Annotated in this window: 92 protein-coding genes, 5 pseudogenes and 2 riboswitches (1 of these 99 running past the window's edge); of the genes and pseudogenes, 49 read left to right on the forward strand and 48 right to left on the reverse strand. The window is 64.7% G+C overall.

Features of this window, described 5'->3' with window-relative positions:
* The 8 genes from GD429_RS16125 to GD429_RS41840 form a co-directional block, all read right to left on the reverse strand.
* Positions 1–454 (reverse strand): alcohol dehydrogenase catalytic domain-containing protein (locus GD429_RS16125; RefSeq protein ID WP_152857814.1); only part of this gene is annotated, 454 nt, incomplete at its 3' end.
* Positions 455–728: 274 nt separating this feature from the next.
* The gene (locus GD429_RS16130; protein WP_152857816.1) at positions 729–1,898 is read right to left on the reverse strand and encodes a porin; all 1,170 of its coding nucleotides are present in this window, start codon (positions 1,896–1,898) and stop codon (positions 729–731) included.
* Positions 1,899–2,023: 125 nt separating this feature from the next.
* The gene (locus GD429_RS16135; RefSeq protein WP_152857818.1) at positions 2,024–2,839 is read right to left on the reverse strand and encodes an ABC transporter ATP-binding protein; all 816 of its coding nucleotides are present in this window, start codon (positions 2,837–2,839) and stop codon (positions 2,024–2,026) included.
* Between the two features lie 22 nt (positions 2,840–2,861).
* Positions 2,862–3,638 carry an ABC transporter permease gene (locus GD429_RS16140; RefSeq protein ID WP_152857820.1) on the reverse strand — a complete coding sequence of 259 codons (777 nt, stop codon included), beginning with the start codon at positions 3,636–3,638 and terminating at the stop codon, positions 2,862–2,864.
* A gap of 17 nt (positions 3,639–3,655) precedes the next feature.
* Positions 3,656–4,378: an ABC transporter permease gene (locus tag GD429_RS16145; RefSeq protein WP_152858044.1), complete on the reverse strand. Its 723-nt coding sequence runs from the start codon at positions 4,376–4,378 to the stop codon at positions 3,656–3,658.
* 671 nt (positions 4,379–5,049) lie between these two features.
* Positions 5,050–6,747 (reverse strand): HAL/PAL/TAL family ammonia-lyase, encoded by a 1,698-nt coding sequence (locus tag GD429_RS16150; protein WP_152857822.1) that lies wholly within the window; start codon positions 6,745–6,747, stop codon positions 5,050–5,052.
* Positions 6,748–6,848: 101 nt separating this feature from the next.
* Complete coding sequence (locus GD429_RS16155; RefSeq protein WP_152857824.1) at positions 6,849–7,709, reverse strand: transporter substrate-binding domain-containing protein; 861 nt, start codon at positions 7,707–7,709, stop codon at positions 6,849–6,851.
* A 323-nt stretch (positions 7,710–8,032) separates the two neighbouring features.
* Positions 8,033–8,821 (reverse strand): 2OG-Fe(II) oxygenase, encoded by a 789-nt coding sequence (locus GD429_RS41840; protein WP_321574648.1) that lies wholly within the window; start codon positions 8,819–8,821, stop codon positions 8,033–8,035.
* A 106-nt stretch (positions 8,822–8,927) separates the two neighbouring features.
* On the opposite strand from GD429_RS41840, the gene GD429_RS16165 reads away from it, so the two are divergent.
* Both GD429_RS16165 and GD429_RS16170 read left to right on the forward strand, forming a co-directional pair.
* A complete protein-coding gene (locus tag GD429_RS16165) occupies positions 8,928–9,893 on the forward strand; it encodes a LysR substrate-binding domain-containing protein (protein ID WP_152857826.1) in 966 nt (321 codons plus the stop codon).
* Between the two features lie 189 nt (positions 9,894–10,082).
* Positions 10,083–10,353: pseudogene (locus GD429_RS16170) on the forward strand (transposase); the annotation flags it as partial.
* 803 nt (positions 10,354–11,156) lie between these two features.
* Here GD429_RS16170 and GD429_RS16180 read toward each other — a convergent pair.
* Positions 11,157–11,882 (reverse strand): TetR/AcrR family transcriptional regulator, encoded by a 726-nt coding sequence (locus GD429_RS16180; RefSeq protein WP_152858048.1) that lies wholly within the window; start codon positions 11,880–11,882, stop codon positions 11,157–11,159.
* A gap of 497 nt (positions 11,883–12,379) precedes the next feature.
* Here GD429_RS16180 and GD429_RS16185 point away from each other — a divergent pair, with 497 nt between their 5' ends.
* The 7 genes from GD429_RS16185 (at position 12,380) to GD429_RS16215 (ending at position 22,711) form a co-directional block, all read left to right on the forward strand.
* A complete protein-coding gene (locus GD429_RS16185) occupies positions 12,380–13,546 on the forward strand; it encodes an efflux RND transporter periplasmic adaptor subunit (protein WP_415748938.1) in 1,167 nt (388 codons plus the stop codon).
* The gene (locus tag GD429_RS16190; RefSeq protein ID WP_152857830.1) at positions 13,543–16,713 is read left to right on the forward strand and encodes an efflux RND transporter permease subunit; all 3,171 of its coding nucleotides are present in this window, start codon (positions 13,543–13,545) and stop codon (positions 16,711–16,713) included. Before GD429_RS16185 ends, GD429_RS16190 begins: the two co-directional genes overlap by 4 nt.
* Positions 16,713–18,179 (forward strand): efflux transporter outer membrane subunit, encoded by a 1,467-nt coding sequence (locus GD429_RS16195; RefSeq protein ID WP_152857832.1) that lies wholly within the window; start codon positions 16,713–16,715, stop codon positions 18,177–18,179. The genes GD429_RS16190 and GD429_RS16195 overlap by 1 nt, the downstream gene beginning before the upstream one ends.
* 128 nt (positions 18,180–18,307) lie before the next feature.
* A complete protein-coding gene (locus GD429_RS16200) occupies positions 18,308–19,642 on the forward strand; it encodes a paraquat-inducible protein A (RefSeq protein ID WP_152857834.1) in 1,335 nt (444 codons plus the stop codon).
* Between the two features lie 36 nt (positions 19,643–19,678).
* Entirely contained in the window at positions 19,679–21,274 is a 1,596-nt protein-coding gene (locus GD429_RS16205; protein ID WP_152857836.1) for an intermembrane transport protein PqiB, read from the forward strand.
* Entirely contained in the window at positions 21,271–21,906 is a 636-nt protein-coding gene (locus tag GD429_RS16210) for a membrane integrity-associated transporter subunit PqiC (protein ID WP_227791662.1), read from the forward strand. The genes GD429_RS16205 and GD429_RS16210 overlap by 4 nt, the downstream gene beginning before the upstream one ends.
* A gap of 286 nt (positions 21,907–22,192) precedes the next feature.
* Entirely contained in the window at positions 22,193–22,711 is a 519-nt protein-coding gene (locus GD429_RS16215) for a TetR/AcrR family transcriptional regulator (protein WP_152857838.1), read from the forward strand.
* A gap of 144 nt (positions 22,712–22,855) precedes the next feature.
* Here GD429_RS16215 and GD429_RS16220 read toward each other — a convergent pair whose 3' ends face one another.
* Complete coding sequence (locus tag GD429_RS16220) at positions 22,856–23,605, reverse strand: TetR/AcrR family transcriptional regulator (RefSeq protein WP_152857840.1); 750 nt, start codon at positions 23,603–23,605, stop codon at positions 22,856–22,858.
* 136 nt (positions 23,606–23,741) lie between these two features.
* Here GD429_RS16220 and GD429_RS16225 point away from each other — a divergent pair, with 136 nt between their 5' ends.
* The 7 genes from GD429_RS16225 to GD429_RS16255 all read left to right on the forward strand — a co-directional run bounded on the left by GD429_RS16225 (position 23,742) and on the right by GD429_RS16255 (position 32,984).
* Positions 23,742–24,152, forward strand: coding sequence for a hypothetical protein (locus tag GD429_RS16225; protein ID WP_321574649.1), 411 nt, complete (start codon positions 23,742–23,744; stop codon positions 24,150–24,152).
* A 12-nt stretch (positions 24,153–24,164) separates the two neighbouring features.
* A complete protein-coding gene (locus tag GD429_RS16230) occupies positions 24,165–25,235 on the forward strand; it encodes a VOC family protein (RefSeq protein ID WP_152857842.1) in 1,071 nt (356 codons plus the stop codon).
* Positions 25,236–25,271: 36 nt separating this feature from the next.
* A complete protein-coding gene (locus tag GD429_RS16235) occupies positions 25,272–26,228 on the forward strand; it encodes a fumarylacetoacetate hydrolase family protein (protein ID WP_152857844.1) in 957 nt (318 codons plus the stop codon).
* Entirely contained in the window at positions 26,225–28,219 is a 1,995-nt protein-coding gene (locus GD429_RS16240; RefSeq protein ID WP_152857846.1) for an acyl-CoA synthetase, read from the forward strand. Before GD429_RS16235 ends, GD429_RS16240 begins: the two co-directional genes overlap by 4 nt.
* A gap of 114 nt (positions 28,220–28,333) precedes the next feature.
* Positions 28,334–29,071, forward strand: a complete 738-nt coding sequence (locus tag GD429_RS16245) for an OmpW/AlkL family protein (protein ID WP_152857848.1) — start codon at positions 28,334–28,336, stop codon at positions 29,069–29,071.
* A 54-nt stretch (positions 29,072–29,125) separates the two neighbouring features.
* Entirely contained in the window at positions 29,126–32,104 is a 2,979-nt protein-coding gene (locus GD429_RS16250) for a molybdopterin-dependent oxidoreductase (protein ID WP_152857850.1), read from the forward strand.
* A 10-nt stretch (positions 32,105–32,114) separates the two neighbouring features.
* Positions 32,115–32,984, forward strand: a complete 870-nt coding sequence (locus GD429_RS16255) for a 4Fe-4S dicluster domain-containing protein (protein WP_152857852.1) — start codon at positions 32,115–32,117, stop codon at positions 32,982–32,984.
* A 12-nt stretch (positions 32,985–32,996) separates the two neighbouring features.
* On the opposite strand, the pseudogene GD429_RS42050 reads toward GD429_RS16255, so the two are convergent.
* A pseudogene (locus GD429_RS42050) lies at positions 32,997–33,089 on the reverse strand (nuclear transport factor 2 family protein); the annotation flags it as partial.
* Positions 33,090–33,529: 440 nt separating this feature from the next.
* On the opposite strand from GD429_RS42050, the gene GD429_RS16265 reads away from it, so the two are divergent.
* The 3 genes from GD429_RS16265 to GD429_RS16285 all read left to right on the forward strand — a co-directional run bounded on the left by GD429_RS16265 (position 33,530) and on the right by GD429_RS16285 (position 36,420).
* The gene (locus tag GD429_RS16265; protein ID WP_152857854.1) at positions 33,530–33,844 is read left to right on the forward strand and encodes a helicase; all 315 of its coding nucleotides are present in this window, start codon (positions 33,530–33,532) and stop codon (positions 33,842–33,844) included.
* Between the two features lie 651 nt (positions 33,845–34,495).
* Complete coding sequence (locus tag GD429_RS16280; protein WP_152857858.1) at positions 34,496–34,957, forward strand: hypothetical protein; 462 nt, start codon at positions 34,496–34,498, stop codon at positions 34,955–34,957.
* Between the two features lie 20 nt (positions 34,958–34,977).
* Positions 34,978–36,420, forward strand: coding sequence for a sensor histidine kinase (locus tag GD429_RS16285; RefSeq protein ID WP_152857860.1), 1,443 nt, complete (start codon positions 34,978–34,980; stop codon positions 36,418–36,420).
* A gap of 13 nt (positions 36,421–36,433) precedes the next feature.
* Here the strand turns inward: GD429_RS16285 and GD429_RS16290 are convergent, their stop codons facing one another.
* Positions 36,434–36,907: an acyl-CoA thioesterase gene (locus tag GD429_RS16290; RefSeq protein WP_152857862.1), complete on the reverse strand. Its 474-nt coding sequence runs from the start codon at positions 36,905–36,907 to the stop codon at positions 36,434–36,436.
* A gap of 244 nt (positions 36,908–37,151) precedes the next feature.
* Here GD429_RS16290 and GD429_RS16295 point away from each other — a divergent pair, with 244 nt between their 5' ends.
* The 3 genes from GD429_RS16295 (at position 37,152) to GD429_RS16305 (ending at position 41,640) form a co-directional block, all read left to right on the forward strand.
* Complete coding sequence (locus GD429_RS16295; RefSeq protein ID WP_152857864.1) at positions 37,152–38,090, forward strand: response regulator; 939 nt, start codon at positions 37,152–37,154, stop codon at positions 38,088–38,090.
* 1,256 nt (positions 38,091–39,346) lie between these two features.
* A complete protein-coding gene (locus tag GD429_RS16300; RefSeq protein WP_152857866.1) occupies positions 39,347–40,477 on the forward strand; it encodes a pentapeptide repeat-containing protein in 1,131 nt (376 codons plus the stop codon).
* Between the two features lie 155 nt (positions 40,478–40,632).
* Entirely contained in the window at positions 40,633–41,640 is a 1,008-nt protein-coding gene (locus GD429_RS16305) for a lipase family protein (protein WP_152857868.1), read from the forward strand.
* A gap of 89 nt (positions 41,641–41,729) precedes the next feature.
* Here GD429_RS16305 and GD429_RS16310 read toward each other — a convergent pair whose 3' ends face one another.
* Positions 41,730–41,948 (reverse strand): hypothetical protein, encoded by a 219-nt coding sequence (locus tag GD429_RS16310; RefSeq protein WP_152857871.1) that lies wholly within the window; start codon positions 41,946–41,948, stop codon positions 41,730–41,732.
* Between the two features lie 51 nt (positions 41,949–41,999).
* Positions 42,000–42,140 (reverse strand): annotated as a pseudogene (locus GD429_RS16315) (IS3 family transposase); the annotation flags it as partial.
* Between the two features lie 422 nt (positions 42,141–42,562).
* Between GD429_RS16315 and GD429_RS16320 the strand changes: the two are divergent.
* From GD429_RS16320 to GD429_RS16335, 4 genes are all read left to right on the forward strand, one after another.
* Entirely contained in the window at positions 42,563–44,260 is a 1,698-nt protein-coding gene (locus tag GD429_RS16320) for a M4 family metallopeptidase (protein ID WP_152857872.1), read from the forward strand.
* A 511-nt stretch (positions 44,261–44,771) separates the two neighbouring features.
* Positions 44,772–46,262: an L-asparagine permease gene (ansP, locus tag GD429_RS16325; protein ID WP_152857874.1), complete on the forward strand. Its 1,491-nt coding sequence runs from the start codon at positions 44,772–44,774 to the stop codon at positions 46,260–46,262.
* 112 nt (positions 46,263–46,374) lie between these two features.
* Positions 46,375–47,730, forward strand: coding sequence for a nitrate regulatory protein (locus GD429_RS16330; RefSeq protein ID WP_152857876.1), 1,356 nt, complete (start codon positions 46,375–46,377; stop codon positions 47,728–47,730).
* Between the two features lie 336 nt (positions 47,731–48,066).
* Positions 48,067–48,909 (forward strand): formate/nitrite transporter family protein, encoded by an 843-nt coding sequence (locus GD429_RS16335; RefSeq protein ID WP_152857878.1) that lies wholly within the window; start codon positions 48,067–48,069, stop codon positions 48,907–48,909.
* Between the two features lie 72 nt (positions 48,910–48,981).
* Here the strand turns inward: GD429_RS16335 and GD429_RS16340 are convergent, their stop codons facing one another.
* The 6 genes from GD429_RS16340 to GD429_RS16365 form a co-directional block, all read right to left on the reverse strand.
* Positions 48,982–49,896: an ABC transporter ATP-binding protein gene (locus GD429_RS16340; protein WP_152858056.1), complete on the reverse strand. Its 915-nt coding sequence runs from the start codon at positions 49,894–49,896 to the stop codon at positions 48,982–48,984.
* Between the two features lie 45 nt (positions 49,897–49,941).
* Positions 49,942–50,916, reverse strand: coding sequence for an ABC transporter permease (locus tag GD429_RS16345; RefSeq protein ID WP_152857880.1), 975 nt, complete (start codon positions 50,914–50,916; stop codon positions 49,942–49,944).
* A gap of 48 nt (positions 50,917–50,964) precedes the next feature.
* Complete coding sequence (atzF, locus tag GD429_RS16350; RefSeq protein ID WP_152857882.1) at positions 50,965–52,926, reverse strand: allophanate hydrolase; 1,962 nt, start codon at positions 52,924–52,926, stop codon at positions 50,965–50,967.
* Positions 52,923–56,537 carry an urea carboxylase gene (uca, locus tag GD429_RS16355; RefSeq protein ID WP_152857885.1) on the reverse strand — a complete coding sequence of 1,205 codons (3,615 nt, stop codon included), beginning with the start codon at positions 56,535–56,537 and terminating at the stop codon, positions 52,923–52,925. Before uca ends, atzF begins: the two co-directional genes overlap by 4 nt.
* Positions 56,538–56,736: 199 nt before the next feature.
* A complete protein-coding gene (locus GD429_RS16360; RefSeq protein WP_111020604.1) occupies positions 56,737–57,393 on the reverse strand; it encodes an urea amidolyase associated protein UAAP2 in 657 nt (218 codons plus the stop codon).
* An 11-nt stretch (positions 57,394–57,404) separates the two neighbouring features.
* Positions 57,405–58,169 carry an urea amidolyase associated protein UAAP1 gene (locus GD429_RS16365; RefSeq protein ID WP_152857887.1) on the reverse strand — a complete coding sequence of 255 codons (765 nt, stop codon included), beginning with the start codon at positions 58,167–58,169 and terminating at the stop codon, positions 57,405–57,407.
* A 58-nt stretch (positions 58,170–58,227) separates the two neighbouring features.
* Positions 58,228–58,363, reverse strand: a riboswitch (guanidine-I (ykkC/yxkD leader).
* Between the two features lie 468 nt (positions 58,364–58,831).
* Positions 58,832–58,954: riboswitch (guanidine-I (ykkC/yxkD leader) on the forward strand.
* A 136-nt stretch (positions 58,955–59,090) separates the two neighbouring features.
* On the opposite strand from GD429_RS16365, the gene GD429_RS16370 reads away from it, so the two are divergent.
* Entirely contained in the window at positions 59,091–60,122 is a 1,032-nt protein-coding gene (locus GD429_RS16370) for an ABC transporter substrate-binding protein (protein WP_152857889.1), read from the forward strand.
* 580 nt (positions 60,123–60,702) lie between these two features.
* Positions 60,703–61,422, forward strand: a complete 720-nt coding sequence (locus GD429_RS16375; protein ID WP_152857891.1) for a Crp/Fnr family transcriptional regulator — start codon at positions 60,703–60,705, stop codon at positions 61,420–61,422.
* A 120-nt stretch (positions 61,423–61,542) separates the two neighbouring features.
* Here GD429_RS16375 and GD429_RS16380 read toward each other — a convergent pair whose 3' ends face one another.
* Positions 61,543–61,710 carry a hypothetical protein gene (locus tag GD429_RS16380; RefSeq protein WP_227791663.1) on the reverse strand — a complete coding sequence of 56 codons (168 nt, stop codon included), beginning with the start codon at positions 61,708–61,710 and terminating at the stop codon, positions 61,543–61,545.
* Between the two features lie 89 nt (positions 61,711–61,799).
* On the opposite strand from GD429_RS16380, the gene GD429_RS16385 reads away from it, so the two are divergent.
* On the forward strand, positions 61,800–62,852 hold the full coding sequence (locus GD429_RS16385) for an RNA-guided endonuclease InsQ/TnpB family protein (protein ID WP_152858058.1): 1,053 nt from the start codon (positions 61,800–61,802) through the stop codon (positions 62,850–62,852).
* Here GD429_RS16385 and GD429_RS16390 read toward each other — a convergent pair.
* Positions 62,849–63,124: a PRC-barrel domain-containing protein gene (locus tag GD429_RS16390; RefSeq protein WP_152857893.1), complete on the reverse strand. Its 276-nt coding sequence runs from the start codon at positions 63,122–63,124 to the stop codon at positions 62,849–62,851. The genes GD429_RS16385 and GD429_RS16390 overlap by 4 nt on opposite strands.
* Positions 63,125–64,167: 1,043 nt before the next feature.
* Between GD429_RS16390 and GD429_RS16400 the strand changes: the two genes are divergently transcribed.
* Positions 64,168–64,953, forward strand: coding sequence for a PRC-barrel domain-containing protein (locus GD429_RS16400; protein ID WP_152857895.1), 786 nt, complete (start codon positions 64,168–64,170; stop codon positions 64,951–64,953).
* A gap of 227 nt (positions 64,954–65,180) precedes the next feature.
* A complete protein-coding gene (locus tag GD429_RS16405; RefSeq protein WP_321574650.1) occupies positions 65,181–66,470 on the forward strand; it encodes a cation:proton antiporter in 1,290 nt (429 codons plus the stop codon).
* A gap of 192 nt (positions 66,471–66,662) precedes the next feature.
* Here GD429_RS16405 and GD429_RS16410 read toward each other — a convergent pair whose 3' ends face one another.
* A complete protein-coding gene (locus GD429_RS16410) occupies positions 66,663–66,809 on the reverse strand; it encodes a DUF3096 domain-containing protein (protein WP_152857899.1) in 147 nt (48 codons plus the stop codon).
* Positions 66,810–67,401: 592 nt separating this feature from the next.
* On the opposite strand from GD429_RS16410, the gene GD429_RS16415 reads away from it, so the two are divergent.
* The gene (locus GD429_RS16415) at positions 67,402–67,578 is read left to right on the forward strand and encodes a CsbD family protein (protein ID WP_152857901.1); all 177 of its coding nucleotides are present in this window, start codon (positions 67,402–67,404) and stop codon (positions 67,576–67,578) included.
* A gap of 117 nt (positions 67,579–67,695) precedes the next feature.
* Here GD429_RS16415 and GD429_RS16420 read toward each other — a convergent pair whose 3' ends face one another.
* The 4 genes and pseudogenes from GD429_RS16420 to GD429_RS16440 all read right to left on the reverse strand — a co-directional run bounded on the left by GD429_RS16420 (position 67,696) and on the right by GD429_RS16440 (position 69,208).
* Positions 67,696–68,031 carry a hypothetical protein gene (locus GD429_RS16420; protein WP_152858062.1) on the reverse strand — a complete coding sequence of 112 codons (336 nt, stop codon included), beginning with the start codon at positions 68,029–68,031 and terminating at the stop codon, positions 67,696–67,698.
* A 68-nt stretch (positions 68,032–68,099) separates the two neighbouring features.
* Positions 68,100–68,294, reverse strand: a complete 195-nt coding sequence (locus GD429_RS16425; RefSeq protein ID WP_152857903.1) for a hypothetical protein — start codon at positions 68,292–68,294, stop codon at positions 68,100–68,102.
* A 452-nt stretch (positions 68,295–68,746) separates the two neighbouring features.
* Positions 68,747–68,897 (reverse strand): annotated as a pseudogene (locus tag GD429_RS41090) (acyl-CoA desaturase); the annotation flags it as partial.
* A 92-nt stretch (positions 68,898–68,989) separates the two neighbouring features.
* Positions 68,990–69,208, reverse strand: a complete 219-nt coding sequence (locus GD429_RS16440) for a glycine zipper 2TM domain-containing protein (RefSeq protein WP_152857905.1) — start codon at positions 69,206–69,208, stop codon at positions 68,990–68,992.
* Between the two features lie 457 nt (positions 69,209–69,665).
* On the opposite strand from GD429_RS16440, the gene GD429_RS16445 reads away from it, so the two are divergent.
* Positions 69,666–71,036 carry an MFS transporter gene (locus tag GD429_RS16445; protein WP_152858064.1) on the forward strand — a complete coding sequence of 457 codons (1,371 nt, stop codon included), beginning with the start codon at positions 69,666–69,668 and terminating at the stop codon, positions 71,034–71,036.
* Between the two features lie 18 nt (positions 71,037–71,054).
* Here GD429_RS16445 and GD429_RS16450 read toward each other — a convergent pair whose 3' ends face one another.
* On the reverse strand, positions 71,055–73,814 hold the full coding sequence (locus GD429_RS16450) for a UPF0182 family protein (protein WP_152857907.1): 2,760 nt from the start codon (positions 73,812–73,814) through the stop codon (positions 71,055–71,057).
* 333 nt (positions 73,815–74,147) lie between these two features.
* On the opposite strand from GD429_RS16450, the gene GD429_RS16455 reads away from it, so the two are divergent.
* A complete protein-coding gene (locus GD429_RS16455) occupies positions 74,148–74,567 on the forward strand; it encodes a DUF1810 domain-containing protein (RefSeq protein ID WP_152857909.1) in 420 nt (139 codons plus the stop codon).
* A gap of 196 nt (positions 74,568–74,763) precedes the next feature.
* On the opposite strand, the pseudogene GD429_RS16460 reads toward GD429_RS16455, so the two are convergent.
* Positions 74,764–75,077 (reverse strand): annotated as a pseudogene (locus GD429_RS16460) (transposase); the annotation flags it as partial.
* Between the two features lie 357 nt (positions 75,078–75,434).
* Between GD429_RS16460 and GD429_RS16465 the strand changes: the two are divergent.
* The 5 genes from GD429_RS16465 to GD429_RS16490 all read left to right on the forward strand — a co-directional run bounded on the left by GD429_RS16465 (position 75,435) and on the right by GD429_RS16490 (position 82,415).
* Positions 75,435–76,034 (forward strand): LysE family translocator, encoded by a 600-nt coding sequence (locus tag GD429_RS16465; protein ID WP_152857911.1) that lies wholly within the window; start codon positions 75,435–75,437, stop codon positions 76,032–76,034.
* A gap of 783 nt (positions 76,035–76,817) precedes the next feature.
* Entirely contained in the window at positions 76,818–78,434 is a 1,617-nt protein-coding gene (locus GD429_RS16475; RefSeq protein WP_152857913.1) for a tryptophan halogenase family protein, read from the forward strand.
* Positions 78,434–79,519, forward strand: a complete 1,086-nt coding sequence (locus GD429_RS16480; protein WP_321574652.1) for a monodechloroaminopyrrolnitrin synthase PrnB family protein — start codon at positions 78,434–78,436, stop codon at positions 79,517–79,519. The genes GD429_RS16475 and GD429_RS16480 overlap by 1 nt, the downstream gene beginning before the upstream one ends.
* Before the next feature lie 58 nt (positions 79,520–79,577).
* On the forward strand, positions 79,578–81,278 hold the full coding sequence (locus tag GD429_RS16485) for an NAD(P)/FAD-dependent oxidoreductase (RefSeq protein ID WP_152857915.1): 1,701 nt from the start codon (positions 79,578–79,580) through the stop codon (positions 81,276–81,278).
* A gap of 24 nt (positions 81,279–81,302) precedes the next feature.
* A complete protein-coding gene (locus tag GD429_RS16490; RefSeq protein WP_152857917.1) occupies positions 81,303–82,415 on the forward strand; it encodes a Rieske 2Fe-2S domain-containing protein in 1,113 nt (370 codons plus the stop codon).
* 276 nt (positions 82,416–82,691) lie between these two features.
* Here GD429_RS16490 and GD429_RS16495 read toward each other — a convergent pair whose 3' ends face one another.
* A complete protein-coding gene (locus tag GD429_RS16495) occupies positions 82,692–86,243 on the reverse strand; it encodes a YadA family autotransporter adhesin (protein WP_152857919.1) in 3,552 nt (1,183 codons plus the stop codon).
* 912 nt (positions 86,244–87,155) lie between these two features.
* Positions 87,156–87,362, reverse strand: coding sequence for a hypothetical protein (locus tag GD429_RS16500; protein ID WP_152857921.1), 207 nt, complete (start codon positions 87,360–87,362; stop codon positions 87,156–87,158).
* 24 nt (positions 87,363–87,386) lie between these two features.
* Here GD429_RS16500 and GD429_RS16505 point away from each other — a divergent pair, with 24 nt between their 5' ends.
* Entirely contained in the window at positions 87,387–88,193 is an 807-nt protein-coding gene (locus GD429_RS16505; RefSeq protein ID WP_152857923.1) for a response regulator, read from the forward strand.
* 22 nt (positions 88,194–88,215) lie between these two features.
* Here the strand turns inward: GD429_RS16505 and GD429_RS16510 are convergent, their stop codons facing one another.
* Together GD429_RS16510 and GD429_RS16515 are read right to left on the reverse strand one after the other, a co-directional pair.
* The gene (locus tag GD429_RS16510) at positions 88,216–90,411 is read right to left on the reverse strand and encodes a TonB-dependent siderophore receptor (RefSeq protein ID WP_152857925.1); all 2,196 of its coding nucleotides are present in this window, start codon (positions 90,409–90,411) and stop codon (positions 88,216–88,218) included.
* A gap of 497 nt (positions 90,412–90,908) precedes the next feature.
* A complete protein-coding gene (locus tag GD429_RS16515) occupies positions 90,909–91,934 on the reverse strand; it encodes an AraC family transcriptional regulator (RefSeq protein ID WP_227791664.1) in 1,026 nt (341 codons plus the stop codon).
* A 353-nt stretch (positions 91,935–92,287) separates the two neighbouring features.
* On the opposite strand from GD429_RS16515, the gene GD429_RS16520 reads away from it, so the two are divergent.
* From GD429_RS16520 to GD429_RS16540, 5 genes are all read left to right on the forward strand, one after another.
* Positions 92,288–93,535: a dienelactone hydrolase family protein gene (locus GD429_RS16520; protein WP_152857929.1), complete on the forward strand. Its 1,248-nt coding sequence runs from the start codon at positions 92,288–92,290 to the stop codon at positions 93,533–93,535.
* A gap of 40 nt (positions 93,536–93,575) precedes the next feature.
* Positions 93,576–94,364 carry an SDR family oxidoreductase gene (locus tag GD429_RS16525; protein ID WP_152857931.1) on the forward strand — a complete coding sequence of 263 codons (789 nt, stop codon included), beginning with the start codon at positions 93,576–93,578 and terminating at the stop codon, positions 94,362–94,364.
* Positions 94,365–94,425: 61 nt separating this feature from the next.
* Complete coding sequence (locus tag GD429_RS16530) at positions 94,426–95,664, forward strand: styrene monooxygenase/indole monooxygenase family protein (RefSeq protein ID WP_152857933.1); 1,239 nt, start codon at positions 94,426–94,428, stop codon at positions 95,662–95,664.
* A 5-nt stretch (positions 95,665–95,669) separates the two neighbouring features.
* Positions 95,670–96,197 carry a flavin reductase family protein gene (locus GD429_RS16535; RefSeq protein ID WP_152857935.1) on the forward strand — a complete coding sequence of 176 codons (528 nt, stop codon included), beginning with the start codon at positions 95,670–95,672 and terminating at the stop codon, positions 96,195–96,197.
* A 36-nt stretch (positions 96,198–96,233) separates the two neighbouring features.
* Entirely contained in the window at positions 96,234–97,190 is a 957-nt protein-coding gene (locus GD429_RS16540) for a transporter (protein WP_152857937.1), read from the forward strand.
* 332 nt (positions 97,191–97,522) lie between these two features.
* On the opposite strand, the gene GD429_RS16545 is transcribed toward GD429_RS16540, so the two are convergent.
* The 15 genes from GD429_RS16545 to GD429_RS16615 form a co-directional block, all read right to left on the reverse strand.
* Positions 97,523–98,491, reverse strand: a complete 969-nt coding sequence (locus tag GD429_RS16545; RefSeq protein WP_152857939.1) for a type II secretion system F family protein — start codon at positions 98,489–98,491, stop codon at positions 97,523–97,525.
* 36 nt (positions 98,492–98,527) lie between these two features.
* Entirely contained in the window at positions 98,528–99,505 is a 978-nt protein-coding gene (locus GD429_RS16550; RefSeq protein WP_152857941.1) for a type II secretion system F family protein, read from the reverse strand.
* A 33-nt stretch (positions 99,506–99,538) separates the two neighbouring features.
* Positions 99,539–100,906, reverse strand: a complete 1,368-nt coding sequence (locus GD429_RS16555) for a CpaF family protein (RefSeq protein ID WP_152857943.1) — start codon at positions 100,904–100,906, stop codon at positions 99,539–99,541.
* Between the two features lie 19 nt (positions 100,907–100,925).
* Entirely contained in the window at positions 100,926–102,134 is a 1,209-nt protein-coding gene (locus GD429_RS16560; protein ID WP_152857945.1) for an AAA family ATPase, read from the reverse strand.
* A 22-nt stretch (positions 102,135–102,156) separates the two neighbouring features.
* A complete protein-coding gene (locus GD429_RS16565) occupies positions 102,157–102,600 on the reverse strand; it encodes a TadE/TadG family type IV pilus assembly protein (RefSeq protein ID WP_152857947.1) in 444 nt (147 codons plus the stop codon).
* On the reverse strand, positions 102,597–103,130 hold the full coding sequence (locus GD429_RS16570) for a TadE/TadG family type IV pilus assembly protein (protein ID WP_152857949.1): 534 nt from the start codon (positions 103,128–103,130) through the stop codon (positions 102,597–102,599). The genes GD429_RS16565 and GD429_RS16570 overlap by 4 nt, the downstream gene beginning before the upstream one ends.
* A gap of 12 nt (positions 103,131–103,142) precedes the next feature.
* On the reverse strand, positions 103,143–104,408 hold the full coding sequence (locus GD429_RS16575; protein ID WP_152857951.1) for a pilus assembly protein TadG-related protein: 1,266 nt from the start codon (positions 104,406–104,408) through the stop codon (positions 103,143–103,145).
* 25 nt (positions 104,409–104,433) lie between these two features.
* Positions 104,434–104,736, reverse strand: a complete 303-nt coding sequence (locus tag GD429_RS16580; protein WP_152857952.1) for a hypothetical protein — start codon at positions 104,734–104,736, stop codon at positions 104,434–104,436.
* A 21-nt stretch (positions 104,737–104,757) separates the two neighbouring features.
* A complete protein-coding gene (locus GD429_RS16585) occupies positions 104,758–106,695 on the reverse strand; it encodes a type II and III secretion system protein family protein (protein WP_152857954.1) in 1,938 nt (645 codons plus the stop codon).
* Positions 106,696–106,799: 104 nt separating this feature from the next.
* Positions 106,800–107,639, reverse strand: coding sequence for a Flp pilus assembly protein CpaB (gene cpaB / locus GD429_RS16590; protein ID WP_152857956.1), 840 nt, complete (start codon positions 107,637–107,639; stop codon positions 106,800–106,802).
* Between the two features lie 36 nt (positions 107,640–107,675).
* A complete protein-coding gene (locus tag GD429_RS16595; protein WP_152857958.1) occupies positions 107,676–109,076 on the reverse strand; it encodes an ATP-binding protein in 1,401 nt (466 codons plus the stop codon).
* A gap of 32 nt (positions 109,077–109,108) precedes the next feature.
* Complete coding sequence (locus GD429_RS16600) at positions 109,109–109,648, reverse strand: prepilin peptidase (protein ID WP_152857960.1); 540 nt, start codon at positions 109,646–109,648, stop codon at positions 109,109–109,111.
* Between the two features lie 28 nt (positions 109,649–109,676).
* Positions 109,677–109,886: a Flp family type IVb pilin gene (locus GD429_RS16605; RefSeq protein WP_152857962.1), complete on the reverse strand. Its 210-nt coding sequence runs from the start codon at positions 109,884–109,886 to the stop codon at positions 109,677–109,679.
* 91 nt (positions 109,887–109,977) lie between these two features.
* Entirely contained in the window at positions 109,978–110,160 is a 183-nt protein-coding gene (locus tag GD429_RS16610; protein WP_152857964.1) for a Flp family type IVb pilin, read from the reverse strand.
* A 140-nt stretch (positions 110,161–110,300) separates the two neighbouring features.
* Positions 110,301–110,492: a Flp family type IVb pilin gene (locus GD429_RS16615; protein ID WP_152857966.1), complete on the reverse strand. Its 192-nt coding sequence runs from the start codon at positions 110,490–110,492 to the stop codon at positions 110,301–110,303.
* Positions 110,493–111,541: 1,049 nt separating this feature from the next.
* Between GD429_RS16615 and GD429_RS16620 the strand changes: the two genes are divergently transcribed.
* The 4 genes in view from GD429_RS16620 to GD429_RS16635 are tightly spaced (at most 24 nt apart) and all read left to right on the forward strand, a layout consistent with a single transcriptional unit that may run on beyond the window.
* Positions 111,542–112,780, forward strand: a complete 1,239-nt coding sequence (locus GD429_RS16620) for a glycosyltransferase family 87 protein (protein ID WP_152857968.1) — start codon at positions 111,542–111,544, stop codon at positions 112,778–112,780.
* Positions 112,777–114,126 (forward strand): glycosyltransferase family 87 protein, encoded by a 1,350-nt coding sequence (locus GD429_RS16625; RefSeq protein ID WP_152857970.1) that lies wholly within the window; start codon positions 112,777–112,779, stop codon positions 114,124–114,126. The genes GD429_RS16620 and GD429_RS16625 overlap by 4 nt, the downstream gene beginning before the upstream one ends.
* A gap of 24 nt (positions 114,127–114,150) precedes the next feature.
* Positions 114,151–115,194 (forward strand): glycosyltransferase family 2 protein, encoded by a 1,044-nt coding sequence (locus tag GD429_RS16630; RefSeq protein ID WP_152857972.1) that lies wholly within the window; start codon positions 114,151–114,153, stop codon positions 115,192–115,194.
* 16 nt (positions 115,195–115,210) lie between these two features.
* On the forward strand, positions 115,211–115,343 hold the 5' end (the start) of the coding sequence (locus GD429_RS16635) for a GtrA family protein (RefSeq protein WP_152857974.1). The gene runs 251 nt beyond the window's last position; 133 of the gene's 384 nt are visible here — the first part of the coding sequence; its start codon is at positions 115,211–115,213; its stop codon lies off the right edge, out of view.

Genomic DNA, 115,343 nt, shown 5'->3' on the forward strand with positions numbered 1-115,343 from the left:
CCGCGATCTCGGGCACGACGATGTAGTTCGAGAACGTCGACGTGCCCATGTAGTGGAACAGCGGCTTGCCGTCGAGCGAGAAGCGCGACGTCGCGTCGGGCATCAGGCCCTTGCCCTGCGTCGCGCGAATCTTCTGGCACAGGTTGGTCTTGCGCGACAGGCAGAACTTGCACTCGCGGCACTCGGGCGTGTAGAGCGGAATCACGTGGTCGCCCTTCCTCACGGTGCCAACGCCGGGGCCGACGTCGACCACCACGCCCGCGCCTTCATGGCCGAGGATCGCCGGGAAGATCCCTTCCGGATCGGCGCCCGACAGCGTGTAGTAGTCGGTGTGGCAGATGCCCGTCGCCTTCACTTCGATCAGCACTTCGCCTGCGCGCGGCCCCTCGAGATCGACTTCCTCGATCGTCAGCGGCGTACCCGCCTTCCATGCAATTGCTGCTTTCGTTTTCATTGAACGATTTCCTGTATTTCTGAACTGTTTCGCATACGTTATGCGCTATCCGGGGAAATGAAACCGGAACGCATGAGACGGGTAAAATGCAAGGTGTGCCAGCACGAAAGGAAGCCACGGCGGCGTCGGGATTGCACGCGTGCCTGACCTCGAAGACGTAGAGCCACCTCGCTGTCGAAAGCGCTCATGAACCGAGCGATCGATTTGTCCGATACATGCGCTTTCCCGAGCAATGTCCCGGCCGGATAGCTGCGCGCCGAAGCGCGAGTCGTTGTCAGAACTGGTGGCGGATGGCGACACGCGCCATGAGCTGCTTGTCGGTTGACGAGGGCGCCGCGGCGTCCGGGTTCGAGGCGAACTCGAGCCCGGTTCCGGCTACGCCCGAAGCGCTCGACACCTTGACGTAGGCCCCCTGAACATACACGTCGGTTCGCTTTGTCAGGTTGTAGTCGGCCATCACGCCGAACTGGTGGTACTTCGACTTGGCGCTGCCGCCCGACGCACCATCGTAGATGGCTTGCGTATACGTGTACATGCCGCCCACGTAGAGCGCCGGTGTGAACTGGTACTTGGCATTCACCTCGAAGTTATCGAACTTGAGCGACGATGCCGCGCCGAGTGCCGGGCTCGGCGACAGGTTGGCATATACCGTTCCCGTCGGCTGAGACAGATTCGTGTGCGTGTACACGAAGCCCAGGGTAGCGGCTGCGATCGTGTAGTTGATGCCCGCGCCGAATACGCGTTGACGAGCGGCAAACCAGCTACCGTCCGCCCCGCTCGATCCAAGGTCGACCACCGCGCCGGCACTGTCGTGGTTAGGGTTATCGACGTTCAGGTATGCGGCGGCAACGGTCAACGGGCCGTGGGTGTACTGCACCCCGACGCTTTCCGCGCGATTGAGCGCGAAGCGGGTTGAGTTGCTGAAAGCGTATGCGCCGCCAAACGTGAAGCCACCGTAGTCGACGCTGGTGTACTTGACCGCATTGTTAATGCGGAAACTGTTGTCGGTATTGTCGTTGTCGTACGGGTGCGAGAACATCGCACCACCCCAGTTACCGTTGACGGTGAGCGGCGCCAGATAGTCGACGAGAGAGTCATACTGACGGCCGAAAGCAAGCGTACCGAGCGTTGTGCTGGCCACCCCGACATAGGCCTGCCGACCGAACGCCTGGCCTTCTTGTCCCAGCTTGCCGTTGTTGACGTTGAGACCGCTCTCGAGCTGGAAGAGCGCCGACAGACCGCCGCCCAGATCTTCCGTTCCCTTCAGACCCCAACGGGAACCCTGCGCATCGCCGCTCGACATTGCGTAGAGGCTATGGCCTCCAGCGTTATTCGTATAGTTCAGACCTTCATCGATAAGGCCATACAAGGTGACGCTGCTTTGGGCATGCGCTCCGCCGGCACATGCACTCATCACACCCAACGCGAGAAGCAATCTTTTCATACTTGTCTCCTTGGAATTAAACCGTCTCGATACGCCGTATGCGGACGGATATTTTTGAAACGCTTGTGAAAACAACTTACATGGGAACCAAACGACGAAACACGTGAATACTCATGCACCGGAGGTCAACTCGCCGCTCGATGGTGATGACTCGATACAAATTGCTTGAAGCGGGTCGAACATGAATCGCCGAAGAGCTCATCGGGCGTGCCTTCCACATCGACCTTTCCTTGATGCAGGAACATCACGCGGTTGGATACGTGACGTGCAAATCCCATCTCGTGCGTAACGACAAGCATGGTTCGCCCCTCCTCCGCCAGCGAGCGCATGACGCGCAGCACTTCACCGACGAGTTCGGGATCAAGCGCGGATGTCGGTTCGTCGAAGAGCATCACTTTGGGGTGCATTGCCAGAGCGCGCGCGATTGCGACGCGTTGCTGCTGCCCGCCCGACAGATGCGCAGGATAGGCGTCGCGCTTTTCGTACAAGCCGACCTTCTTCAGTAGTTGCTCGGCTTCCTCGATGCACTCCGCGCGCAAGCGCCTTTGCACGCGTATCGGGCCTTCGATGACGTTTTGCAGAACGGTCATGTGCGACCACAGGTTGAAGTTCTGGAACACCATCCCCAGTTGGGACCGAATGCGATCGACCTGCGTGCGATTGCTGGGCAGGAGCCGTCCGTCGCGATGGCGCTTCATTTCCACCGATTCGCCCGCGACGATCAATTCGCCGTCATCCGGCGTCTCAAGCATGTTGATGCAGCGCAGGAACGTGCTCTTTCCCGATCCGCTCGCGCCGAGAATGGAAATGACATCGCCTTCGTGCGCGTCGAGCGAAATGCCTTTGAGCACGTGCACGTCGCCAAACGATTTGTGAACGTTCGCCACCGACAAGGCGACTGGCGCATTGGCGGATGACGGGCTGGATGCGTGAATACTCATGTTGATCTCCGGATGCTTGTGTTCAGGACTCGACACGTCGGGCTTCCGACGGCCCCGACAACGTGTTGCCGGACGTGCGTGATGCCTTCTTCGTTTTCACCTGGTCGCGTCGTTCTCGGAGATGAGGCGACAGCTTCGCTTCAAGGATCGCGAGCGCACGGACGATGATGAAATTCAGAACGAGATAGATCGCGGCCGCGCAGATGAATACCTCCATCGTCCGGTACGTCCGCTGGATGATCTGCTGTGCGACTCCCGTGACTTCCCATACCGTTACGAGGCTCGCAAGCGCGGTCGACTTGACGAGCAGCACGGCTTCGGTCGAATACGCCGGCAATACGTGACGCAAGGTAATCGGCGCGATGATCCGGCGCAGCAACGTGAAGCGCGGCATTCCAATCGCCTGTGCCGCTTCGATCTGACCCACCGGCACCGACAGCAGCCCCCCGCGAATGATCTCCGCTGTATAGCCGGCGGTGCACAACGCGAGCGACACGATCGCGCATGAATACGGTGCGCGCAGCACCGGCCAGATGAAACTGGCTCGAATCACGTCGAACTGCCCGAGGCCGTAATAGATGAGAAACATCTGGATCAGAAGCGGTGAACCTCTGAACACGAGGATGTACAGGCGCGCGATGCGATTCGGCAGCCAGAAGGGGCTCACTCGCATCGCCACGATCACGATCGACAGAAGCCCGCCCGCGATCAGCGATGCGAAGAACAGACCGAGCGTACTCGGCACCGCGGCGAGCAGCTTTGACAGCGTGTCGCCAAGAAAATCAATATCGATATGCATAATGGTCGGCCGGCAGGTTAATGACGCACGAAGCTGTGGCGGAACGAGCGCCCGATATGTGCTTCAGCACGATCGAAGACTCGATTCGAGACGATGGTCAGGATCAGATAAAGGACGCCGCCGGCGATATAGAACAGAAAGTACTGGTGGGTCGAACCCGCACCGACCTGGCTCGTCCGCATCAACTCGGCAAGTCCCGTCACGGAAATCAGCGCGGAATCCTTCAGGCTCGCCTGCCACACGTTGCCGATGCCCGGCAAGGCAAAACGCACGACCTGCGGGATCAGCACGCGGCGCCACAGCATCGGGGTTGGCATGCCGATCGAGCGGGCCGCTTCGATTTCGCCGGGCGACACGGCGAGTACCGCGGCGCGATAAACCTCGGCTTGGTACGAACCCGAGATCATTCCAGTCGCGAAAGCGCCGACCAAGAACGGCGGTACACCGATGAAGCCTTGGGCGCCGAACATCTGCCCTACTGCGGTGATGAGCGTCGACCCGCCGAAATAGAACAGATAGATGATGAGCAGCTCGGGGATGCCGCGAAAAACCGTCGTGTAAAAGTCACCCGTCACGCGCAACGCGCGGCTGCGCGACAGCTTGGCCGCCGCGACCAGTGCACCGAACACGGCACCGACCGTAAGCGCGGCGAGCGTCAATCCGACAGTCAGCAACGCAGCGGCCAGGAGCACGCTTCCCCAGCCATCCGGTCCAAACCCAAGCATCTCGTATAACGTCATGTTCATCACCTGCTCGTTGGGTAATTCATTTGAAAGTTCAATCGTCGTCTCACGCGCTCATGCAACGATCGTGATGCTGTGGCGCCCGTGGACGCCGCCGTCCGTTCCTTCGCCTGAACCCGCATCGGGATGCATGTTCACTCTCCGGAGCAGCGCATAAGTCAGCTTTTATACAAACATCAAGTTTTCTGCCGTATCCGCCCCCTCTCTCGCATTTCGAAAAATTCTCGAGCGAAATATTTACTGATAATTCGCCGCGATCGTGTATATGCAAGATTGCGCGAGAAAAAGTAGACGGCAACAACTTTGTCGAAAAACACGTCAAAACACGGGAAACCACTAACCGGCCTACTGTTTCTTCATATGCAATCGCACATTTAATAAATATCGTTTAGCTACACTTATCAATATATAAATAGATATGCGAATGATCTGATCGTATAGCCATACCGCGTGCAACGGCATTCCCCCGTATTCCATCGATGCCTGCATCGGACCGTCAGAAGTGGCGCATCGGTCGCTCGGAATGAACACCGAGCCACGCCAATAGGTATGTGTGTTCGCGGATATCCAACACTCCTGGCGAGCGTCCAATATCGATCGTGTTGTTGCCGTGCGTAGCAACGATCCTTATCCGGATCCCCTGTAAGTGGTTGGAGTGAGCGATAGTTTTAGGCGAATGAGGACGCCGCCGGCAACAATTGGCCGTGTGACAGAAGGTCGGCTTCGCCACGCTCCGCCGGCCCATCGGCACACCGGGCGTCCGGTCGTGCGACCTGTATATCTGCAGGCGAGCGCGTCTCACCTGCGACCAACCGGATCAACGGCGGGGCTTCATCAAGCAATCGGCATGCGACTGCGATGTCGCCCGCAAGCGGTCGATCATCGCGATATCGCGACACAAGCTGGCGCACGCGCTGCCACACCGAGTGGGTCAACGGTGCCGGTGACGCATGACTCGCCTGCAAGTCGAACGCCTGTGCCGAGGCGAGCATCTCTATCGCGAAGATCTGCTTGCCGTTTTCAATGATGTCTAGCGTCTTGAGCGCGGCGGGAGTCGCGTGACACAGGTGGTCTTCCTGCAGCCCGGAGGTTATGCCGCCATCGAGACTCGCCGGCATCGCGAGACGCCGGTTCTGCGAGGCAAGCGACACCGCCGTGTATTGCGCAATCATGAAACCGGAGCATGTCCCGCTCGTATCCGCCAGAAAGGCCGGCAGACCGTTCACCAGCGGGTTGACCAGGCGGTCGATTCGGCGCTCAGCCATCGCCCCGACTTCGGCCATTGCGGTGGCAAGGTTGTCCATCCCGAGCGCAATCGCCGCGCCGACCGCATGGGCCTGCGAATAGACTCGAGGGGCATCGGGCGTGCCGGCAACGACAGGATTGTCGGTCACCGAAGCCAACTCCCGGTTCACCACTTCCGCAGTCATGGCGAATACGTCGCGCACAGCGCCATGCACGTGCGGAATCGTGCGCAGACTCAGCGGATCCTGCGTGCGCGCGCCGCGCGAATCCGCGAGAATGCCACTGTTGGCGAGGAGCGTACGCAGGCGTGCACCGACCACCGACAAACCTGGCGAGACGCGTAACGCAAGCGCATCGGCATCAAAGGCGGCGAGTTGTCCGTGCAGATTTTCGAAGGTCATCGCGGCGATCACATCGGCCCAATCAAGCAGACGTTCCGCGTTCGCCAGTGCGAGCGCCGCCAAACCGGTCACGCACGGCGTGCCGTTGACGAGGCTCAATCCTTCTTTCGCTTCGAGCACGAGCGGCTCGAAGCCGAGACGTCGCAGCGCTTCGGCGCCGCTGATCCGTTCACCCGCCGCCCGCCCGCCCGCGGAACTGCCGAAGTCGCGGGCGAAGCCTTCTCCGATGCACACCAGCGCGACGTGCGCCATATGGCTGAGATACCCTACCGAACCAAACGCGGGCACCTCAGGCAAGCAATTCGAATTGAGCATCGCGACCAAACGCTCGACCACCTCCAGTCTGATACCGGAGTGCCCATGTGCGAAATTGCTGACGGCCACTGCAATGATCGCTCGCGTTTCCTTTGTGCCAAGCGGTGCGCCAACGCCCACCGAGTGACTCATCAGGATATTGCGCGACAACTGTCGCTGATTGGCCGGCGATACGATCACGTTGCATAGCGCACCGACGCCGGTATTCACGCCGTAAGCGCGAATGCCGCGCTCGACGATCTCCTCGACCAACCTGCGCGCCGTCGAGATTCGCTCCCGCGCGCCTTCCGACAGGACAAGTTCGGCACCCGCCGCAATCGCGGCGACTTCGTGCCAGTCCAACGGTTGGTCGAGAAGGATCGCGCGGCGATCCGTAGTCCTGTTGACACTCAATTCCTGTTCCATTCCTGGTGGCTCGAAGAAAACCGCGTGTTGCACTCCGACGCATGCCGACCGGGCGGCACATGCCGCACCGGACCTCGATGTTGTCAAATCCGCTCAGCCGCTCACGGCGTAACGTCGACCTTGAACCACTTTTCGGACAGCCGCTTTACCGTACCATCGGCGATGGCTGCTGCAATCGCTCCGTCGAATTTCGTCCTCAGATCGGAATCGCCCTGACGGAACGCGAGTGCTTCGCCCGGCCCCCACACGGGGCCTGCGATCTTCGGTCCGGTCAATGCCAGGGACTTGTTGCCCGGTTTCGCGAGCGCGGCGGCGTAGTAAGTCGCGTCGTCGAACGCGACATCGATGCGACCTGCCACGAGGTCGAGATCGTGCTCGGCCGCCGTCTTGTATTCGCGAATGGTGGAGCTATCCTTGAAATTGGCATCGATAAAGGTGGTGTAGGCCGTGCCGGTCTGAATGCCGATCGTCTTGCCTTTCAGTGCCTGGCGAAGCGAATCGATAGCGGGCCTGTCGGTGCTCGGGGCGCCCGTCAGCTTGACGGTTTCACCTGCCCCGGTCACCTTCGATAGCAGTTTCGGATCAGTCGACACGAAAACGGCTGGCGTATTGCCGTAAGGCCGCGAAAACGAAATGACTTTCTGACGCTCGGGCGTGATCATGATCGCGTCCATCAAGACGTCGAATTTTCCTGCCTGGAGACCCGCGATCATGCCGTCCCAGTCTTGCGTGACAAGCTTGCATTCGAGTTTGATGCGCGAACACAGGTTTTGCATCAGTTCCGGCTCAAAACCACCAATCTTGCCGCCCGGCAACGTCATGTTCCACGGCTCGTAGGCCCCTTCAGTCGCGATCGTCACCGACGTCCAGTCTTTCGCCTGCGCCGAAGCGGTGAACATGGCGACCGCGCCAAGCACGGCACAGGTGATCAGCGTACCTACCGCTTTGCCTTTTCCTTTCATGTCAATCTCCTCTTTTTTGGTAGAAAAATCGGTTTGCCGTGATTGTCACCGGCAACTTCGATCCATTCAGTCCGGCGCCGCGGCTGTTTTGAATTTTCGGTACGGTTTAAATATGTGGCGCCAACTTCCTCACGGCCCGCCTTCCTTTGCTTGCGCAAGCGCAGCGCGAATGCCGACAGCGAGAGAGCTCAAGCAGGCACCTGAAAATGATGCAATTTCGTTCGCACTCCATCACATGCTACGCGTCAACAGCGCCTCGAACAGAGTCAGGCCATCCATAGGTGGGTCTACCGCGCTATCCAAGGCGGGGCCAGTGAAGCACGCTATGCCGCGCGGCCGTAGAAACCGATCTTCTCCTCCTCGCTGAACATCACACCGGGCTTTTCGTAGTACGAAAATACAGCAATCATGCGATCCTGGCTCCCTTGGACGGGAGTGACTCGGTGCGCGGTGTTCTTGCCCCGGAATACATTCAGGGTGCCGGCCGTCAGGCGAAGGCGCTTGACTTGCGGGTCGCGCCCTTCGAGCAGATCCGCGACGCCATCGAAATTCGGATCGGTGTCCGACCGGAGATCGGACCGATACTCGAATTCCCCTCCCATCTCCGGAGCCTGAAGCAGCAGCGTGGTCGTGAATTCGGAACGGTCGAAATGCCAGTTCAAGGCTTCGCCTGCACGATAGGACATCACGTTGGCGCGCGCCAGCGGATCCTGCATGACATAAAGCGACGCCTTGTGCATTGCTGCGGCGAGGAAGTGCACCAGCGGTGCGTACCCGTAGACGGCAAGGATGATACTGCCGGGAATCTGATCGGCGCACACCGTGTGATTGATCGTCTCGACCTTGCGCAGCGCCGGATGACCCGACTCAAGCTCCGGAATCTCGGGCTTGAAGTAGATGTTGTGCATCCGCTTGTGCGTGTGAGACCGAGTGTCCATCACCGGTCGGATTTCCGCGACGGCTCGTTCGGCCACACCCGGTCGCAACAGGCCCTCGAGATTGAACATGCCGGTGGCATCCAGCTCGGCAATGGACTTCTCGAGAAGCGCCGTCCACTCGACGCTGCCCACCCGGTCCAGCGGGTACCGCTCAAGATCAATAATGTTCTGCACTGTCGTCTCCTCATAGGATGAGGAGAAAAAATATGGCGACAAAATCTCTGCATCAACGGCAAAAATTGTTATGCTCACCCCAGAAAAACTTTCTGAAGAGACCTAAATGCCAAGACTCCCACCACTGAACGCCGTGAAAGCCTTTGAAGTCGCGGCCAGGACGAGCAGTTTTGCTCTGGCGGCAGTGGAATTGGGGGTCTCATCGACCGCGGTCAGTCTGCAGGTTCGCAATCTCGAAGCGTTTCTGGGCAAACAGCTGTTCACGCGAAACGGCAACCGCATTGCGCTGACGGATGCAGGTCTGGCGATCTACCCCCAGACCTCAAGGGCGCTCAGTGACATAGCAGCCATGACCTCGCGCATTCTTGAAGGGGAACTTCGGACGCGGCTCGTTGTGAGCGTGCCTTTTTCGTTAGCGGAAATGTGGCTGGCACCCAAACTGGCGGAGCTGATCGAGGTATTCCCGCAAATGGCGATCGACATCCGCGTGGAAGACGACCCGGTTGATCTGGCCCGGCAGAACATCGATCTCCGGATCAGCTACGGCGACTATCATTACCCTGCGCTCGAGGTGATTCCACTCGTCCATGACGAGGTTGTGCCAGTGTGCGCGCCCGAGTTCTGGTACAAATACGGGAACAATGAGTTCAGCTTGAGCGAACTCCATGAGAGCATGTTCATCCATACCAACTGGGGCCCCAACTACGCATCGCACCCAACATGGGGAGACTGGTTTTCCAAGACCGGAAGTGACCGCCATCCGGATTCATCGCGGGGACGTCGAGTCGGGCTTTCCAGCCTCGCGATCTCGTCGGCGCGCATGGGGTTGGGCGTGGCACTTGGGCAGCAGGTCATGGCTCGGACCGACCTGGAGGCCGGTCGGCTGATCGCATTGTCCCCCGTGTCGATTCGACTCGGCCATCCGTACTGCGCATTCATTCCCGATTCGAAGGCAGATCGAACCGATATACAAAGGCTGCTGGCACTCCTTGGCAACAGTACCTCGCCGGCAGACGGGACGAAATCGAACCGGACGCGTGCAGCCTTCCATCCGGACCCGGGCAGTAAATAATCCGGGATGAACGCGCGAGATCGCTTGGTGCATCACACGCTACCGAATTCACGGCCTTCGACGGCACTGTCATGGGTGAGTAACCCACGGGAGTGACCAGAGACGTTTCTTGTAGCCATTTTGACCTGCCCCCGGCAAACAGGGCCATCCGGAGTCTAGTAAAGTTCGTTTTCTGAGAAGAAGACGAACATGAAGAAGCGCTTTTCGGAACAGCAAATCATCAGGTTTCTGAAGAAAGCCGAGGCCGGTATGCCGGTCAAGGAACTGTGCAGGAAGCACGGGTTCAGTGATGCTTCGTTTTTACACCTGGCGCGCGAAGTTCGCCGGCATGGAAGTCTCGGACGCACGCCGGCTGAAGGACCTGGAGGCTGAGAACGCGCGGCTGAAGAAGTTGCTGGCCGAGGCAATGCTCGACATGGAAGCATTAAAGGTTGTCGTCACGGGAAAACTACTACAGGCAACTCAGAACTCCAGTTGAGCCGCCAGTGACTCCGCCCGTGGTGACTCCGCCGCCGGTGACTCCGCCCGTGGTGACTCCACCGGCAGTGACCCTGCCGCCGGTTGTTCCCCCCGTTGTGATTCCCCCGGTAAAGCCGGTCAGTCCGGTGTCGCCTCCCGCGTTCGTGATTACGTTGCCAGCGTGGATGAAACCGTATGTAAAAAACCCTGGGAAATGGATCGCCTTCAGATAAAACATTGACGGCTTGTTGATCATCAACCCCCAGGCAGTTGATCGAAGAGAGGCTGAACCGGCGTCGATTCGGCCTCTCACTTCTAGAGGTAATCGCCATTTCGTACAGAATCTGGCAGTTCGCTTGAATGCCTCGTGTAACAAGAGCCGCGGCCGATTCCGATGATCTTTGGCAGAGTCGACCTGGATCTGAGGCAAGTTGCCGTTTCCCACTTTTCAATCGACACGCACACTAGGACCTAGACGGAGCGCCGATTGAAAAGCAGCGTCGCTGCTCGAGCGTTGCAAGCCTTTCCAGACAGCGTGGCGCCCGTCGCAGGCGGGTACGGGAAACGCAGGGCTTGGCACCCAGACAGCAACCATTTGATTTGAAACCAATTTTTATTGGGGGCAGTCTGGAACGCCACATGCAGCCTAGATCGCTCTAACCGGAAAATTGCACGGATATCAAGACCACCCCGGTTGCCGCCTCCACAATCGGATCTCGCTCGCGACGTGCTTAAGGATCCGTAAATCTTCGACTTCCTCGGCCTGACCGGAGCGGCCCGACCTGCGTCGGCGGCTACCGCCGCTCAACCGCCTCCCGTCGTGGCGAAATCGCCCGGCGGTAGCGGTCGATTCGCCACGTCTTGCGCCTCGGCACGCGTCAGGCCGAGCGTCTGCAATACCACCGCCGCGGCCCGCTCCGGGAAACCGTCCTCGTCGCCCACCCGCTTCCCGCTTCCGTCCGTGGCCGTGTCGGTCGCGTGAAATTCCACCGCGATCGCCGCGAGAATCGTTCCCGTCATAGCGAGCACGCTCATGAACGGATCGCCGACGACAAACCGGCGTGCCGCAATCCCGCGCTCGCTGTCCCGCCGCAAACGCTGACCCAGCCCGTGATCGAGAGCGCGCGCCGAGAAACCCTCCCGCATCAGGAACCGGCCCCATAGGCGTTCGCGGCGCGCTCGCATCAGCGTGTGGCGCACGCATGCGGATACGACCTCGGCGGGATCCGACAAGTCGGCCGCGAGTCGCTCGAGCCTGTCCGCGAAATCGTCGAACACCCACTCCGTCAGCGCGGCGAAGATGCCTTCCTTCGATTCGAAGTGGTAGTAAAACGAACCGAACCCGACATCCGCGGCCTCGGTGATCTCGCTGATCGCCACGTTATCCCTCCCCCTTTCCGCCATCAGCGTGAACGCTGCCTGCAGCAAACGCATGCGCGTCGCCTGCTTGCGGCGAACTCCGCGCGGTTGGCGATGCTCCGCTTCCCCGATGGAGGCGTCTGGGCGACGGGGCCCGACCGTTCGGTCCATGAGCGCGTCTCCGTTATCCGAAAGAATTTTCTGCATGCCGAAATTCTAGATGACTCACTCATACTTGACAATATTATCAGTTATGAGTCTAATCTCGGAAATCGCGGTGCCGGGTTCCAGTGGCAACACAGTGTCCGACGCGCGGTAGCGGGAAACGCCAGCGCGTCCATGGCCGGTGCAGGCCGTTGCAGTCGGTTCGTTATCCAGTCGTGCGCCCCGCGCGGACACCCGGCGACGGCGATGTACGGCATCGCCAGGTTCTGTCGGCCGGCCGCGCCGCCGAAGCGATCGATCCGTCGGCAGGTCGGCGGCCATCGCAGTGCATGGGTATGGGCATGTCGGCAACCTCGGCGATTTGCATCACAAACATCGGAGTACTTATTTATACGCAGGATCGCAGCCGGCGACGAAGCCGGAACGCGCTTGCGCTAACCGGGCGCCCCGCCGTGGTCGCCGAATCATTTTCAGTTGGCCCCCTTACTAGTCTTGGAAACATCGTGAAATCACCCGGTCCTAACGCGCGGACTTCAACGCGCCGGTTTCTGACACGCATCGCGCCGCCGGTTCGGCGGGCGCCGATCGTTTTCGCCTGCAGTGCGATTCTTCTGACGGCTTGCCACTCGCACCAGGCCCCCGCGCCTGAATTGCAACCGGTGGTCGCGCTGGCGGTTCATGCGGACAACGGCGCGGCGCAGCGCGTGCTGCCCGCGCAGGTTCAGGCACGATATTCGACGCCGCTGTCGTTCCGGGTCGGCGGCAAGATCGCCGAGCGGCGCGTGCGAATCGGCGACACGGTCAAGGCAGGCCAGGCGCTCGCGATGCTCGATCCGGCCGATCTGCACAACACGCTGCTGAATGCACGCGCACAGCTCGATGGCGCTGAGCATCGCGTCGGCTACGCGAAACAGCAACTGGATCGCGACCGCGCGCAGGCCCAGGCCAACCTGATCGCACCCGCACAGCTCGAGGCAACGCAGGACGCTTATGCGTCGGCGGTCGCGCAACGCGATTCCGCGCTCGCGCAAATGGCGCTCGCCGGCGATCACCTGCGCTATGCCACGCTGGTCGCGGACCACGACGGAGTCATCACGTCGGAAGACGCCGATACCGGGCAGAACGTCGAGCCCGGCCAGGCGGTGTTTCATCTCGACTGGAGCGGCGATCTCGACATCGTGTGCGACGTCTCGGAACGCGATCTGCGCGATCTCGCGATCGGCCGCGTCGCGCACGTCAGTCTGACGGCACTGCCGGGCAAGGTCCTCGACGCCCGCGTGCGCGAAATCGCGGCAGCCGCCGATCCGCAGAGCCGCACGTGGCGCGTGAAGCTGACGCTGATTGCGCCGGGGCCGGACGTCCGTTCCGGCATGACCGCGAGCATCGCGTTCGACGGCACCGTCGACGCCGCCGCGGACCACGCGATCACGCTGCCGGCCACCGCGCTCTTTCATCGCGCCGAAGCACCGGCCGTCTGGGTCGTCCGCAAAGGCAGCGACACGCTGGAACTGCGTCCGGTGTCGGTCGGCCGCTACGACGAGCGAACGATCTCCGTCACGTCGGGCCTGGCGGACGACGAGCGCGTCGTGATGCAGGGCGTCCATACGATCAGCGCCGGCCAGCATGTGCGCGTCGTGCCGCCGCTGCATGCGGAGGACTTCCCGTCATGAACGCCCCAGAACATCGGCACGCGCCGGACGGCGCGCACGACGCGCGAACCGGCGCCGCCTCGAGCGACGACGGCGGCTTCAATCTCTCCGCATGGGCGCTGAAGCACCAGCAGCTGGTGATCTTCCTGATCGGTCTCGCGACGATCTTCGGGGTGATCGGCTATACGCGTCTCGCGCAGTCGGAGGATCCGCCGTTCACGTTCCGCACCATGGTGATCCAGACGTACTGGCCGGGCGCCACTGCGCGCGAAGTGCAGGAACAGGTCACGGACCGGATCGGCCGTCAGCTTCAGGCCGCGCCTTACGTCGACAACATCAAGAGTTATTCGCGCCCCGGCGAGTCGATGATCTTCTTCGCGATGAAGGATTCGGCGCCGGTCGACCAGGTGCCGGAAACCTGGTATCAGGTGCGCAAGAAGGTCGGCGACATCCGCGCGACGCTGCCGAAGGGAACGGTCGGCCCGTTCTTCAACGACGAATTCGGTGACGTCTACACCAACATCTATTCGCTCGAAGGCGACGGCTACTCGCCCGCGCAACTGCACGACTACGCGGACAAGCTGCGCACCGTGCTGCTGCGCGTGCCGGGCGTCGCGAAGGTCGACTACTTCGGCGATCCCGCCCAGCACGTGTTCGTCGAGATCTCGAATGCGCAGCTGACGCGCCTCGCAATCACACCGCAGCAGCTCGCGCAGGCCATCGACTCGCAAAACGCCGTCGCCCCGGTAGGCACGGTCGCGACGGCCGACGATCGCGTGTTCGTACGACCGAGCGGTGCATTCAAGGACACACAGGCGCTCGCCGACATGCTGATCACCGTAAACGGCCGGACGTTCCGGCTCGGCGACGTCGCGAAGGTGACGCGCGGCTACGACGATCCGCCGGTCACGCAGATGCGTGCGAACGGCCACGCCGTGCTCGGTATCGGCGTCACGATGCAAAAAGGCGGTGACGTGATCGACCTCGGCAAGGCGCTCGATGCGAAGGCAAGCGAGTTGCAGGCCGCCTTGCCGGCCGGTCTGAAGCTGGCCGCGGTGTCCAGCATGCCGCATGCCGTCAAGCACTCGGTGGACGACTTCGTCGAAGCGGTCGGCGAAGCCGTCGCGATCGTGCTCGTGGTCAGCCTCGTCTCGCTCGGCCTGCGTACGGGCATGGTCGTCGTCATCACGATCCCGATCGTGCTCGCCGTGACGGCGCTGTGCATGCACGCGTTCGGCATCGGCCTCGACAAGGTGTCGCTCGGCACGCTGGTGCTCGCGCTCGGGCTGCTGGTGGACGATGCGATCATCGCCGTCGAAATGATGGCGGTGAAGCTCGAGCAGGGCTGGAGCCGTGCCCGCGCGGCGGCATTCGCGTACACGAGCACGGCGTTCCCGATGTTGACCGGAACGCTCGTCACGGTATCGGGCTTCCTGCCGATCGCGCTCGCGAAATCGAGCACCGGCGAATACACGCGTTCGATTTTCGAGGTGTCGGCCATCTCGCTGATCGTGTCGTGGTTCGCGGCCGTCGTGCTGGTGCCGCTGCTCGGCTATCACATGCTGCCCGAGCACGCGCATCGCGACGGTCACGCGCATGGCGACGACGTGTACGACACGGGCTTCTACCGCCGGCTGTCCGGCTGGATCTCGGTCTGCATCGAGCGCCGCTGGGTGGTGCTCGGCGTCACCGCCGTGCTGTTCGCGATCGCGATGGCCGCGTTCACGCGCGTGCCGCAGCAGTTCTTCCCGAATTCCGAGCGGCCCGAACTGCTCGTCGACATGCGCTTGCCGGAAGGCGCGTCGTTCGATGCGACGCTACGTGAAGCAAAGCGGCTCGAAAAGGTGCTCGACGGCCGGCCTGAAATCGATCACGTCGTCGACTTCGTCGGCACCGGTGCGCCGCGCTTCTATCTGCCGCTCGATCAACAGCTCCAGCAGCCGAACTTCGCGCAGTTCGTGATTACGGCCAAGGATGTCGAGGCGCGCGACCGGCTGTCGCACTGGCTCGAAACGACGCTCGCAAGCCGCTTCCCGACCGTGCGCACGCGCGTCGCGCGGCTCGAGAACGGGCCGCCCGTCGGCTTCCCGATCAAGTTCCGGGTGAGCGGCGACGATATCGCCACCGTCCGCGGCATCGCCGAAAAAGTGGCGGACAAGGTCCGCGCCGACGCGCGTACGCGCAACGTGCAATTCGACTGGGACGAACCGGCCGAGCGGTCGGTCTCGTTCGAGATCGACCAACTCAAGGCACGCCAGCTCGGCGTGACGTCGGAAGACGTATCGGGTTTCCTTGCGATGACGCTGTCCGGCTACACCGTCACGCAATATCGCGAGCGCGACAAGCTGATCGACGTCGACCTGCGTGCCCCAAGAAGCGAACGCATCGATCCGTCGAGGCTCGCCGGCCTGGCGATCCCGACGCCGCACGGCTCGGTGCCGCTCGGCACGATCGGCCATGTGCGCGACACGCTCGAATATGGCGTGATCTGGGAACGCGACCGCCAGCCGACGGTCACCGTGCAAGCTGACGTGCGCGGCGAAGCGCCGAGCATCGGCGTGACGCGCGACCTCGACGCCGCACTGGCGACGCTGCGCGCCACGCTGCCGTCCGGTTACCGGATCGAGGTCGGCGGCGCGGCCGAGGAAAGCATGAAGGGCCAGACGTCGATCAATGCGCAGATGCCGCTCATGATCATCGCGGTGCTGACGCTGCTGATGATCCAGCTCAAGCGTTTCTCTCGCACCTTCATCGTCGTGCTGACGGCGCCGCTCGGCCTGATCGGCGTGGTCGCCGCACTGCTGCTGTTCGGCAAGCCGTTCGGCTTCGTCGCGCTGCTCGGCGTGATCGCGATGTTCGGGATCATCATGCGCAATTCCGTGATCCTGGTCGATCAGATCGACCAGGACATCGCGGCCGGCCAGCCACGCTTCGCTGCGATCGTAGGCGCAACCGTGCGCCGCTTCCGGCCGATCATGCTGACTGCTGCCGCCGCCGTGCTCGCGCTGATTCCGTTGTTGCGTTCCGGCTTCTTCGGCCCGATGGCCACCGCGCTGATGGGCGGCATCACGATCGCGACGGTGCTGACCATCTTCTTCCTGCCGGCGCTCTACGCGACCTGCTTCAAGGTGCGCGCCGACGAACGCGAGTCGCGCGCACTGGACGTCGCGTCCTCGGAGACATGCTGATGAAACCCTCTCGTATCACATCGATGCTGGCCGCCAGCGCGGCGCTTGGCCTGGGCGGCTGTGCGATGGCCCCGAGCAGTACGCCGCCCGCGATGCCGTCGCCGGCGCACTACGACGCGACGCCTCAGGCGTCGCGCACCGCCGAGGCGGCGGGCGTCGCGCAGCAATTCGACGTCGGCTCCGCGCCCGTCCCGCAATGGTGGCGCCTGTATCGCTCCAGCGCGCTCGACGCGCTGGTCGACGAAGGGCTGCGCGCGAACCCGACGCTGGCCGCGACGGAAAAGACGCTCGCCGCCGCCCAGGAGGAACTGCGCGCGCAGATCGGCGCGTCGACGCTGCCGTCGATCGACGCAAACGCGCAGGTGGCCCGCACGCGCACACCGGACATCTCCGGCGCGGGCGCGCAAAGCCTGCGCTACAACGTCTTCGTCGGACAACTGCAGGCGCATTACACCTTCGACCTGTTCGGCGCGACGCGATATGCGAACGAGGCGAGCGCCGCGCGCGTCGACGTGCGCGGTTGCGAGCTCGAAGCGGCAAGGCGTGCGCTGGCGGCCAACATCGTCGGCACCGCCATCCGCGCCGCGACGCTCGACCGCCAGATCCTGCTGACGGAGCGCCTGGTCGCCGTCGCCGAGGCATCCGCACTCGAAGACCGGCAGCGTTACACGCTCGGTGCGGTATCCCATGTGCAAGCGCTGGCGTCGACGCAGGGCTCGGCGTCGCTTGCCGCGACGCTGCCGCCGCTGCGCCAGCAACGCGCGAGCGCGGTTCACGCGCTGGCGATCCTGCTGGGCCGCACGCCCGACGCACCGCCGCCGGTCCCCTCCTTCACCGGCCTGTCGCTGCCGGAACATGTGCCAGTGGCGGTGCCGTCCGACCTGCTGAAGGCACGCCCGGACATCCGCGCGGCCGCGGCAGCCGTGAAGGCGGCATCAGCGGACGTCGGCGAGGCGACCGCCCAACTGTTCCCGAGCCTGTCGCTCACCTCGACGATGGGGCGCGGCGGCTTCAGCTGGCCAGCGCTGTTGTCGGGCGCGGGCGGGTTGTGGGCCGTCGGTGCCGGGCTGTCGCAGCCGATCTTCCACGGCGGTGCGCTGCTGGCGCACCGGCGGGCGTCGCGCGATGCATACGACGCCGCAGTGCTGCAGTACAAGGCGGCGGTGCTGTCCGCGTTCGGCGACGTCGCCGATTCGCTCGCCGCGCTGGACAACGACGCGCAAGCGCTGGCCGCGAACGAACTCGCGGCGCGCGCGGCAGGCGAGGCGTTCCACGAAACGGCGCAACGTCGCACGTTGGGTGCCGTACCGATGTCCGCGCAACGGTCGAGCGAGCAGCTCTATCTGAACGCGGAACTCGATGCGGTGCGTGCCGCGAGCCGCCGGATGACCGATACGGCGGCACTGCTGCAGGCAATGGGCGAACTGCCGCCCGACACCGGCACGACGGTCGCGGCCCGGCAGTAGCCGCTGCTTGAGTCGGCGGACCGGCCGGCGCCTTCGGGTCGCACCGGTCCGCAATCCCGAAGCCCGATGCCCGGCATACCGTGCATCGCGCGGTGCCGCGCCTTCGTTACCCGCATGATTGATTCCCGATGAAATTCGACAACCTGGTCGCCTGCCACGAATGCGACCTGCTGTTTCAGCGTCCGCCGCGCCTGCGCGCACTGACGGCACACTGCCCTAGATGCCGCGCGCGCGTGAGCGGTGCGGCGCACGGCCGCCGATCCCTCGACCGGATGTGCGCATTGACGGTTGCCGCGCTGGTGACGTGTTGCATCGCGCAGGCCTTCCCGATCGTAGCGCTCGATGCCGCCGGCATTGCGTCGCACGCGACGCTCGGCGACGCGGTTCGCGCGCTATGGTCGAACGATCAGCCGTTGGTGGCTGCGCTCGTGTTCTGCACGACGATGCTGTTTCCGATACTCGAGCTGGCCGCATGGCTGTACCTGCTCGTGCCGTTGCGTGCGGGCCGCGTACCGCGCCACTTCGCGTCGGTGCTGCGCGGCATTCACCGATTGCGGCCGTGGAGCATGGTCGAGGTGCTGATGCTCGGCGTGCTCATCACGATCGTCAAACTAATGAGCCTCGCACACGTACTCGCCGGGCCTGCGCTATTCGCGTTCGCCGGGCTTACCGTGATGCTCTGCCTGCTGTCGACGATCGAACCGGCCGGACTGTGGGAGGCGCACGACGAACTCGCCGCGCTGCAGCCAGGCGACGCCGACCATACGAAACCGCCCCGCCCCGACATGACGCGACATACGTCGCCCCGGACAACCGAAAGCAGCGGATCGGCGGGCATGACGGCCCGCACCGCGGGATTGATCGCCTGTCACCACTGCGCACGCGTGCAGCCGGTCCACGCGTGCGGCCAGCGCTGCACGCGCTGCGGTTCGCCGCTGCACGCACGCCGCCCGCGCAGCGCCGCCCGCACCGGCGCGCTCGTCGCCGCCGCCGCCCTGCTTTACATCCCGGCGAACCTGTTGCCGGTCATGCACGCGACCTCGCTCGGCCGAGCCGAGGACGACACGATCCTCGGCGGCGTCGCGTACTTCTGGACGTCCGGCGACTGGCTGCTCGCCGCTATCGTGTTCATCGCGAGTGTGCTCGTCCCGATGCTCAAGCTCGCGATCCTCGCATTTCAGGCGATCGCCGCCCATCGCGGCGTGCAATGGCGGCCGCTCGAACGAGCCCGGCTGCATCGGCTGGTCGAGCGCGTAGGCCGCTGGTCGATGCTCGACGTATTCGTCGTCGCGCTGACGATCGCACTCGTGCATTTCGGCTCGTTCGCCGACATCACACCCGGCCCCGGCGCGCTCGCGTTCGGCGCCGTGGTCGTGCTGACCATGTGCGCGTCGATGCAGTTCGATCCGCGGCTCATCTGGGACGGTGCGCCGCGCCCGGCCGCCGCCAATCACCAACCCTGAACCGGCTCCGCCCACTTTCTCGCGAATTCCAAAACGATGTCTCCGTTTGATTTTCCCCCACCTGAGATCCGGCCGCGCAGCCGCTGGATTCCGCCTCTCGTCTGGATCGTGCCGCTCCTGTGCGCACTGATCGGGCTGTCGCTCGTGATCCGGACCGTTGCCGCGACCGGCCCGACGATCACGGTTACGTTCGCCAACGCCGAAGGCCTCGAAGCCGGCAAGACCAAGGTCCGCTACAAGGACGTCGATATCGGCTCGGTCCAGACCATTACGCTCACTCCCGACTTCAAGCGCGTGATCGTCAGCATTCAACTGACGCGCGACGCCGCACGCTTCGCGAACCGCGACACGCGCTTCTGGGTCGTCCGACCGCGCGTGGGCGCCACCGGCATTTCCGGTCTCGGCACGCTGCTCTCCGGCGCATTCATCGGCGCGGATCTCGGCCACTCACCGCAGAAGCAGACCGATTTCACCGGTCTCGAGACGCCGCCCGCCGTCACCGCAGACCAGCAGGGCAGACGCTATCGGCTGCATGGCGACTCGCTCGGCTCGATCGACATCGGCTCGCCGGTGTTTTACCGGCATCTGCAGGTCGGTCAGGTCGTCGGTTTCTCGCTCGACAACGGCGGTACCGGGGTCGACGTGCAGGTGTTCGTCAACGCGCCCTACGACAAGTACGTCGGCACCAATACGCGCTGGTGGCACGCAAGCGGCGTGGATCTGCGGCTCGATTCGAGCGGCCTGAAACTCAACACGCAGTCGCTGGCTACCGTGATCGTCGGCGGTCTCGCGTTTCAGTCGCCACCCGGACAACCGGACGCGCCGCAGGCAGCCGACAATGCGCCGTTCCGGCTCGCCCCCGACGAAGCCGACGCGATGCGCGACCCCGACGGCACGCCGCTGATGGTCGTCATGCGCTTCGACCAGTCGCTGCGCGGGCTGTCGGTCGGCGCGCCGGTCGATCTGCGGGGCATCGTGCTCGGTCAGGTCACGAACATCGGCATCGAGTACAACGAACACTCGCGCAACTTCAGCATGAAGGTCACGATGGCGCTGTATCCGTCGCGACTGAGCCGGCACAGCGATACGGCGCTGCCCGCGCCCGATACGGCCGGCGGCCACGAACTGATCGAGCACCTGGTGGTCCAGGGGCTGCGCGGGCAGTTGCGCACGGGCAGCCTGCTGACCGGTCAGCTCTACGTAGCGCTCGACATGTTCCCGAAGGCGTCGCGCGCGAGCGTGGACGCGCGCCGCACGCCGGTTGAGCTGCCGACCGTGCCCAATACGCTCGACGAACTGCAAGTACAGATCGCCGACATCGCGCGCAAGCTCGATCAGGTTCCGTTCGACCGGATCGGCAACAATCTGAACGGCGCGCTGGCGCATGCGAACCAGTTGTTCGGCCACCTCGACGAGCAGGTCGTGCCGCAGGCACGCGACACGCTGGCCGCCGCGCAACGCACATTCAACGCGGCGGAGTCGACGTTGCGGCAGGATTCGCCAATGCAGTCAGACGTGCATGAGGCGATGCAGTCGCTCACGCATACGCTGCAGTCGTTGAACGCGCTCGCGGACTATCTGGAACGTCATCCCGAGTCGCTGCTGTTCGGTAACAAGGGGGACCGTCAATGAAAGCGCGTTCGTTTGATCGGCTTCGCACGTCGGCGCGCATCGCGACGTGCATCGCACTCGCGGCGCTGAGCGCGTGCGGTTCGCCGCCGGTGCATTTCCATACCCTCGCGGTGGCAGACGATGCGAGTGTCGAGACCACCGCCGCGCATCCCGCGTGGCTGATCGACATTCAGGCCGTGCACGTCGCGGCGCCGGCGGACGGCAACCGGCTCGTCGTGCAGCGCGCCCCCCAGCGCGCCGACATCCTGGAGCAGGAGCGCTGGGCCGCGCCGCTCGGCGACGAGATGCGCGACGGACTGTCGACACGCGTCGCGTCCGTGCTCGGCACGATCGATGTTCACCGCGTCGCCCACCCGGACGGCACGCCTGTCTACCGGGTCGCTGTGGACATGCAGCATGTCGAGTCGTGGCCGGCGTCGCACGTGCTGCTCGACGCGGCCTGGAGCGTGAGTTCCGGGGCCGGACTGCCGGCGCTGACGTGCCGCAGCATCGTTCGTGCCGATACGTCGGCGGGCTACGATGCACTCGTCGATGCGTATCGCCGCGCGCTCGATGCGCTCGCGCTTGGGATCGCCGCGGGAATCCGTGCGGAAGTCTCGCACGTTGCGCCGCCTGCCGGATGCCGCATGTGAACACTCGATCGTCGAAGCGCGCTACCCGCCATCGATTGCGGTGCGCCGGACCAACTGGTCGATTGAATTGGCCCCTACGACGCGGTGAGTCGAATCGGGCGATTGGCTTTGTTTCGGTAGCGGCTGTGCGGTCCGGTGCTCTCGCACGATCAAGTCACATCGTTACAAGAGATTGTTCTGATGAACAGCGGACCGACGCAGCGCTCTTTTCCTGTGTCGATCCGACGTTTCGCGGGATGCGGTGTTGCGCCGCTTCAATCATTTCCGCCAACATGGACAACACAGGATGAAACGCACGCGCCTCACTCGCGAGCAACGCAGGCTCGACACCCGCGAACGGCTCATCGCCACTGCTCGCGCACTATTCATCGCGAAAGGCTTTGCCGATACGAGTGTCGAACATATCGCAGAGGGCGCCGGCTACACGCGCGGCGCGTTCTATGCACACTTCGAACACAAGCGTGAACCGTTGATCGAGATCCTTCGCCGTGACCATGATCGAATGATCAAGAGGCTTCGGTTGGCGGCGCCGGAGGGCGACGGTTACTGCACCGTCACCGACGCCGCGGACATCGCCGCCGGCTGGGAATGTTTCCCGCTGTGGGTCGAGGTGTATCTGTACGCGCTGCGCGATGCCGGATTCCAGCAGATCATGGACAGCATGCACGCCGAACCGGTCGCGCCACCGAACGCGGCAAGCGGCGCGGCGCCCCCCTCTGACCGCATGTCATCGTCGTCCGAACTAGCGGCGGTGCTCGGCGTCGCGCTGTTACGTACTGGCGCACGGCGCGACGAGCCGACGTAGTACGCCGCGATGCGCATGCCCTGCTGTCCGTCTTCGACACGCGCCGGCTGGACCGTGCCCGACCGGCTAATCGACCCGGTCAACTGATGTGTACCGCACGAGCACTCGAGGTGGCCTCGCCGCCGCCTGCGTCACCCCGGTGCGTCACTGCGCCGTCTCGGCCGCATCCACAACGGGCAGCGGCCGGCTTGCGATCTTCTCGGCTTCCGCACGCTTGAGCCCCAGCGTATGCAGCAGCGTCGCCGCCGTGCGTTCCGGAAAATGCTCTCCGCTGAAGCCGAGTTCCTTGAGGACACCGGCTGCCGGTGCGCCCGGAGCGACGAAGTTGAGTTCGGCGGCAATTGCGGTCAGCACCGTACCGCCGATCGAAAGGAAGCCGACGAATGGGTCGGCGACCACGAAGCGCTTCTCGGCGATACCGCGCTCCATGTCCCGCAGCAGGCGTTGACCCAGGCCAAGCGTCAGGACGCGCGCCGAAAAGCCCTCGCGTATCAGGAAGTGTCCCCACACCGGCTCGCGCCGCGCGCGCATCAGCGTATGTCGCACCGCGACGGAAATGATTTCCGCCGGGTCGGACAAGCCGCTGGCCAGGCGATCGAGCGAATCCGCGAACTCCTCGAATACCGATTCCACCAGCGTGGCGTAGATCGCCTCCTTCGATTCGAAGTGGTTGTAGAACGAGCCGAAGCCGACGTCGGCGGCCTCGGTGATCTCGTTGATGGCGACGCCTTCCATGCCCTTTTGCGCCATCAGTCTGAGCGCGGCGTCCAGCAGGCGGGCACGGGTCTCCCGCTTGCGGCGCGCGCCGCGCGGCTCACGCTCTTCGGCGACCGCTGGACTGGATGCTTCTGGAGCGGAGCGCTTTGGTGTCCGGCGACTCGGTGTATTCGTCATGACGTTTCCGATGCTTGTTCGTGCCCAAGTATAGATTCAAACGTCTACATTGACAAAATTATCATCTATGACTTTAATGTCACACAAGGTGACTGACAAACCCTCAAGAACCGATCGAACAACGAATGGAGATACGGTGGAGACACAACTGCACACGGGCGCACGCGCGTCCTTTAACGACAACTCGCGCTCCTCAACGGAGCGCGCGCTGCCTTTCGCGCTCGACACACTGATCGCAGGATTCGGGGCAATCAGCCCCACAATGGCCAATCGGCGGGCCCGTCACGAAGTCGACGTCTTGATCGTCGACAAGGCTGCCGAGATACGCGTCGCCCCACGCGCGATCGCACTCGGCGACGAAGCGCTGCGGACTCCCGGCACCTGCGACGAGGAGCGCCGCCTCCATGCGAAATCGACGATCGACTTCGCAATATTCACGGGCCGGCCAGTCACGTCGTGCCGCGATTCGATTGCATGCCTGCCGTTGCGCGGCAAGCCCCTCGGTGCGACGGCGTGTGCCTTCGCGAGCACCAATCGACCCGCCTGACTGTCATCCTCCATGAAACTGACCACCACACAACCGGCTCGCCACCCTCATCCCACAACGAAGGCGTCGGCGCTCGCCTATCTGATCTTCGATCGTCCCGATCTCGACGAGGCCGAGCACTTTCTCAACGACTTCGGTCTCCGAACGGTGTTGCGGAATGAAACGCTATTGCTGCTGCGTGGAACGGGCACCGCACACTTCTGTTATGTCGTTCGCCAGGCGCCGAAGGCCCGCTTCGTAGGCTTCGGATTGCGGGTCGACAGTCGTGCCGATCTGGAGGCGCTCGCCAAAGTCCCTGGCGCGTCGGAGGTCGAGGCATCGGACTGGCCCGGCGGCGGCCACCGGGTGCGGCTCGTCGATCCGTCGGGTTTTCGGGTCGACGCGATTGCCGGCCAAACACTCGCCGACACGTTGCCGCATCGTGCTCCGCTCCCGTTCAACTCGGTCGACGCGCCCGTGCGGATCAACGAGACGCAGCGGCCGCCGGCACGCGCGCCCGAGATCATTCGGCTCGGGCACGTCGTGCTCGAACTCGCCGACTACCAGGAAACCTGCGCGTGGTACACGCAGCATTTCGGGTTCATCCCCAGCGATGTCCAGGTGCTGCCGGACGGCTCCCCTGCGGTTGCGTTCATGCGGCTCGACCTCGGCGACAGGCCGGCCGATCACCATACGCTCGCGCTCGCCCAAGGGTTCGTGCCGACTTATAGCCACAGCGCATACGAACTGGTCGACGCCGATGCCGTCGGCATGGGCCAGCGCATGCTCCGCGACAACGGGTGGACGCACGCGTGGGGCATCGGCCGGCACATTCTGGGCAGCCAGATCTTCGACTACTGGCAGGACCCGTGGGGCGACAAGCACGAACACTATTGCGACGGCGACCTGTTCACGGCCGACGAGCCGACGGGCGTGCACGCGGTCAGCCGCGAAGCGATGGCGCAGTGGGGCCCGACGATGCCGCGCAGCTTCACGAAGCCCCGGTTCACGCCGTCGAGCCTCGCGGCGCTGTTTCGCAACCTGCGCCGCAGTCCCGATCTGACGCTGAGCAAGCTGCTGACCCTGGCGAAGCTGTTCGCCTGATCCCCAACCGCCCATTCGACTCACGAGAGACAATTCATGTCACTGCATGTCCTGCACTTCCGGCATAACGGCCGCGCCCAATGGGGTGTGGTCGCCAACGGCGCCGTCACGCCGATTCCCGGCGACTTCGAAACAACCGCGAGCTTTCTCGCGGCGAATCCGGTTGAGCGACTCATCACGCTCGACGGATCGACTATTCCGGAGTCGGACGTGGAGTGGCTGCCACCGGTGACAGCCAACCAGCAATTCGTTTGCCAGGGCGCGAACTATCGTCGGCACATGATCGAATCGGGCATGGATCCGGACGCGAAAGAGTTCAACATGATCTTCACGAAGGCGACGAGTTGCATCGTCGCAGCCGACTCACGGGTCGTGAAACCGCGGCACGTCCGGTTTCTCGACTACGAAATCGAGCTCGGCCTCATCCTCAAACGCGACATCACGTCTCACCGGCAGATCACGGACGCGAACCTGCACGAGTATGTCGCCGGCACCGTGATCGTCAACGACTATTCCGCGCGCGATGTCCAGATCCCGCAAATGCAGTTCTACAAGGGCAAGAGCTTCCGGACCTTTGGCCCGGTCGGCCCCTATCTGTGCCTGCTCGAGCGGCGTGACTTCCCGAAGCTGAAGGCGCTCGACCTGACGTTGACCGTCAACGGCGCGGTGCGTCAGCAGGACTCGACATCGAACCTCGTCTATGGTCCGGCGGAAACACTGACCGAGTTGTCGGGCGTGCACGACCTTCGCGCCGGCGACCTGCTCGCGACCGGCACGCCGGCCGGCTGCGCACTCAGCATCCCGTCGCCGCTCAAGCAGCGTGCCGTTGCGTTCTTTCCCGAATCCGTCAAGTGGAAGATGTTCATGAAGGTGCAGGCGGGACGCGCGCAGTATCTGAAGGCCGGAGATATCGTCGAAGCCCGGATCGCGAGCCGCGACGGAACGATCGATCTGGGCGTGCAACGTAACGAAATCGTGGACGAAGCAGCATGAACGGCATCGCGACCCAGGACGACGTGCTGGCGATCGAAGCGCAGGGCCTTCCGCCCGACCTTCCGGCCAGCACGTACGAGATGATCTGCGCCGGTGCGGCCATCGATCCGTCCGCCCCTGCCCTCTCCTTTTTCATGACCGCCGACGCGCACCGCGACGCGGAGTGCTGGACCTATCGCGAACTGGTCCGTGACATCACGCGCACGGCCAACATGTTCGCGCGCCTCGGCGTGAATTCGCAGTCGGTGATCGCTTATTTGTTGCCCAATCTTCCCGAAACGCATTTCGTGATCTGGGGCGGACAGGCGACCGGCATCGTATGCGCGATCAATCCACTGCTTGAGCGCGAAGCGATTGCCAATCTGCTCAAGGCGGCCGCCGCCAGCGTGCTCGTAACGCTCGCGCCATTTCCCGGGATCGATCTCTGGCAAAAAGTCGCGGATGTCCTTCACGAGGTCGAACCGCTGCGGCATCTCGTGCTGGTCAATCCGGCCGATCGCGTGCGGGGCACGGCGCAGTCGGCGGCCCGCACGCTCCAGCACGACGCGTGTGTGCAGTTGTATGGCGATGGCGGTTTGCGCAGCGCCGTGCCTGCACACATCCAGATCCACGACTTCGGTACGGCAATCGCGCGGGAATCCGGTACAGCGCTCGACAATGCGCGCCGCATTCAACCCGGCGACATGTCCTCCTTCTTCTGTACCGGTGGAACCACCGGGTTGCCGAAAATCGCGATGCGCAGCCACGGCAACGAAGTGGCGAATGCATGGAGCGCCGGGCGGTTCTTCGGCGACAGCATCGGCCCCGGCAAAACGACCTTTTGCGGATTGCCGCTCTTTCACGTCAATGCCGCGATGGTGACTGGCCTTCTGCCTTTCTCGCGCGGCGCCCATGTCGTGCTCGGCACACCGCAGGGTTACCGGGGCGACGGCGTCGTCAAACGATTCTGGGAAATCGTCGAACATCATCACATCAATTTCTTCAGTGGCGTCCCGACACTTTATGCTTCGCTGCTCGACATTCCTGCCGACGATCATGTTATCGACTCGCTCGAATACGGCCTGTGCGGCGCCGCGCCGATGCCGGTCGGCATCTTCAGGGCCTTCCAGGAAAAAACGGGCATCCGGATTCTCGAAGGCTACGGCCTGACCGAAGGAACGTGCGTGAGCAGCGTCAACCCGACGACCGGCGAGCGCCGGCTGGGATCGATCGGGCTTCGCATCCCCTTCCAGGCGATGAAGGCAGTCGTCGTGGACGATGCGGGACGGTATCTGCGCGATTGCGCGGCCAACGAGGAGGGGCTGCTCGTCATCTCCGGGCCGAACGTCTTCACCGGCTACACGCGTGCCGACCAGAACCAGGCCCTGTGGCTCGATCTCGGTGACGGCAAGCGCTGGCTCAACACCGGCGACCTAGGTCGCTGCGACGTCGACGGTTACTTTTGGCTGACCGGCCGCAAGAAGGATCTGATCATCCGCGGCGGACACAATATCGACCCGGCGACGATCGAGGAACCGCTGCATCGACACCCGGCGGTCCAGATCGCCGCGGCAATCGGGCGCCCCGATGCGTATGCCGGTGAATTGCCGGTCGCGTATGTTCAGCTCAAGCCGGGTATGACCGCTACCGAGCACGATCTGGAAGCGTTCATGCAGCAGGAGATCGCTGAACGCGCCGCCCTGCCCAAGCACGTCCGAATCGTCGAAGCGATCCCGCTCACGGGCGTCGGCAAGATATTCAAGCCGGAACTCAAGCGCCGCGAGACGGGTGACGCGCTCCGCGCGGCATTGGACCAGGGCGGAGCCCCCGGCGCATCAGTCGACGTCACGACCAACGATTCAAGCGGAATGTCGGTCCTGGTCGAGCTGAGCGATCCCGGGCACGAAACTGCGGCGCGCTTCGTGCTGGGGCGATTTCCGTTTGCGTTCTCGATTTCGATCGCCGCGAGGCCGATACGATCGCCCGGACCGACAGCGACGGATCTGCCGTGACGGAGGAGCGCGACTAGCCGGGATAACACACACTCCGAAAGCGGCCCGTCATTCTAAATAAGGTATCCAAATTAATTTTTATTCGTTAATCGGATCGAGACAGAGGAGACAAAGATGAATTTCACGCGAACGATGCATTTCGCAGGCATGGCGGTTTGTATCTGCTCGGCTGCACTTGCCGACAATGCAGATGCACAGACGGCAGGAAGCATCACCACATCGGTGGGATGGCTGCACATATCGCCACAGGGCGACGCAACGCCGCTGACCGTGCAAAGTGTTGGCGGCGTGACGGTGAATCGGCAACTGGCCGGTACCGGGGCGCATGCCAGTTCGACGGATACGATGGGAATCACCACCGAGTACTACGTCACCGACAACGTTGGTGTCACCGTTCTTTTAGGACTGCCACTTAAAGTAAATCTTATTGGCGACGGGACGTTGCAGAAGTATGGCACCCTCGGCACGACAAGGCCAATGCCGCCCGCCATCGAACTTCGATATCACCTGTTTTCGGCCACATCGAAATTCCGTCCATACGCGGGGCTTGGCGTGAACTACACGTGGTTCACTCAGGTTCGGGCGACCAATCGCCAGTTTGTCTCCGATAGCTTTGGGCCGGGCGGCTCGGCGCGCGCGACACTCAGCTCGTCGTGGAACCCGGTGTTCGAGCTGGGGGCGAGTTACGCGATCACAAAACACTGGTCTGTCGGTACCTCCGTCAACTACATGCCGGTGAAGACCCACCTCACGTTATACGGTCAAACCGCGACCGGGACGCAGATCGTTTCCAAATCGACGCTCCGACTCAATCCCGTTAGCGTTTTCTTGAACGTCGCTTACACATTCTAGCGGGTGCGCCCGGATGCCAGCCCCCCGCATGGAAGCAACACTCTGGATCGAACGATGAAACGACAGGCTCTCAAGACCATTCTTTTTGCCTTGCCCAAGGTTCTGGACCTGACGGCGCGCCGCTTCCCCGCCTATCGCGATCGCCTCAAGGAGCGCAATCTCGTCGCGTGGATCGGGCTCATGGATCAAAGCATCGGTCGCGCCATCGAGTTCAAGAATGGCCGCATTCGATCGCGCGCCGGCAAGCATCCGCGGCCCGACGTGCGCATGGCCTTCAAGGATGTCGCCACCGCGCTGAAGTTCCTTTCGCCCAACCCGGACCAGGGCGAAATCGTCCACGCCGCCAAGAACTTCAAGGTGGTCACCGAGGGCGAGGACGAACTGCTGGTCTGGCTCATGCAAACCCTGGGCATGATGCGCACCGTCGGCCTGCCGATGGGCACGCCCATGCGCGACGGCACCCGCCGCTACACCACCTGTACCAATGGCGGGCCCCTGTTCGTCTACGTCAAGGATGACCGCATCGTCCGCGTGACCCCCATCGAGCTGGACGATACGGATGCGAAAAGTTGGGTGATCGAGGCACGTGGACGCCGCTTCAGCCCGCCACGGCGTGGATTGGTCGCGCCTCACGCGTTGACCCTCAAGTCGCTGGTCTACTCCGACAAGCGCATCCTCCACCCGATGAAACGGGTCGACTTCGACCCCGACGGCGAGCGCAATCCCCAGAACCGCGGCAAGTCCGGCTACGTGCGTATCGGTTGGGACGAAGCCCTGGACATCGTGGCCAAGGAGATCAACCGTCAGAAGCGCGTTCACGGCCCCGGTTCCATCACGTTCCCGATGTCGTCCCACCACCAGTGGGGCAACGTGGGCTACTACCTCAGCGCGCTGACGCGCTTCGCCAACCTGATCGGCTTTACCCGCGTCGCCGCGAATCCGGACAGCTGGGAAGGCTGGTACTGGGGCGCCATGCATCATTTCGGCAACTCGATGCGCGTCGGCGTGCCCTCCGGCTACGGCGGCCTCGAGGATGGTCTGAAGGAAGCCGAAATGATCGTCTTCTGGTCCTGCGACCCCGAAAGTACCAACGGGGCGTACGCAGGATTCGAGGGAACGCCGCGCCGCCTGTGGGCCAAGGAACTCGGCATAGAGTTCGTTCACATCGACCCGCACTGCAATCCGACCGCACAGCTGCTGGGCGGCCGCTGGATCCCGATCCGGCCGCAAACCGATGCCGCCCTGGCTACCGCCATCATGTATGTATGGACCGTCGAGGGCCTGTACGACAAGGATTACGTCGCGACGCGCACGACCGGTTTCGACGATTGGAAAGCCTACCTTCTGGGCGAAACCGACGGTACCCCCAAGACTCCCGAGTGGCAGGAGAGCGAGACCGGCGTGCCGGCCAAGGACGCCCGCGCGCTTGCTCGCCTATGGGGAAGGAAAAAGGTTCATCTCGCCGTCGGGATGACCGGCGCGGGGTTCGGTGGCGCGGGCCGCGGGGCGACCGGGGCGCAATGGGCGCGCTGCATGATCATGATGATGTCCATGCAGGGCTGGGGCAAGCCGGGGGTGAATTTCGGCTGCCTCGAGATCGGCGTCCCGCACGATCTCCAGTTCTACTTCCCCGGCTACGCGGACGGCGGCATTTCAGGCGACCTGGCGTGGACCGCCAATGCGGTGGACAACTACCAGCGCATGCCGCACATCCTGACCATGAACCCCGTCAAGCAGATGGTGCCGCGACAGCAGATGCCCGAAGCGATTCTCAACGGTCACGCCACCGGTTATCTCTGGGACGGCATGTCCCAGGAAGCCCAGTTTGCACCGTTCACCTACCCGATGCCCGGCTATTCGCCGATCCACATGATCTATCGCTATGGCGGATCCGCGTTCAGTACCGTGACGAATTCCGGACGCTGGACGGAGGCCTACCGGCACTCGAGCATCGAGTTCGTCGTCAATCAGTCCATCTGGATGGAAGGCGAAGCCCAGTTCGCCGACATCATCCTGCCCGCGTGCACTTCGCTGGAGCGTTGGGATATCGGAGAATGGGCGAATTCGGGCGGCTACGCCCACCATGGGTATGGCACGGTCAACCATCGCATGCTGACGCTGCAGCACAAGTGCATCGAACCCTTGGGCGAGTCCCGCTCCGACTACGACATTTTCACCGCCATCCTGACTCGGTTGGGCCTGGGTGGCGTTTTCACCGAAGGCTGCGGCGATCTCGACTGGGTCAAGCGCGTCTTCGACTCGTCGGATCTGCCCGATCACATTTCGTGGCGCGAATTCTGCCGCAAGGGCTACTTCGTCGTGCCGCCCGAAAAGCCCGAGCTTCGCCATCCCGTGGACATGCGTTGGTATGCGGAAGACAGAAGGAAGGACCTGCCGGAACCTCATCCGCTGCCGTCGCAGTTTTCGGAAAAGTTCGGCCGGGGCCTGCAGACGCCGAGCGGCAAGCTGGAGTTCGTGCCCGAGTTGCTGAAGCGGCACACTGCGGACAATCCCGAGCGGCCGTCGCTCAACCGCTATATCCCCTCCTGGGAGGGCCTGCGCTCGGACCTGGCTCGGCGCTACCCGCTGCAATTGATCGCCACCCACAGCCGCTACAGCTTTCATACCCATTGTGACGGCAAGAATTCCGCGGTGAACGGCATCGACGATCATCGCGCGCTGATCGCGGGGCACCGGTTCTGGCTGCTGAGGCTCAATCCGGCCGACGCCGCCATTCGACGCATTGCCCATCGCGATCTCGTCAAAGTGCACAACGACCGCGGCGCCGTGATCTGTGCGGCCGATGTCTCGCCCCTGGTGAACGCCGGAGTGGTGAAATCCTACGAGGCGAGCGCTGAATTTCAGCTGATTGAAATCGACGGCGAGCAAGTCGAGATTGGCGGTTGCATGAACATGCTTACCCCCGACCGGCCGCAGACCTCCGGCACCAGCAGCATGAGCCCGAATTCCTGCCTGGTGCAGGTCGAGAAATGGCGCGGTGCCGAGGCGTTCATGCTCGGTCGCGCAGCGTGAGGAATTTCAAATGAGCAAGTGGAACCTGATTATCAAAGTCGGGCGTTGCGAGAACTGCCAGAACTGCGTGATCGCCGCGCGAGACGAGCACGTCGGCAACGACTTCCCCGGTTATGCCGCCCCCGCCGCGGCCAGCGCCGAGAGCCCCATCCGCATCCTGCGTCGCGTACAGGGCGCTTCGCATATGGTCGAGACCACTTATCTGCCGGTCATGTGCAACCACTGCGACGACGCGCCCTGCATGCGTGTGGGCGGCAGCGCCATTCGCAAGCGTGCCGACGGCATCGTCATCATCGATCCGGACAAGGCGCGAGGCCGAAAGGACATCGTGAAGGCCTGCCCCTACAAGGCGATCGTCTGGAACGAAGCGCTGCAACTGCCCCAGATCTGGATCTTCGATGCTCATTTGCTCGACCAGGGTTGGTCCCGCCCGCGTTGTCAGCAGTCGTGCCCCACCGATGTCTTCGAGACGGTCAAGCTCGATGACACGGCGATGGCCGAGAAGGCCCGACGCGAGGGGCTCAAGGTATTGCGACCCAACCTGGGCACGAAGCCCCGCGTCTGGTATAGCGGCCTCGAGCGTTGGGAAACGTGCTTCGTCGGCGGAAGTGTCAGCGTCCAGGCAGGAGACGTGGTCGAGTGTGTCACGGATGCGGCCGTCACCTTGTACATCGGTAATCAGCAGGTAGCCGAAACCGTCTCGGACGGCTTCGGCGATTTCCGATTCAGCGGCCTGGCCAGGGGCAGCGGCCCCTACCGAGTCAAAATCCGACATGCCCTCGGCAACGCGTGGCGCGAGTGCGAATTGGGCGACAGCGCCTACCTGGGCGAGATCAGGCTCAGTCGGTCGACAGACGCCGTGGCGATCGAGTGCTCATGATCCGGGCAACGCTCAGCTTGCGGCGATTGCACTGCCGGCACGATGGAGGTGCTTCGCGACAATCTGCCACCGCCCGTCGATCTTCATCAGGTTCAGATAATCGACCTAGATCACCTCTAGGGAGAATCCCTGTCGACAGAGCCGTGCAGCCGGAGCTCGGCGCCCTATCGATGCTCGACCGCCGACACAGGCATGAAAAACCTGCCATCGCCGAAACCAGACCGGTCGTTGTACGGCGCATCGGGGTTCGTGGCGACAGTCGTCAAAAGCGCCATGCCGCTAGTCCGAATTAGCAGCATTGAAAGCCATGCAAGCAAAACCCGGCCGTCGCGGCGTAGCATTGCAAGGTCAGGTTGGATGACGCGAAAACGGGCTCACGGTCTTGAGCAAGGTAACGCTTTCGCCGCGGCGGCGGCGGCCCGCCTCGTCAGAAATCGCCCCTGTCAGCCCGCCCCGCAGCGGCCACGGCCATCGCACAACATGGCCGATTTTCGGTGGATCGTCGCGCAGCGTTAGAATAGCGCCCCTTCTCATGGGAGACGAAAATGTCCTGGTTCATTTACGAAGTGCCCGAATACCACGAAGACGCTGCGCGCATCGAGCCCTTCAGCGACCTGCGTAGCCGTGTGCTGAAAAGCGGTGGCCTGGCCATGGCCGACGAACTGGAAAGCGTTCGCGAGAACGCCGCGGCGACAGCGGACACGCCCGAGCGCCCCCTGCGGACTCCGGAAAATCCGCAGGTCTTTCCGATTCCTTACGCCGACTCCATGATCCTGGTCGGGTTCATCTTCGATCTGAAACGCGAATTCCGGCAACTGGTCGTGTCACCCGTGGAAATGTCCTGGCTGAATGACGCGTAAAAGATGGTCGGAACGGAAGCCGACGGGAGAGTTGCTCCTGCTCTGGAGCCGGTGTGCGAATATCCAGCGTACGCTTTCGGATACACATGCCTCGAGTTGGAACCGCGCGTCGGACTGAATCGAACTGCACCGTTATTAAAACAGGGGTAGCTGCCGTGGATCTCGAGTAGGTACCGAGGCACGTTCGACATCTTTCCCTGCACGTTGCATCCAGGCGACCACGGGGACGTGCGCCCCGTCAACGATCGAGTCGAAGGCAAACGCTTCAAACCCCTCCCGCACAAGATGCGTCCGAGGGCGCCACGCTGCACCTCTCGATGGAACTTGCCCGACAGGGAATTGCCGACACGGTAACGCCATGCTGCGCAGTCAGTGGTAACGCGTACCGGGAAGATTCAATCTCGTGGAGCCCGATCCGCGGGACCTATATGACGTGGGCGCTCTGTGAAAATACAGCGCGCTCGCATTCACAATGCGGTACGCGAAGGACAGAGAATCGTTCTTGAGATGGTCGACGAAATCATCCGCAGCAAAATTTGGCGCGGCGCTGAGCGCCTGAACACAAATACCGACATGCGATTCGTCGTGTCGGACAATTGAATCTTGTGCCACCTCCAGGCAGCTAAGTTTGTCGTTTAAGCAGACAGGCTTATGACCCTGAACCGGACCATTTGTTGGGTCAGTGTCAGAGATTTTGTGTTCAATCGATGCGATTGCTTCGAAAATCCGCTTGAAAACCGATGGCGATTCACCCGCCGGTCGGGCAGTTCGCCGGGGCAGACTGTTGTTCTGTTCGCGTTCCTGCTTCACACGATCGACCGCAGCTTAAGTTGCGGCGCGACGCTTGACATTCGTCATCGCGATAGCTCGCGCGATCGCGATGACGAATGCAATCGCGGGGACGCGGCTTGTAGCGGCCAAGTTGAAATCCATGGCCAGTTCCTCATCATGATGGCGTTCGACTATCCTATCCGGCACCCGTCACGCGCATGCTTGGCAATCGTGATGCGCGGAGGCCCCGTGGACAAACCCGCCGCGCTCGCTCGCCTCCCCCTGCGTGCTACTCTCGCGAATGGCACCGGCCGAGACAGTTCAGTGGTGCGCGACCAGTGAACATCGTGGATTCACGCATCATGTACTCGATCTTGCCCGCGTTTATATCTGCCCTGTTTCTCGGGTTCGGCCTCTACGTGCTGGCCACCAAGGGGCTCACAAGAGTGTCCGTCCCGTTCGTCTTGATGTGCGCGACGACCTTCGTCTGGCAGGGAACATGGGCCTTCCTGTTCCAGACGACCGACGCGGACATCGCCAACGTGCTGGTCAAGGCAGGCTATCTGTTCATCCTGTTTCTGCCGACGACCTTCTATCATTTCGTGACGGAGATCGTGTCGCGCCGGGACGAGCGGCCGATCATGCTCGCGTCCTACGGACTCTGCATCCTGCTGGCTGGGCTGCTGGTTACGAGCAATGTGGTCGTCGATGGATTCCGCCTGCATTTCTTTGGTCCGTATCCCAAGGCGGGCCCACTGCATCCGCTGCACGTCATGCAGACGGTGTTCCTGGCCGCCCGCAGCGGCTGGCTCCTGATCGACGCAAGACGACAGGAGCGAGCGCGAGACGTCCGGCAACTGCTCGCGCAATGCCTCGTCAGCCTGGGCCTCTACTCGCTCGCGGCCACCGACTATGCGGTGAACTACGGCGTCGAGTTCTATCCCCTGGGGGTGCTGTTTATCGCGGTCAGTCTCGGGATTCTCGCGACGTCGATCGTCCGCTATGGCCTGATGGGCCCCTATCTGCTGGCCGCGACGGTCGCACACGAAGTGGCCACGCCTCTGGCGGCGATCGGCCTGCACGCTGACGAGTTGCGAAACGTCCTGCCGGTGCTGCTGCGCGGGTATCGGCTGGCGGTGGAGCACCGGTTGTGCGCCGACGGTTTGTATCCTGGACAGCTGGAGCGGCTGCCGACGCTCGCGTCGTCGATCCGGCGCCAGGTCGACACCACGAGTACTGTGGTCGAAATGTCCCTGGCGTCGTTTACGCTGGACCGACTCGATCGCCACGGTTTCGCGGCCCATCCGATACGTGCCTGTGTCGACGCCGCGGTGGATCGCTTTCCCTTCCATGTGGGCGAGCGAGACCGCGTATCGGTCGACGCGATCGATCCGGACCTTCAGTTCTCCGGATCCGATTCGCTCGTGATCTTTGTCATCTTCAATCTGCTGAAAAACGCCCTGTACGCGATCCACGCAAACGGCCGTGGGCAGATCGAGATCGAGGCCCATCGCAGCAACGGTTACTGCGTGGTGCGTTTCAGCGATACGGGCACGGGCATCGCCCCCGACGTGCTCCCTCGAATCTTCGACGCCTTCTTCTCAACCAAATCGCACGGTCGCGGCGCCGGCATGGGCTTGAGCTTCTGTCGCCGCGTATGCGAAGCGCTCGGCGGCACCATCGCGTGTGAATCCGTCCTCGGCGTCCGGACCACGTTCACGATTCGGCTGCCGGAGCCCGGTTCGCCGGCGGACCAGGCATTGCGCGATCCGCCGGCGCCCACCCGGCGCTATCGCATCGGGTAAGGCGGTCTCACATTCAGTTCGCGGTGGACGGCAGGATCAGTTCATAGGCCTTGACCCGCTCGATGATGCCCGGCGGAAACCGGCGAATCCGCTTGTCGGAACCGGCAAACACGATCTGCTGATACCCCAGCGACACTTGTCGTCCGTCAACGTAGAAGCGAAACAGCAGATAGGCCGAACACTGCCGAACCTCGAACGTGTTGAGATAGCAATCGACCCGCTGGAACGGAAACGTCTCATGGACGTATTCCTGATGCGCTCGCTTCGTCACGAAAGAACCGCCGGCCGCCAGCAGATTGTTGTGGATGCATTCGTGAAACCAGCGTTCACGGCACACGCCCTGCCATTCGAAGTAGCGTGAGAAATAGGTGTTCATGAAAGCATTCGAATCCTTGAGGTAAATGTCGACCACGTGGTGGAAGGTTTTCTCGGACAGATGTGCCGTTTCGTTGGAAAGGACGTGAAGAATCGCGTCTCGCGTCAACATGGATAACTCCTTGAGTCGCTACTGGCGGTAGCTGCGCATTCCTTCAACGAGAAGGAATGGCCCGATTCTCCCCGTGCAATTCTGCTGAGCGGCGCGTTCAAAACGTGCCGAATTCGCGAATGACAAGCAGTTGATATGCGTCCCAATTTCGCCGGATAATTGGCGCGGTCGTGCAACGCGACCGTCATTCGCGGTAACGCGTCTCCGGTACCGCATCTTCTTCTGCTGATTTATCGAGACTCGAATGCAATCCTTCGTTAGGCAGCCGGTGCTCTATCCCGTGTCCGTGGTGTTTGTCGACGACAATCCGGATTTCCTGCAGGCACTGCGGGGCGTATTTCCGGACGAACACCTGAACCGCTTTTTTACACAGCCCCAGGCGGCGCTCGACTTCGTGTCGTCGCGTGACGCGGAGATACCACCGACCGCCGCGGACTATTTTGGTGCGGAGAAGACCGGCGGAAATGCGATCGGCCATGATGTGCTCACCGATCTCGCCCGATTCGAGGCGGTGGGCGCGGTGGTCGTCGACTATTCAATGCCGGAGGTCGACGGCATCCGGTTTCTGTCCTCCATCCGCAACGCGAACTGCATGAAAATCCTGCTCACCGGCATCGCCGATGAGCGCGTGGCGGTGGACGCGTTCAACGCGGGACTGATCGATTGCTATCTGAAGAAAACCGACGTCGAGATGGCCCGCAAGCTGGCAACCGTGCTGGACAACGCGAAACGCAAGTTCTGCGCAGCCCGCGGGCACATCAGCCTGCATGAAGCGGGGGCGACCTACCGGGATCCGCGGATCGTCAAGCTGATCGATGAGGTGGCCGCGCGGGAAGGTATCGTCGAATACTACTGGCGCCCCAATCAGGACGCGGTGCTGATGTTCGACGCCGCCGGTGCGCCAAGTGTCTTTCTCGCCTGGAACGAGGAGGACTGGTCGTTCCACTGCGATATCGTGGCCGACGCGGGCGGACCGGCCGAATTGTGCCGCGGCATGGAAGCGCGCCGCATCATGCCGCTGTTCTGGCCATCTCAGGGCTATCGACCGGGCCTCGCGGACATTCGCTGCGCAACCCCGCAACCCGTTCCGGGATGGAGCGGCACGTTTTATAGCTGGACCCGTCTGGATGATGCGGCCGCCGAGCGCGAGCTGCCCACATTGGCAAAATGGCGTCACGCGTAAGAAATCATCCGCCGGTCCCTAAACGGAACGGGCAGGCGAGGCGGTGCTGTCGTCGGCTCGGCAGCAACTCGAATTGGAACAATCCCTGTCGATATTGACAGTTATCATCGGCACGGACTTTTGTTCCAATTGCACCCTATTCCGAGGGCCACCTACAATTCCAATCAGACGGCACATCCAATCAGAGCAGGCTGTCGATCAGCGATCTGCGCCGCCTCCCGATTTCGATCGATTCTCGATCTGATGTTGTCATCACGCTTCACGAAAGCTGCAGCGACAAGCGATCCGTAAATTTCCGACTGGCGCATTGAGGTCGTCCTCACGGCGCGTCGACGTCACCGCCTGGGCCCGGGTCGGGTCGATGCTGGATGGCCTCAATTTACTTGGGACGGACCGCAAGCCCTTGTCGAAGTGGGACCGGCTTGCACCGGCAAACTGTGTCGAAATCGAACCCCTCGTTTCTTCGGCCCAACTACCGGAGCCGGCTGCCGATCTTCGCGACCGAAACTGCCGCTTCGTGACGAGCCTCGTCATGCCCTGCTTCAATTTGCATGAGACGCACTGGCGACCCACATTTCCGCGTACGTTCCCCCAAGCGACACGGAGAAAATCTCCCGGAGGTGCGGCCCACAGGATGTGGTTACCCGCAAGTACCGCCGGCCGGGATCGGGCCCGCCGAATCAGCACAAGTCAAGGCATTGGCATGCAGATGTGCTCAATATTTGAACCCTGCCAGGCCGCACGAAAATCATATCTTCACCTCGTTCTTGAGTAATGCATTCTCTGAAACCGAAGAACATCGATTGGATCAATTTCCAATAAATGTGGGATTTTTTGTGGGGCGCACAAATTACGAAATGCCTTCGTGAAATTGTTCTTCCTGATAAAATAGTGACACGGATTGTTCGATGTTTTTCGATAGCACGAGCGATCGAATTGCCCCCCCTGTCAAAGAATACAGGTGACGGTTGATTCTCAATAGCCTACTGTTAGGATGGCAAAAGAGTTCAATAAGGAAACAGGAAAGGGGGAAGTATGCTGCCCTACCTGAACCACACTAAAAAATGAGACGGTTCGCGCCGTGCACTTCTCTCGGTTCTGTAGCGTTCGCAGCGTTCCGAGCCAGGTCGTCAGAAATCAGATGGACAGTGTGTCATTCGTGATGCTGGATCATTGATTTTTCGCCAGCGGCGTCGAAATCGAGACGCTATATCTGTCCCCTTGCCTCCGTACGGCAGGCGGACAAGGAAACTGAAATGGTAGACCCGAACTCCGTGAGATCGTGTATCGGCCACTACAGCATTTCCAAAACCGTCAATGGGCTGAGCACCTGGTTCGTATTCCGCCAGGGTGATACGTTGACGTGCAAGCAGATGGACATCAAGGACACAGGCGTATTCGTTTTCTACGCGGGTGCTCCTCTCACCCCCGACTTGCCTTTCAACGGCGGCACTCATGAACGGCTTCAGGTTCAATCGCTGCTCGACGGAACGTGGCTGGACCGCGGCAGCGCGATCCTGGACACCGACGACGCCAATATCGCGCTCATCTTTCCTAACACGCCCCCGACGCTAGGTCAGGCAAGTACCGGCCCGTACGGCATTCAACCGGCAAACAACGCCATCTGGATGGAACGCGTCGGGGACAGGTCGGCTGTCGCCGCGTTCCGGGTATGTATCCTGTATGAATCGGTCTTCTGGATGAAGCCAACGGCTGCCACGATCGCGTCCAGCCCGTCCGAGGACGTCACGACACACCAGGCCCTCTCGAGTGCGTCGGACCTCGACAAGCAATCGTACGACCGGGTCGACTTCGGGCATCTATACCTGTACGAGGCGGATTTCTCCGGCACGAAGGTGACGAGCTGCAATCCGAGCAACGTCACGTCCTCGGGCATCGCGAACTTCTCATGCACGGTCCTGGATGGCAGCGCCCTCTCCGGGCGGCGACCGGATTCCGCAAGTTTCTGCAACGCGTCGCTGAACGACGTCGATCCGAGCGGCGCCAGCGTGAAAGGGTGCGGATTCGCCGGCGCGACGCTCGACAACCGCAATTTCGAAGGCGCTGACGTGGCCCTGGCGATCCTCGCGGATCCCACTCAGCCCATCCTCATCACCCGATCAGCCCAAAACCGAACCGTCTTGACGAATGCACGCGTGAACAAGGTCCTCACGTACGCGCTAGACGACCTGGATGATATCTGCGACGGGAGCCACGCGCAGATGGACAGCGCCTCATTCATGACGTGGAGGCCAAGGGGTATGTCTGCGTGCTCTCCTGTTCCGGCAATGTCAGCTCGACGGTCGACTGCTGCATGGATATCTGCACGCCGAAGCGCGATCTGCTGGTGTCGACGCAATGAGTCTCATCGGGCAGGCTCGCCGTGAGCCTGGACCGGAACGTGTATGCCCTCAACTACGAGTCGATCGACGGCGCGGACCGGAGGCCGGAGCCGTCGATCAACCACCGGATGCCGCCGGCACCGCTGGCGTAATTGCCGCACGGGAAGTCGAATTTTCAATCCATCTGGAGAAGATCAATCATGTCGAACGCCGGTACGGAGCAAGCGCAGATCAATCTCACGTTAGCCTACGTCGTTAACAATTCAGCTACCGACTTTTTTTCGGGAAAGGCAATTAAAGATCCGACCGTGGAGCAGGTCAGTCAGAACATCAAGACTGGCCTGAACCTTTCCAAGATGACCCAGAACCACCAGTTCAGTATCGCTTGGGGCCCCGCCGTACTTCGGGACCCCGATTCGGATCAATATGCGGCGCACATCACTGTGGTGCTGCAATCGGTAGCCACCGGCGAATATTCGGTGGTGACCAGTGGCACCGATTTCTCTTCCCCCGTGGACCTTCTGGAGGACAATCTGTACGAAACCCTCGTGTCGTTCCGGAAGTACGTACCGTCGTGCTCGGACCTGGCGGGCATATCGGCCGGAACGGATATAGGACTGTCGTCCGTTATCCTGACCACTGACTCGAACGGCGCGACGCTCGTCGATTTTCTCAAGACGGTGCGGCCCTCGAGCACGATCAACGTTATCGGGCACAGCCTGGGCGGAGCCTTGGCATCAGCCCTTGTCCTATATCTGAAGAATGCGCGCGACTTGCAGGCGTCGAACCTGAAATTCACCTGCGAAACCTTTGCTGCACCGACAGCGGGCAATGATATCTTTGCCGGTTACTTTGACGAACAAATGGGAGCCAATTCGACACGGGTATGGAACACGTGCGACATCGTGCCGATGGCGTGGAATGCAAAAACCATCCTGAATGTGAAAACGATCTATAGTTCCGCTCCGCCCTCCGACGCCATCAAGGTGCTTATCGATGCGATAAGTATCACTTCGACACCTCTTAATTACAGCCAATGGGGAAATTACGACGCCCAGCAAAAGAGGCTTGACGGAAAGCCTGCTGATGAGCTTACGAATTTCTATCTGCAGGCCGGATATCAGCATATCCCCGCATATATATTGCTTCTGGGGCTGAATCTGGGCGATATTCCTTTGCCCCCGCCGCCTCCCACTCAGGCACAGTGAGCGCGGTTCCCGAGCTACGCGGCTATCCCCGACGCCCGGGGGAATGGCGCGTGGCCGGGTGTTATTGACTTCACCTCATCACTGACGGATTAAGCGACGCATGATGTGGCTGGTGCGCAATCCATTGGAATAGACCAGAGTAAAGTTTCTCTCAGCGGTAACTCAAAGTACTGGAACGGTCGCAATCGCGGCGGCGCAAAGCATGCCGCAAGTATTTCCAGCAGCGCCGTCAAATCGGTCGCGAGATCCTTGTCCAGGATCTCGCGCAACACCGTCATGGTGTTCGTCATGTCGAGTAAGTCATCCATCGCGAAACACCAGTCTTGAACGGGTGACCGGCCTGATTTCGTCGGGCCATTTCAATCTTTGGGAACGGCTTCGGTTGCTTCGGTTAAACAGCACTGCTGCCCGAACTCGTCGGACGTCAGGTATGGCAAACTCGAATGCGGTCGGATTGCATCGGAGTAGTGTCGCCACTGCTCGATCACAACCTTCGCTTCCATAAGTGCTAAATGCGGCGTCATGAATCAATTACACTACCCCGCAAATGTCATCAATAATAAAGGAAACAATTTAATAAAGTAACTTACGGATGATGTTGTCGCTCCACTTTAAATCGCCGATTCCGTTCGAGCAGTGCCCCTCCGCCTCACCCCTAATCTCTCGACGTTCCCCAAGCGCTCCCTTCAGCGCGAAGTTGTCGATACCGCCAACGCGGCCGACAAGATCATTTCATATTTCCCACCAAATCCTGACTTGATTAACTGCAACAAGATAAAAAATTAATCAATCAGAAAATATCTTGTAATTATAAAAACGACCTTCTAGCATGCCCCTGCGGTTCGCAACATGTTTCATATCAAAGTTTGTCCTTGATGCATTCCTCGAAAATCACGCATTCATTCATAATCTGGGGGATTACATGAAGAAACTGTCTCGTCTGCTGTCCATCACCGCGATTACCCTCGCGAGTCTCAGCGCTTTTGCCCAAGCCGGCGACCAGCCGGCCGCGGTCGACAGGGCGCTGCAACTGATCCAGCAGAACCCGTCCGCCTTCAGCCTGGCTACCGGCAGCGCCGCACGCACGTTGAAGTTCGCGGCGCCGCAGGCGGGCGCGCCGACGGACGGCGACCAGTTCCAGGTACGCGACGTGATCGTCGATCCCGACGGCACCGAGCACGTGCGCTTCGACCGCTTCTACGCGGGCCTGCCCGTGATCGGCGGCGACGTCGTCGTCCATTCGAACCAGGGGCAGCTGAAGCAAGCGAGCCTGACCCAGCCCGCGCCGATCGATCTCGCCGGCAAGATCGGCAAGGTCGGCGACCGCTTCGTGGTGCGCAACGCGCCCGACGTGGGTGCGGCCAGGGTCAAGCGCATCGCGGCCGCGCGTTTCAACTCGGACGTGCGCCGCATCGATGACGCGGAACTCGTCGTGTTCGCGCGCGACGTCACGCCGACGCTGGCCTACGCGGTGCGCGTATACGGCAAGGCGACCGATGCGCACGGTGATGCCGTGCTGTACTACGTCGACGCGCGCACGGGCGCCGTGCTCGACGCGCAGGACCTGATCAAGACCGCCGCCGCGACCGGCACCGGCCGCTCGCTGTACTACGGCAACCTGACGCTGACCACCGACCAGACCGGCACGAACGCATACCGGATGCTCGATCCGACCCGCGGCAGCGGCTCCGTCTACGACGGCCGCGGGCTGATCGCGGAGGACGTCGAGCAAGCGACCGACCTGCCGATCTTCACGAGCAGCACGAACGTGTGGGGCAACAGTTCGACCACCGACCGGCAAACCGTCGCCGCCGATATCGACTACGGCCTCGCGTTGACTTGGGACTACTACAAGACCACGCACAACCGTAACGGCATCTTCAACGACGGGCGCGGCGTGAAGAGTTTCGCGCACGTGGTGTTCGACACCGGCAGCGGCACGACCGGCGCGAACGCGGCATGGATGCCGTCGCACATCATGGTGTACGGCGACGGCCAGTCGGGCACGAGCCTGCCGAAGCCGGTCGTGTCGGTCGACGTGGCCGGACACGAGATGAGCCACGGCGTGACCGAGGCCACCGCCAACCTGAATTATTCGGGCGACGCGGGCGGCCTGAACGAGTCGACGTCCGACATCTTCGGCACGCTCGTGAAGTTCTATGCGAACAACCCGAACGACCCAGGCAACTACGTGATCGGCGCGCGCGTGGTGAGCGGCGGCCTGCGCAAGATGTACAAGCAGGATCTCGATGGCCGGTCGTTCAGCTGCTATCCGTCCGGCGGTTTCTCGTGGTCGAATCCGCGCCACGATCCGCACTTCACGTCGGGCGTCGGCAACCGCTTCTTCTACCTGCTGTCGGAAGGCCCGGCGGTGCCGTCGACCGACACCGGTCTGTCGAGGTCGCAGCTGGTCTGCAACGGCGACACGACCTTCAGTGGCCTGGGCCGCGAGAAGGCCGGCAAGATCTGGTACCGGACGCTGACCGTGTACCTGAACGCCAACTCGAGCTACCCGAGCGCGCGGCGTGCGTCGATCCAGGCGGCGAACGACCTGTATGGCGCAAACTCGGCCGAGAGCGCCACGGTCGCGCGCGTGTGGAGTGCGGTCGGGGTGAATTGATGGCGCTTGGGTGGGTGTATTGAACGCCGGAAAGCCGCGTGGCGGTCCTTCGCTTCGGAGGAAAGCGAGCCGATCGAGCACATGCGGCGCTCGAGCATGAGAAAGGCAGGTGTCGATCGGCCGCCTGCGATTGCAGGCGGCTGATCGGCTTCGGACTCGGCCCGACGCTGATTGCGCTCGCCATCGAAGTTGCGGTTGACGAAATTCGGCGCGGAAGCCGAAATGGTGCACCGTCGAAGGCAGCGCACCCAAAACGGGAAGCCATATAAAAAAGCTTTCCATCAAACCCCTATGCACAGATTCGAACAGGCTCAGTCCAAATTTGCATGCTGTTTGTGAGCGGAATTACGGCTGAATACTTTCTTGTCTGACCGTGCCCCTCGCTGTTGCCGGCGAGCCGCGACCAGGATGCCCGACGTGTCTTTACGCGTCGCGGTCGCAGGTGCCGGTGGGTCCTGATCGCCACGCGATCCGGATGAAAGCGATCACGCAAATGCAAGAGGGTGCAGCCATGGCATCGATTCCTGAACCGTCGCCGACCGGCGAAACCAACAAACGCAGCTGGCTCGAATCCCACGAGGCCGGCTATCACAAGACACTCGGCAATCGACAGGTACAGATGATCGCGATCGGCGGTGCGATCGGCACGGGGCTTTTCCTCGGGGCCGGCGCGCGACTGCAGGCTGCGGGGCCGTCGCTCGCTATCGTCTACCTGGTGTGCGGCGTGTTTTCGTTCCTGATCCTGCGTGCGCTCGGCGAGCTGGTGATGCACCGGCCGAGCAGCGGCAGCTTCGTGTCGTACGCCCGCGAATTCCTCGGCGAGAAAGCGTCTTTCGTCGCGGGCTGGATGTATTTCCTGAACTGGGCGATGACCGGCATCGTCGACATCACGGCGGTCGCACTCTACATGCATTACTGGACGCCGTTCGCCGGTATTCCGCAATGGATCTTCGCGTTGATCGCGCTCTGCATCGTCGCCACGATGAACCTGATCGGCGTGAAGTGGTTCGCCGAAATGGAGTTCTGGTTTGCGTTGATCAAGGTCGCTGCGATCGTGCTGTTTCTCGGCATCGGCTCCGTGATCCTGGGCACCGGCGGACACGTCGCCGGCCATGACACGGGCATGCACCTGATCACCGACAACGGCGGTTTCTTCCCGCACGGACTGATGCCGGCGCTCGTGCTGGTGCAGGGCGTGGTGTTCGCGTTCGCCGGCGTCGAACTGGTCGGCACGGCCGCAGGCGAATGCAAGGATGCGCGCAAGGTGCTGCCGCGCGCGATCAACAGCGTGATCTGGCGCATTGCGATCTTTTACGTCGCATCGGTCGTCCTGCTCGTCTGCCTGTTGCCATGGAGCGCGTACAAGGCGGGGCAAAGCCCGTTCGTCACGTTCTTCGGCGCACTCGGCGTTCCCGGTATCGGCTCGATGATGAATCTGGTGGTACTGACGGCGGCGCTGTCGAGTCTCAACTCGGGGCTGTATTCGACCGGGCGCGTGCTGCGTTCGCTGTCGATGGGCGGCTCGGCGCCAGCGTTCCTCGGGCGGATGAGCGCGCAATCCGTGCCGTACGCGGGCATTCTCGTGACGGTCGCGATCTACGTGATCGGCGTGCTGCTCAACTATCTCGTGCCGTCGAGCGTGTTCGAGATCGTGCTGAACATCGCGTCGCTCGGCATCATCAGCACGTGGGGGTTCATCATCGTCTGCCAGATGAAATTCCGGGCGGCCGTCAAACGCGGCGAAGTGGACGACGTGCCGTTCAGGATGCCCGGCGCGCCGGTGACATCGTGGCTCACGCTGCTGTTCCTGCTCGGCGTGCTGGTATTGATGGCATTCGACTACCCGAACGGCACGTGGACGATCGCGTCGATTCCGCTGGTCGCACTGCTGCTCGTCGCCGGCTGGAAGTGGTTGAGCGGCCGCGCGCGCCGTGCGTCGCTCAAACCGACGATTCCGTCGGTCACGCTCACGCAGAGCGTCCTCGAAAAAGGCGACAACTAGGCGACGCCCGATAGCGGGTGGCGGCCGTGCAAAGGTCAGGAAAATCCCACGACAACGACATTTATTGTCCGCACTACACTGCAGTTAGCCCCTGCCGCCGTTCAACGCCACCATGTCAGCCACCGCCCTGCAATTCGCGCTGTCCGCCAAGCAGCAGGAAATCGCGTCGCTGCGCCGCGTGGCCGGGCAGATCGAGCTGATCGACCTGCTCGGCCGCCTGATCCACGCGCTGCAGCGCGAGCGCGGCGCGACCAGCATCTATCTGGCGTCGCTCGGCCGGCGTTTCGTCGCGGAACGCGCGGCGGCACGCGACGAATCCGCACCGCTCGTCGCGCAGCTGCGCGAGCGCCTCGATCTGGAACTGTCGCCCTCGCACGGCTCGACGTCGCGCCTGCTGTCGCTGATCGCATGGGTGCTGCTCGACCTGGAATCGCTGGATGTGCTGCGGGAACGGATCGACCGCATCGCGCTGTCCGCGCCGGATTCCGTCCAGGCGTTCAGCACCGTGATCGGCGGCCTGGTGGAGCTGATCTTCCAGCTCGCCGACAGTGCGGCGGATCCGTCGGTATCGCGCATGCTGATCGCGCTCGTCCATGTCGTCGAAGGCGAGGAGGAAGCGGGGCAGGAACGCGCCGTCGGCGCGCACATGTTCGCGGCGGGCGCGTTTTCGGCGGACCAGCAGCAGCGCCTGCTGTATCTGATCGCGGCGCAGGAGCGCAGCCTCGAAGTTTTTGCGAATTTCGCGAGCGCCGAGCAAAACGCATGGCGGGAAACGCGCATGACGGGGCCGTACGTGGCGGCGCTCGAGAAGCTGCGACGCATACTGTGCACGGCGCAGGCGGGCGACGCGCTCGATGCGGGCCTGAGCGAAGCATGGTTCGACGCCGCAAGCGCCCGCATCGACGATCTCTGGCACCTGCAGATCGCGCTGACGCTGCAGGTGAAGGAAACGTGCGACGCGCGGATCGACGACGCGCGTCGGACGCTGCGCGACTCGGAGCGCCTGATGGCGCAGTTGCGGAACAATCCGCCGCCGCATATCCAGGCGCTCGCCCATTTCTTCGCCGGCGATCCGCTGTCGGCGCGCGCGGCGGTTCACGAACTGCCGGAGCGCCTGTCGGGCGCCGATCCGTCGACGCTCGCCAGCCTCAAATCCCTGCTGGAATCGCAATCGGCGCGACTGGCCGGCGCGGAGGTCGAACTCGACGCCGCACGTCGCGCACTCTACGAACGTAAGCTCGTGCAGCGCGCGAAAAACACGCTGATGGCGCGCTTCAACCTGCGGGAGGACGAGGCGTACCGGATGCTGCAGAAAGCGTCGATGGACCGCAATCGGCCGCTGGCCGATATCGCGGAAGACGCGCTGACGTCGCCCGAGCGATTCGTCGACGAGCACGCGCAGCCTTCCGCGCGGCGACGTGTGCAGCGAAGCGCGCCGAAGGCGCCGCGCGACGACGGCACGACCTGACCTGACCGGAGCGCGCGACGCGCCACGCACCGCGGTAGCGCCCACCGCGCGTGCAGGAGGCGCGAATTGCACCGCGCGAGTGCGATTCGCCGCGACCGGCTCGCGCCCGCCGCGCCCTGCATGCCGCGCCCCGCCTGCCTGCGTCGCGATTTCCCCGCCACTGGTATGAAAGTTGCACACGACAGGTTCGTCGGGCTAATGGCGGCCTGACGGTCGCGCCATGTCGAACCATGGCGGACGATCACGTGGATAACAGCGTCCGCGCCGGGCACTCGCATGTCGAGCGAGTGCCCGGCGCGGATTTTTTTTGCCCGTCCAACTTTGCGAGCGCACACCATGGCCTACCTCACGCCCAACGAGTTCGTCACCAAGATGGTCGACGCCGGTGAATCGAAACTGTCGATGTCGACCCGCGATACGCTGATCCGCGCATACATGGCGGGCGCGATCCTCGCGCTCGCGGCCGCATTCGCGGTCAGCATCACGATCAACACCGGCAACGCGCTGGCCGGTTCGCTGCTGTTTCCGGTCGGGTTCTGCATGCTGTACCTGCTCGGCTTCGACCTGCTCACCGGCGTCTTCACGCTCGCGCCGCTCGCGGTGATCGACCGCCGGCCCGGCGCGACCTGGGGCGGCGTGTTCCGCAACTGGACGCTGGTGTTCCTCGGCAATTTCGCGGGCGCGCTGACGGTCGCACTGTTCATGGCGATCATCTTCACGTTCGGCTTTTCGGAGGCGCCGAACGCGATCGGACAGAAGATCGGCGGCATCGGCGAAGCGCGCACGCTCGGTTATGCGGCGCACGGCGCCGCCGGCATGCTCACGCTGTTCGTGCGCGGCGTGATGTGCAACTGGATGGTATCGACCGGCGTGGTCGCCGCGATGATGTCGACGTCGGTTCCCGGCAAGGTGATCGCGATGTGGATGCCGATCCTCGTGTTCTTCTACATGGGCTTCGAGCACTCGGTCGTGAACATGTTCCTGTTCCCGTCCGGCCTGATGCTCGGCGCCCACTTCACGATCGCCGACTATCTGCTGTGGAACGAGATCCCGACGGTGCTCGGCAACCTGGTCGGCGGGCTGCTGTTCGTCGGCGCGGCGCTGTACAGCACGCACTACAAGACCGCGCCGAAACGCGTGCCCGCTGCGCCGGTGGGCGTCGTCGCGCGCAAGGCCTGATCGCCCTGCGACCCTGCGACAGGCCGTGACAGGCCGCCCCGCCGCGTTCGTCGCGCGGCGGGGCGGCATACGTCACTCGACGTTGTCCGTCACGTCCGTCATCCGGATCATGTGCGGGCGCACCGCGTCTTCGTCCGGCGCGCCGCCCGTCGGCTCCGGATGGATCAGCGCTTCGAGCCGAGCCTTCGTCGCGATGAATTCCGGCGTGTTGAACTGCGAATAACCGCGCGGGCGCGGCACCGGCACCTCGATCAGCTCCTGCACTTTGCCCGGATTGGCCTTCAGCACGAGAATCCGGTCCGCTAGCAGGATCGCCTCGTCGAGATCGTGCGTGATGAACAGCACCGTCACGTCGATGTTGCGCCAGATGTCGAGCAGGTGCGCCTGCATCTTCGCGCGGGTCTGCGCATCGAGCGCGCCGAACGGTTCGTCCATCAGCAGGATGCGCGGCCGGTTCGCGAGCGCGCGGGCAATCGCGACGCGCTGCTTCATCCCGCCCGACAACTGGTGCGGATACACGTCCGCGAAGCGCGTGAGCCCGACGAGGTCGAGCCACTGCAGCGCCTCGCGCTCCGCCTCGCCGCTGCTGCTGCCGTTGCGCTTCAGGCCGAACATCACGTTCTTCTTCACGGTCAGCCACGGAAACAGCGTATAGCCCTGGAACACCATCCCGCGATCGGCGCCGGGGCCCTGCACCGGCTTGCCGTCGAGCAGCACGTCGCCGCTCGTCTGCGACTCGAGCCCGGCCAGGATGCGGATCAGCGTCGACTTGCCGCAACCGGACGGCCCGATCACGCAGACGAACTCGCGCCGGTGGGTGCGAAAGCTGATGTCGTCGAGCGCGACCACTTCGCCCTGCGGTGACCGGAAGCGCTTGCCGAGATGGCGCACGTCGAGGATCACGTCGCGCGCCTTCAGGCGTGCGAAGCGTTCGCTCACGGCGTCGGACTGGAGCAGGTAGTCGGGAAGGCTGTGCGGATTCTGCATGATCGTCTCTTCCGAAAGGGTGCGGTAGGTCATCGTCTTCATCCGTCACGCCTTCAGCGTGCGGTCCCATGGAAACAGCCGGCGGCCGAGCAGCGCGAGCACGATGTCGGTCCCGAGGCCGATGATCCCGATCATCAGGATCGCTGCATAGACGTTGTCGAAATGCTGGTAGCGCGCCTGCTGGCTGATGTACCACGTGATGCCCGAACTGGTGCCGACCAGCTCGGCGACGATCAGGTAGGTCCACGCCCAGCCGAGCAGGATCCGCTGGTCGCGATACAGGTCGGGCAGGATGCCCGGCACGACGACGTGCGCGATCAGCCCCGGCTTTTTCGTGCCGAGCGTCAGCGCCGCCTCGAACAGCCCGTACTCGAGCTTGCGCGTGGTGTTCGCGACGATCAGCACCTGCTGGAAGAACGTCCCGATCACGATGATCGCGATCTTCGGCGCATCGTAGATGCCGAGGATCGCCACCATCAGCGCGCCGAACGCCGGTGCGGGCAGATAACGAAAGAACTCGAAGAACGGCTCCTGCAGCCGCGCGAGCGCGCTGAAGGTGCCGCACACGATACCGATCGGCACGCCGATCGCCGACGAGATCACGAAGCCCCAGAAGATGATGCGGATGCTGTGCCACAGGCTTTCGTGCAGCCATACGCCGTCGCGCGAAGCCGGCGGCGTCGTGAACGCCGTGTAGAACGCGCGCAGCACCTGATGCGGCGCGGGCAGGTACACGGGGTTCGCGCGCTCGCCTTCGGGCACGGCCGCATGCGTCGCGCGCGCATGCGCGAGTTCGTCGTCGAACACGGCGCGGTCGACCTGCATGCCGGGCTGGAAATAATCGACGCTGCCGGGGTTCAGGATGCGCACCTGCGGATGCCAGACGTACGGCACGTAGCTGAGCACGCACCAGACGGCGAGCGGCAGCAGGAAGGACGCGACGCCGAGCGTCCACTTGCCGCGGGTCGACAGCTCGCGGCGCACCGCGAGCCAGTCGGTCGTATTGCGGGTCACTGACATGGTGAATCTCCGTATCGTGTTGCTTGCCGGTCGCGGGCGACCGGGCATTCAGCGCGGTGCACCGTTCGCACCGTTCGCACGGTAAGCACGCCAGCCGCCGAAGCGCGTGATGTCGACGGCGCCGTCGAGCGCGGCGGATTCGCAGAGAAAGCCCTGCACCGGCGCGCCGTCCGCGAGCGTCAGCGTGCCGATGCCGAGCGGCGCGCCGATGCCGGCGACGAAGCTGCCGTAGGCCGCGACCGGCATCTCCCAGATCTCGACCGCGATCGCCGCACCGCCTTCCGGCACGCGCACGAGGCCCGGCTTCGCGACGCCGCCCGACACCGCCGCGCTCAATGCGTGGAGGCGGTAGGCCGGCGCGGTGGTCGTCGCGGCGACGAAGCGCGCGCCGCGCTGCGTGAGCTGCCCGTTCAGCGGCTCGCCGCGCAGATGCGCGCCGACGACGGCCACGCGCACGACGCCCGCCGGCGCGGCGAGCGGCAGCGTGATCGCACCGGAACGCTTGTCGCGCGCGGCGGCGTGAGGTTCGTTCGCGCCTGCGCTTGCATGATCGTCGGCATCGACATCGGCATCGGCATTACAAGCGCCCTCGCCCGCCACGGCGTCGCCGTGCTGCGCAGCGACCCACGCGTCAGCCAGGTCGAGCAGCATCGCGTCGTCGTGCGCGCGGCCGACGAACGTGATGCCGAACGGCAAACCCGCATGCGGCCCGGTTTCGCAGACGCCCGCCGGCACCGCGATCGCGGACAGGTCGAGCAGGTTCACGAAGTTCGTGTAATAGCCGAAGCGCGCGTTGACGCCGATCGGATCGGCTTCCAGTTCGTCGGCGGTCGCGGTCGTCGCCGACGTCGGCATCACGATCGCATCGATGCCGTCCCATGCGCAGGCGGCGTCGACGCGCAGCGCGGCGAGCCGGTCGAACGCCGCGAACGCGTCGGCGGCGCTGAACCGCGCCGCGCCGCCGACGATCTCGCGAATCACCGGATGCAGCGCGTCGGGCCGTTCCGCGAAGAACGTGCCGATCGCAGCGCGCCGCTCGGCAACCCACGGCCCTTCGTACAGCAGCCGCGCGGTCGCGAGAAACGCGCTGAAATCGATCTCGACGATTCGTGCGCCGGTCGCGCGCAGGCGTTCGACGGCCGCCTGCCACGCGGCCCGGTACGACGCGTCGCCGAAGAACTCGAGCTGATCGGCACGTGGCATGCCGAAGCGCATGCCGGCGAGCGGCCGGGCGTGCCGAGCATGACAGCCGTCCGCGCCGAGCAACGGCTGCCATGCGCGTCCGTACGGATCGCCGTCGGTCACGCCGTGGGCAACGGCGAACACCGCGCGCGCATCGCCCGGCGCATGCGCGAACACCGACACGCAGTCGAGCGACCGGCACGCCGGCACGACGCCGAGCGTGCTCAGCACGCCCTTGGTCGGCTTGAGCCCGACGAGCCCGTGAAACGCGGCCGGCACGCGGCCCGATCCGGCCGTGTCGGTGCCGAGCGCGAACGCGGCGACGCCGAGCGCGACGGCCACCGCCGATCCCGAGCTCGATCCGCCCGACGCATAACGCGGATCGAGCGCATTGCGGCACGCGCCGTACGGCGAGCGCTGCCCGGACAGCCCGGTCGCGAACTGGTCGAGATTGGTCTTGCCGATCGGGATCGCGCCCGCGGCGATCAATCGCTCGACGACCGGCGCGCTGCGCGACGGCACATACGCGTAAGCGGGGCATGCCGCCGTCGTCGGAATGCCGGCCAGGTCGATGTTGTCCTTGATCGCGAACGGCACGCCATACAGCGGCAGCGCGGCGATGTCGCGTCCGGCCAGCGCATCCGCGTAGCGCGTCATTTCGTCGTGCGTCAGCGGCCGGATCCACGCATGATGCGGATCGCCCGCGTCGAAGTGCGCGGCGATCGCATCGACGAGCGCATGCGGCGTCAGGCTGCCGGCCTCGTACCGCGCGCGCAGCGCGGCGATCGAGCGCAGGTCGGGTAGCGGATGACGATCGATGGGCTTCATGCGACCTCCTCGGCCGCGCCGGCCTTCATCACCATCAGCCGCTGCCCGGCGACGACCGCCGCGCCCGGCACGCAATCGACCGTCTCGATCACGCCGTCTTCCATCGCCACCACGGACACCTCCATCTTCATCGATTCGAGAATCGCGACGACCTGCCCCTCGGTCACCCGCGCGCCGGTTTCGACCAGCACCTTCCATACGCTGCCCGACACGTCGGCGGTAATGCCGCGCTGTGCGTCGGCGAGCGTGTCGCCGGCCGCCGCCGTGCCGGCACCGGCATCGCCCTGCCCGGCTTCGCCCGCATACTCGGCGTGGCCGGCGGCCCGCCAGCGCTCGCGCTCGTCATCGAACGCGGCCTGCTGCATTGTCTTGAACGCGGCGATCGAGTCGGCTTCGTCGCGCAGGAAGCGGTTGTACACGCCGAGATCGAACACGGATTCCTCGATCTTCAGCTCGGCGCGGCCCGCGATGAAATCCGCGCGCAGCTCGGCCAGCTCGGCCTCGCTGACCTCGTAGAAGCGGATCTCGTCGAAGAACCGCAGCAGCCACGGCTTGCCGGGCTCGAACGCGCGCGTCGTCCGGTGACGGTTCCACATCTGCACCGTGCGGCCGACGAACTGATAGCCGCCGGGCCCTTCCATCCCGTACACGCACAGGTACGCGCCGCCGATGCCGACCGCGTTCTCCGGCGTCCACGTGCGCGCCGGATTGTACTTGGTCGTCACGAGCCGGTGCCGCGGATCGAGCGGCGTCGCGACGGGCGCGCCGAGATAGACGTCGCCGAGCCCCATCACCAGGTAGCGCGCGTCGAACACGATGCGCTTCACGGCGTCGATACCGTCGAGGCCGTTGATCCGGCGGATGAACTCGATATTGCTCGGGCACCACGGCGCATCCGGCCGCACCGACTGCATGTAGCGCTCGATCGCGACGCGCGTCGACGGGTCGTCCCACGACAGCGGCAGATGCACGATCCGGTTCGGCACGCGCATGTCGGCGACGTCGGGCAGCTCGCGCTCGGCTGCCTGCAGATGCGCGAGCAGCGTATCGAGCGGCAGCGCGTGCGCATCGAAATGCACCTGCAGCGAACGGATGCCGGGCGTGAGGTCGAGCATGCCGGGCAGCCGGTGCGCGTCGAGCCAGCACATCAGCGCATGCACGCGAAAACGCAGGTTCAGGTCGAGCACGAGCGGGCCGTATTCGATCAACACGTTGCGGTCGCCCGAGCGCCGGTAGACGACGCCGATGCCGTTGCCGGCCGCCGGATCGCGGTACAGCACGCAGTCGTCCGCGCCGTTGGCCGACTCGCCGGACGCCGGCAGCCGCGCGGGCGCCGCAAGCGTCGGAGCGTGCGCAGGCATGGCGGCCACGCGCGCGAACTGCACGGTGTCGCCCGGCCGCAACTGCCCGAGCTTCCACAGCTCGTCGCGCACTACCGTGACCGGGCACACGAAGCCGCCGAGGCTCGGCCCGTCGGGCCCGAGTATCACCGGCATGTCGCCGGTGAAATCGACCGCGCCGATCGCATACGCGTTGTCGTGGATGTTCGACGGATGCAGGCCCGCCTCGCCGCCGTCCGCGCGCGCCCATTGCGGCTTCGGGCCGATCAGCCGCACGCCCGTGCGGCTCGAGTTGTAATGGACCGTCCAGCGCGTGTCGTACAGCATCGCGATGTCGTCCGCCGTGAAGAAATCCGGCGCGCCGTGCGGGCCGTCGAGCACGCCGAGCGTCCATGCGTGCGTCAGCGCGGGCCGGTCGGCTTCGGCGAGCGTCGCGCCGGCTTCGCCGCGCCCCGCGTCCGCATGCAGGTGCAGCACGTCGCCCTTGCGCAGCGCGCGGCCCGCGTGGCCGCCGAACTGGCCGAGCGTAAAGGTCGCCTTGCTGCCCAGGTAGTCGGGCACCTGCAGCCCGCCCTTCACCGCGAGGCACGCGCGCACGCCCGCGCCCGTCACGCCGCCCAGCTTCAGCACCGCGCCGGGCGCCGCGCGCAGCACCTGCCAGAACGGTGCGGGTGCGCCGTCGAGCGTCGCGGCGAGCGGCGCGCCGCCGAGCACGAACAGCGTGTCGGTGTTGAAGCGCAGCGTCGCGCCGACCATCGTGAACTCGAGGCCGGCGGCGTCGCGCGGATTGTCGAGCAGCGCATTCGCGAGATCGAACGCGCGATCGTCCATCGGCCCGGACGGCGGCACGCCGACAGCCCAGTAGCCGATGCGGCCCGGCGTTTGCTGCACGGTCGTCTGCACGCCGCCGTCGAGCACGTCGATCGTGTGCGGCGCGAACGCGAAACGCGACAGGAACGCAGTGGTCTGCGCACCGCGCGCGAACGTGTCGGAACCGGCGATCGCGCGCAGGTAGTCGAGATTGGTCTCGATCCCGTAAAGCTCGGTGGCGGCCAGCGCGTCGCGCAATGCCGCGAGCGCGTCGCGGCGCGTGTCGCCGCGCACGATCAGTTTCGCGAGCAGCGGATCGTAATACGCGCTGACCTCGGTGCCCGCATCGATCCACGTATCGACGCGCACCGTGTCCGGAAACGCGACATGCGTGAGCACGCCCGCGCTCGGCCGGAACTGCTGGTGCGGGTCTTCCGCATAGAGCCGCACCTGGATGCTCGCGCCGCGCGGCGCGACGGCGAGCGTATCGAGCGGCGGCAGGTCGCCTTCGGCCTGCAGGATCATCCATTCGACGAGATCGATGCCGGTCACGGCTTCCGTCACGCAATGCTCGACCTGCAGCCGCGTATTCACCTCGAGAAAATAGCAGCGGCGCTCGCGTGCATCGAACACGAACTCGACCGTGCCGGCCGACGCATAGGCGACCGCACGCGCGAGCCGCACCGCGCTCGCGTGCAGCGCTGCGCGCTCGCCGTCGGCGAGATCCGGCGCGGGCGTTTCCTCGATCACCTTCTGGTTGCGCCGCTGCACCGAGCAGTCGCGCTCGCCGAGCGCGATCACGCCGCCGCGCCCGTCGCCGAAGATCTGCACCTCGATGTGCCGCGCGTGTTCGACGAACTTCTCCAGATAGACGCCCGCATGCGCGAAGTTCGCGCTGCCGAGCCGCACGACGGATTCGAAGGCCGCCGCGAGCTGCGCGGCGTCGCGGCACAGCGACATGCCGATGCCGCCGCCGCCCGCCGTGCTTTTCAGCATCACGGGATAGCCGATCGCATCGGCTTCGACCAGCGCCGTCGCGACATCGGCGAGCAGCCCGGTGCCCGGCAGCAGCGCGACGTCGTGCTCGCGCGCCAGTTCGCGCGCGGTGTGCTTGAGGCCGAACGCGCGCATCTGCGCGCCGCGCGGCCCGATGAAGCGCAGGCCGGCGGCCTCGCATGCGTCGGCGAACTCGGCGTTCTCCGACAGAAAGCCGTAGCCGGGATGCACGGCCTGCGCACCGGTCGCGCGCGCCGCAGCGAGGATCGCGGCGACGTTCAGGTAGCTGTCGGCCGCCGGCGCGGCGCCGACGCAGACGGCTTCGTCGGCGAGCGTCACATGGCGCGCATCGCGATCGGCTTCCGAGTAGATAGCGACCGACGCGATGCCGAGCCGCTTCAGCGTGCGGATCACGCGGCAGGCGATTTCACCGCGGTTCGCGACGAGGACTTTTGTGAATCTCATGTTGCCTCCCGCCGGGCCGCCCCAAGGGGCGTAGCGGGGAATTCGCGGAGCATCGCTCCGCGCCCGCGCAGCCGGCCGGCTTTGCAAAGCCGGCCGTGGACGGCAACCGCCCCCTTGGGGGGCAGCGAACGTGTCGATCCGGAGTAGCGCTTCAGCGCGTACTCCGGTCCCATGCAGCGCAAGTGAGCGTGGGGGTGGTTCATTCAGCCTCCCAGATCGTCAGCCGCACCGGCGTCGGGTTGTAGCCGTTGCACGGGTTGTTGAGCTGCGGGCAGTTCGAGATCAGCACCGTCACGTCCATCTCCGCGCGCATCTCGACATACTTGCCGGGCGCGGAAATGCCGTCCTCGAACGTCAGCCCGCCGAGCGGCGTGACCGGCACGTTCATGAAGAAATTGACGTTGCCGACGAGGTCGCGCTTGGTCAGCCGCGCACCGGTGCCGCATGCACAGTGCGCGATCGCGTTGAGGAAGCTGTCGCGGCAGTTGTGCATGTGGCGCTTGTCGAGCGCGTAGCGCACCGTGTTGCTTTCGGCCGCGCACGCGCCGCCGAGCGTGTCGTGGCGGCCGCAGGTGTCCGCAACGATCGTCACCATCGGATTGCCGAGGCTGGACAGCAGCACGCTGCCCGCGCTCAGGTACAGGTTGCGCTGCTCGCGGATCGTGTCCTGCGCGCTGTAGCGCTCGTCGGGTGCGTCGGTGCGATAGAACAGCGTATCGACGGCCTGGTTGCCTTCGAGATCGAGGATGCGCAGCACCTGCCCGCGCTTCACGTCGTGCAGCCACGGCTCGCCGGCGTTCAGCGTGGTGTCGTAGATCGCGTGCCGCGGGTCGAGGCGGCTTTCAATGATCGGCATGTCGGGGCTCCTTACGCGAACAGTCGGTCGGTGTTGATGAAGCCGCGCGTGTTCTCCGCGCACGCGGTGCGGCACGGATCGTCGTCCGGCGCGGCACCGTCGGCCGGGTAGGCGCGGTATGCGATCAACTTCACGGGTTTCGGCGCATAGGCCGGCTGCGGATCGAGCGGATGCGGCGCGGTCGAGAATGCGGCAAGCGTGTTCATCTCGAAGCGCAGGTCGAACGCGCTGCCGGCCGGCGAGTGGCCCGCGACGAAGTCGAACGACCCGTCGTCGCGCGGCGCGAGCTTGCTGAAGAAATTGACGTTCGCGACGAGGTCGCGCGCGGACAGCCCGTATTTCGCGAGTTCGAGCACGAGGCTGTCGCGGCCGTTGCGGCCGTTGCGGATCATCGCGTTGCGATCGTCCTGATACGACGACGCGCCGTACTTGCGTGCGAACAGCCGCGCATCGCCGATGCCGCCGAGCGGATCGTGCCAGCCGAGCGTATCGGCCGTGATCGATGCGATCACGCGGCCCATGTCCGTGTACAGCGCGTGGCCGCGCGTCAGGTGCGCGGTGTGCTGCGCCTTCAGCGTATCGGCCATGTTGTAGCGTTCGAGCGGATCTTCGTGGCGATGAAACACGGCGGACAGGTTCGCGCCGCCGTCGACGTCGACGATGCGCAACGCAAGGCCGCGGCGCAGGATGCCGGACCAGTGGGTTCCGGCGGGAATGACCGTTTCCCACACGACGTGCGGCAACGGGACAAGCGGGGCTTGGGGGCTCGGCGACATGGCGGCTCCTCGGATCGGTTGGACAAAAGGCGTGAGAGGGCGACCGAACGACATCGCGACCTCCCGGGCTTTTGTCCCTCCGTGGAGCCTCGCCGGATCCTCGCTACAAGGCAGGCGGCAAGACCGGATTGCTCTCGGACCAGGCATCGCGCGGCGTGTGACGCCGTGCGACCGGAACCCTAGCGATCCTGAAGATGATGCAAATTGCTTCGCACCTCTCGGACGGTGAATAAGCGAGTTGCGTGCCAGCGCGTGCATCCGGGCACGCGCGGCCCCGTTCGGCGGGGCATGCGCGGGCGAACGGCGCGCCATGCACGCGCATCGGCCCGCCCTCCCGTTGGGCAGCGCGCGCACCAGACGAACGCGGCCGGCACCAGCGCGGGGCAGCCGTGGGCCGGCAATACGCACGCGCACCGCGTCCGCTCGCAATGGCACGGCCATTGCTGAATACGCGCACCGTCACTCTGTCCACCGACCGCTCATGAACAAACTCGACCTGCTTCGGCGCGCGCTGGCCGCGCTGTTCTCCGTGCGTTTCATCGAACTGCAGCGTGCCGCGCGCCGTCGCTGAACGGCGCGTTTCCGACGCACGTCAGCCGCCGGATCACACCGCTGGCATGCTTCTCGCTGGCTCCGGTGTCGAGAGGTGCGGCGGTGTCGCATCTTAGGGATGCTAGGGTTCCGGTTCGTCGAACGTCTGGTCCGAGAGCAGCCCGGTGTCGGTGCGTACGGTCGTCTGACCGTGCGCGCATGACGCTACACGGCGGGACAAAAGCCCGGGAGATTGGCGATGGCGACGGCCGTCGCGCCTCTCCGTGGCCGGTCGTTCGTCCCGCATCCGCAGGAACCGGTCACGCGGCCGGATCGCGCATGAGCGCGACCCGTGCCGACGATCCACATCCCGGTCTCCTGGAGAAAACGATGACCCGCCTCGCCTCGCCGTTCCGCCGCCTGCTGTCCTCCCGGCGCTTCCGTTCCGTCCGTCATGCGCTTGCCGCCGTCGCCGTCACGACGTCGCTGTTCGCCGCGCCCGCCGCGCAAGCGGCTCCACCGCTGAAAATCGGCTACAGCGACTGGCCCGGCTGGGTCGCGTTCCAGGTCGCGCTCGACAAGGGCTGGTTCAAGGAAGCCGGCGTCGACGTCGATTTCGAATGGTTCGATTATTCGGCGTCGCTCGACGCGTTTTCCGCGGGCAAGCTCGACGCGGTTGCCGTGACCAACGGCGATGCGCTCGTCACGGGCGCGTCCGGCGCGAAGAACGTGATGATCCTGCTTACCGACTATTCGGCCGGCAACGACATGATCATCGCGAAGCCGCCGCTGCGGACCGTCGAAGGCCTGAAGGGCAGGAAGGTCGGCGTCGAGCTCGGGCTCGTCGATCACCTGCTGCTCGAAACCGCGCTGCAGAAGCACGGGCTGAAGGACGGCGACGTCACGCTCGTCAACGCGAAGACCAACGAACTGCCGCAGGTGCTCGGCGCGTCGTCCGACATCGCGGCGGTCGCGGCGTGGCAGCCGAACGCCGGCGAGGCGCTGAAACGCGCGCCGGGCGCGCGCGCGATCTTCACGTCGGCGGATGCGCCGGGGCTGATCTACGACGCGATCACGGTGACGCCGACCAGCCTCGCCGCGCGCCGGGCCGACTGGGCGAAGGTCGTCAAGGTCTGGTATCGCTGCGTGGCCTACATCAACGATCCGAAGACACAGGCCGACGCGGTGAAGATCATGTCCGCCCGCGTCGGCCTCGCGCCGGCGCAATATCTGCCGCTGCTGAAGGGCACGCACCTGCTCGATGCCGCGGCAGCGAAGCAGGCGTTCCGCAAGGGCGACGGCCTCGATTCGATCTACGGATCGACCCGCAACGCGAACGCATTCAACGTGCGCAACGCGGTCTACAAGCAGTCGCAGGACATCGACGCGTATATCGATCCACGTCTCGTCGATTCGCACTGAAGGCGGCGGGTCGTCCGGCTCGGGTCGAGCGTGCTCGGCCCGGTCGGCGGCGCGTTCCGGCAACGCGGCGCGCGGGGAGCGTCGCCGCGTATGTCGCGGTGCTGTTCGCCGTCGGCCTGGCGGTGGCGCCTCGGACGACGCGAGCAGCACGCGCACGGTGAATGCCGAAGCGCGTCGGGTACCGCTTCGTCCCGAAGCCGTGCTGCTTTCCGTTGCGCGTCTCGGTACTCAATTACGCCACGCGCGCCGCCTTCGCGAGCTCGATCGCGAACCACACGGCCCGCCTGGCGACCGCGATTTCCCGTCAAGCGCTCCGTGAAATATCGGTTCCGTATCGTGCGGGCCGCATTGCGCGCACCTTGATGGCACATGTATCGACACTATAATTTTTGAAGGTGGATTCGCATTCGAACGGTCGGTCATCCCGATCTAATCGGGAAAAGGGAGCGCATAGCCGTCGCCCTCCCGTCCGGCCTCCGGTTCGGTAAAGTACGATGGTTGACCCCTCCCCCCGATTCCCGCTGCACCCACGTCGGCCGGAGTCTCCATCGTCAACCGGGTGCAAGCGCAGGAGCCACGCATGCAGGACACCCCGCCCGTTATCGACAATCACCTGCTTGCCGCGCTGCCGGAAAACGAGCACGCCCACCTCGCCGCACACCTGACGCTCGTCGACATGCCGTTGGGGAACGTGCTGTACGAGTCGGGCGGCCAGCTTCATCACGTCTATTTTCCGACCACGTCGATCGTGTCGCTGCTGTATGTGATGGAGGACGGCTCGTCCGCTGAAATCGCGATCGTCGGCCACGAAGGCATGATCGGCGTATCGCTGTTCATGGGCGGCGAAACGACGCCGAGTCGCGCCGTCGTGCAAAGCGCAGGGCAGGCCTACCGGCTCGACGCGGGCATCCTGAAAGAAGAATTCCGGCGCGGCAACGCGATGCAGCGCCTGCTGTTGCGCTATACCCAGGCGCTCATCACGCAGATGGCCCAGACCGCGGTATGCAACCGGCATCACTCGATCGATCAGCAGCTGTGCCGCTGGCTGCTGCTCAGCCTCGACCGCCTGCCCTCGAACGAACTGCGCATGACGCAGGAACTGATCGCCAACATGCTGGGCGTGCGCAGGTCGGGTGTGACGGAAGCGGCATTGAAGCTGCAGGACGCGGGCCTGATCCGCTACAACTACGGCCATATCGAGGTGCTGGACCGGCCGGGGCTCGAAAAGCGCGTGTGCGAATGCTACAGCGTGGTCAAACGTGAATTCGATCGCCTGCTTCCCGATCTGAAGCGACTCTAGCCGCCACTGCGCCGCATCGTACCGGCCTTTCCCGCAGATGCCGTTGACGCCCTCGAATTCGTGGAAGCGGAGGATCGACACCTTGACGCTATCGGCGCGACGGATCTTCCCGACATCGGCTCATCCCGCTACCCAGTAATGCGTCCGGTTGTAGTACTGGTGAAGCGACATTCCCCACTGCGATTGCGTCATCACCGGCCAATGCTCGTCGTCGAAGCCCGGGGTACCCTTGACATGCGCACCGGTCACATCCAGATGGAAACACTTGTCGCCGGTATCGTATTTCATCAGATGCTCCGAGAAACCCCGTCCTTCAGGGCGGGGAGGAAAGGAGCGCCGCTGTTTGACAGCGGCATTCCAACGTTAAAATGACCGGCATGATCCTTGTCTATCGCTACCGGGTGAAGTCGCTCAACGGACTCTTGAACAAACAGAGCCGGGCGGTGAGCTACGTCTGGAACTTCTGCAATGACACGCAGAAGCACGCGCTCAAGTGGAGCAAGAAGTGGCCGGCGGGGTTCGACCTGAACGTGCTGACGACCGGCAGTAGCAAGGAACTCGGCATTCACTCGGGAACGGTCAACGCAACGTGCGAGCAGTACGCGAAGTCGCGCAGCCAGCACCGTCGCCCGTACCTGCGCTATCGCGGCAGGAAATCGCTGGGCTGGGTGCCGCTGAAGGGCCGCGACCTGAAACGCGAGGGCGACGCATTCCGCTTCGCCGGCCACACCTTCCGCGTGTTCAGTAGCCGGCCGCTTCCCGAAGGGAAGATCAAGGACGGCACTAACTTTGCACAGGATGCGCGCGGCAACTGGTTTCTCAACATCGTGATCGAGATGCCTGATGTTAAGGCGCGCCCGATCCGTTCCGGCGTCGGCCTCGATCTCGGTCTGAAAGACTTCGCCACACTTTCGACCGGCGAGAAGCTGCCTAACGACCGGTTCGGCCAGCGCGCGGCCGAAAAGCTGGCGAAAGCGCAGCGTGCGCGAAAGCACAAGCGGCATATCACGAAGCTGCACGCCAAGGTGGCGAATGCTCGCGCCGATTTCCAGCACAAGCTCGCGCTCGATCTGGTGCGGCGCTTCGACTACATCGCGGTCGGCAATGTGTCGGCCGCCAAGCTCGCCAGAACCAGGATGGCGAAAAGCGTCTACGACGCGTCCTGGTCGTCCTTCCGAAATAGGCTCCGTTACAAAGCGATGGCGCACGGGGCCACGTTCGAGGAAGTGGACGAAAGCGGTTCCACCCAGTCCTGTTCGGCGTGCGGGTCGAAAGCCAGCACGACGCGGCCGAAAGGTATCGCGGGACTGAGAATAAGGGAGTGGAAGTGCAGCAACTGTGGTGTCGAGCATGATAGCGATATCAACGCTGCATTGAACATTCTCCGATGCGGACGTGCATCGCCAGGTGTGGGAATCACCTCCCTTTAGGGAGGCGAGGACGTCAACGCACTCCACGGAATGGCGCAAAGCATCTCGCCCGTTCCTCCGCTGGAAGCAACCGCGTACGCAATTCTGCCGCGGTGCAAATCGAGCACGATGTCGAAAACATTTCCGACATCCTCACCGTCCGACGCGATGATCTTGCTGCCCTTCAGCACATCCGAGGTCGTGACCATATGGCCGGGTTCATCGCCGGCATCGCGTTCGACAATGCTCCCGTTGCTGTCATCCCCGGATCGATCGGGGGGGAGCGTGCTCATGACGTCCTCCTTGGGCAAGGTCCGGGTATCCATGCCGTGCACGGTCACGACATCGACAATGACACTCGACGCACGAGAAAACGCTGCGCGCAAAACGCTGCGCGCCCCGGCATCGGAAGTCGGTACGGTTCCGTACCTGGGCACACCGGGACGATCGGCACGCCGTCGCTCTGTCCGATACCGCCGCGTTCATCGATATCGCTGAATGCCGGCGACGACTCGATGGATCATGGTCACGCAAGGCCCTGCCCGGCGCCGCACGACCCGTGCTAACGGTGCTTGCCGTGCGACGACTTCCGGTGATGCTTTCGATGGGCCGGGCTGGAAATCATCCTGGTGACGCCGCCTATCGACGGAGGATCGCTGGCGGGGAACGTCCCCTCGACCGCCTCGTCGACATTGCGTTCGCTCTTGCCGCCGTTCGTATGCTGCTCTCGATACCTGCTGCGCATAACCGCCTCCATGGAACTGATCGTCGGACCAGGCTGGCACGAATTCGACCGGCCGCGTGCGGACGGCCCGGCAGCGTGGAATGCCGCCGGTCACGACGCCAGCATAGGCCTGATCTGAAAATTCCGCTGGGCACGATCGGAGTCGAACGCATAACGCCGGACATCGGGATGTCGAGCACGGGCACAGCGCCGGCAAGCGCGCGAGCAAACCGTCCGGCATCGGACAGACTGCGCCCGCGCATCCCGCGTATAGCTACGCTACCGGGCGGATTCCGGCTGCCCCGTTCGCCCGGCAGCCCATCGACGTGGCGATCCTCACTGCTTCGTGATCCTGACGACGAAGATCGGGAGGATGTTCCGTGACATGTCGGGAGGGACGGCTCGCCGCCGGATGCCCCACCTCCGCGCATTGTACGGTTTCGTACCGCATCGGCCCTTCGTCGCGTGTAGCGTCTAAAACATGCCGGCCATCCGAGAGGACGCGATCGGCAGGAATCGCTCCGCAGCGGCGGACGAACGGCCGGATGCCACCGCACGGCGGGCAGTCAGCCGGATCACCGACGTGCCGAGCATCGCTCTCGCGAGGACATCATGTTGCGAAGCATCCGAAGATTGCACGGAGACACCGTTCGAGCGAAGGACGGCGATATCGGGCACATCCACCAGGCCTATTTCGACGATGACAACTGGTGCATCCGCTACCTCGTCGTCGAGACGGGCGACTGGCTGCACGACAGGCCGGTGCTGATCTCGCCGTATTCCGTCACGCATGCCGATCCCGAAACCCGCACGCTATACGTCAGCCTCACGCAACAGCAGGTAAGGGACAGCCCGAATCTCGACACGCACAAGCCGGTATCGCGCCAGCACGAGATCGAGTACCTGCGTTACTACAACTACCCGACTTACTGGGGCGGCCCGAACCTTTGGGGAATGGGCGCGTACCCGGCTTTCGATCCCGCCGGGCCGTCGCATGACCCTGAAGCGGGCGATCCGCTCGTCTCGCGCACCGCGCCGGCCAGCGCAGCGCCGGATACGCATCTGCACAGCACCGGCGAGGTCGACGGATATCGGCTCGAGGTCAAGGACGGACATATCGGTCACGTGTCCGACTTCATTTACGACGAAGAAGCCTGGGTGATCCGCTATCTGGCGATCGACACGTCGAGCTGGTGGTCGACGGGCAAGGAAGTGCTGATCGCGACTCACTGGCTCGACCAGGTGGACTGGCCCACGGAAACGGTATCGACCACGCTCACGCGCGACGCGATCCGCCGCAGCCCTGTATACGACGACTCGCAGCTCGTTCATCGAAGCTACGAGATCGAGTTGCACGAGTTCTACGGCAAGCACGGTTATTGGTCCGGAGACCGATAACGGAGCAATGACTGCCTGCGCGCGTTCGACGGGTTGCGGGCGCCCCGCCCGCGGGAAACGCCCGAACGCCCGAACACGCTACGCGGCGCAGCGCCTCGCGTTCCGGCGTCGGCCGACGAGCCGGCCATACTCGGGGCGCGACCGGCTTGCCCGCGCGACGCTCGAGCATGAGAATAAGGGCGATCGACGCGCGGCGAGCGCGGCGTTACCCATGCGGGACGATCAACGTGACCGAAACGATCGGATGCCTCATCTTCGGAGCCCTGCTGATTTTCATGGGACTCATCGGATCGTCGCTCGAGCGCCTGCCGCTGAGCGCGGCCATGGTGTATCTCGGGATCGGCTTTCTGATCGGGCCGGCCGGCACCGGCTTCCTTTTGATGACATTGCCGGATGACGTCACGCAATTGCGCATCGCCGCCGAAATCAGCTTGCTGATCTCGCTGTTCGCGATCGGCCTGAGGCTGCGTGTCCCGCCCGCCGATCCCCGCTGGATGCTGCCGCTGCGGCTTGGCGTCGTCGCGATGATCTTCACCGTCGCGTCGATCGCTGCACTCGGCGTGCTGGTGTTGCATTTGAGTCTCGGCGTCGCGGTACTGCTGGGCGCGATGATCGCACCGACCGACCCCGTGCTCGCTCACGACGTCGGCGTGCGCGACGCGGGCGACGTCGAGCTGGTGCGTTTTTCGTTGTCCGGCGAAGGCGGGATCAACGACGGCACGGCCTACCCGTGCGCGGTGCTCGGCCTGCTTTTGTGCGGCTCCGGCACGACGTCGGCGCTTCACTGGAGCATGGTCGGCGACATTGCATGGGGCATCGCGTCCGGTGTAGGCACCGGCTGGCTACTCGGCTTCGCCACTGCGCGGCTTGTCGCATTCCTGCGCAGTCGGCACGGTCAGGCGCTCGGCCTCGAAGGGTTCTTCGCGCTGGGCCTGATCATGCTGTCGTACGGCGTGGCGCTCGCTATTCACGGCTACGGGTTCCTGGCCGTGTTTGCCGCGGGTGTCGCGATGCGGCGCGTCGAGCATCGAACCAGCGGCCGGAAGACGCCGAAGGAAACGGTCGGCGTCGTGGACAGCGAGGATGTCGAGGCCACCGCCACCGATCCCGACAAAGCCCATGCGTTCGTCGCGGAATCGGTCATGGGATTCACGGCCGAGCTGGAACACATCGCCGAAGCCGTGCTGATCCTGCTGATCGGCGCACTCGTCTCACGCTATTGGGCCGACATGCTGGCCTGGACGGGCGTGGCCGTGGTCGCGACACTGCTGTTCGTGATCCGGCCGGCGGCCATCCAGTTCGCGCTGATCGGCTCCCGGGCGTCGCACCGCCAGCGCCGCTTGATCGGCTGGTTCGGCATTCGCGGCGTGGGTTCGCTGTATTACCTGATGCTGGCCCTGGAGCAAGGGCCGCGCGCGGACCTGTTGCCGCTGGTGCCGTGGGTGCTGGCCATCGTCGCCGTGTCGATCGTGCTGCACGGTATTTCAGCGGCGCCGCTGATGCGCCGCTATGCGTGAAATCGCGAACGTCGCGGCGCATCGTTCCGGCCGCGCGACCTCGATTGCAATCGGTACGCGACGGTGCAATCGGGCAACGGGCCCGTACATCGCCGCGCGGTCGACACCGTGCGGACCTGGCGACGGCAGCGGCCGACGATCGCGGGTGCCGCCGGCAAGGTTCAAAACCCGCTTTTTCGTCTGTGGCCCGGCTCAGTGGATATGTCCGCCGAACAGCCCGAGCAACCCGATGACGATCAGGTAGATCGCAACGATGTAATTCAACAGACGGGGCACCACAAGAATCAGAATGCCGGCGACCAGCGAAACCAGTGGTCCCGCGCTCGTGAGGATGTGCATACGCCCTCCGCAACATTGAAATCAACACATGAATACAAAGCCGCCCCGCCTCCGACGTTCGTGACGGCGGCTCGAGCCGGGCGACACGGGAGCCTTCGGCGGTCGTGCAAGGGTGCGCAAGGGTCGGGCCGGCGCCCGCGTCGATGGTGCGGCGTTGGTCGATCTGGCTGCCGCTGGCGTCGGCGGTGCCGGTCGTCGTGTATCCCGGGATTACTACACCGATAGCAAGGATCGATCCCGGCGCACCTGATGGAAATGTTCGTCGCAGCATGATTCGCCGCGGATTGTTCGTGGATATACTGAAGCTACACACGGGCGAATGCGAATGCGGTACGAAAGCGTACCGAGCATGCCAAAACAGACAACATATACAGGCCCTCTTCGCGGCGATCGCCGCGAGCGCGGCCCGCATGCAGACGCTGGCTGCGTCGGCGCCGATTCGCGTACGGCATCGTACCGACTTCCGTCACGATCGCACGCAGTGTGTGTCAGGGCACCCCGAGTGTCCCGCGCCAAAGCGCCCGATACGACGCTTCGATGGTTCCGGGTTTCGTACCGGTGAAACGGGCGCCCCATGTCAAGGAGCAATGTCATGAACAGGGATCAGGTGAGAGGCCGCATCGCGGAAGCGAAAGGCAAGCTGAAGGTAATGGTCGGCAAGGTCTTGGGAAATAGATCGACCAGAATGCACGGCAAGGTCGAGCAGGTCGTCGGCAAGACACAGGCGTCATTCGGTGACGTGAAAGAGCAACTCAAGAAGCGGCCGTAGGGCGTTCGCGCGAACGGTTCCGAAGCGCCGCGCGAACGGGCAACATGCCGCGGATTCGGCGGGTATTGGCGGCGCGTGCGTGCATGCATCCGGCGATACCCGCTTCCCGACCGACCGTCACGATGCCGCAATGCGTCGGGCGTGATGGCCGTGCGCGGCGGCACGTGGTTTGTGCTGCTCGTCTCCGACGCCGGGAAAGAACGCATCCCACGCGTCCCGTATACCCTTCGCTGCGGTCGCATCCGCGGCAATCGTCTCCTGGTCGCCCGACTTGGCCGGATCGGAGCGCAAGCCTCGCCAGCGCGTAAAGGCGAGCACCGGCTTTTCGGTCCATTCGCCGTCGCCGAACTTCGCAAATGCCGTGTCGCCGTTTACCAGTCGAACCTCATACCATCCGTCACGAACAGGCGCATGTCGGTCGAGCGGAAACCATCGTGTAGATTGGGTTTTCATCATTGCCTCACTTGTCCATGGAGCGTTGTACGCAACAAAACTCCCGTCTCGTCCGGTCAATGCACGCGCTAATCGGCGCACCGATTCAGCCACAGCCGGCCCGCGGCCGTCATATTGATCGAGCCGCCGGTGCGCGACTCGTATGCAAGCCCGTGAATCAACAGTTCATTGGCTATCGCGCGCGGTATAGCGGCTTGGGAATCCGGAATTCGATCAAGCGATTTGAGGGTCTCGACGACCTCGGGTGAAAGTGGGATGCACATGGCGGCCTCCTCGGTATCGAGTTCACGGCAAATCCGGCAACACGCCGGCGTCTGTACGGTATCGACTATTCTGAAGCGGGCTATTTCGGCACCGCAATTGCCATATTGCAAACCGGTGATTCATCTGCATTGAAATATGCTTCGGCATCCGATGTGTTCGTTGCAAGACCGGTATCGAACGCGCACGCTGAAGACACCTGCCGGCTTGTTGTCAAGGCATCGGCGCCCTTGAATCCTTCGGTGCCAACGGTTGCTCTGTCAGAAGCACATCATGACCATCCCCACTGTCGAATATCGCGGACGTGAACTGCGTGTCTATTCGCAAATCCTGTTCCCGCCGTTCGGCGATCCCAACGCCCCCGGCCCGTAGCGCTTCGGGTCGATCGTGCGCATCGACACGATTGAAGCAACCTCGGCAACGGCGCCGCATTACTCGACCGTTTTCAAGCATGGTGATCCGCAAACGGCGGCGCGCGGTGCGCCTGGCAGCGGTGCAGATACACGGTCACGCTGATGATGCGCGACATGCGTGAGTGCGAACACGACCCACGCAAGCTGCCACCAGGACAGCTTCAGCTCACCGTTCAGGAGAAATCCCGACATACCGGTCGCACTCCGCGCCACGCACCTATCCGCGCGCGCTTCGCCGTGACGGCGCGTGCGCGTGCCGCTTCCCTACCCTTCGACCGGCCGGCCTATTTCCCGACCTGATTGCCGACAACCCCGCCGACGGCCGCGCCGCCAACCGTGCCCAACGCACTGCCGCCCGTCAGGACTGCGCCGGCGACGCCGCCGACACCGGCCCCAATCACGGTATCCGTTCCGCGGCGAGACATACCGCCGCAACCCGCCAGCATGACAACCGTCATGGTGACTATCGCCATCTCGACAGCCATGGAATGTAGCTTTCTCATGATCATCTCCTCGGGTTGCCGCCGCGCCGTCCGACCCGGCACGACGCGCGGAAGCCCATGCGCCGACATCCCGATCAAATTCGGGACGTCGGTTCATTTTTCATGATGGGCAGTAAATCGCGCAAAGTCCGTCCGCTAACGTACCGGCCGGGATGCCGGCCGGCGGGCTCACAGCAGCACCGCCTGCGCAGCCGACATGCGGTGCGACCGAATGAACGTCGGCCGCGACCACGTACGGCGCCACTCGATAGCGATTCGCGCCGCTGCGCGTTGGTCAGCCTGTATCCCGCACTCCATGCGTCATTGTCGCGGTCCTCGTCGCACTGTCCGGCCGGTTTTCCGACCTCTCTCCGAATTTCGTAATCCTGCGGATTGGCAAGCTGCAGAGCGACTTGCCGGAACCCATCGCCGGGCGTATGGTTTATTTCTCTGTCGCCCTTTTTTGGGAGATATCGAAATGGCTGCCATGCAATCCGCGGCCACGCCCCTCTCCGACGAGGAAGCCCGGCGCCAGTTGCGCCGCGCCGTCATAGCCAGCACGATTGGCACCACCATCGAATGGTATGACTTTTTCCTCTACAGCACGGTCACCGGCCTGGTCTTCGCAAAGCTGTATTTCCCGCAGTCCCACCCTCTCGTCGGCACGCTGCAGGCGTTCCTGATCTATGCCGTCGGCTTCGTCGCGCGGCCGGTCGGCGCGGCGATCTTCGGCCATTACGGCGACCGCATCGGACGCAAGGCCACCCTGATCGTGACCCTGTTGCTGATGGGGCTCGCCACGTTCGCCGTGGCCTTCGTTCCGACCTACGCAACCATCGGCATCTGGGGCGCCGTCCTCCTCACGGTGCTGCGCTTCATCCAGGGCGTCGGCGTCGGCGGCGAATGGGGCGGCTCGGTCCTGATGTCGATGGAGTGGACGCGCACCAATGCGCATCGCGGCTTCGTCGCGTCGTGGCCGCAGTTCGGCGTGCCGGCGGGATTGTTCCTCGCCAACCTCGCCGTGCTGGCCATGAGCTGGCTTTCCGGCAGCAGCTTCCTCGCGTGGGGCTGGCGCGTGCCGTTTTTCCTCAGCATCCTGCTGGTCGCGATCGGGCTCTATATCCGGCTGAACATTCTCGAGACGCCGATCTTCGCGAAGCTGCTGGCCGAGCGCCGGATCGAGAAGACCCCGATGCTCGAAGTGCTGCGCAAGCAGCCGAGGGACATCGTGCTGTCGGCGTTTGCGCGGTTGGCCGAACAGGCGCCGTTCTATATCTTTACGGCGTTCGTGTTCACCTACGGGATCACGGCGCTCGGCGTCACGCGCGAACTGCTGCTGACGGCGGTGCTGGCTGCATCCGTGGTCGAATTCTTCACCATTCCGCTGTTCGGGCACGTGTCGGATCTGATCGGGCGGCGGCGGATGTACATGATCGGCGCGGCCGCCGTCGGTGTGTTCGGATTCCTCTACTTCGCGATGGTCGATAGCCGGAATCCGCTATGGATCTTCGCGGCCATCGTGCTGTCGCTGGTGCCGCATTCGATGATGTACGGGCCGCAGGCCGCATTGATCGCCGAGTCGTTTACCGGGCGTTTGCGATACAGCGGTGCATCGATGGGTTATCAGCTCGCGTCGGTCATTGCAGGCGGCCCGGCACCGCTGATCGCGACGGCGCTGTTCGCCTACTACCATTCGGGGTATGCGATCGCGGTGTACGTGCTGGTGTGCGCGGTGCTGAGCCTGGTCGCCGCATCGAAGCTCGGGGATTACACGAACAAGGATATTTCGCGGGAATACGACGACGCGCGGGATCTGGGGGATCATGGGCACGCGCCGCCGCTAACCTGACGGGTTGGCCCGCGCCCCTCACTTCTTGTTGTCCGCGCGAACGGTGCCCAGCGCTTCGAGCAACGGCCGGAGCGCATCGAGTTCCGCGCCGAAGCCGGCCCAATCCCCCGCCTTCAGCCGCTCGATCGCGCGGTCGTAATGGGCCAGCGCGTCGCGGGCGCGTGCATCCGCCGCGCCGCGGGCCGGCGCCGCCACCGGCCCCGGCCCCTTCTCCTTGAAGAGCGCCGCGAGCGCCTCGCTCAGGTTTTCCTCCATCACGACGCGATCGCCATAGGCCGCGATCACCCGCTTCAGCTCGGGCAGTTGGCCCGACGCCGCGCGCAGATAAAGCGGCGACACGTAGAGAATCGAGTTCTCGATCGGCACGACCACGAGATGGCCGCGGATCACGCGTGAGCCCATCTGGTTCCACAGCGAGATCTGCTGCGAGATTTCCGTGCTCTGCTGGATGCGCGCCTCGATCTGGTACGGCCCGTAGATCAGCTTGTCCTTGGGGAACGCGTAGACGATCAGCTTGCCGTACCCGGGCGGATCGCAACGCGCGGCCAGCCACGCGATCATGTTCTCGCGCTGGCTCGGCACCATCGGCAGCATCAGCACGAAGCCGGCCTGCGCGTCGCCGGGCAGCCTCATGATCGTGTAGTACGGCGCCATCTGCGTGTTCGCGGCGTCACCGCCGTCGATATCGCCCAGCGCGCGAGGAAACTGCCAGAGGTCCTCGCGGTTATAGAACACTTCCGGTGCGTCCATGTGGTAAGCGCGGTAGAGGTTCGCCTGGATCAGGAACAGATCCTCCGGGTAGCGGATATGCCGCTGAAGATCCTGCGGCATCGCGTCGAGCGGCTTGAACATGCCGGGGAAGATGCGCGCGTAAGTCCGCACCAGTGGATCGGAAGGATCGCTGACGTAGAAGTCGACCGTGCCGTTGTAAGCGTCGACCACCACTTTCACTGCGTTGCGAATGTAGTTGGCGCCGTCGCCGACACCGGGCGGCGCATACGGAAACCAGCGGCTGGTCGTATAGGCGTCCTGCATCCAGAACAGGCGTCCGTTGCTTGCCACGACATACGGGTCGTGGTCGAGCGCGAGAAACGGCGCAATCGTGCGGATCCGGTCGCGGATGTTGCGGTGAAACAGGATCCTGCTGTCGTTCGTGATGTAGTGCGTGAGCAGGATGTTGGGATCGCCGAACTGCCACGCGAAGAGGCTGCGCCGCGCCGCGCCGCCGATCGCGACACCGTCGCGCCCGCTGTAGGACGTGTAGACGTTGCTGTCGCCCTTCGGGTAGTCGAATTCGGGCACGCTGCCCTTCACGATCACATAACCCTGCCCGCCTTCACCGAAGTAGATGCGCGGTTCGCGGATCGCCGGCCCGCCATCCGCGGCAGGCGGAATGTCGCGCAGATACAGCGACGGCAGGCCTTCCGTGGATTTCTCGGTGACCGGCGACATCACGACGCCGTTGCCGTGGGTGAACAGCAGATGCAGGTTCACCCAGGTTCGCGCGTTCTCCGGCAGCATCGACTGCTCCAGCTCGCGCGCCGACAGCATGACCTGCCGATAACCGGAGTCGAGCCGGTAGCGATCGATATCCACGGAGAAGAACTTGTAGTAAGTCCTGATCTCCTGCAACTGCGCATAGGTATCCATCAGCGGCTGCACGTCCCACAGGCGGATGTTGTCGACGGTCGCGCGATTGGCCTGCAGCGACGCGAGATTCAGGCCCTGCTCGGCCGCGAACGGCTTGACCTCGATTTGCGCGAGACCGTAAGCCTGCCTCGTCAACGCGATGTTGTGCTGGATATACGGCGTCTCGAGCTGCAACTCGCTCGGCTTCACGTAGAAGCGCTGGAACAGCGCGGGATAGACGATGCCGAGCGCAAACGACGTGCCGAACACCAGCAGCACCGCGGCGACCGGCAGCCGATAGCCGGGCCGGCGCAGGTTGGCCAGCATCGCAACGGCCGACGCAATCGCAAGGCCGACGAGCAGCCACAGCACCGGCAGCATCACGTGGACATCCGTATAGCCGGCGCCGACCACGACACCGTTGTTGTCGTAGAGCAGCAGAAAGCGCTCGAGCCACCAGGACCAGGCTTTCAGCAGGAAGAACAGTGCGAGCAGCGCCGAACCGTGAACGGCGGCAGCCGACGAAAGCCCCTTCCGCGGGCGGGCCATGATGTCGCCGCGCAGCCAGTAGACGCTGGCTGCGACGATCGCGCAGCAGGCGACCACTTGCAGCAGCAGGTTCTTCAGCACGATCCACGCGGGTAGCGCGAACAGATAGAAACCAATGTCGTTGCCGAAGATCGGATCGCGCGCGCCGAACGGCACCCGATGCAGAAAGCGCAGCGCGACATCCCAGCTCGACATCGCACCGGCGGCGATCGCAAGCCCCAGGAAGACGGCAGCCGCGGCGATGACCGTGCGCCATGGAATGCGCGACGCGACCTCCCCTGCCAGCGCTCGAAGCACCTCCTCCGCACGCGTCGACGACGTGTCCTCCACCTGCCAGACATCGACGGGCTTGCCATAACGATGCGCGAGCAACCCCGACGCGCCGATCGCGGCCGCCGACACGGCGAACACCGCGACGAACAGCAGCACCCTCGTTGACAGGATCGTCCAGAACACGCCGGTATAGCCGATCGACGAGAACCAAAGCCAGTCGACCAGGATACCGGTGATGCGCCCGATGACGATCAGACAGGCGATGACGACCGCAGCCGCGATCCCATAGCGCCTCAGGAGCGAGACGGACATTGCTTGCGAGCGCATCGAGGCTCCTTTGCCGGGCCATCATGCGTGGCCGGCTGCGGCCGGATCGGGTGTGCCGCCGATCCGTCAGTCAGGATCGCGGCCGACCGCATGTCTGAATGCTACGCCCGTTGCCGGTACGTCGCCATCCGACGGCATGTGCGGCGTCACTTGCGGGCGGGTAGGCGATCGATCGCAGTGCAGTGCAGTGCAGCAATTTCGCTCGCTCCCGCTCGCGGGACGCCATGCGAAGCCGGGTGAGCACATGGTCAACGAGGCGTTTGCACGCGATCCGGGTAGCGCTCACAATGAGCGCTCGGGCGGCTTGCCGCGCCGGAACGGACGGAGGGCGAAATGGACGATCCCCATGATCTTCAGCGCTTTGTCGACGCACAGGATTCGGTGTATGCGCAGGTATGCGACGAGCTGAAGAACGGACACAAGCGAAGCCACTGGATGTGGTTCGTGTTTCCGCAGATCGAAGGGCTTGGCGACAGCGCGATGGCGCAACGGTACGCGATCGCGACACTGGCCGAAGCCGTCGCGTATCTTCAGCATCCGCTGCTCGGCGCAAGGCTGCGGGAATGCACACGGCTGGTCAATCAGGTCGAAGGCAGTTCGATCCAGACGATTTTCGGGTATCCGGATTACCTGAAATTCCGGTCGTCGGTCACGTTGTTCGCGCATGCGACTGCCGACAACGCGGTGTTCGTGGAGGCGCTCGAGAAATATTTCGGCGGTGAGGCCGATCACGCCACGCTTGCGCGCATCTAGGCGGGGGCGGCGCGAACAAACCTCCACGTAACGACCGGGCGTCGATCTTCCGCCCACGTGTATTCGTTGAGGAGACCCGATATCTCCCGATGCGTTGATTTCAGGCGACGCGTCGAACATCGATGGCCCGAGTCGGGTTCGGCGCATGATTGGATACACGATCCACACCCAACGCAACATGCGTTGCGTCGTGACAGCCCCGCCGGATCGGGACTTCCAGCGCTTCGCGCCGGCCCGTCGGGGTGTTCATTCTTTTCGGCTGAACTCCTTCAGGCCATCGATCACCAGCAGTTGCTCGGCGATCAGGCGCTCGAGCCGCTCGTTTTCCGATTCAAGCGCTTTGAGCCGACGGGCTTCGGTCACATCCATGCCGCCGAATTTGTTTCGCGAGCGGTAGAACGTCTGCTCCGTGATGTCGTGCCGCTTGCACAGGTCATTCACCGGCTCTTCACGGCTCTCGGCTTCCCGCGGAATGCGGATGATCTGTTCGTCGGTGTGTCGCTTCTTCATCGAGTTCTCCTTGACTCCAGGATAAGAGAACTCACGTGCCGTTTGGCTATATGATCCGTCTCGAGTCAACCGGACAGACACGCTAGCGGAATTAAAGGACACGAAAGACGCGATGACAAAGTTGGTGAGCAGAGCTCGCATTATTTGTTCCGCAACGAAAACTCTATGAAAAATCCGCCATTCCCCCCAAACTCCTTGAAACCAGGCGGTTTGCGCTTGATCGCCGTCAGCATGGTTACTGAGCACCGCTAGCGCTTAGCGTGAACGCCAACAGCTGCCCGAATGCAGAATGACTAACAACTATTACGACGGTTCGCCCCGACGCGTGGCGGCCGTCATCGACACCAAGGAAGCACGATGCCGACATTGCAAGTGATGTTGAAGATGGCACTCTACGTTTCGCTGGTCCTGGCCACGCCGGGGCCGACAAATACCCTGCTGCTGTCCTCGGGAATCAAGGTCGGCTTCCGGAAATCGTCGCCTCTCCTGGTTGCAGAGGCAGCGGGCTATGGCTTCGCGATATCACTGTGGGGTTTCTTCCTGGCGACATTCGCGGCCACACGGCCGTGGCTTTACGATGTGCTGAAGCTGGGGAGCTCGGCCTATATTTTCTATCTCGCGCTGCAGCTATGGAAAAGCCCACGCTTTGAAGACATCCGGTCGGGTAGCATCGGCTTTCGCGACATGTTCGTCGCGACGACCATGAACCCGAAGGCGTTATTGTTCGCCACCGCGATCTTTCCCCCGCAGGCTTTCGTATCGGTTCCGTTCTATCTCTACTCGATCGCGGTCTTCACGGCGCTCGCCGTGACGATCGGTTCGATGTGGCTCACCATCGGCGGCGTCTTGACGGCGCGCCGGTCTCTGGCCACACATACCGGCACGCTGCTTCGCGGTGCGTCGGTAGTGCTGGTGATGTTCGCGGGCACGCTGGCGTTTTCCGTACTCAACCGCTAGTGCCTGCAAAGTTCATTACGCCCTCCAAACGCGGGGAGCAGGTCAAGACCGCCGAAATGCGCAAAGGTTGACATCTTTGTTTCAGAAATGGCGACGCCCCTATTTGTTTTCCGTGAATTCAGTCGTTAATTTCGCATTTTTATACAATAACGGCGCGCACCATCAAAATGAAAAAATGATTTGCTTTTAAAAAAAGTAAATAGTTCGACGGAAAATATTTCTCCGACATTTTCCGCATTGAGTATTTCTCTGGATCAATTGAGATTGATATGAAATTTTGCGAGCTGTGCCATCGTGAACACTGCTATGGTGTGTCGCAGAGGTTACGTGCATGGTATGGCAAGCCTCTGGAAGCTGACGTTGTCCGAGCATCTCGATGCGCTTATGGAGATTAGCCGCATCGGCAATTCAATCTGTTGATGCGATATCCGTCGCGCGGTGTGCCGCCGATGCGATGGGCGCCTCGCATTGTTCGATTGTGCTTCCATTCGAATCGAGAAATGAACAGCCTCGGATCAAACTCTGGGGATGCAGGGATGTCCGGATATTGCGTGGAGGGACGTCCTCCATTGCCCTGAACGGTGTGCTGTCGTCAGGCGATGGGGCGGTTGGAAAGTCTTGTCACGGAGAGTTGCCGAACTTCGCTGCGATTCACTATGCCTTCCCGGTGTCATTTGTCGTGATGAGCCAGACACGTTTTGACGCGTTACCGGACGAGTTGCGAGTTCAGCTCGATCAGGCGGCACTATCCATTGAGGTTTTAAATCCTATGAGAAGAGTGTCATGAGCAACCCGATCAAGAATATCGTCATCGTGGGCGGCGGCACCGCGGGCTGGATGGCTGCCTCGTACCTCGTCCGTGCGCTCCAGCAGCACACGAGCATTACGCTCATCGAGTCTGCGGCGATCCCCCGGATCGGCGTGGGCGAGGCGACCATCCCGAGTTTGCAGAAAGTGTTCTTCGACTTCCTCGGGATACCGGAGCGGGAGTGGATGCCCCAGGTGAACGGCGCGTTCAAGTCTGCCATCAAGTTCGTGAACTGGAGGAAGTCTTCCGACCGCTCGCGCGACGATCACTTCTACCATTTGTTCGGCAACGTGCCGAACTGCGACGGCGTGCCGCTTACCCACTACTGGCTGCGCAAGCGCGAACAGGGCTTCCAGCAGCCGATGGAGTACGCGTGCTACCCGCAGCCCGGGGCGCTCGACGGCAAGTTGGCACCGTGCCTGTCCGACGGCACCCGCCAGATGTCCCACGCTTGGCACTTCGACGCGCACCTGGTGGCCGACTTCCTGAAGCGCTGGGCCGTCGAACGCGGGGTGAAACGGGTGGTCGACGAGGTCGTGGAGGTTCGCCTGAACGACCGCGGCTTCATCTCCAGCCTGTCCACCAAGGAGGGGCGCACGCTGGAGGCTGACCTGTTCATCGATTGCTCCGGCATGCGGGGGCTCCTGATCAACCAGGCCCTGAAGGAGCCCTTCATCGACATGTCCGACTACCTGCTGTGCGACAGCGCGGTCGCCAGCGCCGTGCCCAACGCCGACGCGCGCGTGGGAGTCGAGCCGTACACCTCCGCGATCGCCATGAACTCGGGGTGGACCTGGAAGATTCCGATGCTGGGCCGGTTCGGCAGCGGCTACGTCTTCTCGAGCAAGTTCACGTCGCGCGACCAGGCCACCGCCGACTTCCTCAACCTCTGGGGCCTCTCGGACAAGCAGCCGCTCAACCAGATCAAGTTCCGGGTCGGGCGCAACGGGCGGGCGTGGGTCAACAACTGCGTCGCGATCGGGCTGTCGTCGTGCTTTTTGGAGCCCCTGGAATCGACGGGAATCTACTTCATCTATGCGGCGCTTTACCAGCTCGTGAAGCACTTCCCCGATACCTCGTTCGACCCGCGGTTGGCGGATGCATTCAACGCCGAGATCGTCCACATGTTCGACGACTGCCGGGATTTCGTCCAGGCGCACTATTTCACCACGTCGCGCGACGACACGCCGTTCTGGCTCGCGAACCGGCACGACCTGCGGCTCTCGGACGCCATCAAGGAGAAGGTTCAGCGCTACAAGGCGGGGCTGCCGCTGACCACCACGTCGTTCGACGATTCCACGTACTACGAAACGTTTGACTACGAATTCAGGAACTTCTGGTTGAACGGAAACTACTACTGCATCTTTGCCGGCCTGGGCATGCTGCCCGACCGGACGCTGCCGCTCTTGCGGCACCGACCGGAGTCGATCGACAAGGCCGAGGCGATGTTCGCCCGCATCCGGCGCGAGGCCGAGCGTCTGCGGACGAGCCTGCCGACGAACTACGACTACCTGCGGTCGCTGCGCGAGGGCGACGCGGGGCTGTCTCGAAGCCAGCCCGGATCGACGCTCGCGGCGCCGGAAATCCTGTAGTGGAGCGCACCCTGGACCGGGTCTGCGCATTCGAGGCCACGCACGCCGCGGTGGCGGCCTGCGATCCGCTGCGCGCGCGGGCACTCGTTCTGCAACTGCCTGGCCTGAACCGTAAAAAGGACGTGCCCGGCATCGTCGGCCTGTTGCGCGAGTTCCTGCCGACGCGCGGCGTGCCCCCCGGCTGGGGCTTCGTCGAAGCCGCCGCCGCGATGCGGGACATCGGGTTCTTCCTCGGGTCGCTCAAGCGGCACGGACACGAGCCCGCGGACGCGGTGCCGGGGCTCGAGCCGGTGCTGCTCGACCTGGCGCGCGCGACCGACCTGCCGCCGCGCGAGACGCTCCTGCACGTGACGGTCTGGAACCCCGCGGCGGCCGACGCGCAGCGGAGCTACACCGGGCTGCGCGACGAAGCGCATCTGCTCGAGAGCGTGCGCATCTCGATGGCGGCCCTCGAGGCGGCCATCGAGCTGACCGTCGAGCTGTACGACGTGCCCCTGCGTTCACCCGCGTTCGCGCAAGGGTGCGACGAGCTGGCGGCCTATCTGCAGAAAATGGTCGAATCGATCGTTTACGCCTACCGCTTCATCTCGCTGCAGGTCTTCCACGACGAGCTCCGTCCGTACTACGAACCGATTCGAGTCGGGGGCCGGAGCTACCTCGGCCCCGGTGCCGTGGAAATGCCCCTCTTCGTGCTGGAGCACGTGCTGTGGGGCGCGCAATCGGACCACCAGGCTTATCGGGAATTCAAAGAGACGTACCTGCCCTATGTGCTTCCCGCGTTCAGGGCGGTCTACGCCCGGTTCGCCGGGGAGCCGGCGCTCGTCGACCGCGTGCTCGACGAAGTGCAAGCGGCCGGCGCGCGGGGCGAATCCATCGTGGCCGGACTGGCGGCCCTCGACCGGGTTTTCGAGGTCCTGCTGCGCTTCCGCGCGCCTCACCTCAAATTGGCGGAGCGGGCGTACGAAGTCGGGCAAAGCGGCCCCACGATCGGCAGCGGGGGGTACGCGCCAAGCGCGCTCGTCGATCTACTCACGCTCACGCGTGCCGCGCGGTCCCGCCTTCGCGCCGCGCTCGACGAACCCTGACACCTGACGCCCGACGCGTGCGGCGATGTGTTCCATCTCACAAGGAGAGTGTGCCCCCATGACTCAGAACAGCCCCGCGAACGGGCGCGATAGCAACCACTTCGACGTGATCATCCTCGGCTCGGGCATGTCCGGCACCCAGATGGGGGCCATCCTGGCCAATCAACAGTTTCGCGTGCTGATCATCGAGGAGTCATCGCACCCGCGGTTCACGATCGGCGAATCGTCGATCCCCGAGACGTCTCTCATGAACCGCATCATCGCCGATCGCTACGGCATTCCGGAGCTCGACCGCATCACGTCGTTCTACTCGACGCAGCGTTACGTCGCGTCGAGCACGGGCATCAAGCGCAACTTCGGCTTCGTGTTCCACAAGCCCGGCCAGGAGCACGACCCGAAGGAATTCACGCAGTGCGTCATTCCCGAGCTGCCATGGGGTCCGGAAAGCCATTATTACCGGCAAGACGTCGATGCCTACCTGTTGCAAGCCGCCATCAAATACGGCTGCACGGTCCGCCAGAAGACGAACGTGACCGAATACCACGCCGACAAGGACGGCGTCGCGGTGACCACCGCCCAGGGCGAACGGTTCACCGGCCGGTACATGATCGACTGCGGAGGCCCCCGCGCGCCGCTCGCGACCAAGTTCAAGCTCCGCGAAGAGCCGTGTCGCTTCAAGACGCACTCGCGCAGCCTCTACACGCACATGCTCGGGGTCAAGCCGTTCGACGACATCTTCAAGGTCAAGGGGCAGCGCTGGCGCTGGCACGAGGGGACCCTGCACCACATGTTCGCGGGCGGCTGGCTGTGGGTGATCCCGTTCAACAACCACCCGCGGTCGACCAACAACCTGGTGAGCGTCGGCCTGCAGCTCGACCCGCGTGTCTACCCGAAAACGGACATCTCCGCGCAGCAGGAATTCGACGAGTTCCTCGCGCGGTTCCCGAGCATCGGCGCGCAGTTCCGGGACGCCGTGCCGGTGCGCGACTGGGTCAAGACCGACCGCCTGCAATTCTCGTCGAACGCCTGCGTCGGCGACCGCTACTGCCTGATGCTGCATGCGAACGGGTTCATCGACCCGCTCTTCTCCCGGGGGCTCGAGAACACCGCGGTGACCATCCACGCGCTCGCGGCGCGCCTCATCAAGGCGCTGCGCGACGACGACTTCTCCCCCGAGCGCTTCGAGTACATCGAGCGCCTGCAGCAGAAGCTTCTGGACCACAACGACGACTTCGTCAGTTGCTGCTACACGGCGTTCTCGGACTTCCGCCTGTGGGACGCGTTCCACCGGCTGTGGGCGGTCGGCACGATCCTCGGGCAGTTCCGGCTCGTGCAAGCCCACGCGAGGTTCCGCGCGTCGCGTGACGAGGGCGACCTCGATCACCTCGACAACGACCCGCCGTACCTCGGATACCTGTGCGCGGACATGGAGGGGTACTACCAGTTGTTCAACGACGCCAAAGCCGAGGTCGAGGCCGTGAGCGCCGGGCGCAAGCCGGCCGAGGAGGCCGCGGCGCGGATTCACGCCCTCATCGACGAACGAGACTTCGCCAGGCCGATGTTCGGCTTCGGGTACTGCATCACCGGGGCCAGGCCGCAGCTCAACAACTCGAAGTACAGCCTGCTGCCGGCGCTGAAGCTGATGCACTGGACGCAAACCAGCGCGCCGGCAGAGGTGAAAAAGTACTTCGACTACAACCCGATGTTCGCGCTGCTCAAGGCGTACATCACGACCCGCATCGGCTTGGCGCTGAAGTAGCCGGCCGACACCGACACGAAAACGATGAACGACGTTCAATTGGATCAAGCGGTCGCCAGGGAGCATCCCACGGAGGCGTACGACGCGACCACGCGCCTGGCCGCGAGCTGGTACGTCGCGATGCGCTCGGACGACCTCAAGGACAAGCCGACGGCGTTGACGCTCTTCGGCCGTCCGTGCGTGGCGTGGCGCGGCGCGACGGGGCGGGCCGTGGTGATGGACCGCCACTGCTCGCACCTCGGCGCGAACCTGGCCGACGGGCGGGTCAAGGACGGATGCATCCAGTGCCCGTTTCACCACTGGCAGTACGACGAGCAGGGCCAGTGCGTTCACATCCCCGGCCACAGCGCGGCGGTGTGCCGGCTGGAGCCCGTCCCGCGCGGGGCGCGCCAGCCGACGTTGGTCACCGCCGAGCGATACGGCTACGTGTGGGTCTGGTACGGCTCCCCGCAGCCGCTGCACCCGCTGCCCGAAATCGCCGCGGCCGATGTCGACAACGGCGACTTCATGCACCTGCACTTCGCGTTCGAGACGACGACGGCGGTCTTGCGGATCGTCGAGAACTTCTACGACGCGCAGCACGCGAACCCCGTGCACGCGCTCCCGATCTCGGCCTTCGAGCTCAAGCTCTTCGACGATTGGCGCGAGTGGCCGGAGGTCGAGTCGCTGGCCCGGGCGGGCGCGTGGTTCGGTGCCGGGATCGACTTCACCGTGGACCGGTACTTCGGGCCCCTCGGCATGCTGTCGCGCGCGCTCGGCCTGAACATGTCGCAGATGAACCTGCACTTCGACGGCTTCCCCGGCGGGTGCGTCATGACCGTCGCCCTGGACGGAGACTTCAAATACAAGCTGCTCCAGTGTGTGACGCCGGTGAGCGACGGCAAAAACGTCATGCACATGCTCATCTCGATCAAGAAGGTGGGCGGCGCCCTGCGCCGCGCGACCGACTACGTGCTGTTCGGGTTGCAGACCAGACAGGCCGCGGGGTACGACGTCAAGATCTGGAACGGGATGAAGCCGGACGGCGGCGGCGCGTACAGCAGGTACGACAAGCTCGTGCTCAAGTACCGCGCGTTCTACCGGGGCTGGGTCGACCGCGTCGCCGAGGCGAGCGCTCGACCGCGCCGCCGCGAGTGAGCGGCGCTGCGTGATACAGGTTCATACAGGCTCCAGGCCCGGCCGTTTTACCCCGTTAGCGCTTGCCTTGCCGCCCCTGGCCAAACCGTTGTCCAGAACACGGGGCGACATCGAAAGGCTTCCGGCCTCGCGGCACGTGGTACACGACCTTCGCATCGCGTCGAACATCGATGGCCCGGGGTCGACAGACAGACCCCGGGCCACGGATTTCCCGTTGTACCCGGCATCACCACCATTGCCGGGCACCACCGGTTGCTCAACGCGTCGCGAACTACATCAGAACTGATAACCCGCGCCCACCACCGCGCCGAAGTCCGACCGGCTGTTGCCCGTCACCGACGCCTTGACGACCCAGCGGTTGCTTTCCGTCACGTAGGAGTAACCGGCGGCAAAACCCTGCTGGCCGTGATAGTTCGAAGTCGCCGCCGACACCATCGAGCGACCCGCGCCCGTCGGCTGCGGCAGGCCGGCCACCGCCATCGCCGATGCGACGCCGCCGTACATGTCCTTCTTCAGGTCGTTGAACGAGTTGTACACCTGCCCGATGCGCTGGTCGGTATAGCTCTTCGCCTGCGTCGAAGCGGCCGTGAGGTTGTCGTTCAACTGCTGCACGTTCACCGCGTCGGTCGGCGCCGTCCCGGCCGCGACGTTCGTGATCTGGCGCTCGCTGCCCTTCGCGCCGACCGAGAACGAATTGTCGCGATCGGCGACGGAGCCCTGGCCGACCGCCACCGCGTTCTTGCCGGTCGCGGTTGCCGTCGATCCGATCGAACCCGCATCGGCACGCGCGATCCACGTCGTGTTCGCATCGGTTACCGCCGCGCGGATCTGGTCGTTCGCCGCGACGTTCTTCAACGCGTTGTTGAACTGGCCGACGTTGACCGCGTCGTTGTCGTTCACGCCCGCCGCGACACCGGTCAGCACGCGGTCGCCCGCCGTGCCCGAGAAGTTCACGCTGGTGCCGCCGGTACCCTTCCCGACCGTGATCGCGCCGTTCGGATCCTGCTGCTGCACGAGGCCGGCCTTGCCGTTCGCGATGTTGGTCACGTTCCCCTGCAGGTTCGAAATGTCGGTCGTGTTCTTCGACACCTGCTGGTTGGTCGCGTAGAGCTGCGAGCCGTTCACCGCATCCGTGCTGGTTGCGCTGAGCGTACCGGCCTGCACGTTGGTGATGCGCGTGCCGCCGGCGCCGCCGAGCGTGATCGTGCTCTTCGAACTGTCGTCGTACTGCACCGCGAGCGCGCCGAGCTGGTTGAGGCTCGACTGCACGCCCTTCAGTTGCTTCACGTTCACCGCGTCGGTATCGCTGGTGCCCGCCGCGACGTTCTTCAGCACGACCGCCGAATTCGCGTCGCCGCCGACGAGCGACACCGAATTCAGCCGGTTGCCATTCGTGTCGACGTCATACTTGACGACGTTCTTCACGGCTTCGCCGGTCTGGTTCGACACCTGCGTGATCTGCTGTTCGAGAGCGGATTTCACGCCCGACAGCTGGCCGCCGTTCACCGCGTCGGTGCTGCCCGCGACGACGTTGCCGTCGGCCACGTTCGTCAGCTTGGTCGGCGCACCGGCGCGCGCCGCGCTGTAGGCGCCGAGTTTCGGGTCGAACTGCAGCGCGTCCTGCTGCAACCCGGCGATCGCGGCCGTATTGCCGGCGATGTTCGTTTCGGCATTGCCGAGGCGCGTTTCGTGATTCTCGAGCGTCGTCGTGTTGCTGCCGACGCGGCCGTCGAGGTTCGTCAGCGCGTCGCCGACGTTGTTGAACGAGCCGCCGCCCACTTTGTAGGCCGGTGCGCCGATCGAGCCGTCCGGGTTCGCCGTTGCGCCGCCGCCGAGCGCGGCCGCGGTGCCGTCCGTCGCGCGGCGCAACTGCGCGCCGTTCACCGCGTCCGTGCTGCCGGACGCCACGTTGCCTTCCGCGACATTGGTCACGCGCACCGGGCTCCCGCCGTTGCCCGCGCCGAGCGAAACCTGCCGCTTGCTCGCATCGTCGTACTTCACGGCCAGCGCATCGAGCTGGCTCGTGCCGTCGTGAATCGCCGCGGTCAACTGATCGACGTTGACCGCGTCGGTTCCGTTCTTGCCGGCCGCGACGTTGCTGATCAGTTGCGGGCCATTGCCGCCATGGCTTGCATCGTAGGCGCCGAGGCCCGCGTTCCACTGGAGCGCATCCTGCTGAAGCGCGGCGATGTTGCCGGTATTCGTCGTCACCTGGTTGCCGAGCGTCGTCACGTTGTTGCCGAGCGTCGTGATCGACTGATTGAGCGTGTCGGTCGCCTTGCCGAGCTGGCCGACGTTCACGGCATCGCCCGCGGCAATGCCGTCCGCGACGTTGTGCAGGCCGACCGGCGCCTGCGCGCCGCTGCCGCCGAGCGTGACGCCGCCGTGCGCATCGTCGTCGTACTGCACCGCGTTCTTCGTCGCGGCGCCGATCTGGCTGGTGATCGACGTGCTCAGGTTGCCGAGCGTCGTGCTGAGGTTGTTCGTCACGCTCGTGCTGAGCGATGCGAGGCCGCCGTTCAGTTGGCCGACGTTGACCGCGTCGTGCACATCCTTGCCGTCCGCGACGTTGTGCAGCGCGGTGCCGTTGGTGCCGGCGAACGTCACCGAATCGAACCCGCTCGCGCCGTCGTACTTCACGTTGCGCGCGTCGGCCGCCTGCAGGTTGCCGATGTTCGAGGCCGCCGTCGAAATGGACGTCTGCAGCGGCGCGACGCTGCCCTTCAACTGGCCGACGTTCACCGCGTCGGTATCGGCCACGCCGGCCGCGACGCCGCCGATCGTGGTGCCGTTGCTGCCGTCGAGCGCGATCGCCGCATGCGAATCGTCGGTGTATTTGACGACGTTCGCCGTTGCCGACACGATGCTCGTGCTGAGGCTGTTGCCCACATTGGTCACACGCTGGTCGACGTTCGTGATCGACGTCGACAACGAATTGCCGACCGACGTTACACGCGCGTCGACGTTGCCGATGCCCGTGCTGAGCGTGCTGTTCACGTTCTTCAGCTGCTGGACGTTGACGGCATCCGTATCGGCCGCGCCCGCCGCGACGTTCTTGAGCTGGCGTTCGCTGCCGAGCGCGCCGAACGACACCGCGCCGCCGACCGGTGCGGCCGTGCCGCCGAATACCGGCGTGCCGCCGTTGTTCGCGCCGACGCTGCCCGAGCCGATCGCGACCTGGTTGTTGTCGTTCGTCTGCGCGCCCGCGCCGATCGCCACGGATTGCGTGCCGCCGGCGCGCGTCTGCGTCGCCGCGTCGTACGCGGCGCCGTTCGATACGCCGTCGCTCGACGTCGGGTTCGCGCCGCCGATCGCAATCGAGCGATCGCCGCTCGCCAGCGCCGAGTGGCCGAGCGCGATCGAGCTCGTGCCGTGCGCATCCGCGACGTTGCCGAGCGCCATCGAGAAATCGCCGACCGCGGCCGACTGGCGGCCGACCGCGAGCGACGTATTGCCTTGCGCGACCGCCACCGTGCCGATCGCCATGGCCGAGTTCGCCAGCGCCTGCGAGCCGACCCCGATCGCAATCGCGCCGCCGCTGCTGCTGCCGCCCTTGCTGCTTGCATTCGACTGGTCGCCGATCGCGATACCGCTGGTGCCGGCCTTCGCATTCGTTCCCATCGTCACGTTTGCGGTGCTTACCGCCACGTAGCTCCCGCTCTTCGTTGCCACGCAGAGCGGGTTCGTCCCGTCGATGCACTGGCCGTTCAGCGCGTTGTCCGGGTTGCCGCGGTCGACGAAATTGTCCGCGTGCGCGACTCCCGCGATCAGCACACCTGCACCCGTGAACATGGCGGCGGCAAGCGCCGAAATCTGATTCCTCTTCATGCTGTTCTGCTCCGTTTTGTAGCGTCTGGTTTGAATACGGACTACTTACTTTTATTGACAGCTTCGACTTCGACTGCGATTGCGACTTCAGTGCGGAACCTGCTCGCGATGCCCGGCCCGGCCGTGTCGGACGCGACACGCACCGACCGCGCAAATCGACAGGGCGTTCGAGAGCCCGGGCACGCCGTCTCTTTCGGGCCCGTTCCGTTAATTCGTTACATACATTAGGAATACGTAGTGTTGTTCATGGACGAGTTCACCCCCGACTGAATCCTGAGATTCAACCCGTCTTTATAACTACCCCGAATTCGACGTCGCGCCGACCGCGACCCACTGCGTCTCTTTTATTTCATCTCCGGCAACCGGATTTCAGCTTCGATGCCCAGGACATTCGCTCAGACATGCATCAACTGATGCTTCGGACTCGAATCGCGCAACGTCCGTCGCGGTTCGTCTTGCCTTCCGCTGCCCCGCACTATCCGTCGCTCAAAGTTCGGACGAATTATGAGACACGATCGATGATTATCAAAGGCGGCATTGTTTATAGATTGCAAAATCCAATACATTCAATGAGTTACTTAACATATTGCCGGATCGCAAACGATTGCGCTTTACCGAGATTAATCGAAATGTTTTTTGAGGCGGATAAATGCTTTGCCGAAGCGGATTCAAATTAAATGCAATCCATCAAGTCGCGACCTGAGTGTCGGCGCGACTGCGCGATTACGTGCCGGACACACGTGGAATTCGCGTATTTTGACGAACATCGATGCGGCTAAATTGCAGTCGAAAACCGCGGCGCATCCTGAAAATTTGTAAAACGACACGGCGCAAATATCGACAACCCATCTGGCGGGATTCGAAATATGCTCCTACAATTTCGCTCGCATCGATACCGGCAGCCGCGACCATTCACGACGCGACCACGGCAATCGTCCGCGCCTTTACCGGCTCAGCGATCAAAACAACGAACGCCGGGTATTGCGCCGGCCGGTTGCCTGCCGCGCAGCCCGGCCCGATCCGAATATCGATGCAAGCGTGCGATGCGTTTGCGTCGTCATAGAGCGGCTTCCGACGATCCCCCCGAACCGGGCAGGCCACCCGCGGGATCGCAGCCAACCGCCTTTCCAGAACAGGTGCACGATGCCTCCATCGATCTCCGCATTGAGCGACGCCCATCTCCTGATCGTCGACGATCAACCCGACCAGCTGCGTTTGCTGATCGACATCCTGCGCGGCACGGGCTGCCGGATCAGCATTGCATCCGACGGCGCGCAGGCGTGCCAGCGCGCGCAGGCGCTGATGCCCGACGTGATCCTGATGGATGTCCGCATGCCGCGCATGGACGGTTTCACCGCGTGCCGGCTGCTGGCCGCCGATCCGTTGACGAGCGCGATCCCGGTCATCTTCCTGACCGTGGCCGGCGAATTGCACGAACGCCTCGAGGGGCTGGAGATCGGCGGCGTCGACTATGTGGTGAAACCGTTCGAGCCGGCCGAAGTGCTCGCGCGGATTCGCGTACAGCTCGCGCGGACGAAGCGCGAACGGCCGTCGGACACGGAAAACCCGTTCGCGTCCGGCCAGGACGACGACATCATCGTGCGTGCGGCCATTCGCCACCTGTCGCGCACCTTGAACGATCCGCCGACGGTCGAGCAGCTGGCGCGCGCGGTCGGCACGCATGAAAAGCGGCTGTCGCGCGCGTTTCGCGACAATCTCGGCCAGACGGTGTTCGAGTATCTGCGGCACGAGCGGCTGCGGATCGCGCAGGATCTGCTGGATTCGACGTCGCTCAGCATCGCCAGCATTGCGAAGGAAATCGGCTTTTCCACGCCGGCGAACTTCGCGACCGCATTCCGCGAACGTTTCGGCATCACACCGACCGAATGGCGGCGCCAGCGCCACGCGGGCCGGCGCACCGCGACCCGCGAACCGCAACGCGGCGCGTAGGCCGGGAGCGGCGCGAGCGCGGTTACCAGTTGTATTTCGCGCTGGCCAGCACGGTCCGCTCGTTGCCGAACACGCACACCGTGTACGACGTGCAGCCGGCGACATAACGCCGGTCGAACAGGTTCGCGACGTTCAGCGCGAACTGCCAGTGGCGCATCTCGTAGTGCATCGCCAGGTCGTACAGCGTCGTGCTCGGCACCGTCAGCGAGTTGTCGGGCGCGCCGGCCGATGCGCTCTGGTAGCGCACGCCGGCGCCGAGCCCGAGGCCCGCGAGCGCGCCCGTATGCCAGGTCCAGTCGGCCCACATCGACGCCATCTGCCGCGGCAGCGGCACGGACACCGGCCAGTGGTTCAGCGACGCGTCGTTCGCCTGCACGTTCTTGACGTCCTGATACATATACGACGCGACCACCGACAGCTCGCGGGTCACCTTGCCGACTGCGCTCAGCTCGATGCCGCGCGAGCGCACCTTGCCGGTCTGCACGGATGTCGTGCCGGTGGGGTCGAGATTCACCGGCGTCGGGGTCACGACGTTGGTCTGGTCGATCTGGTAAATGGCCGCGTTCAGCATCAGGTCCCGGCCGGGCGGTTGCCAGCGCAGCCCGGCCTCCGTCTGCGTGCCGCGCGTCGGCTTCGGCAAGCCGCCGCCGGCCATCCGCACGCCGATGACCGGATCGAACGACGTCGAATAACCCACGTACGGCGACCACCCCGCATCGCCCCGATAGGTGAGCCCGACGCGCCCGGAGAACGCGCTGACGTCCTGCCGCGTTTGCGTGCCGGCCGTCCGGTCGTCGAACCGCGCATTCACGCGGTCCTCGCGGCCGCCGAGCGTCAGCGTCCAGCGCTGCCAGCGGATCTGGTCCTGCGCGTACGCGCCGACCGCGTTCATCGCCGTGTACTGGTCGACGTGGCCGAGCGACGTCGGGCCGGAAAAGATCGCGGCCGTCACGGGCCGATAGACGGGGTGGTACAGGTTCAGCGACGGCGCCAGCGCGAGCCACACGCTGTTGGTGGTCGTCTGCCGGTCGAACTGCAGGCCGAGCAGCAGCGTGTGTTCGAGCGGCCCCGTGCCGAAGCGCGCCTGCGCGCGGTTGTCGATATCGAACCGGCTGTAGTTGAGCTGGAACAGCCCCGCGAAACGCATCATGTTGGTCGTGCTGCGGGGCGCCAGGCCGACGCCGAACACCGTCGCGTCGTCGAGCGACAGGTGCGACCAGCGCACGTCCTGGTGCAGCGTCCAGATCGCATTCACGCGGTGCTCCAGCGCGTAGCCGAGCGACCATTGCTTCTTCCGGTAGTCGTTGAACGACGGGTCGCCCATGTAGATGTCCTGCGACAGGCGGCCGTTCGGGTTCGGTAGCACCGTGCCCGACGCGGGCAGGAAGTTCGACGTGATGTCGCCGCTGTCCTGCAGGAACGACGCGGACAACGTCAGCGACGTGTCGGCGTTCGGCCGCCATCGGAACGACGGCGCCAGCGCGACGCGCCTGTCGCCGTTCGGGCCGGTCACCGCGTTGCCGTCGCGCGCGACGCCGACGAAGCGATACGCATACCGGCCGTCCGGGTCGAGCCGGTCGCCGACGTCGAGCATGAATTGCTTGCGCGCATAGTTGCCGATCTGCACGCCGGCTTCGCGCACGCGCTCGCCGTCGGCGAGTTTCGTGTGCGCGTCCACGATCGCGCCGGGCTCGCCCGCGCCGTACAGCACCGACGTCGGCCCGCGCAGCACCGCGATCGAATCGATCGTGTAAGGGTCGACGCGCCAGTTCGCGATCACGGCCGTATTCGGCGTCGGCACGCCGTCGACGTACAGCGTCGGCGTGAAGCCGCGCAGCGCCGCATACCAGTCGGTCCGGCTGTCGGCGCCGAACGTCGCGAAACCCGGCACGTAGCGCAGCGCCTGGTTCAGGTCGGCCGCGCCGGTCATCTCGATCTGTTGCGCGGTCACGATGTTGGTCGTCTGCGGGATCTCGGCCACCGGCGTGTCGGTCTTCGTGCCGGCGCTGGTGCGCAGCCCGACGAGCCCGACGGACCATCCGCCGGCCGTTCCTTTCACGTCGATCGGCGGCAGCACGGCCACCGCCGCTGCGCGGGCCTGCTGCGGCGCCGCTGCGTCCGACGCCTGCGCGCGCGCGCCGCCCGCTGCGGCCACGCACAACGCTCCCCCGGCAGCGATCGCCCATGCGCGTCGCACCGCCCCTGTCTCCGTCAACATTGTTTCAATACTCCGTCGTGCTGTCTCGGCCCGTTCGGCCCCGGCGACGAGCGGTGCGTCGCCGGCGGCCGTCCTGTGTTGTCTTGATGGTCGTGCTGGTGATGTCGGTTGCGCGCGAGTCGGCATGCACTGGCCGATGGCGCTGTTCGCAAGCGCAGCGATCATACCGGTCGAACGTGGCGCGGTCTTTAAAAAAAAATGCGCCGGCGGGCGAATCACGGGTTCGACGCGTTGGGGGGGCAGGCGAGGAAACGCCGACGCGAAAACGAATCGTCGGCCGTTCGGCATCGGGCCGACGCACGGATACCGGCTTCGGTCGTGCAGGCTTCGCTGAAGCCGTGAAGGGAGAGGGTTCGGGCCCGGCCGGCCCCGCTGCATCGTGTTCCGGCGGTCGTGCCGGCCGGCAGCGCAGCGTGCCGGGAGCGCCTTGTCGTCAGGCGGCCCGGTAGCGGCCGGCGGGCAGCACGGTGCGTGCGCGCCGGCGGCTCGCTACAGGTTCAGTTCCGCACGCGCCGCAACCTGAGCGTCGCCGACGGCGACTCGCCGAACGCCCGCTTGTACTCGATCGCGAAGCGCCCGAGGTGCGCGAATCCCCATTTCAGCGCGATGTCGGTGACCGACGCGAGCCCCGGCGTGTCGTCGGCCAGCAGTGCCTCGCGCACATGTTGCAGCCGCAACTGCCGCACGAAGCCCATCGGCGTGATCCCGTGGCGATTGCGGAAGCCGGCGAACAGCGTGCTCGGGCTGACACCGGCGAGCTCGGCGAGCCGTTCGATCGTCAGCGGCTCGTCGAGATGCGCACGAATGTATTCCTCGACGCGCCGCACGTAGAACGGCGCAAGCGCCACCGGCAGGTGCCGCGCGCCGTTGCGCGCGCTGTTCGTCTGGCCGTGCAGCAGCAGGTTGAGCAACGTCGATTCGAGCTGCTCGAACGCGAGCGGGTGACGCAGCGGATGCGCATCCGTCGCGATCGCACCGGCGAGGATCGGCAGCATCTGGGCCAGACACGTCCCCTGCTGCGACGACAGGCTGAATTCCGGTTCGAATTCGACCGGTGCGCGCCGATCGTCGCCGAAATGCCGCTGCGCGTGGCGCTCCATCACCTCGCGCTCGATGCGCAGGATCACTTGCGGGCATGCATCGCCCCACCGCATCTTGAGCGGCAGCGTCGGCGAGATCAGCGACGCGGTGCCCGGCGACGACACGAAGCGCGTCGAGCCGCACTCGATCTCCGCGTCGCCGCGCAGCGGAATCTGCAACAGGAAGAAGTGTTCGAGCGGCCCCGGCTCGATGCTGACGCCGCCACCGTAATCGAGCAGGTTCAACGACAGGTTGCCCCAGCGCGCATGGTGCATGCAGCTGTGCAACGCGCGCGATTCGCCGATCGGCGTGAGCCGGTGCGGCTTGAACACATCGGCGACGCGTGCGCGCACCTCGTCGACATCGTCCGACTGCAGCAGCAGGTTGTCGTGATTGAAACAGGCGGCGTCGGCAAGCCAGCCGGTTTCGCAAATTTGCGCCATCGAAGTTCTCCCGTCATGCTCGATCGCACTCGCGCCGTGCATGCGTTCCCGGTATTGGGGAATCCCGCTGCACGATCCGGATAGCACCCGGAGTATCCGGACAGTCCGGCCATCCGAACCCGCAAGTCCCGCGCAAACGACGCAAGAATCGGACCGTTCGCGCATCGTAGAAAACTGTGCGGGGCTGCCGTATCCGCACATACCCGCAGTCGGCCGCGCGCACGCCCTGGCGCGGCGGCCGGATCGCCAGGTTTCCGGAGTTCGCGGATACCGGCCGAAGAAAGCGGATAGAAGCGCGCGTTTCGTCCGCCAATACTGGGCCCGTCACGGAAACAAACAGCATGGAGGGACACATGAAAGGACGTTACATCGAGATTCCGTCGCCGGACGGCGGGACGTTTCGCGCATACCTGAGCACGCCGGCCGGCGGCACGGGGCCGGGCATCGTGCTGTGCCACGAGATCTTCGGCGCGAACGCGACCATGCGGGAAACCGCCGACTACTACGCGGAGGAAGGCTACGCGGTGCTCGTGCCCGACCTGTTCTGGCGCCAGTCGCCGGGCATCGAGCTGGGCGATTCCGCTGCCGATTTCGAGCGCGCGATGGCGCTTTATCGCGAGTACGACGAGAACAAGGGCGTCGAGGACATCGGCGCCGCGCTGCGCGTGCTCACGCAACGGCCGGAATGCACGGGCGAAGCCGGCGTGCTCGGCTACTGCCTCGGCGGCAAGCTCGCGTATCTCGCCGCCTGCCGGCTGCCGGGCGTGGCCGCCGCGGTCAGCTACTACGGCGTCGGCATCGAGCATGCGCTGGACGAGGCTGCGCACCTGCGCGGTCGGCTCGTGCTGCAGATCGCGGCGCAGGACCGCTTCTGCCCGCCCGACGCGCAGCAGCGCATTACCGAAGCGCTGTCCGGGCGCGAAGGCGTCGAGGTGTATGTCTATCCGGGCGTCGATCACGCGTTCGCCCGCATCGGCGGCGACCATTTCGACAAGGCCGCCGCGATCATGGCGCATCAGCGCTCGATCGCCGCGTTCCGCGCCGCGCTCGGGCCCCGCTACGACCTCTCCGCGCTGTGGGAAGCGCATCTCCTGCACGAGTTCGACACGCGCAACGTCGACGCGACGATGGCCACGATGGTGGCCGAACCGTACGTCAACCATATTCCGACGCTTACGGGCGGCGTCGGCTACGACGAGCTCAAGCGCTTCTACACGCATCACTTCGTGCATGCGAATCCGCCCGACACCACGATCACGCCGATCTCGCGCACGATCGGCGCGAGCCAGATCGTCGACGAGCTGCTGTTCTGCTTCACGCACACCACCGAGATCGACTGGATGCTGCCGGGCGTCGCGCCGACCGGCAGGCGCGTCGAGATCCCGCTCGTCGCGATCGTCAAGTTTCGTGGCGACAAGCTCTATCACGAACACATCTACTGGGACCAGGCGAGCGTGCTCGTGCAGATCGGCCTGCTCGATCCGGCCGGCCTGCCGGTCGCGGGCGTCGAAACGGCGCGCAAGCTGCTCGACGAGACCGTGCCGTCGAACGGCCTGATGCGCCGCTGGCAGGACAGCGAACCGTCGCCGGGCGCGCGTTGACGCGGCCCTTCCGTCACCCTTCGATTCCGGGAGATACCCCATGACTACCCTTGCTGGCAAAGTCGCGATCGTCACCGGCGGCGCCACGCTGATCGGCGCCGCGGTCGCGCAGGACCTGGCCCGTGCCGGTGCGTGCGTCGCGATACTCGATCTCGACACCGAGAACGGCGCGCGCGTCGCCGATTCGCTCGGCGAACGCGCGATGTTCGTCGCGATCGACATTACCGACGACCGTGCGATCGAGCGCGCGGTGTCGGCCATCGCCGAACGGTTCGGCGCGATCGACCTGCTCGTCAACCTCGCGTGCAGCTACGTCGACAACGGCATCCAGGCGACCCGCAACGACTGGCTCGCCGCGATGGACGTGAACGTCGTGTCGGCGGCGATGCTGGCGAAGGCCGTTCGCCCGCACATGGTCCGGCGCGGCGGCGGCGCGATCGTGAACTTCAGCTCGATCTCGGCCCAGTGCGCGCAAACCGGCCGCTGGCTGTATCCGACCTCCAAGGCGGCGATCCGCCAGCTCACGCGCAGCATGGCGATGGATCTCGCGCCAGACCGGATTCGCGTCAACTCGGTGTCGCCGGGATGGACGTGGTCGCGCGTGATGGACGAGATGACGCGCGGCGACCGCGCGAAGACCGATCGCGTCGCCGCGCCGTTTCACCTGCTCGGCCGGGTCGGCGATCCGTCGGAGGTCGCGCAGGTCGTGACGTTCCTGTGCAGCGATGCGGCGAGCTTCGTGACGGGCGCCGACTACGCGGTGGACGGCGGTTATTCCGCAATGGGCCCCGAGCAGGCGGCGCCGGCCATTCCGCGCCTGGCGGAATGAACGCCCGCCGCCGCTCCCCGCAACCATTCCGGCCGGCATCCGGCCATCCAAGGACATTCTCATGAGACGCATCGCTATCGTCGGCGCCGGCCAGTCCGGCCTGCAACTCGCCTTCGCCCTGCTCGACCAGGGCTACCACGTCACGCTCGCGACCAATCGCGACGCGGAGCAGATCCGCGCCGGCAAGGTCATGTCGAGCCAGTGCATGTTCCATACCGCGCTGCAGATCGAGCGCGATCTCGGCCTGAACACGTGGGAGGAAGCATGCCCGTCCGTCGAAGGCATCGGCATCGCGGTGCCGCACCCGGACGGCAACGGCCGCAAGGCGATCGAGTGGTCGTCGCGGCTGACCCGCTACGCGCAGTCCGTCGACCAGCGCGTGAAGATGGCCGACTGGCTCGACGGCGTTCGGCGCCGCGGCGCGGACGTACGTATCTGCGACGTCGGCGTGCCCGAACTCGAGGAACTGGCGCGCAGCCACGATCTCGTGCTGCTCGCGGCCGGCAAGGGCGAAATCGTCAACCTGCTCGGCCGCGACGACGCGCGCAGCGCGTTCGACCGCCCGCAACGCGCGCTCGCCCTCACCTACGTGAAAGGGATGACGCCGAGCCAGCCGTATTCGCGGGTGCGCTTCAACCTGCTGCCCGGCATCGGCGAGTACTTCGTGTTCCCCGCGCTGACCACGACGGGCCCGTGCGAAATCATGGTGTTCGAGGGCATTCCGGGCGGCCCGCTCGACTGCTGGGCCGACGTGAAGACACCCGAGCAGCACCTCGATCGAAGCCTGTCGTTCCTGCAGCAGTATGTGCCGTGGGAATTCGAGCGCTGCCGCGACGTCGAGCTGACCGATTCGAACGGCACGCTGTCCGGGCGCTTTGCGCCGACGGTGCGCAAGCCGTTCTTCCGGCTGCCGTCGGGCCGCACGGTGTTCGGGATGGCCGATGCGGTGGTGGTCAACGATCCGATCACGGGCCAGGGATCGAACAACGCCGCGAAATGCGCGAAGGCGTATTTCGACGCGATCGTCGCGCGCGATGCCGCGCCGTTCGGCGAGGACTGGATGCAGCAGACGTTCGAAGGCTACTGGGCCTACGCGCAGCATGTCGTGCGCTGGACCAACTCGCTGCTCACGCCGCCGCCGCCGCACATTCTCGAACTGCTCGGCGCGGCCGGCCAGTTGCCGTCGCTCGCCGCGGCGATCGTCGACGGCTTCGACGATCCGCGCCGGTTCTCGCCGTGGTGGTTCGAGCCGTCGGCGTGCGCCGCGCTGATCCGCGAACACAGTACCCGTTCGGAGTAACCGGCATGGAAACGACCGTTACCTGCAGCCCAACCGTCGACCCGATGCAATTGCGTGCCGCGTTCGGGCAGTTCCCGACCGGCGTCACCGTGATCACCACGTGCGCGGCCGACGGACGCAAGGTGGGCCTCACCGCCAATTCGTTCTCGTCGCTGTCGCTGGATCCGCCGCTTGTGCTGTGGAGCCTTCGCAAGGTCGCGCCGAGCCGGCCCGATTTCGTCGCGGCCACCCACTTCGCGATCAACATCCTCGCGCACGACCAGATCGACCTGTCGCGCCGCTTCGCGACGCCCAGTGCCGACAAGTTCGACGGCGTGCTGCACGTGGATTCGGACAGCGGCGGCGTGCCCTGCCTCGACGGTGCGAGCGCGCGCTTCGTGTGCCGCAACGTCGGCCATTACGAAGGCGGCGATCACCTGCTCTTCATCGGCCGGATCGAGCAGTTCGACGCGTTCGGCAAGGCTCCGCTCGTATTCCATGCCGGCCAGTATCGTGCGATTGCCGATCACCCCGATCTTTCACGCACTGTTTGATTAGTTATACAAATAAATATCCAGGAGGTGGTGAACATGAAACTCGGCTCTCGCCTGCTCGTCGCCGCAGGCCTCGCGATCGCCGGCCTGGCCGGTCAAGCGCCGGCCAACGCGGCCGACCTGCCGCCGGTCAACCTCGGCATGACCAGTTTCCTCGACGGGATGCCGCCGGCCGGCCCCGGCTGGTACGGCACGCAGTACCTGCAGTACTACACGGCCGGCCGCATCAACGACAATGCCGGCAACAAGGTCGGCCTGCCGAAGCAGGACATCGACCTGTTCGCGGGCCTGAGCCAGCTCGTCTATCAATCGCCGCTGACGTTCGCCGGCATGCACCCGGGCCTCGACGTGATCCTGCCGTGGATCGCATCGGCGCGTACCGACGACGGCATCGGCAACGTCGCGCTGAATTCGCGGGCCGGGTTCGGCGATCTGCTGATCGGCCCGTTCATCCAGTTCGACCCGGTGATGGGCGCGCAGGGCCCGCGCTTCGCGCAGCGCGTGGAATTCCAGTTCATCGCGCCGACCGGCGTGTACGATCCGTCGCGCGCGATCAACCCGGGCAGCCATTTCTGGTCGTTCGACCCGTACTGGGCGGCGACGCTGTGGCTGACGCCGAAATGGACCGTGTCGTGGCGCCTGCACTATCTGTGGAACGCGACCAACCATCAGCCGGCCGCGTCGCTCGGCCCCGACGTGACGTCGACCCGTGCCGGCCAGGCGATCCATGCGAACTTCGCGACCGAGTATGAAGTGCGCCCGGGCCTGCGGCTGGGGCTCAACGGCTACTGGCTGCGCCAGACCACCGACATGAAGGAAAACGGGCAGGACGTGCCCGGTACGCGCGAGGCCGTGCTGGCGATCGGTCCGGGGGCCATGTACAGCTTCTCGCCGCACGACCATCTGCTGTTCAATACGTACTTCGAGTTCCAGGCGCGCAACCGGCCGCAGGGGACGCGGATGGTGCTGCGTTATGTGCATCACTTCCAGTGATGCGGTGACGCGGCGGGCATGCGAATCGGGTTGCGCGAGCGGCGCGATTCGTTTGGCCCGCGCACCGGCCGGGAGGCCGGCAACGGCCTTCAGGGGTAGCAGTAGGGGGCAGCCGATGAGGGCGGTGGACTACGGCTTGCTCCATGGCCGACCATGGGTCCAGGATGCATTGACGCCGCTATGGTCGACCTGTCTCGCGGCGCCGCCTGGGGAGGGAGCCTCCATGAAGCCTGTTGCCGTGCCGGCCGGCGCGTGTGTCGGGGCCGGCACGCAAAACCTTCAGCTGCACAGGCGAAGCCGCGCGTGCCCGCCGCTCATGGCACTCACGGCGCTCACGGCGCGATGGTCACGAACGTCGGCAGCAGCACGCGATAGACGTGAATCATCGCCGGCCCGAGCAGCACCAGCATCAGCGCGGGAAAGATGCAGAAGATCAGCGGGAACAGCAGCTTCAGCGCGATCTTCGCCGCGCGCTCTTCCGCGCGCATCCGGCGCCGCGTGCGCAGCATGTCCGACAGCACGCGCAGCGAATCGCTGATGCTCGTGCCGAAGCGATCGGCCTGGATCAGCATCGCGCAGAACGATTCGATGTCCTCGACGCCGGTGCGCAGCGCGAGATTGCGCAGCGCCGTCTCCTTCGTGAAGCCGGAGCGCATCTCGAGCAGCAGCAGGTCGAGTTCGCTCGCGACCACCTCGCTGCGAAACCGCAGTTCCTCGCTCACCCGCATCAGCCCCGCGTCGAGCCCGAGCCCCGCTTCGACGCACACCGTCAGCAAGTCGAGCGCATCCGGGAAATCCTCGAAGATCTTCTGCTGGCGCGCCTTGATCCGCTTCGACAGCACGACGTTCGGGATGTAGTAGCCGATTCCGGCGAGCGCCACGAGAATGACCGACAACAGCTCGCGCTCATCGCCGAGCTTGGTCGTGATCAGCCCCAGCAGCGCCGCGCACGGCAACGCGAGCGCGAGCACCGTCTTCGCGGTGAAGTAGAGTGCGGCCGCGCTCTGGTTGCGCCATCCGGCATTCATGAGCCGGATGCGCAGCGGCGAATTCTCCCAGCCATCCTTCGGCACCGACAGCTTCGAGATCGGGGTGGACAGCTCGACCAGCTTCGCGACCCAGCGCGACGCCAGGTCGTCGCCGTCGCCCGCGACGGCGCCCCCACCGGCCCCGCCCGCCTGCTGGAGCCGGCGCTGGATGCTGCGCGGCGCGAACAGCAGCATCGCGACGAGCACGCCGCCGGCCACGAAGATGAACAAGCCGCCCAGCATCACGGCCTGGACCACGCTCAGATTTTGCATGACAGCCTCGCAACGGTTCGTTATTCGATTAGCGCGTCAGACGCGAATCCGGACAATACGGCGAATCCACAACATGCCGAGGAGCATCGACATCAGCATCCCGCCGACCAGCTTCAGCCCTGCCGGATCCTCCCAGAGCACGGCCAGGAACTCGCGGTTCACCACCGCCATCACCGCGGCGGTGCCGAACGGCAGCAGCCCGAGAATCCACGCCGACAGCCGCCCTTCCGCCGACAGCACGCGCACCTTGTCGAACAGCTTGAAGCGCTCGCGGATCAGCGCGGAGATGCTGTCGAGCAGCTCGGCCAGGTTGCCGCCCGTATCGCGCTGGATCAGCACCGCGATCACGAAGTAGCGCAGGTCCTGCACCGGCACGCGCGTCGCGAGGTTCATCAGCGCGTCGTGCAGCGACACGCCGTAGTTGATCTCGTCGAACGTGATCCGGAACTCGCCGCCCATCGGATCGGGAAACTCCTCGCCGACCATCCCGATCGTGCCCGTGAACGAATGACCGGAACGCAGCGCGCGCGCGATCATGTCGCAGATATCCGGCAACTGCCGCTCGAGCTTGAGCATCCGGCGCGCACGACGGCGCATCATGTGCATCGTCGGCAGGCACGCGGCAAGCAGCGCGACCGGCAGCGCGGCCAGTTGCGGCAACGTGGCGAAGCTCAGCGCGAGCCACGCGATTGCCGCGAACACCGCGCTGAGCACGATCAGCTTCGGGAGCGTCCAGTCGAGGCCCGATTGCTGGATCACGAGATCGAGCGAGTGCACGCGCGGCAAGCGCATCAGCAGCCGGTCGAACGGCTTCGAATCGTCGAGCATGCGCTTCTTCAGGATCGACAGCCGCTCCTGCTGCACGTTGCCGCCGGCCGACATCGCGCGAATGCGCGATTCGATCCGGCGCGCGGCGGCGCCGTGCCGCGCGTTCCACCATTGATAGACGCCTTCGATCGCGAGCACGACCGCGACGAAGGTGAGAATCACAAAACCGTAAAAGATCGTGTTCATGAAGCCTCCCCGGATGCAAGCGGCGACCGGCCGTCAGTTCGTCTCGTAACGCTGGGACGGGTCGTACAGCGAATCCGGCAGGTTGATGCCGAACGCCTGCAGCCGCTCGACGAACTTCGGCCGCACGCCGGTCGCGCAGAAGTGGCCGCGTACCGTGCCGTCGCGATCCACGCCCGTACGCTTGAACGTGAAGATCTCCTGCATGTTGATGATGTCGCCTTCCATCCCGGTCAGCTCCTGGATGCTGACGATCTTGCGCTTGCCGTCCGTCAGCCGCGCCGCCTGCACGACCACCGAGATCGCCGACGCGATCTGCTGGCGCATCGTCTTCGGCGGCAGCGACAGGCCGGAGACGTTGATCATGTTCTCGAGCCGCGTCAGCGCATCGCGCGGCGTGTTCGCGTGGATCGTCGCGAGCGAGCCTTCGTGGCCGGTGTTCATCGCGTTGAGCATGTCGAGCGCTTCGGCGCCGCGCACTTCGCCGAGGATGATCCGGTCCGGCCGCATCCGCAGCGCGTTGCGCACCAGCGTGCGCTGCGTGATCTCGCCCTTGCCCTCGATGTTCGGCGGGCGCGTCTCGAGGCGCAGCACGTGCGGCTGCTGGAGCTGCAGCTCGGCGGCGTCCTCGATCGTCACGATCCGCTCGTTGCGCGGGATGAAGCCGGACAGGATGTTGAGCAGCGTCGTCTTGCCGCTGCCCGTGCCGCCCGACACGAGCACGTTCACCTTCGCGCGCGACAGCGCATCGAGCAGCTCCGCCATCGGCGGCGTCAGGCTGTGGAAGCGCACCAGGTCGTCGATCTTCAGCGGGCTGACCGCGAAGCGCCGGATCGACATCAGCGGCCCGTCGATCGCCGACGGCGGGATGATCGCGTTCACGCGCGAGCCGTCCGGCAGCCGCGCATCGACCATCGGGCTCGATTCGTCGATGCGGCGCCCGACGCGCGACACGATCTTCTCGATCACCTTCATCAGGTGCGCGTCGTCGTAGAACGTCACGTCGGTTAGTTCGAGCTGGCCGCAGCGCTCGACATAGACCTGCCGGTACGTGTTCACGAGGATGTCGGAGATGCCGGGGTCGCGCAGCAGCGCTTCGAGCGGGCCGAAGCCGAACATCTCGTCGTACACGTCGATCGCGAGCTGGCGCCGCTCGATGTCGTTCGCGGGCGTGCGCTGGTCGTCGAGGATGCGCGAGATCAGCGCGGAGATTTCCTGGCGGACCTGCTCCTGCGACAGCCGCGACAGGCGCTCCAGCTCGACGCGTTCGAGCACGGCCTGGTGAATTTCGCGGCGCAGCTTCTGGTATGCGTCGCGTACCGACGAATGCGCCGGGCCGGCCGGTTCGCTGCCCGCCGCCAGAGGCTGGGCCCGGTGCAAGGACATCTGTTCGCGCAATGACATGATGAATTCCCCGAAAGAGTTACATGGACTTGAGCTTCGGCGTGACCTTGCGCCCGAAGAGCCTGGAGATCAGCGGTTCGCTGTGCGTAGTGCTGCGTCCTGCGCGCACTTCACCCTCGACGAGTTGTTTCGCGCAACCCTGCAAGGCACGCGCGACCGCGGTGCCGCGCGCGAGCCGCGAAACCGGATGCCCCTGGTTGATCGCCTCGAGCACGGTTTCGGCATCGTCGGGAATCGTGCACGCGGCATGCAGGCCGAGCACTTCCTCGAGCGCGGTGCGGGTCCGGTCGCTCGCGCGCGTCGCGCGGTTCACGATCAGGCGCAGCCGGTCGGTCGAATAACCGAGCGACACGAGGATCTCCAGCAGCCGGCGCCCCGCGCGCACGTGCGGCATCGCGGGCTGCAGCACGATCTGGATCTGGTCGCTGCGATCCAGCGCGACCATCGACAGCGGATTGATGCCGACGCCGACGTCGAAGATCACGAAGTCGTAGCGCGGCGCGGCGACGCCGAGGATCCATTCGAGCGCGTCCTCGCGCATCTCGGCGGCCTTCACGGGGTCGCCTGCGCCCGCGAGCACGTGGAAGTTCTCCGTCACGTGCGCGACGCTCGCGTCGAGAAACGCGCTGTCGAGCCGCTCGATCTGCGCGCAAAGCTGCGGCAGCGTCGACGGCGGGGTTTCGTCGCTGACGAGGAACGCCGCGTCGGCGAACTGCTGGTTCAGGTCGATCAGCAGCACGCGGCGCTTGAAGCCCTCGGCGATCTCGAACGCGACGTTGCTGGCGACGAAGCTCGTGCCGGTTCCGCCCTTGCACGACATGAACGACACGATCCGCGTATCGTCGGTGTCGCTCCGGGTGCTTTGCACGGCGGCACGCTCGAGCGCATTGCCGAGCGCCTGCCGATCGAGCGGCCACTGCAGCAGGTCGCGCGCGCCCGCGCGCATCGCGTCCAGCAGCACGTTCGGCGATGCGTCCGCCGTCACGAGGATGCAGGTCAGGCCCGCATGAGCGCGGCAGATCCGCTCGATCGCCGACAGCTCGGACGGGTCGAACGACGTGCCGTCGACCAGCAGGATGTCGAACGCGTCGAGCCCGTCGGTGCGATGCTCGATCTGCGACGGGCGGCCGGTTGCGCGTGTCGCGCGATAGCGTCCGCAGTCGGCCACGAGGCGCGCGATCTGCGTGAGCCGCGCGGTGTCGTCGGAAGCTACGAGGATGTTGATCATGTCGTGTACCTCGTCTGTTCGATTAATTGCAGGCGTTGCCGCCGGTCGCGGAGGTCAGGCTTTCGCGCGGCAGCGTCGTCGTGAACGGCGGCATCTTCACCGTGACGTTCACGAAAGGGATCATCGTCTTGACCGTGACGTTCGTGACGCTCACGGTCACGAACGCGCAGCTGGTCACGTCGCAGCTCGCCGGCGAGTAGTTCACCGACACGTTCGCGGTCGACAACAGCGGCAGCAGCGCCGTCACGCGCTTCGCGACGCCGGCGGCATTCACGTCGCAGACCACCGCCGTGCGCGCGCCGAGGCGCACGGCCTCGCTCGCGGTATTCCAGTAGAACAGCACGCGGCCGAATTCGAAGATGCCGATCAGCAGCATGATCAGCACCGACGCGATGAGCCCGAACTCGACCATCGTCGAGCCTCGCTGGCCGCGCCGGCGCGACAGGGGGAAAGGGCGCGCGCTCATGACACTTGCCTCATCACGGTGATGATGTTGCCGAAGGTGATCGACATCAGCTCCGGATACGCGGGGATCGGCTGGTACGTGTAGCCCTTGACCTTCACTTCGACGACGTTGATGGCGCCCGTCGCCGTGCCGCTCGCCGCGTTGTTGTTCGCGTCGTAGGTCGGCAGGTTCGAGAATTGCGACGGGTCGGACGCGTCGCTGCAGCCGGTCGTATGCTGCGCGTCGCAGATGGTCACCATCGACGTGGTGAGCCCCGGCACCAGCTCGGTGCCGGCCGACCCGCAGGTCGTGCTGCCATACACGACGAGACACTGCGCCGCCGACACCGGATACGCGCTGTCGGTCGGCAGCCAGATCGACAGGTAGCGCGCCGCGTCGCGCGTCGCCTTGGTCAGCGTCTCGTACTGGTAGATCGCGCGGCCGAACTCGGCCACGCCGGTCGCGAGCACGATCATCGGCATCAGCACGAGCGCGAATTCGACGGCGGCTGCGCCACGGGTGCGCGAACGGCGAAACGGGGACCTTTTCATGATCGCCTCTCCCTATTGAACGAGCATCGGCACCTGGACCCCGGACGCACTGCCGTCGCCGGGCAACCCGTGCGTCGCGCACGGGTTGTTGCCGGACACCGACGAGCCGAGGTATTCGAGGTGGGCTATGACGTTGCCGCTACCGGCGCTGAACGGCAACGGATCGAGCATCAGCACGCAATCCCATTGCGTGACGTGCACCTTGCCGCTGGCGCCGTTCAGCGCCGAGCAGTCGCCTTCCGGCGCGAGCGCGACACGGCGGTCGCCGCCAAAGGTCTGGTAGTTGCTCGCCGTCGCGGTGCCGTTGGTGGCGATCCCGCTGCCCGCCGGCGGCGCGCCGTCGCCCTGGTAGGACTTGAAGCTCGCGCGGTCGATCACGAACTGCGTGTACGCGTCGCCCTTGATGCCCGCCGTTCCGGGCGGCCCGTAGTTCGGGCCGACATACGCGTAGCCGGTGAAGTCTGGCTGCCCGCTCGAGCCGTTCGAGCCGTTCGTATAGACACCGAAGCGCGTATTCCAGGCGCGCAGCGACGCCGACTTCAGGCCGGTGCTGCCGAGGTCGGGCGGGCTCTTGATATTGCAGGTGTTGCCCGACAGCTCGCCCGCGATGGTCGGTTCGTTCGTCGAGCCGTCGAGCGCCGCCCAGCCGAAGTTGCCGGGCCCGTAGGTCGAACCGGACGGCGACGTGATCCAGTCGCCGACCTTGTAGGGCAGTGCGCCCGTCGCGCGGCACACGAACACCGGGATCGCGCAGGCGGTCTGCCCGCCGCCGACCGTCGCGATCGCGCTCGCCGACACGGTGGCCGCGTTCGCGAGCTTCGTGCCCGGCATCACGTTCAGCACCTCGATGAACCAGTGCGCGATGTTGCTCAACGTCGCGGTGCACTGCACGTACTTGATGTTCGCCGGCGTCGTGACCGAGTTCTTCGTCAGGAACGGATTGGACAGCGAATCGCTGAACGTGACGTTCGAATTCGTCACCATCTGCACCGACTTGTTCTGGAAGAACACGAAATTCAGGTGGCCGGCGGCGATCCCGTCGGCCTCGGCCACCGACAGGCTGATGGCCGAAGTCAGGTCACGCGCAGCCGACAGCGCGCACGCATCGGCGCTGTTCTGCAGTTCGCTGCGCGTGACGTACAGCTTGCCGAGGTCCAGCGCGAGGCCGACGAACCCGATCATCACCGCCAGTGCGAGACCGACGATGATCGCGACGGCGCCGCGCTGGCGCTGGAGGCCGCGACGCGTGACTTTCGGATAACGAGCTGCGCTGGACATGGCGTTCTCCCTGAGCGTGCTGTCGTTATTGCGCGGACTTGCCGATGCCGATCACGAACGCATTGGCCGGCGGCTGGGCCTGCTTGAACGACTTGTCGTAGTTGTCGAGCGCGGCCGCTGCAGCGCCGCCGTCGACGCCCGCCGCCGACGCCGATGCCGCGTGTTCGGCGGCATGCGGATCGATGATCTGGGCCTGCATCACGGAGCGGACCGAGTCGCCGAAGCGGCTGTCCCACACCGGGGTCGACGACATGCAGCCGGCAAGCGCGAACGCGAGCGGTGCGGCGAGCGCCGCGCGGCGCACGAATACGAGGTAGGCGGATTTCATGGAGCTTCCCCTTGGATGGCTTCAACGATCGGTGGACTTGGGTTGCGAGTGCGCGACCTGCGCCCGGGCAACCGCGGGCACCCGCTGCTTCGGTCGCGCCGCCGGCTGGGCCGGCGTGTCGGGGCCGGCCGCGGCGAGGCGTGCGGCGGCGGCTTCGATACGCGCGATGCGGGCCGCGTTTGCCGCATTTGCCGTGTCGGGCTGCGGCGCGGTGGCCACCACCGGCGCCGGCGTCTTCTGCGGCTCGGCCGACACCGGCGGCTGTGCGTCCGTGCCTTGCGGTGCGCGCGGCGCGGGCAGCGCGGCGGCCGCGGCGGCGGGCGCTTCCGATTGCGGTGCCGGTGCCGGTGCCGGTACCGGCGCCTGGGCCGGTGCCTGCGGTGCCGCCGCAGCGCCGTTCATCGGTTGTGCGCCCGGCTTGCGAACCCCGCGGCGGCCTTCCATGTTGCCCGTCGCATACACGTCGGCTTCGTTCGGCTTCGAGAAGCTGTCGGTCGGCAGCGGCACGTCCGCGGTCTGCAGCGGCTTCACGAGGTGCGGCGTGATCAGGAAGATCAGCTCGGTGCGGTCCTGCTGGAACGACGTGCTGCGGAACAGCGCGCCGAGCACCGGCACTTCACCCACACCCGGGATCGCCTTCAGCGCGCCGCTCGCGTTGTCCTTGATCAGCCCGCCGATCGCGAACGATTCGCCGTCGCTCATCTGGACCGTCGTCGACGCACGCCGCGTCGTGATCAGCGGCAGGATCGACGTGCCGCCGATGTTGGACGCACTCAGCGTGACGCCCGTCTGCGACAGCTCCGACACTTCCGGTGCGACCTTCAGGCTGATCCGGCCGTTCGACAGCACCGTCGGCGTGAACTTCAGCGCGACGCCGAACTCCTCTTCCTGCAGCGTGATCGTCGAGATGCCGTTGCCGCTGCTTTGCGGGATCGGGATGAAGATCTTGCCGCCGGCGAGGAACGTCGCTTCCTGGCCGCTGATCGTCACGAGATTCGGCTCCGCGAGGATCTTGACGAGGTTGTCGGTGTTCTGCGCATCGGCCGCGATGTTGAACGGCTTGTTGTTCGCCTTGCTGAAGGCGACCGCGCTCGAGACGCCCGCGAGCAGGCTGCTGACCAGCGCGCCGCTCCACGAGCCGAACCCGCCCTGGATGTTGAGCGCGCTGCCCATCTGGTTGATCAGCGTCTTCGACACCTCGGCGACCTTCACCTCGAGCATCACCTGCTGCGGCGACGTGACGCTCAGCATGTTCAGCACGCCGCCGCCCGGCTTGCCGCCCGCGGCGGGGTCGCCGCCGCTGTCGCCGTATGCGCGTGCGATCTGCATGGCCTGCTGCGCGGCCTGCGAGTTCGACACGCTGCCCGCCAGCACGATCGTGCCGGCGGCGGTCGACACGTGGATGTCGCGTTCCGCCGGCAGCAGTTGCTGCAGCGATGCCTGCAGGCCGCCGGCGTCCGCGCCGACCGCGACGTCGATCACGCGGCATGCGCCGCTCTTGCCCTGCACGATCATGTTGGTCGTGCCGACCGACAGCCCGAGGATGTACAGCGTCTGCGGCGACACCATCGTCGCCTGCGCGACGGCCGGGTTGCCGATCGTCCGATTACGGACCGGCTCCGGCATCGGCACCAGCAGCGACTTGCCGAGCGGCACGCTGACGCTGGTCGACTCGCGCACGGCGCCGATGCAGTTCGGCCCGCGCAGCGGCCCCGCCGCAGCGGCGGCCGCGGCGACAGGCGCCGGCGCCATGCTGATGGTCATCTGCACGGGCCCCTTGCCGATCGCGGCCGGCGCGCTGGCGCCGCCCTTCGTCAGCACGCCCGCCTCGATGCCTTCCTGGGCCAGTGCGCCATAGACGGTCAGCCATCCCGAACAGAGGATCGCGGCCATCATCGTGCCCCGTGCCACGCGCGTCCGCAGTGGGCCGGTACCTGTGCATTGCGGTTTGATCTTCATTTTGTGTGATCCCCCGAGAGACCGGCGCCGTGCCGGTTGTCGACTTCCGAGGCCGCCGTACCCTGCCGGCGGCCGATCTGTTTATCTGGCTGTGTTGATCTGCTTCAGAAACATTCCACGCTGCCCTTCACGCCCGTCAGCACGCCGACGCAGTCGCGCCGCGCTGCCGCGTGCGACGCGACGTGCACGCGCACCGTCCGCACCTGTGCGGGAGCGGGAAGCGGCGGCAAATCGGGTACGGGCGGCTTGCCGAGCAGCGTCATCTTGGTCGCGCCATCCGTGTTCAGCGTCTTCTGGTCGACCTGGTTGCGCAGCACGAGCGACAGCGTGCCGACGCTGCGCGCGAGGTCGAGCCGTTCGGCCTGGTCGGGCGTGACTTCCAGCGTGACCGCGTTGACGACCTTCGGTGCGGTGTCGTCGCGGCTGACCTGCTGCGCGACGGCGAGCACGAGGATGTGCTCGAGCACGATCTTGGAGATGCTCTGGCCGTCGGTCTTGCCCTGCTGCTCCTGCGTGTTGACGATCACGTCGACGTAGGTGCCCGGCAGCGCGAAGCCCGCGACGCCGACCACGTCGTTCACGCGCACCGTAATCGCGCGGCTGCCGTCGGCGATCACCGCGGACAGCCCGCCCTTCGTGCCGAGCGGTGCGAGCTTCGACTCGATCACCGGCTCGCCGCGCGCGAGGCTGGTGCGCACCACCCGCCCTTCGAGCGCCTTCGTATCGGTGAACGCGCCGGTCGGCACGCTGCCCGACGGCCAGCTCACCATGTGGATCTGGTTCTGCCCGAGCGGCTCGCCCAGGTTCAGATCGGCGGCCGCCACCGCGACGGGCGTGACCGAGCTCGTGGATGTCTGCACCAGCCAGTGGGACGCGAACACGACCGCGGCAAGACCCGCGACCATCGCGACGGCCAGCATCATGAGCGCTCGACTGTTTTTCATGGCAATGCTCCTCGACGATTCGTAAAAAAAAACGGCTCAACCGGTGATGTACGTACGTCCGCCTCGCTCGACGGGCGGCGTATGGTTGCCGTCCCGTTCGGGCGCCGCGCCGAAATAACTCGCCCACGCGTCGTACAGCGCGTCGTGCGTCACCTCGGGCGGATCGCCGCGGTAACGCGCGCCGGCGGCGACAAGGCGCAGCAGATCCGCCGGAAAGCACGCGAGAAACGCCTTGCCGGTCGGCAGGTGCAGCCGATGCAGCAGGAACTCGAATGCATCGCCCGCCGACACGAGACCGAGCGATGCGCAGGCCGCGTCGTACACCGCGCGGTAGTGGTCGATCGACAGCGCGCCGACGTGAAGCTTCGAGCCAAGGCGGCGCAGGAACGCGTCGTCGCAGAACTGCTCCGGCGCCAGGTTGCTCGAGAACACCGGCCACACGTCGAACGGCAGCACGAAGCGGTTGCCGGATTCGAGCGTCAGGAAATCGACGCCGCGATCGAGCGGGCGCAGCCAGCGATTGAGCAGGTCGCGCGGCTCGACGCGCTGGCGGCCGAGATCGTCGACGATGTACATGCCCATGTTCGCCTTCATATGCGGCGGCGCCTGGTAGAAGCCGGCCGCCTCGTCGCGGCGCAGGTCGAGCTCGTCGAGCGTCAGTTCGCCGCCGGACAGCACGACCGGCCGCTTGCACAGGCGCCAGCGGCGATCGACCGACTGGCCGCCCGATTGCGGTTCCGCGTCGACATGCACGAGCGGGTCGTAGATCTGGATCACTTCGCCGGCCGCGCAGATCGCGTGCGGCACCGGCACGCGGCCGTGCATCAGCGAGCCGAGCCGCTCGGCGAGGAAGGTCTTGCCGCTGCCGGCCGGGCCGTAGATCAGCAGCGGACGGCCGGCGTTCAACGCCGCGGCCGCCGCGTCGATGACCGACGTGTCGATCACGATGCCTTCGAACGCGGCCCACACGTCGCCCTGGTCGATGTGCAGCTTGCGCACCGAATGCGCGCTCACGGATTCGAGATACGCGTCGAGCGTGACCGGCGCGGGCCCGCTGTAACCGCTGCGTGCGCGTTCCTCGAGCGCGAGCACGCGGCCCGCGTCGGTCAGGCGGAACGTCACGTCGAGATCGGTCGCGCCGCGATGGGTGAGCTCGACGAGATGCTCGCGCACCAGGAACGCGAAGACGTCGTCGAGCACCGCGAGCGGCAGGCAGTGCCGCTCGACCAGGTCGCCGTACGACGGGCGGCCGAGCATCAGCGTCGACTTCAGCACGAGCCCGGCGACGAACGTCGTGCTCAGCCCGGTTTCGCCGAGCGAGCGCGGCGCCGCCGGCAACTGCGCGCCCAGCTTCGTATTGGCCTCCCGCGACGGCAACGGATCGGGCAGTTTGGATACCTGCGCGTCGCGTCTCGGTTCGGTGTGATTCGTGTTCATGGTCGTTCCGTCCTCGTTGCGGGTTCGTCGCGCTATGCGCACGACGCGAACAGCATGCCCAGCGTGCCGGCCGCGATCGCGACGCCGTACGGCAGCGTGCCGACCGATGCGATTTCCGCGGGGCCGTCGGCTGCCCCTGCGCGCGCCCCTTGCGAACGATGCGCGAGCAGCGCGCGGACGTTCGCCCACATCTGGCGCATCCGCCCGCGCAGCAGCACGACCGCGATGGCGCCGATCCCGCCGGCCACGAAGGTGGCCAGCACGATGTAAAACGTCATTTCCGCGCCGACCCATGAGCCGATCGCGAGCATCAGCTTCACGTCGCCGGCCGCCATCCCGCGCAACAGGTAGAGCGGCAGCAGCAGGCCGAAGCCGGTCGCGGCGCCCGCAAGCCATCCGAGTGCGCCTGCCGGGACGCCGTGCAGCATGCACTGGGCGACCAGCGCGCCGGCGAGGCCGGCCGCGACGAGGCGGTTCGGAATGCGGCGGGACGCGATGTCCGTGCCGGCCGCCGCGACCGCGAGCAGCGTCACGCACAACGGAACCGGGTAAGGCGGCGCAACAGGTAACATGGCGAACCTCGCGGAGCGAATCGATGGATCAGGAAACCATGGCCAGCGCGGTGGTCACGGCAGCCGTCACGGCTGTTGCGATCCCCGCGTACATATCGGCCAGCGAGTCTTTCAGCGTGACGACGCTGCCGAGCACCGCGACGGCGAACATCGCCCCGAGCAACGCATACTCGATCGACGCGACGCCCTGCTCGTCATCGATCCAGCGGCGACATGCGACACGCACCCTGGCTTGCATGATGGTCTCCGGTTCCGGTTGATCGGATCGCGGGGGACGGCTCGAACACTGCACCGGCCGAGCCGTCCACGCGCTCTGCTTCTCGATGACATCAAACCGCAGCGGTCAGATCGGCAGCAATCGTCGTGAACACATCCTTGAGTTCCGTGCCGACCGCGGTCACTGCCACAATGATCCCCACCGCGATCAATGCGGCGATCAGGCCGTATTCGATGGCCGTTACACCGTCTTCATCGCGAACGAAGCGGCTGACTTGTTGAATGAGCTTGGACATGATGATCTCCTTACGTGGTGACTTTCAAAGCCCTCGCGTACCGGCTGGATCGATCGATCTGGCTTCGATGCGTCGAGGAAGTTGCTAATGCCGTGTGGTGGCGACAAACGATCCGGATGAGCCGTTCGCCGTACCGTCCATCAGATGGCTGTTACTGCCGAGTCCAGAGTCGCGGCGACCGTGCTGAACACAGTCGACAGATCCGTACCGATCGTCGTCAACGCGACGACGATACCGAGCGCGATCAACGCGGCGATCAGGCCGTATTCAATGGCCGTCACGCCGCTCTGGTCCAGCGCGAACCAGGCGATCTTTTCGATGACTCTTACCATGAGCATTCTCCATTCGGACTGCTATTAAATTCCCTTCGTCGATCATGACGTCGGGGTCGGGCACCACCGGCACTACAAGAAAATCGAAACGTGACGCTCAGCTGCGGGGACAGGGATGCGCACACCTGTCCGTGTGAACGGATTGCCGTGAGAGGGAACGCGAGAGATGCGCGTCCGATTCGACGAGCCGGATAAACCGGGCTGGCCGATCGACCTGAACGGCGTGATTGCCGTTCGACGCACGAAGTTCGATTGAACGGGAGCCAAACTCCCGGCGATGCTGAAAATCGCTTTTGTCGCGGCTCGCGGGCCGCGATGTGCTCTGCTGTTTCATTTTTGTTCCCCGACTGCTGCGATGCCGATTTCTTTTTGCCCTGATGATCCCGGGTCTCGTTGGCCGATCGACGAAAGTTCTCGCGGTTCGTTGACCTGGAGCTGCGTGTTCCCCGTCGCGCTCCGGCCTTCTTTTCCGCAGGTGATTCCGAAGCTGGTTCCGTCTGACTGTTCCTGGAACCGCCCGGTCGTCACGTCGCCGACTGCCGTGCCAACGCTTACGCAAAGAACAGGCCATCCCGAGCGAAATCCAGGCGCATCAAGGGTTCCGGCGATCCCCGGGTTTCCGTGCCAATGGCGCGACGGCCGAAATGTTTCAACTTTGATATAGGCATTCCCGCGAGCGGGGTACGCCGGAACGCTCGCCGCCGCGCCGCACAAAGGGTCCAAAAAATTTTCTCGGGATTTTCCCGGACGCGGGCAGCCGGTTGCGTTTCATGGCACGGGCGGGATGCGACACCGCTCGAAAACGCGGAATGTTTCAAGCCAGAAACATAAATCCGGCCCGGGTCGTTTTCTCATGCCCGAAAACGCGGTTTTCACACCTGTCACCGATTAATCGGGATCCCGGCTTTCGGAGCGTGGTTTGCAACATGCGATTTTTTCTTCAACAATGCATTCACCGGACAACGCCGTTCAGAGCGATTCGATCCGGCGGCACGACAACGTGAAACGGCTGCGACAGACCAAGCAGCCTCCACCACATACGGGGCATCATGTACACAGCCAATCGTGGAACGCGCGATCGCGCAATGCGCTGTGCTCAATGGCTGACAGCTGACCGGATCGTTCCGTACAGCTGCATCATGCTGATGCTCTTCGTCGCGCTGCTGGCCATCTGGGGCGTCGTGACGGACGGCTTCACGTCGAATTCCAGCGCCCGCCCGGGCATCGACTTCTCGGTCTTCTGGACCGCGTCGCATCTCGTGTTGCAAGGCCATGCCGCAGCGGCCTACGACACTACGTCATTCCTGCAGGCCGAGGCCGCGCACTTCGGTGCGTATCTGCAGCACCGGCCGCTTCCCTGGCTCTATCCGCCGACGATGTTGCTGTTCATCGCGCCGGTTGCCCTTGTGCCTTTCCTGCCCGCATATTTCCTCTTTTTCGCGGGCAGTCTTTTATGCTACGCGTTCGCCGTCTCGCGGTTGTCGGGATTGCGCGCGCATCTTCCGCACCCGCGCGCCGCGGCGCTCGTCGTGGTCGCGTATTCGGCGGTGTGCATGTCCGCGCTGTTCGGCCAGAACAGCATCCTGACCGCCGGCCTCGCCGCACTCGCGCTGCATCTGCTCGGCAAGCGCCCGGTTGCGGCCGGCGTGCTGATCGGGCTGCTCGCGATCAAGCCGCAACTGGCCGTGGTGTTCCCGTTCGTGCTGATCGCGGCGCGGGCGTGGCGCACGTTTGCGGCGGCCGCGATCAGCGCGACGCTGTTCGCGGCGGCCGGCATCGCGCTGGCCGGCCCCGGCGCGCTGCACGGGTTGAGCCACGCGATGCAGACGGTACGCGACCAGCATTTCATGCTCGCATCGTACTGGCTCGCGTCGCCGACGCCGTTCGCCGCGCTGCGGCTCGCGGGCGCGCCGGTGGCGGCCGCGCTGGCCGCGCAAGCGGCGGTCGCGCTGCTGGCGATCGCCGCGGCCGTCGACGTGTGGCGCCGCACGCGCGACATGCGCCTGCGCGGCGCGGTGCTGGCCGTCGCCACGCTGCTGACGACGCCCTATCTGTGGCATTACGAGCTGACCTGGCTCGGCATCGCGATCTTCTGCCTGATCGCGCACGGTCTCGACGAAGGCTGGCTGCCCGGCGACCAGGGCATCCTCGTGCTTGCGTGGCTGCTGCCGATCTTCGAGCTGTTCAACCGGCTGATGAAGCTGCCGCAGATCGGGCCGGTCGTGCTGCTCGCGGTGCTGTTCGTCGTCGTGCGCCGCACGGCACTCATGTCACGGAGCATGCAATGAAAGCGCCTTCGTTCGCCCGCCACGCGCATTCCGCCGTCGATCTGCATCCGGAACTCCCGATCGCGGGCCCGCGCCGCTATCCGCACTGGCTCAATCGCGATCGCGTGCGCCTCTATGCGGCCGCCGCGCTGCTGACGGAACTGCTGTTCATCGTCATCTATGTGACCCGCGTGTTCCTGTCGCACAAAGGCGCACTGGAACAGCTGTCGCAGGATTTCTCGCCGATCTGGAGCGCCGCATGGCTCGCCGCGCACGGGCATGGCGCCGACGCATGGCATTTCCCCGCGCTGTTCGCGATCCAGAAGCTCGCGATCCCGACGATAAGCATCGCGGACGGCACGCTGCCGTGGCTCTATCCGCCCACCACGCTGCTGTTCGTGGCGCCGCTCGGCTGGCTGCCGTACATGGTCGCGCTGGTGCTGTGCCTCGGCGTCACCTACGCGCTGTTCGCCGCGACGATCCGCGCGACCGTGCAGCGCGATGCCGCACTGCTCTGCGCGCTCGCGTTCCCCGGCGCGTTCCTCACCGTGATCGTCGGCCAGACCAGCCTCCTTACCGCGACACTCGCCGGCGTCGGCCTGCTCGCGCTGAACCGTCGCCCCGTATGCGCGGGGATCTGCTTCGGCTTGCTGACAATGAAGCCGCAGCTCGCGGTGCTGTTCCCGCTCGCGCTGCTGTGCGCGGGCCAGTGGCGCGCGCTGGCCGCGTGGGCCGCGACCATCGCCGGTAGCGCCGCGCTCGCGACGCTCGCGTTCGGTGTCGGCCCGTGGATCACGTTCGTGCATGTGATCGGCAACGTCTACGCGATCGTCGGCGCCGGCCACGCCAAGCTCGCGCGCATGCCGACCGTGTTCGCACTCGCGACGATGGCCGGCTGGCCCGCGATCGTCGCGCGCGGCCTGCAGCTGCTGTCGGCCGCGGCCGCCGCGATCGCCGTCGTCTACGCGTGGCGCGGCACGTGTTCCTATGCGCTGCGCGCCGCGACCCTCGCGTGCGCATGCCTGCTCGTCAGCCCTTATCTGTATGACTACGACCTGACCTGGTACGGCATCGTGATCGCGTGGTACGCGCGTTATGCGTGGACGCACGGCTGGCGGCGCTTCGATCGCGAATGGCTGATGCTGCTGTGGACGATGCCGCTCGCCGGCCTCGTGGTCGTCTCGCATCTGCCGTTCCAGTTCATGCCGCTGGTTACGCTGGCATCGCTCGCGCTGCTCGTCAGCCGGATCGCGCAGGAAAGACACGACGTGCCGTCGATGCCCGACGCGCGCGACGACTCGACCGAGACCGGCTTCGCACATCCGGTCCGACCGCACCACCGCCCGACGCTCGGCGCAGACCGGTGAAGCGACATTACAAGGGGAATCATCATGCGGGAACCACTCTACACGCCGCTCATCTCGCTGGTCGTGCCGTTCTATAACGAAGGCGAGGCCGTCGAGCGCTTCTTCGACGTCGTGATTCCGTTGCTGACGTCCATCGATGCGATCCGTTTCGAGATCGTCTGCGTGAACGACGGCAGCCGCGACGACACGCTCGAACGCCTGATCCGGATCAGCACCGGCGAGCGGCGCGTGCGCGTGATCGATCTCACCCGCAACTTCGGCAAGGAAGCGGCGCTGACGGCCGGCCTCGACGAAGCCGCCGGCGACGCGGTGATCCCGCTCGACGCCGACCTGCAGGATCCGCCGAGCCTGATTCCGGTGATGATCGAACACTGGCGCAACGGCGCGGAAGTCGTGGCGGCGAAGCGCAGCAACCGCGCATGCGACTCGTTCGCGAAGCGCACCGCGGCCGCGATCTACTACCGCGTGCACAACCTGCTGTCGGACGTGAAGCTGCCGGAGAACGTCGGCGATTTCCGGCTGATGGACCGCAAGGTCGTGAACGCGCTGCGCAGCCTGCCCGAGCGGCACCGCTTCATGAAGGGGCTGTTCGCGTGGGTCGGCTACAAGACCGTGATCGTCGAATACCAGCGCGACCCGCGCAGCGCCGGGCACTCGAAGTTCTCCGGCTGGAAGCTGTGGAATTTCGCGCTGGAAGGGATCACCAGCTTCAGCACGGTGCCGCTGCGCAGCTGGACCTATATCGGCGTCGGCATCGCCGCGCTCGCGTTCCTGTACGGCTCGTTCATCATCTTCCGCACGCTGCTGTTCGGCAATCCGGTGCTCGGTTACGCGTCGCTGATCTCGGTCACGCTGTTCATCGGCGGCATCGAGTTGATCGGGATCGGTGTCGTCGGCGAATACATCGGGCGGATCTACGACGAGTCGAAGCAACGGCCCGTCTACCTGATCCGCCGCCGCTACCAGGCGCACGCCAAGGTGATCGAGCTCCCGGTCGCGCGCGACGCGCGCCGCCAGATCGCACGCCGGCGCGTGCAGCCGAACCGTGCGCGGATCGACGTACGCTGACCGCGCGCAAGCTGCCATGATCGACCTGATCCAAGCAGAGCGCACGAGGCTCGTGCGCTTCGGTTTATCCGGGCTCGGTTCGACCGCGATCCATACGCTGGTCGCGTCCGCGCTGTTCGCGCTGTTCGATGCGACGCTGGTCGCCGCGA

It is taken from the genome of Burkholderia sp. BE17, assembly GCF_009362305.1.
Classification (GTDB): Bacteria; Pseudomonadota; Gammaproteobacteria; order Burkholderiales; family Burkholderiaceae; genus Burkholderia; species Burkholderia pyrrocinia_C.

What these genes read in the sequence shown, in the direction of transcription:
- GD429_RS16130 (WP_152857816.1), bottom strand. Translation starts at nt 1,898, where the DNA reads ATGAAAAGATTGCTTCTCGCGTTGGGTGTGATGAGTGCATGTGCCGGC.
- GD429_RS16135 (WP_152857818.1), bottom strand. Translation starts at nt 2,839, where the DNA reads ATGAGTATTCACGCATCCAGCCCGTCATCCGCCAATGCGCCAGTCGCC.
- GD429_RS16140 (WP_152857820.1), bottom strand. Translation starts at nt 3,638, where the DNA reads ATGCATATCGATATTGATTTTCTTGGCGACACGCTGTCAAAGCTGCTC.
- GD429_RS16145 (WP_152858044.1), bottom strand. Translation starts at nt 4,378, where the DNA reads ATGACGTTATACGAGATGCTTGGGTTTGGACCGGATGGCTGGGGAAGC.
- GD429_RS16150 (WP_152857822.1), bottom strand. Translation starts at nt 6,747, where the DNA reads ATGGAACAGGAATTGAGTGTCAACAGGACTACGGATCGCCGCGCGATC.
- GD429_RS16155 (WP_152857824.1), bottom strand. Translation starts at nt 7,709, where the DNA reads ATGAAAGGAAAAGGCAAAGCGGTAGGTACGCTGATCACCTGTGCCGTG.
- GD429_RS16165 (WP_152857826.1), top strand. Translation starts at nt 8,928, where the DNA reads ATGCCAAGACTCCCACCACTGAACGCCGTGAAAGCCTTTGAAGTCGCG.
- GD429_RS16180 (WP_152858048.1), bottom strand. Translation starts at nt 11,882, where the DNA reads ATGGACCGAACGGTCGGGCCCCGTCGCCCAGACGCCTCCATCGGGGAA.
- GD429_RS16190 (WP_152857830.1), top strand. Translation starts at nt 13,543, where the DNA reads ATGAACGCCCCAGAACATCGGCACGCGCCGGACGGCGCGCACGACGCG.
- GD429_RS16195 (WP_152857832.1), top strand. Translation starts at nt 16,713, where the DNA reads ATGAAACCCTCTCGTATCACATCGATGCTGGCCGCCAGCGCGGCGCTT.
- GD429_RS16200 (WP_152857834.1), top strand. Translation starts at nt 18,308, where the DNA reads ATGAAATTCGACAACCTGGTCGCCTGCCACGAATGCGACCTGCTGTTT.
- GD429_RS16205 (WP_152857836.1), top strand. Translation starts at nt 19,679, where the DNA reads ATGTCTCCGTTTGATTTTCCCCCACCTGAGATCCGGCCGCGCAGCCGC.
- GD429_RS16210 (WP_227791662.1), top strand. Translation starts at nt 21,271, where the DNA reads ATGAAAGCGCGTTCGTTTGATCGGCTTCGCACGTCGGCGCGCATCGCG.
- GD429_RS16215 (WP_152857838.1), top strand. Translation starts at nt 22,193, where the DNA reads ATGAAACGCACGCGCCTCACTCGCGAGCAACGCAGGCTCGACACCCGC.
- GD429_RS16220 (WP_152857840.1), bottom strand. Translation starts at nt 23,605, where the DNA reads ATGACGAATACACCGAGTCGCCGGACACCAAAGCGCTCCGCTCCAGAA.
- GD429_RS16230 (WP_152857842.1), top strand. Translation starts at nt 24,165, where the DNA reads ATGAAACTGACCACCACACAACCGGCTCGCCACCCTCATCCCACAACG.
- GD429_RS16235 (WP_152857844.1), top strand. Translation starts at nt 25,272, where the DNA reads ATGTCACTGCATGTCCTGCACTTCCGGCATAACGGCCGCGCCCAATGG.
- GD429_RS16240 (WP_152857846.1), top strand. Translation starts at nt 26,225, where the DNA reads ATGAACGGCATCGCGACCCAGGACGACGTGCTGGCGATCGAAGCGCAG.
- GD429_RS16245 (WP_152857848.1), top strand. Translation starts at nt 28,334, where the DNA reads ATGAATTTCACGCGAACGATGCATTTCGCAGGCATGGCGGTTTGTATC.
- GD429_RS16250 (WP_152857850.1), top strand. Translation starts at nt 29,126, where the DNA reads ATGAAACGACAGGCTCTCAAGACCATTCTTTTTGCCTTGCCCAAGGTT.
- GD429_RS16255 (WP_152857852.1), top strand. Translation starts at nt 32,115, where the DNA reads ATGAGCAAGTGGAACCTGATTATCAAAGTCGGGCGTTGCGAGAACTGC.
- GD429_RS16265 (WP_152857854.1), top strand. Translation starts at nt 33,530, where the DNA reads ATGTCCTGGTTCATTTACGAAGTGCCCGAATACCACGAAGACGCTGCG.
- GD429_RS16280 (WP_152857858.1), top strand. Translation starts at nt 34,496, where the DNA reads ATGACCCTGAACCGGACCATTTGTTGGGTCAGTGTCAGAGATTTTGTG.
- GD429_RS16285 (WP_152857860.1), top strand. Translation starts at nt 34,978, where the DNA reads ATGTACTCGATCTTGCCCGCGTTTATATCTGCCCTGTTTCTCGGGTTC.
- GD429_RS16290 (WP_152857862.1), bottom strand. Translation starts at nt 36,907, where the DNA reads ATGTTGACGCGAGACGCGATTCTTCACGTCCTTTCCAACGAAACGGCA.
- GD429_RS16295 (WP_152857864.1), top strand. Translation starts at nt 37,152, where the DNA reads ATGCAATCCTTCGTTAGGCAGCCGGTGCTCTATCCCGTGTCCGTGGTG.
- GD429_RS16300 (WP_152857866.1), top strand. Translation starts at nt 39,347, where the DNA reads ATGGTAGACCCGAACTCCGTGAGATCGTGTATCGGCCACTACAGCATT.
- GD429_RS16305 (WP_152857868.1), top strand. Translation starts at nt 40,633, where the DNA reads ATGTCGAACGCCGGTACGGAGCAAGCGCAGATCAATCTCACGTTAGCC.
- GD429_RS16310 (WP_152857871.1), bottom strand. Translation starts at nt 41,948, where the DNA reads ATGGATGACTTACTCGACATGACGAACACCATGACGGTGTTGCGCGAG.
- GD429_RS16320 (WP_152857872.1), top strand. Translation starts at nt 42,563, where the DNA reads ATGAAGAAACTGTCTCGTCTGCTGTCCATCACCGCGATTACCCTCGCG.
- ansP (WP_152857874.1), top strand. Translation starts at nt 44,772, where the DNA reads ATGGCATCGATTCCTGAACCGTCGCCGACCGGCGAAACCAACAAACGC.
- GD429_RS16330 (WP_152857876.1), top strand. Translation starts at nt 46,375, where the DNA reads ATGTCAGCCACCGCCCTGCAATTCGCGCTGTCCGCCAAGCAGCAGGAA.
- GD429_RS16335 (WP_152857878.1), top strand. Translation starts at nt 48,067, where the DNA reads ATGGCCTACCTCACGCCCAACGAGTTCGTCACCAAGATGGTCGACGCC.
- GD429_RS16340 (WP_152858056.1), bottom strand. Translation starts at nt 49,896, where the DNA reads ATGCAGAATCCGCACAGCCTTCCCGACTACCTGCTCCAGTCCGACGCC.
- GD429_RS16345 (WP_152857880.1), bottom strand. Translation starts at nt 50,916, where the DNA reads ATGTCAGTGACCCGCAATACGACCGACTGGCTCGCGGTGCGCCGCGAG.
- atzF (WP_152857882.1), bottom strand. Translation starts at nt 52,926, where the DNA reads ATGAAGCCCATCGATCGTCATCCGCTACCCGACCTGCGCTCGATCGCC.
- uca (WP_152857885.1), bottom strand. Translation starts at nt 56,537, where the DNA reads ATGAGATTCACAAAAGTCCTCGTCGCGAACCGCGGTGAAATCGCCTGC.
- GD429_RS16360 (WP_111020604.1), bottom strand. Translation starts at nt 57,393, where the DNA reads ATGCCGATCATTGAAAGCCGCCTCGACCCGCGGCACGCGATCTACGAC.
- GD429_RS16365 (WP_152857887.1), bottom strand. Translation starts at nt 58,169, where the DNA reads ATGTCGCCGAGCCCCCAAGCCCCGCTTGTCCCGTTGCCGCACGTCGTG.
- GD429_RS16370 (WP_152857889.1), top strand. Translation starts at nt 59,091, where the DNA reads ATGACCCGCCTCGCCTCGCCGTTCCGCCGCCTGCTGTCCTCCCGGCGC.
- GD429_RS16375 (WP_152857891.1), top strand. Translation starts at nt 60,703, where the DNA reads ATGCAGGACACCCCGCCCGTTATCGACAATCACCTGCTTGCCGCGCTG.
- GD429_RS16380 (WP_227791663.1), bottom strand. Translation starts at nt 61,710, where the DNA reads ATGAAATACGATACCGGCGACAAGTGTTTCCATCTGGATGTGACCGGT.
- GD429_RS16385 (WP_152858058.1), top strand. Translation starts at nt 61,800, where the DNA reads ATGATCCTTGTCTATCGCTACCGGGTGAAGTCGCTCAACGGACTCTTG.
- GD429_RS16390 (WP_152857893.1), bottom strand. Translation starts at nt 63,124, where the DNA reads ATGAGCACGCTCCCCCCCGATCGATCCGGGGATGACAGCAACGGGAGC.
- GD429_RS16400 (WP_152857895.1), top strand. Translation starts at nt 64,168, where the DNA reads ATGTTGCGAAGCATCCGAAGATTGCACGGAGACACCGTTCGAGCGAAG.
- GD429_RS16410 (WP_152857899.1), bottom strand. Translation starts at nt 66,809, where the DNA reads ATGCACATCCTCACGAGCGCGGGACCACTGGTTTCGCTGGTCGCCGGC.
- GD429_RS16415 (WP_152857901.1), top strand. Translation starts at nt 67,402, where the DNA reads ATGAACAGGGATCAGGTGAGAGGCCGCATCGCGGAAGCGAAAGGCAAG.
- GD429_RS16420 (WP_152858062.1), bottom strand. Translation starts at nt 68,031, where the DNA reads ATGAAAACCCAATCTACACGATGGTTTCCGCTCGACCGACATGCGCCT.
- GD429_RS16425 (WP_152857903.1), bottom strand. Translation starts at nt 68,294, where the DNA reads ATGTGCATCCCACTTTCACCCGAGGTCGTCGAGACCCTCAAATCGCTT.
- GD429_RS16440 (WP_152857905.1), bottom strand. Translation starts at nt 69,208, where the DNA reads ATGAGAAAGCTACATTCCATGGCTGTCGAGATGGCGATAGTCACCATG.
- GD429_RS16445 (WP_152858064.1), top strand. Translation starts at nt 69,666, where the DNA reads ATGGCTGCCATGCAATCCGCGGCCACGCCCCTCTCCGACGAGGAAGCC.
- GD429_RS16450 (WP_152857907.1), bottom strand. Translation starts at nt 73,814, where the DNA reads ATGCGCTCGCAAGCAATGTCCGTCTCGCTCCTGAGGCGCTATGGGATC.
- GD429_RS16455 (WP_152857909.1), top strand. Translation starts at nt 74,148, where the DNA reads ATGGACGATCCCCATGATCTTCAGCGCTTTGTCGACGCACAGGATTCG.
- GD429_RS16465 (WP_152857911.1), top strand. Translation starts at nt 75,435, where the DNA reads ATGCCGACATTGCAAGTGATGTTGAAGATGGCACTCTACGTTTCGCTG.
- GD429_RS16475 (WP_152857913.1), top strand. Translation starts at nt 76,818, where the DNA reads ATGAGCAACCCGATCAAGAATATCGTCATCGTGGGCGGCGGCACCGCG.
- GD429_RS16485 (WP_152857915.1), top strand. Translation starts at nt 79,578, where the DNA reads ATGACTCAGAACAGCCCCGCGAACGGGCGCGATAGCAACCACTTCGAC.
- GD429_RS16490 (WP_152857917.1), top strand. Translation starts at nt 81,303, where the DNA reads ATGAACGACGTTCAATTGGATCAAGCGGTCGCCAGGGAGCATCCCACG.
- GD429_RS16495 (WP_152857919.1), bottom strand. Translation starts at nt 86,243, where the DNA reads ATGAAGAGGAATCAGATTTCGGCGCTTGCCGCCGCCATGTTCACGGGT.
- GD429_RS16505 (WP_152857923.1), top strand. Translation starts at nt 87,387, where the DNA reads ATGCCTCCATCGATCTCCGCATTGAGCGACGCCCATCTCCTGATCGTC.
- GD429_RS16510 (WP_152857925.1), bottom strand. Translation starts at nt 90,411, where the DNA reads ATGTTGACGGAGACAGGGGCGGTGCGACGCGCATGGGCGATCGCTGCC.
- GD429_RS16515 (WP_227791664.1), bottom strand. Translation starts at nt 91,934, where the DNA reads ATGGCGCAAATTTGCGAAACCGGCTGGCTTGCCGACGCCGCCTGTTTC.
- GD429_RS16520 (WP_152857929.1), top strand. Translation starts at nt 92,288, where the DNA reads ATGAAAGGACGTTACATCGAGATTCCGTCGCCGGACGGCGGGACGTTT.
- GD429_RS16525 (WP_152857931.1), top strand. Translation starts at nt 93,576, where the DNA reads ATGACTACCCTTGCTGGCAAAGTCGCGATCGTCACCGGCGGCGCCACG.
- GD429_RS16530 (WP_152857933.1), top strand. Translation starts at nt 94,426, where the DNA reads ATGAGACGCATCGCTATCGTCGGCGCCGGCCAGTCCGGCCTGCAACTC.
- GD429_RS16535 (WP_152857935.1), top strand. Translation starts at nt 95,670, where the DNA reads ATGGAAACGACCGTTACCTGCAGCCCAACCGTCGACCCGATGCAATTG.
- GD429_RS16540 (WP_152857937.1), top strand. Translation starts at nt 96,234, where the DNA reads ATGAAACTCGGCTCTCGCCTGCTCGTCGCCGCAGGCCTCGCGATCGCC.
- GD429_RS16545 (WP_152857939.1), bottom strand. Translation starts at nt 98,491, where the DNA reads ATGCAAAATCTGAGCGTGGTCCAGGCCGTGATGCTGGGCGGCTTGTTC.
- GD429_RS16550 (WP_152857941.1), bottom strand. Translation starts at nt 99,505, where the DNA reads ATGAACACGATCTTTTACGGTTTTGTGATTCTCACCTTCGTCGCGGTC.
- GD429_RS16555 (WP_152857943.1), bottom strand. Translation starts at nt 100,906, where the DNA reads ATGTCATTGCGCGAACAGATGTCCTTGCACCGGGCCCAGCCTCTGGCG.
- GD429_RS16560 (WP_152857945.1), bottom strand. Translation starts at nt 102,134, where the DNA reads ATGATCAACATCCTCGTAGCTTCCGACGACACCGCGCGGCTCACGCAG.
- GD429_RS16565 (WP_152857947.1), bottom strand. Translation starts at nt 102,600, where the DNA reads ATGAGCGCGCGCCCTTTCCCCCTGTCGCGCCGGCGCGGCCAGCGAGGC.
- GD429_RS16570 (WP_152857949.1), bottom strand. Translation starts at nt 103,130, where the DNA reads ATGAAAAGGTCCCCGTTTCGCCGTTCGCGCACCCGTGGCGCAGCCGCC.
- GD429_RS16575 (WP_152857951.1), bottom strand. Translation starts at nt 104,408, where the DNA reads ATGTCCAGCGCAGCTCGTTATCCGAAAGTCACGCGTCGCGGCCTCCAG.
- GD429_RS16580 (WP_152857952.1), bottom strand. Translation starts at nt 104,736, where the DNA reads ATGAAATCCGCCTACCTCGTATTCGTGCGCCGCGCGGCGCTCGCCGCA.
- GD429_RS16585 (WP_152857954.1), bottom strand. Translation starts at nt 106,695, where the DNA reads ATGAAGATCAAACCGCAATGCACAGGTACCGGCCCACTGCGGACGCGC.
- cpaB (WP_152857956.1), bottom strand. Translation starts at nt 107,639, where the DNA reads ATGAAAAACAGTCGAGCGCTCATGATGCTGGCCGTCGCGATGGTCGCG.
- GD429_RS16595 (WP_152857958.1), bottom strand. Translation starts at nt 109,076, where the DNA reads ATGAACACGAATCACACCGAACCGAGACGCGACGCGCAGGTATCCAAA.
- GD429_RS16600 (WP_152857960.1), bottom strand. Translation starts at nt 109,648, where the DNA reads ATGTTACCTGTTGCGCCGCCTTACCCGGTTCCGTTGTGCGTGACGCTG.
- GD429_RS16605 (WP_152857962.1), bottom strand. Translation starts at nt 109,886, where the DNA reads ATGCAAGCCAGGGTGCGTGTCGCATGTCGCCGCTGGATCGATGACGAG.
- GD429_RS16610 (WP_152857964.1), bottom strand. Translation starts at nt 110,160, where the DNA reads ATGTCCAAGCTCATTCAACAAGTCAGCCGCTTCGTTCGCGATGAAGAC.
- GD429_RS16615 (WP_152857966.1), bottom strand. Translation starts at nt 110,492, where the DNA reads ATGGTAAGAGTCATCGAAAAGATCGCCTGGTTCGCGCTGGACCAGAGC.
- GD429_RS16620 (WP_152857968.1), top strand. Translation starts at nt 111,542, where the DNA reads ATGTACACAGCCAATCGTGGAACGCGCGATCGCGCAATGCGCTGTGCT.
- GD429_RS16625 (WP_152857970.1), top strand. Translation starts at nt 112,777, where the DNA reads ATGAAAGCGCCTTCGTTCGCCCGCCACGCGCATTCCGCCGTCGATCTG.
- GD429_RS16630 (WP_152857972.1), top strand. Translation starts at nt 114,151, where the DNA reads ATGCGGGAACCACTCTACACGCCGCTCATCTCGCTGGTCGTGCCGTTC.